Genomic DNA, 88,536 nt, shown 5'->3' on the forward strand with positions numbered 1-88,536 from the left:
GCCGATGCACCTTCGTAACCCTCCTGCAGGGCATAAAGGTTGCTCTATCGACCTCTTGGCGAATATTCCAGCCCCAGATCGCAATCGCCCGGTTCGCTACGGCCTAGGACAGCCAACAAACCAATTCTTGCTCAGCCTCGACAGGCAACCTGACCCGATGTCAGACTTATCTTGCGCTCCTGCGGACGCCATGACCCTGCAACCGACCGCGAACCTGCTCCGCCGTCTTCTCGCCCCCATTGTCATTCAGTGAGGCGGCGGGGCGGCTTACGGTGGGCAAAGTTCCCAAAGGTTCCGTGTGATCGTCCGACGTTTTCTGCAACGCGACTCTCATCATTCTGTTTCGCGCCGCGCTCTGCTCGGCGGGCTCGTGTCGGCAGGGAGTGCGCTCGCCCTCGGCGGATGCGCCGGCCTGGGAGCGACCGGCGCGCGTTTCGACGCGTCGTCCCTCTCCGTTGACCCCACCTTGCTTGTCGTCACCACGCGCAAGCCCGTGAACGGCGGTCGCACGAAACCATGGTTCGGGCCGGAGCGCGCCACCGCCTTGACGGTCGCGAAGGCAAAGCTCGTGGCGCCAGACGAAAGCCGCCTGTCACTCGCCTCGGTCGGGCTCGGTGATTGGCGCCTTGATCGGATCGAACCGGTGTCGGCCGACGCCAGCGATCTCGCGACGCAGACCGGCGGGGGGGACGTGCTGATCTATGTGCACGGCTTCAAGCAGACATTCGAGACGGCGGTGCTGGATGCCGCCCATCTCTCCGATGGGATCAGGTTCCGCGGACGGACCATGGCATTCTCCTGGCCCTCCAAGGCGGGACTGTTCGACTATGCCTACGACCGCGACAGCGCGATGTGGTCTCGCGACGATTTCGAGCGCGTGCTCTCTGCGCTTGTGTCGGCTCCGGGCGGCGGCCGCGTGCATATCGTTGCGCACAGCATGGGAACCATGCTGACGCTCGAAAGCCTGCGTCAGCTCTACGCCCGATACGGCGACACGGTTACGAGCAAGATCGGCGCGGTCGTGTTTGCCGCGCCCGATATCGACATGGACGTGTTCTCATCGGCCGTCCAACGCATCGGTCCGCTCGCCGGCAAGATCACCGTCATCGCCGCGACGAACGATCGCGCACTCGCGCTATCGGGACAGATCGCAGGTGGAATGACCAGGGTCGGCGCCGCCGAGAAGGCCGCCATCGCGCGGCTCGGTGTGCGCGTGGTCGATGCCTCCCAGGAAGGCTGGGGCATCATCAACCACGATCTGTTTCTTTCGAATGCGGAAGTGCAGCGGGTGATCCGCCGCTCGATCGACGACACGACGGCGTGAGAGAGCGCGGGCGCGGTCCGTAGGAGCAGACGAGTTAAATGCACCGTCACGGAGAGGATGCAAGGATGCGGAATAGCCCGGGGCGTCATTGGCCGATCGGGCGTCGGTTCATGTCCTCCAGGAGCTCGCGCATCGCATCGAAGTGCGTGCCGAAGCCTTTCCAATCCCCTGCCTTCAATCGCTCTACGGCCTGGTTGTAGCGATCAAGCGCCTCTCTGGACTGATTTTCCGTCGGGCCTGCCGAGGGCGTCTCCTCCGTCCTGCTCGAGGCGACCGGCGCCGAACCGGATTCCGTGAACAGCGCCGACAACGCCTCGGCGAGCGTTTCCTTCATCACGACGCGCTCACCGTAAGCTGCGATCACGCGCTTCAGCTCCGGCAGGTGTCCGTGCTCCGCCCGCAAATAAAGCGGCGTTACATAAAGGATCGAGTTGTCGATCGGGATCACGAGCAAATTCGCGCCGCGGATCACGCGCGAGCCCATCTGATTCCATAGCGTGAGCTGTTGCGAGATCTCGGTCGTCTGATTGATCCGCGCCTCGATCTGGAACGGCCCGTAGACGAGCTTGTCCTTGGGGAACTCGTAGACGATCAATTTGCCGTAGCCAGGCGCGTCGCAGCGCGCGGCGAGCCACGCGATCATGTTGTCGCGGCGGCTCGGTACCATCGGAAGCATGAGGAAGAACTCGGCCTGCGGTTCGCCGGGCAACCGCATGATGATGTAATAGGGGGTCATCGTCGAGATGCCGTCGCCGCCCGGCTGACGCGGGAATTGCCAGAGATCCTCGCGATTGTAGAAAACGTCGGCCGCCTCCATGTGGTAGGCTTGGTACAGTCGGGCCTGAATCAGGAACAGGTCCTCCGGATAGCGAACGTGCTTCCGCAAGTCCGGCGGCATCGTCGTGAACGGCTTGAACAAGCTCGGAAAGATGCGCTGGTAGGTCGCCGCAACCGCGTCGGCGGAATCAATCAGGTAGAAGTCGACAGTCCCGTTATACGCATCGACGACAATTTTCACCGAATTGCGAATGTAGTTGAGATCGAGCCCATGTGCGGGCTCTGCATACGGGAAATAGGAGCTCGTCGTGTAGGCGTCCTGCATCCAGAACATGCGCCCGCTGCTGACGACCAGATAAGGATCATGATCGAGCCTGAGGAACGGAGCGATCGTGCTCACCCGCTCCTGGATATTGCGCCGGATCATGATCCGGCTGTCGATCGTGATGTAATCTGAAAGAACCAGGTTCGGGTCGTTGAAATAGTAGGCAAACAGCGCTCTCGTGGCCATTCCTCCGATCGGGATGCCGCCGGCGCCGCCATAGGCCGCATAGGCGTTCTCTTTCCCCTTCGGATAATCGAACTCCGGCGTGCTGCCCTTGACGATGACGTAGTCGTCGGTCTGCTCACCGAAGTAGATGCGCGGCTCGTCGATCCTGGGACCGATTTCTGCGACGGGAGGAATGTTCCGCAGATAGAAGAGCGGCAGTCCCTCGGCACTCTTGCGTGTGACCGGGCTCATCACCGCGCCATTGCCGTGGGTGAACAGCACGTGGCGATTGACCCAGGTCTGGGCATTCGGCGGCAACAGGGAGGACCGCAGTTCGCGGGCCGAGAGCATCACGCTCTGGTAGGAGCCATCGAGCCAGTAACGATCAACGTCGAGGTCGTGGAATTTGTAATAGGTGCGGATTTCCTGCAGTTGCGCGTAGGTGTCCGACAGCGGCAGCCAGTCCCAAAGCCTGATGTTTTCAATTGTCGCCTTGTTGGCTTCGAGCACCTCGGGGGTCAGCTTCTGCTCGGCGGTAAACGGCCTGGCTGCGATCTGATCGAGATTATATGCCTGCCGGGTGAGCGCGATGTTGCGTTCGATGTAGGGCTTCTCCAGCTCCAATTCGCTTGGCTTGACGAAGAACTGCCGGAACAGCCCGGGGACGAGGCCGAACAGCACGAACGTGCCGACGCCGACGAGCACGATCGCCACGGCCGGAAGCCGGTAGGTGCGAAGGCGGATGTTCGCCCAGGCGGCAAGCGCGGCAATGGTCGAAAGTCCGATCATCAGCCACAGCGCCGGCAGCCCGACATGCACGTCGGTGTAACTTGCGCCGACGACGACGCCATTGTCGCCATAGAGCAGCAGATAACGATCGAGAACATAGGACCAGGCTTTGACCGCGAAGAGGAAACCAAGCAGAGCGGAACCATGAGCGATCGCTGCCGGCGATATCGATCGGCGGTGAGCGTCGTATTCGATGTCGCCGTGCACCCAGTAGATCGTCGCGGCGACAAGCCCGCTCAGAACGAGCGCGAGCATCATCCAGTTCTTGATGAGGATATAGGCGGGCAGTGAGAAGAGGTAGAAGCCGATGTCCTTGTCGTAGAGCGGATCGTCTGCGCCGTATGGCACCTGATAGACAAAGCGCAGGAGGACGCCCCAATTGCCGACTTCGGCCGCCGCAACAAGAAGAGCGAGCAAAGCTGCACAGCCTGCGATCAACCGGGGCCAGGCCAGTCGATCGCGCGCAAGCGCGAGCAGATCCGGCGGCGCGTTGCCCGCGGCGCTCCACGGCGGAGCGGCGACAGGCTGCGTCGACCGCCGTCGGGCAAAGCGAAATGCGAGCCATCCGTTCACCCAAAGGATGACGGCGGCTCCGGTCCAGACCGCAACAAAGACGACGGCTTCGGCGCCGATTGTTGTCCAGAAGACCTGCGGATAACCGATCGAGGAAAACCACAACCAGTCGACGAGGATGTCACTCGCGAGCGCGAGCAGGATAAGGCACGTCACGATGACGACGGCCGCAACGATGAAGCTGACCACGGCACTTTGCCTTGGCACCTTGCGTCCGGGTCCGGTGATCCCGATCGTCATGGTTTCATTATAGCGGAAATCAGAGACGCCCGCCGCTCGATTTCGCGGTCGGGATTTGCCCCGCAGGCGAGGACACGCGTGCTCGAACCTGCATCGCCGGGATCGCGAAACGGCGCAAAGTGGCAAGGTCGGCTGATGCAGCCGGCGCTGCCAGTCGGTCGTCAGGCGACAAGCGCTCTCGAAGCGGAGCCGCACCGCATCATATCGTGAAATGGCGCGCCTGGCGCGACATCCCGAAAAAATCGTGAACCCGTATATAATTGCGGATGGAAGACCTATGTTGGGTCTATAGTCACGCAGCCGCCCATCGTATCGCGAGAGGCTGCCGATATGCCCCTACGGTGGATGGTTGCATCCAGCATCGGAGGTGATGTCATGGCCATTGCTCCCACGCTCCAGAAATACCTGGCCGCTGAAAACATCCAATACGAGGTGATCCCGCACGAACTTGTCATGACGTCCGCGCGAACGGCCGAGGCATGCCATATCCCGGGCGATCGCCTCGCCAAGAGCATCGTGTTGCGGCGCGACGGCGAATACATGCTGGCCATCTTGCCCGCATCGCATCACCTCCGCCTGTCGGACCTGAGGACAAGTCTCGGCGACAATGTCCACATGGCCGACGAAACCGAGATCAATCGGCTGTTCAGCGACTGTGCACACGGTGCAGTTCCTGCCGTCGGCAAATGCTACGGGCTGGATATCATCGTCGACGACAGCATCGCGGCACAGCCGGACATCTATATGGAAGCCGGCGATCATGAGACGCTGCTCCATATGGGTCACGCGCAGTTCGTGCGCCTGACGGCCGACGCGCCGCACGGGCGCTTCAGCGCGCACGACCGAGGATTTTGTGCACTGCCCGCTGCCTTTGCGATCCCGGGCGGGAACCCGGATCGCGAAGTTAATGCACCTGAAACCCAGGAACGGAGGCTCGCCATGAAAGTCAAAGACGTGATGCACAAGGGTGTCGACTGGGTCAGCCCCGACACCCCTCTCACCGAACTCGCCAAATTGATGCGGGCGCATGACATCGGCTGCATTCCGGTTGGCGAGGACGACAAGCTGGTCGGGATGGTGACCGACCGCGATATCGTCTGCAAAGGGCTCGCAAGCCACAGCTTCGATGCCGTCCGCGCGACGGCGCGCGATGTGATGACTGAAGGCATCCATTGCTGCCGGGAGGACGATGACCTCGCAAAGGCGATGCATCATATGGAGAAGCTGCAGGTCCGCAGGCTGCCGGTGATCAACAAAAGCAAGCGGATGGTCGGCATCATCAGTCTGGGTGACATCGGCCGTTCCGCGTCAGGTGACATGCTGACCGAAACGGTCCGGAGTGTTTCGGCGCACCACTGAAATGCGGCCAGGGCTCCTCTCGCGATCACCGCTCGATCTGACGTCGAGCGGGGCCCGAGCCATGCGTTTGACAAGGAACCATCGCACTCCGCCGATGCGGTGTGCGGTCGATCAAATGCTGCACGACATGGCGCCCCCGAAAGCGAAGCCGCATCCGACAATGTCGTGATCGCGTATCTGGCGCGCCACCCAGAACAAGACTGATACTCTTATCATGTTGAAATTACTATATAATTCAACACAACGATGATTTGCCCTCGCCTGATTTCCGTCGGCGATTCTTCGGATCTGAAAACCGTTCGCGCTGCAACCAGAAAGCCGAAGCCAGTCTCCGGCTATTGACTGGAAAGTTCTGGACGATCGCAGCGCATCGGGCAGCGGTCGGTATCAGCGGCGGGAGATATCTATAGATGTCATCCGCTTTGCCTCCTAGCATCACCATCTCGACGAGCCAGACCTCTCACTCCGGGTTAAGCGGTCATGTCGACGGCAATTTCGATCATGGGCGGGGTAGGCCTGTTTCTGCTTGGCATGACCGTCATGACCGACGGGCTCAAGGCGATGGCCGGCTCTGCATTGCGTACGGTGCTGGGGAAGGCTGCAGCTACGCCGCTTCGCGGTGCCTTCTGGGGCGCCATCGCGACGCTGATCGTCCAATCTTCGAGCGCAACGACGATGACAACCATCGGACTCGTCAGTGCGGGCTTACTTACCTTTCCTCAGGGATTAGGCTTGGTCTTTGGCGCGAATGTCGGAACGACAGGCACCGGTTGGCTGGTCGCGCTGATTGGCGTTCGCGTTTCACTGACGGCGGCGGCGCTGCCGATGATCTTTGTTGGCGCACTGGTCAAGCTGCTGGGCAGCGGGCGAATTGCCGGTGCCGGTGCTGCGCTCGCCGGCTTTGCTCTGGTCCTGTTCGGGCTAACGACGTTGCAGCAGGGCATGGGCGGCCTGGCGGAACGATTGAACCCCGCAGACCTTCCAACAGTTCTCGCGGCCCCGGGCGCGGCTTGGTGGTCCGGCATGCTCGGTGTTTTGGCTTTGGTCTTGGTCGGGCTGGCCATGACTGCGGTGATGCAGTCATCCACGGCTTCCATCGCTCTGACCTTATCGGCTCACTATGCGGGAGCAGTCGGACTCGATCAGGCGTGCGCACTCATTATCGGTCAGAACATCGGAACAGCGACAAGTTCGGCAATGGCAGCGATCGGTGCGAGTGCGACCGCCAAGAGACTGGCAGTGGCTTATATCCTGTTCAAGCTGATCGCCGCGGTGATCGCTTTGCTCTTGTTCCCGATCGTCACTCCTCTTCTCGTCCGCGCGTCAAATACAATCGACGGAGTGACGCTGCTGGCCGGGTATCACACGGCCTACAATATTATCGGGGTCATGGTCCTGCTGCCGGTCATCGACAGTTTCACGCGCTTTGTCGAGCGCATGCTTCCGGATCGAAACCTTGCGCTGACGCGTTGCCTTGATCCATCGGCACTGACTGTTCCGATCGCCGCCGAGGAGGCCGTGCGGCGAACGGTTGCGCGCGCTCTGGCGACAGTGTGCCAATCGCTCGGTGGGGTTCTCGGGGGAACCGGGTCGCCCGACAAGGTAACGTCGTCGGCGAAAGAGGCAGCTGAGGCGCTAGGCCAGGCGCAAGAATTCATGTGCGAAGTGAGTGGGCCACCGGAATCGCCGGCCGAGCAACGCAGGCTCACGATCACCATGCATGCGTTGGATCATGCGTCCCGCTTGGCCGAGGTCGCCGCCGAAACGGGCACCTGGACTGTACGCGATGGAGTAGGACAAGCCGCTCAGCTCAGCGCGGACGCGCTAAAGTGCGCCGCGGAGATTGCGGCGCACGTTGCTGCTGCGCCTGGCGTTTCTCTCGACGGTGAACCACGGCGTGAGCCATCATCGTCGCAGTCATTGGACATGCAGATCACTGCCCCAACACAAAACGTCCTTCTTCACTTGGAGCAATGCGCGAAAGACTTACGCGCGTTGCAGAAGGATCATCGGGTTTCGACACTGAGCGCGATCGCCAACGGGTCAATGACAGCGAGCGAGGCCATGGCTCGTGTAGACACGGTGCGGCGCCTCGATGCAATCACTCATCACGCCTGGCGTTCGGCATCTCAGCTGGCGGAAGACGTCAAGTAACGAATGTGATTCCCGGCGGCGCCCTAGTATTTTTGTTCCACAAAGCGCCTGCCCTTCAGCGTTGCCCGATCGTCGTAAGCGCCTTTGGCTGAGCGCTTGGGAAGTTTCACTTTGGTTTCTGGCAGCTTCGGAAATCGAATCGCACTGACGAGGTGACTGATGCAATTCAGGCGAGCTCGACGCTTGTCATCGGAGGGTACAATATACCAAGGGGCGTACTTCGTATCAGTCGCCGCGAACATGGTGTCGCGGGCCCGGGAATATTCGAACCATCTGCTCCGCGAGTACAGATCGGTCGGGCTCAGCTTCCAATGGCGCAGCGGATCTGTGATGCGAGCCTCGAAACGGCGCTTCTGCTGCTCGTCACTTACTTCCAGCCAGTACTTGATCAGCAGGATGCCATCGTCGACGACATACATCTCGAACTCGGGACAGATTTTGAGAAAATGCTCATGCTGCGCCTTCGTACAGAAGCCCAGCACGTATTCGACGCCAGCCCGATTGTACCAGCTGCGATCGAAAATTACGATTTCACCTGCGGCAGGGAAGTGTTGGATGTAGCGCTGCATGTATAGCTGCGACTTCTCGCGATCAGACGGCGCTGGCAGTGCGACGACCCGAAATACACGCGGGCTGACGCGCTCGGTGATCACCTTGATGATGCCACCCTTGCCGGCGGCATCGCGGCCCTCAAAGACTATGACGACGCGCAGACCCTTTTTCTTGACCCAGTCCTGCAGCGCGCATAGCTCCACCTGCAGGGCGCGGAGCGCTTTATCATATTCCTTACTCTCCATCGGCTCGTCGTTGACACTCATCGGCCCCCCTTCCCCCGAACTGCTGGACTGCGATACGTGATTGGCCGGATTCAGCTACGGATATTGCGGCTCCAAGTGCGGCTTTACAAGCTGCAGCGCAACCGCGGCGCTACCTGAAGCCCAAGCGCGCAAACAGTCTGGCAAGCCACTCTAACCCGTGACTGCCGTGCCATAGGTTACCGCGCCGCAGCATTGCGTGCCGCATCCGCGTCCCATCGGTTGTGCTTCGTGGCGGCCCTTCATCGTGCCGCTTCATCGGCCTTTCTGATAAGGTTGTTTTGAAACAGGCTTCTGCGATCGCCTCGGCGGCCGTTCGGTGGCCGCACGCCGGATTGAACTGGACTGCCCGAACTCAGATACCTGATGAAAACGGGATTGCGGCCATGAATCCTCAAGCCAAGACCGGATCACCGATCGACCTAACGCCATGGCATGCCGTTGCAGCTGATGAGATCGTGCGGCGCCTCGATAGCAACCTTCAGTCCGGCCTTTCCGCGACGAGTGTTCAGCAACGACTCGAGAAGTATGGTCGCAACAGGTTGCCCGAGGGTCGCAAGCAAGGGCCGTTGATGCGGTTCTTGCTGCAGTTCAACAACATCCTCGTCTACGTTTTGCTTGGTGCCGGTTTCGTCAAGCTGATGGTCGGTCTGTGGCTCGACGCGTCGATCATTCTGGCTGTGGTTGTTCTCAATGCATTGCTCGGCTTTTTCCAGGAAGGAAAAGCGGAGGAGGCGTTGAACTCGATCCGCAACATGCTGTCTGCGGAAGCTCGAACCTTGCGCGGCGGCGAAACCCGCCTGGTCCCATCCGAGGATCTGGTCCCGGGCGACATCGTGCTTCTCGAATCCGGCGACAAGATCCCAGCAGATTTGCGCCTCGTGGAGGTGAAAAACCTGCGAACTGAAGAGGCTGCGCTCACTGGCGAGTCGGTCCCCATCGACAAGACCACGGAGCCGGTCGCAGAAAGAGCAACCATCGGAGATCGAGAAGGAATGGCCTTCTCCGGAACGCTGGTCGCATCCGGACGCGGCACCGGCGTGGTTGTCGCCACCGGGGCCAATACGGAATTGGGCCGCATCAACCAGATGATGTCGGCCGTCAGCGCGCTCGAAACGCCGCTACTACGTCAGATCAAGAAATTCGGATACGCGATCACTGCGGTGATAGCCGTGGTGAGCGTTATCGTGTTCGCCTTCGGCAGATGGGTGCGGGAGATGCCCTTTGTGGACATCTTCCAGGCCGTCGTCAGTATCGCCGTGTCCGTCATTCCGGAAGGCTTGCCAGCTCTTATCACCGTCACGCTGGCAATCGGCGTTCAGCGGATGGCCCAACGCCACGCCATCATCCGGCGCCTCCCGGCAGTCGAGACACTCGGTTCGGTATCCCGGATTTGCTCTGACAAGACCGGCACCCTCACACTCATGGAGATGATGGTCGTCTCGGCGGTCACGGGGAGAACGACTTACAGTGTCACTGGCCAGGGCTACGCTGCAGCTGGGCAGATCATGAAGGATGGGAAGCCCTCCGGCGAAGATCCGGTTTTGACACTGATGGGCCGCGTGTCCATGCTTTGCAATGATGCCGAACTGCTCGAGCAGCAGGGCGTTTGGAAGGTGGAGGGCGATCCGACTGAAGGTGCGTTGTATCCGTTTGCCGCAAAAATCGGGCTTGAGCGGCAGGCCGAGCAGTCGGCGTATCGCCGGATCGATATCATCCCGTTCGAATCCGAACACAAATTCATGGCCACCTTGAACGAGGATAGTGCCGGGAAGCAGATGCTCCTGGTCAAGGGGGCCCCGGAAATCATCCTGGAACATTGCGACCGGCAGCAGGCCGACGCGCCTGCGTCAATCCAGCGTGAATATTGGCTGCGGATGTCGGACATGCTCGCCGCGCAGGGGGAACGCGTGCTGGCCTTGGCATGGTTGGAACAGCCAGCGGTCAAGGCCGGGAGTCTTGGTCCGGCGGATCTACCGAAGAACCTGGTTCTGCTCGGGCTGATTGGCTTGCTGGATCCGCCGCGTGAGGAAGCCATCGAAGCCGTCAAGGAGTGCCATGGCGGCGGCATCCGCGTCACGATGATCACCGGCGATCACAAGATTACCGCCGCCGCGATCGCAAAGATGTTGGGCATTGGCGATGGGAAGACCGCGATCACCGGGGCCGAAATCGAGGACATGGACACCGCCACATTGCAGGAGCGCGTCCGTGACGTCGACGTGTTTGCAAGAGCAAGCCCCGAGCACAAGCTCCGTCTCGTGAAGGCGATTCAGGCGAATAAGCAGGTCGTAGCGATGACGGGAGACGGTGTGAACGACGCGCCCGCACTCAAGAAAGCCGACATCGGAGTTGCGATGGGAATCAAGGGGACCGAGGTTACCAAAGAGGCGGCCGAAATGGTGCTTGCCGACGACAACTTCGCCTCTATCACGGCGGCGGTCAAGGAAGGGCGCACGGTCTACAATAACATCGAAAAGGCAATCTTGTTCATGCTGCCGACAAACGTGGCCCAGGCGCTCGTCATCATGGTGGCCATTTTCGTCGGCTTCACAGCGCCGATCACAGCGCCTCAGATACTCTGGGTGAATATGGTGACGTCCGTAGCGCTCGGACTCGTCGTCTCCTTCGAACCACACGAGCTTGATGTCATGCAACGATCACCACGCGTGGTCGATCTTCCGATACTGGATGCTTTCGGAGTTTGGCGTGTCGTCTTCGTCGGCCTGGCGCTGCTCGCACTGACCTTATGCGCGTTCTTCTGGATGAAGGAAAAGAATGCATCGGATGCGCTTGCCCGGGCCGTCGCCGTGAATGCACTCGTCATCGGTCAAATTTTCTACCTGCTCAATAGCCGCTACAAGGTTGGATCCTCGCTGTCCCTGCGGGCGCATCTGGACAACAAGTACTTGCCTCTGGGCATCGGCGCGGTTTTGATCTTGCAGCTTTTGTTTACCTACGCGCCGCCACTGCAGGTCCTCTTCGAGACCGAAGCAATACCACTCCGCATATGGCCTTGGCTCTTACTCGGAGGCTTCGTGTTCTTCCTCGTTGTAGAAGCGGAAAAACTGATTATTCGGCTGATGCGCTCCGCGCCCGGCACAACTGCACGTGTCCGAACCGTTTAAGGTCGGGCAAGAACAGGGGGGCATGGCGCTCCCTAGGGGAATCGAACCCCTGTTTCAGCCTTGAGAGGGCCGCGTCCTAACCGCTAGACGAAGGGAGCGTGTGGGCTAGCCAATAGCCGCGAAATTTGTCCGCCGCAAGGGACCGATCGGCCGTTTTACGGCTCATTGGCAAATTTCAGCTTTCCGGCCGGCTTCAGGGTGCGGGCGTCGAAGGTGCGGATCTCGGTGACCCCGCCGATATCGAGCGTGATCACGAGGCGGTCGCCGGCGACCCCGGTCGCGACGATCCTGGCGCCCTTGGGCAGGGTAGCGGTGACGTCGCCTGCGGTGTCCACCGCCCTTCCCTCCGACTTGAAAAGGCGGTAGCCCACGGCGATCAGGACGGCGCAGACGGCCAGCGTCGTGGTCAACCCCGCGATCAGCATCATCCGACGCACCCGCGCGAACAGCGCGGCCTGCTCGGGGGTCGGTTCGGGAACAGCGGTATCAGACGTCGTCATGGAAAGCTTTGGCTCTGCGCAGAGGTTGGAGGTCGTGGTCGAGGGCGACGAGGGTTCGGCCCGGCTCGACCGCGTGCTCGCGGCGCGCCTGCCGGACCTGTCGCGATCAAGGCTGAAAGCCCTGATTTTGGCGGGCGCCGTGAGCCTGAAGGCCAGCGAGGTCCGCGACCCCGCTTATCACGTCGCATCCGGCGATACGATCATAATCGACGTGCCGGAAGCGGCCCCGCCTGAGCCCAAGGGCGAGGAGATCGCCCTCGATATCGTGTTCGAGGACGACGACATCATCGTCATCAACAAGCCCAAGGGCCTCGTGGTGCACCCCGCGGCCGGGCACGAGACCGGGACGCTGGTTAACGCGCTGATCGCCCATTGCGGGACCTCGCTGTCGGGCATCGGCGGGGTGCGCCGGCCCGGCATCGTGCACCGGCTCGACAAGGACACGACCGGGCTGATGGTGGTCGCCAAGAACGACCTCGCCCACGCCTCGCTGTCGGCGCAGTTCGCCGACCACGGCCGGACCGGCGCGATGCGGCGCGGCTACATGGCCTTCGCCTGGGGGGTGCCGAACCGGCATCGCGGCACCGTCGATGCGCCGATCGACCGCCATCCGCATGCCCGCGAGAAGATGGCCGTGCGCCAGGGCGGCCGCGAGGCCGTGACCCATTGGGAGATCCTGGAGAGTTTTACGGGACGCGACGGCAAGCCGATCGCCGCCCTGCTCGGCTGCGAGCTCGAGACCGGACGCACCCACCAGATCCGCGTCCACCTCGCCCATATCGGCCATCCCCTGATGGGCGATGCGGTCTATGGCCCCCATTTCAAGACCAAGGCGAACCAGCTCGGCCCCGAGTCGCAGGCCGCCCTGGCCGCCCTGGGGCGGCAAGCCCTGCATGCTTATTTGCTGGTACTCGAGCACCCCCGGACCGGAGAACTTCTTCACTGGGAAGCGCCTCTGCCGGAGGATTTGCTTCTCCTGGAAGGCTCCCTCAAAGCGGCGCTATGACGCAGGCCCTTTGAGAAAAGCGTGACATTACAAAAAGTTATAGCTGCCACACGGGGACGTGACGTCAGCAATCCTTCCCTTTTTGCCCCCTCATGGGGTATATTGCGCCTGCGTTGGAAATGACCAACGGAACATCGCAGCCCGGCCGGCTTTGACAAAGCGGTCGTCTGCCTGGCCCGCCGCTATCGGGGGCCTGAACCTTTGGAGGGGCTTCACAATGGCCCGTACCGCTGCTCTGCCGATCCTGAATGGGGAATCCGGCCTATCCCGTTACCTCGCCGAAATTCGCAAGTTCCCGATGCTGGAACCCCAGCAGGAATACATGCTCGCCAAGCGTTGGCGCGAGCATGACGATCGCGACGCGGCACACCAACTCGTCACCAGCCATCTCCGCCTCGTGGCCAAGATCGCCATGGGCTATCGCGGCTACGGCCTGCCAATCTCCGAGGTCGTCTCGGAAGGCAATGTCGGCCTCATGCAGGCGGTGAAGCGTTTCGAACCCGAGAAGGGGTTCCGTCTCGCCACCTACGCGATGTGGTGGATCAAGGCGTCGATTCAAGAGTACATCCTGCGTTCCTGGTCGCTCGTGAAGATGGGCACCACCGCGAACCAGAAGAAGCTGTTCTTCAACCTGCGCAAGGCGAAGAGCAAGATCAACGCGCTGGACGAGGGCGATCTCCGCCCCGACCAGGTGAAGATCATTGCCAAGCGTCTCGGCGTCACCGATCAGGACGTGATCGACATGAACCGCCGCCTCGGTGGCGACGCGTCGCTCAATGCTCCGATCCGCGACGACGGCGAAGCCGGCGAATGGCAGGACTGGCTGGTCGACAATACGCCCAACCAGGAAGCCATGATGGCTGAGCACGAGGAGTATGATCACCGCCGTGACGCGCTGAATGGCGCCATGGGCGTGCTCAACCCGCGCGAACGCCGCATCTTCGAGGCCCGCCGCCTCGCCGATGAGCCGATGACGCTGGAAGACCTTGCCGCCGAGTTCGGCGTGTCGCGCGAGCGCGTCCGCCAGATCGAGGTCCGCGCCTTCGAGAAGGTGCAGTCCGCGGTCAAGGGCACGATCGCAAGGCAGGAACAGGCCGCGCTGGAAGCCGCGCATTAAGCGCAGGGTTCTAGCGCCAGGAATTGGCGGATCGACAAGAGACGGAAAGCCGGCGGCAACGCCGGCTTTTTTGTTGGATGCGCGTGATGCCCCCTCTCCTCTTGTGAGAAAGCGCCGCTCCACCCTCGGTGTCATGCCCCGCGAAAGCGGGCATCCAGTACTCCGCGGCGGACGTGGCAGAAGCGAGCTCTCCAACGCAGGCCTCTGGAATACTGGATCGCCCGGTCGAGCCGGGCGATGACAGTTGTGGGTGCCGCTATCAGTTGTGGGCGCCGCTATCAGCGCGAATGCTGCTCGACTGCCCCTCAATAAAACGGCCGAAAATAATCCGCGAGCGAATCCGGCTCGACCTGGTCTTCCAGTTGCGCCGGGGTCTCGTCGAGCAAAGCGCTGGCCTGCGTCTTGTAGTCGGCGGAGACGACATCGGGTTGATCGGCGCCGCGGCTGAGCATGCCGCGATAGGCCTCGTATGCTGATTGCGTGCCGATGAAGATGCAGACGCAGTGCAGCGGCTCGGCATAGAGGTAGCGGACGTTGCCGCCGTTGCCATGCATCACGAAGCGATGCGGCGGCAGCGCGCGGAGCGCCTTCTGGCCCGCGGCGTCGTTGGCGACCTGGACGCGAAAACCAGCCGAGGCGAGATAAAAGCTGTTCTTGTCGAGGAACGGCTTGCTCGGCGCCTCCAGCGCGACCAGCAGCGAGGCGCAGAGTGACAGCACGATCGCCGGCATCACGCCAAACGCGCGCAAGGCCCGCAGCGATGTCCGGCGCAGCTCGATGTGCGCCGTGCTGCCGAATGAGACGGCCATCACAGTCCCCTCCCGCTTGACTGACGTAGAACGAGCTTGCCTTGAACCCGCGCGTCCGGTCAACCGACCCACCAAGACCGGACCGACGACAACAAGCGAATGGACGCGTCGTGTCGATCATCCTGCAATCCACCGTCGGCGGCTTCTCCGCCCAGTTCATGCGCAAGCTGCCGCTGGTCGAGCGAGCGATGCGCGAGCACGGGCTCGATCCCGCGGAGTTCGTGATCTCCAAGGACTATGCGAGCACGGCGACGATCCCGATCATGGGTCCGTTCTTCTTTAATTACAGCGTGTATTTCGGAGAGGAGACCTTCACGGTCACCGAGCCGAACGACATGGTGTTTCTCGACTACTTCTTCAAACGCGTGCTGGCCGCAGACGGGCCGCCGGAGCTTCCACGGCGGCCCGGATTGATGCAGCGGTTCTTCGGGTGGATGTCGGAGGCGGTGTGAACTTCCCCTCTCCCCTTGCGGGAGAGGGTGGCTCGCCGCGATAGCGGCGAGACGGGTGAGGGGTATCTCTCCGCGGGCGAATCTCCCGCAATAGAGTTCTCTGAGACAACCCCTCATCCGGCGCTTCGCGCCACCTTCTCCCACAAGGGGAGAAGGAAGAGCGCCGCCCCCGCTATCCTACTCGCCCCAGGTCCGCGCCAGCGTCGCGAGCCAGCAGCCCTCGCAATAGCGGGCGTCCTTGTAGTCGATCCAGTTGTGCGCGTAGACGTGGTCGAGCGGAATGTCGTAGCGCGCGCGCAGCACCTTCACGAGGATCTTCCACGCCGCGACCTGTGCCTCGGTGGGACCTGCGGTGACGTCAGGATAATTGCCCGCGAACTCGACGCCGATCGAGTTGTCGCGCACGACCTGGCGATAGGTCGGCTTGTTGTCGATGTACTTGTTGTCGTTGCGGTTGGCGCCGTCGCCATGGGTCGGCACCAAATTCTCCGCAACCGCCCAATAGACCGTGCCGTCGGTCTCGACCCACACCGTGACGCCGCGACGCGTCGGGTTCTTCGCTTGCTCCGCCGCGCCACCACGGGCCGAACCTGTCGGGCCCTCGGTCTGGTGCACGATGATGTTGCGCCACGGATGGGCGTTCCGGACATCGCTCCATGGCGCGAGCCAGACGATCTTCAGGCCGGGAATGTCGGGCGTGCCGGGGCTGCGCGCGAGTTTTGCGAGCTCGGCGTCGGTTGCGGCGGCGGGGGCGATCAGAAAGGCGGCGAAAAGTGCCGCGAACAGGCGAGACATCATCATGCGGGTCCAGGAGCGGACCCCAAGCCTACAGCATGATCCGGAAAAGTGCGCGGCGGTTTTCCCGATGGATCAAACAACAAGATCCTGCGCGAATGTGCGCGCGGCTTCGCCAAACCCGCCCGGCGCCGGCAACAGCGGCGGCGCCGGATCGTAGACGGCAAAATCGTTCTTGCCGTTCTTCTTGGCGGCATAGAGGGCGTGGTCGGCATGCGCGATCAGCCGGTCCGGGAATTGGCCGATGCCGCGGTCCCACTCGGCGACGCCGATCGAGATCGCGATCGGGATGTCCCTGGCGGTGCAGCTTGCAGCGTCCTGGCGGCAGACCTCGAGCACGCGGCGGGCGATCGCGGCCGCCTCGCGCAAGGAGGAGGACGGCAGCACGACGCAGAACTCGTCGCCGCCGGTGCGGGCGAGCATATCGCCGGGCCGCAGCCGCGTCTGCGCCATCAGGGTGAAGTGCCGCAGGCAGGCGTCGCCCGCAGCGTGGCCATGGGTGTCGTTGATGGTCTTGAAGCCGTCGAGATCGATCACCAGCAGCGAGAACGGCTCGCCGCTGCGCTCCGAACGGGCGCATTCCTCGGACAGGCGCTGCAACAGATGCCGCCGGTTGGCGACGCCGGTGAGATCGTCGAGCAGCGCGAGGTCGGCGACCTCGCCCCGCAGGCGATCCATCGCCATCAGCAGGAAGCCGAAATTGAGCGTCATCGACAGGAACAGCAGCCCCAGCACCATGACCGCGTGGGTCTGGCCGCCGGCGCTTGCCGAGAAATCATAGCCGAGCAGATTGCCGACCGCGCGGGCCAGGAAGATCGCGATGATGCTCAGGATCACGATGGCGGACAGCTTGGCGCCCGGACTGGCGCGGCCTTCCGGCGGCCACAGCAGCAGGCGCAGCGCCAGCACCAGCGGCAGCGCCTGGCCAACCGTGTAGCAGAGCATGCGCAGCTGCATGTGCTCGAAGCCGATCATGAAGACCACGACACCGGCGAGGCTCACGGCGCCCGTCGCAGTCATGAGGCGCCAGGACACCGGCCGATCGTAGAAGCGCTGGATGCCCATGGCGGCGAGGCAGCTCGCGGCGATGACGCCGGCAGCGCCGGACAGGAGCGGCCAAGGAGAGGAGACGAACAGGCGCGCCAGCGCCGTCATCGCGCCCGCGGCGCCGACGAAGGAGGATGCCATCCAGAACCGCGCGGCCGCGAATTTCGGATAGGAGCGGATGACGTAGGCCCAGATCAGGCCGAGCGCCAGGAAGTTGACGACGAACACCGTCCAGAGTGTCGGTACGTTCAGCATGGCGCCGGCAGCACGCGCAGCGTCCCGCCCCCCACCTGTGGCACCCGTTCGTCCATGACCCGTCCCCGTTTTCTTGCGGAGAACAATGCGCGGGTTGCACTTAACGGAGTCTCACTGCGATCCGTCAAAGCGCGCCCTTGGTTTTGGATTCATGAACGCGGCGCGCGCGTTGTCGGATCGTTAGGCATGTCGCGGACGACGCTTCGATGCGGATTCGCGGGCAGAAATCACCGAAAAACGCATCTGAGCTGTGGATAACACGATGACACGGATGTGACAGCACGGGGCAGAAACCTCCGAATCTGCTGAGTTTGTCATCGAGGATGTTGCGAGGCTGGCCCTCCGCCGAGCATCCCTCGTGTCGCGTTTAACCATGAACCCTTGAGAGGATACTATGGCTAAGAAAGCGAAGAAGGCGAAGAAGGCGACGAAGAAAAAGGCCAAGAAGGCCGCCAAGAAGAAGTAACGCAGCATATTCTTTGCCCGGGTGGAGTTTCGCTCCGCCCGGGCATCAGACAAGGTTGGTTTGAAGGTGGCGGGCGCGAGGCCCGCTTTTTTATTGGACGCGTGTCAGAGGCGCGGATGCCAGCGTGTCCTACCGCTCCGCAAACGCCAGCTTGGCGCCGAGCGCTGCAAACCCCGCCGCGAAGCTGCGGCGCAGCCAGGCCATCACGCGGGGACGGGAGATGACGCGCTCGCGCACCGAGGCGGCGCAGAGGCCGTAGACGACGAACACGGCGAGCGTCATCGCCATGAAGGCGCCGCTCAATTCCAGCATCCGCGCCAGCACATGGGCCTCGTCCACCGCGATGAACTGCGGCAGGAAGGCGAGGAAGAAGATCGACAGTTTCGGATTGAGGATGTTGATCAGGAAGCCGGTGACGATGACGCGGCCGCCCGACCGCTCCTTGATGTCGCCCTCGACCGCGAGGGCCCCGGTCTCGCGCAGCGCCTGCCAGGACATATAGAGCAGATAGAGCACGCCGCCCCATTTCAGCGCGGCGAAGGCGAGCGCGCTGGTGTGGAGCACGGCGGCAAGGCCCAGCATCGCCGCGATCATATGCGGCACGATCCCGAGCGTGCAGCCGAACGCCGCCGCGATACTGGCGCGCGAGCCGCGGGTGAGCGCTGCGGCGAGGGTGTAGAGCACGCCGGTGCCGGGCGAGGCGACGACGATCAGCGAGGTGAGCAGGAAGGACCAGGACATGCCTCGTCCCTACCATCCCGGGCGCTTGCCGAGAAGTCACGACCCGGTCAGCGCGCGCCCGTCAATTCAGCTGGGCGATCTCTGCTTCCCGCAGCACATCCAGCGGCGCCCAGGGCTTGGCCCAGAATTTGGCGCCATCCGGCAAGGGCTGCATGAGGGGACGGCCGGAGGTCACGACGACGTCGAGCTTTGGGTTACGGTCCTTGGCGACGTGCGCCAGCTCGACGCCGTTCATGCGGCCGGCGAGTTGCACGTCCGTCAGCATCAGGCACAGCGCGCCCGCGCTTTTCTCCAGCACACGCTCGGCGGCTTCCGCACTCTCGCACTGGATGACCCGGTACCCGCTCTCTTCAAGCAGGAGACTCAGCATTTCCCGCTGCATGGCGTCGTCCTCAACGATCAACGCGGTCGCTTGATATGGCTGGGCCTGTCCCATTTGGCTGCTCCAATGCTCGCATCCGCTTCAGGTGACGAGAGTTAAGGGGACGAGAGGCGATATGGTTCGGTTCCAAACTGAAAATATGTACATTGAAGTTCCATTTGGGATCGAGGGAGCCACCCATGACTGCGATTCGCGGCGCCGCCGCTATCACGGGAGCTGCGAGCGGCATCGGCCGCGCACTGGCGATCGAACTGGCAAGCCGAGGCTGCGACCTCGCGCTCGCCGATCGCGACGAAGCCGGGCTGAAGACGCTCGCTGACGAGATCGGCAAGCAGCGCAAGGTGACCGTTCACCGCGTCGATGTCAGCGAGGCCGGCGACATCGCACAGTTCGCGCATGATGCGACGACCGCGCATCCGCAGCTCGGCATCGTCATCAACAATGCCGGCGTGGCGCTGCTGGGTACCTTCGAGGAGATCGACCAGGCGCAGATGGATTGGCTGTTCGACATCAATTTCTGGGGCGTGGTGCACGGCACGCGCGCCTTCCTGCCGCATCTGAAGACACTGCCGGAGGCGCATATCGTCAACGTCTCGTCGATCTTCGGCATCATCGCGCCGCCCGGACAATCGGCCTATGCAGCGGCCAAATTCGCGGTGCGCGGGTTCTCCGAGAGCGTGCGGCATGAGCTTGCGGTTGCGGGCAGTCCCGTCAAATTGTCGGTGGTGCATCCCGGCGGCATCGCCACCGCGATCGCGCGCAATTCGCGCACCGGGATCGGCATCACCGACAATGAACGGCGCTCGCAAATGATCGAGCGGTTCGAGATCGCGGCGAAGACGACGCCGAAGGATGCCGCGCTGCGCATCATCAAGGGCATCGAGAAGAACGAGCCGCGTATCCTGATCGGCAACGACGCCCGCTTCATGGACCTTTTGCAGCGCTTCCGCCCGGGGACCTATTGGGCCCCGCTGCAGCGCAAGCTGGAGAGGATGGCGAAGGGGAAGTGAGGTTAGACGCGACAATGTCTCTCCACCGTCATTGCGAGGAGCGCAGCGACGAAGCAATCCAGACTGTCTCTCCGGAGGGATTCTGGATTGCTTCGCTACGCTCGCAATGACGGTGTGGCTGGCCGCAACGCCCGCCCTCACTGCCCCGCCAGCCGATCCGCGAAATAGCCGATGGTCTTGCGGTAGACCACCGCCCTGTTCCACTCCCGCATCGCCTCGAAATTGGCGGTGCCTTCGCCATAGGGCTGGCCCATCTTGAAGCCGTTGGTGTGGAGCAGGTTGGCGGTGGAGGCGAGCACGTCGGGGACGCTGTGGCGGAGGTCGACATGGCCGTCGCCGTCGAAATCGACACCGTATTTGATGTAGGACGACGGCAGGAACTGGGTCTGGCCGATCTCGCCGGCATAGGCGCCGATGAGATCGCGCAGCGGCAGGTCGCCGCGCTGCACGATCTTGAGCGCGGCGAGCAGCTCGCCCTGGAACAGATCGGTGCGGCGACAATCATGCGCCAGCGTCGCCAGCGTGCGGATCACCGGCAGCTTGCCGATGTCGCCCTTGCCGAAATCGCTCTCCAGCCCCCAGATCGCGACCAGGATGTAGCGGGGCACGCCGAACTGCTGCTCGATGCGCGAGAGCAGCGCGGCGTGACGCTGCAGCAGCGCCTTGCCGCCGTTGATGCGGCCCGGGCCGACACGGGTCGAGACATACTGCTCAAAGCTCTTGTTGAAGGTGTAGCGCTGGCGCCGGTCGAAGGCGAGCACGGCACCGTCCTGGGTGATGCCGCTGAAGGCCGCGCTGGTCACGCTTCCCGAGACGCCGGCGGCCTGTGCTTCCGAGGTCATGCTGGCGACGAAGCTGTTGAAGTCGCCGCCGCAGCGCGCGGCCTCAGCCGACCCGCCGGCCCAACAGACGACGACGGCGGCGGCGAGAAGCGGTCTCAGCATGTGGGAATATCCTTTGGGGGCGATGCGGGGGAAATCAGCAGGCAATCATGCCCGGGAACCGGATTCGCGTCAAAGCGGCAAAACCTCGCCAGAACCGATCGCACCAGAACCGATCACGTCCTCTGCGCGACTAAAGGGCAGCGCTCACCCTGTCCCCAACCGATCGAGATGACCATGCCCATTCCGCACCGGATGCTTGTTGTGCTCGCTTTGCTCTCGCTCCCGACCGCCGCCTCCGCGCAGACGCGCGATGCCGCAGGCGGCCGCGACTATCCCGGCATCGGCCGCTTCGCCGGCAGCGTCATCACCGGCTATGTCGTGAAGGATTTTGACGCGGCGCGGATGCAGGCGGCGGCCTTCAAGGACGGCCAGCCGACCGACGCACGGCGGCTCGAGGGCCGGATCTTCCGCATCGCCTACCGCACCAATCCCGGCCCCTCGATCCTCGAAGTCTCCCGCAATTTCGAGACGCAGCTTGCGAAGGCCGGCTTCGAGACGCTGCTCGCCTGCGACACCGACGCCTGCGGCGCCATTCCGTTCACGGAGGCCATCGACACGCTGCCGGTGCCGCAGATGTGGGTCGACGGCTTCAACTACCGCTATTTCGCCGGCCGCAAGACCGAGGGCGGCCGCGAGACCTATGCCAGCGTCATCGTCAGCCAGAACAACCAGGAGATCTATGCTCAGGTGACCGTCGCCGAGCTCGGGGCGATCGCGAACAAGATGGTCGATGCCGCGGCGATGGCCAAAGGCCTTGGCGAGACCGGCCACATCGCGCTCTACGGCATCTATTTCGACACCGACAAGGCCGTGCTGAAACCCGAGAGCCGCCCGACGCTGGAGCAGATCGCAAAGCTGCTGACCAGCCAGCCGCAGCTCAACGTCTTCATCGTCGGCCACACCGACAGCCAGGGCGCCTATGAATACAATCTCGACCTCTCGAAGCGCCGCGCGGAGGCCGTCGCCGCCGAGCTGGTGAAGAGCTTTCGGATTGCGCAGCCAAGGCTGCACACCGCCGGCGTCGGGTTGCTGGCACCGGTCGGCTCGAATGCAACGGATTCCGGCCGCGCGCTGAACCGGCGGGTGGAATTGGTGGCGCCGTAACTCGCTCTCGTCATTCCGGGGCGCGCGCTGCGCGAGCCCGGAATCCATTCATCCACCAACTCTGTCGCCCCATGGATTCCGGGCTCGCCCTTTGGGCGCCCCGGAATGACGGATGAGAGAGATGGCGCTACAATGTCGATGCTTGCACCGCGCGATCAGTCGACGCGTTGAGCCAGCATTGAGGCCATCGTCATGCCTACCCGCTCCTCCCTCCTCCGCATTCCCCTGTTCCGCCTGCTCGCCATCAACCTCGCGATCGGCGCCTGCGCTGCGGTGCTGCTCGTCGGCGGCCTGCTCTGGCTCAATCCCGGACATCTGCGCGAGCTGATCTTCGCCGACCGCTCGCCCGGCATTCCGCTGCTCGTCCTGCTCGTCTCCTTCCTCATCACCTTCGGCTCCGCCGCGATGGGCAGCGCGATCATGGCGCAGGGACGCAAGGACGAGGACAAGCACGATGACGACAAGCGCGACGGCGGACACGGCGCGCGACTCGCCGTGCAGGAACTGGCACAGCGGCCGCGCACGCATTGAGACGTGCAGTGCAAGGTGGAACTCGTTCCACGTGCATTGAATGAGCGCCATCATGCATCTGGAAAAGATGCAACTCTGCGCACTCGACACGTCACGCACGAAGTCTCGCTGCATCGCAAGCGTCAACAGCGTGAATAAAGTGTTTTGATTGTCCAACTATCTGCGATCGAAACACGCGACAGCGGCACGCGTGATCGACGCATATCTGATGCGCACGCTGCGACATCGATGCCCTCACGATTTGCCTTGCCATCACATGGCGATGGTACTAGCATTCTATTTTAGGTTGTTGCCCTGCCAGCCCCGGGCGACGCTGAAGGCCAAAAATAAACGGCGGGCTTTTACGGCCCGCCGTTTATTGAGGGTCCTTATCGGACCTGAAGCGCCGGGCGCTCCATCCTGAAAACTCCCCTTTGACGAGACGCCGCCGATCGGTTTCGCTTCTATTGCCGTGCGCAACGCGCGAAGTCATTTGACTGCTGCGCCCTGATCGACGACAAGCCGCCATGGCCAAGAAACCCGGAACCAATCCCAAAGGCGAATTCGCCTTCTTCAATGTCGTCTATGAAGACGATTCCCAGCGCTCCAACCGCCGCGTTCCCGCCGAGCTGCTCGGTGGCCTCGACGGCGACGAGCCCGCGCGCGGCTTCATCATGGAGCAGGACCGCGAGATCGCCGAAAAGAGTGGCCGCCCGCCGCTCGAGATCAAGCGGCTCGAACGCGTCGGGGCGAAGAAGAAGTAAATTGGCGTCGGCAGGCGCTCACCAGCGTCCGCGCCATCTGTTCCAGGCAAACAGCAGGTCGGCAAACCGGTCGTAGAAGAACCGCGTGAACGGCAGCGCCACGCGATTGCCGAACAGCGCAGCAAGCCACCCCTCGCCTGGCGTCAGCCGCCACAGCGCAATCGCGACATCCGCGCCGACGACGAGCCTGCCGGCCTCATCAGTCGCATGCAGGCGCCGCCTGATGTCGTCAAGTGATGCACCGAAATGCGCCAGCGCATCCGGCTGCTCGTTGATATCCTTGAACTCGACCGAGCCCGCCCGCACCGGTGCAAGCAGCTTGTTGCGCTGCCAGTCGATGCCGGCGTCGCAGACGGGGCAGCGGGTGTTGTACCAGACGGTGAGGTGGTGGTCGGGCATCGCCTGACGGGGTTGGAAACCAAGCGGAAAGAAGGCGCAAAACAACGGCACCGAGTATCTTGCGACTGACTATCGCCCCGAGGAAATCCCGGCGCTAGTACAAAGAAAAACGGCGGGCTTTGCGGCCCGCCGTTTTCGTCTGGATGGATGCCCGGGTCGAGCCCGGGCATGACGATCCGAATTAGTTATCCAGAAAGCTCCGCAGCTTCCGGCTCCTCGACGGATGCTTCAGCTTCCGCAGCGCCTTCGCTTCGATCTGGCGAATACGTTCGCGCGTCACCGAGAACTGCTGGCCGACTTCTTCCAGCGTGTGGTCGGTATTCATGCCGATGCCGAAGCGCATGCGCAGGACGCGTTCTTCGCGCGGGGTCAGCGAGGCCAGCACGCGCGTGGTGGTCTCGCGCAGGTTGGACTGGATCGCGGCGTCGATCGGGAGGATCGCGTTCTTGTCCTCGATGAAATCGCCGAGATGTGAATCCTCTTCGTCACCGACGGGGGTTTCGAGCGAGAGCGGCTCCTTGGCGATCTTGAGGACCTTGCGGACCTTCTCGAGCGGCATGCCGAGCTTCTCGGCGAGCTCTTCCGGGGTCGGCTCGCGGCCGATCTCGTTGAGCATCTGGCGGGACGTGCGGACGATCTTGTTGATCGTCTCGATCATGTGCACCGGGATACGGATGGTGCGCGCCTGATCGGCGATCGAGCGGGTGATCGCCTGCCGGATCCACCACGTCGCGTAGGTCGAGAACTTGTAGCCGCGGCGGTACTCGAACTTATCGACCGCCTTCATCAGGCCGATATTGCCTTCCTGGATCAGGTCGAGGAACTGCAGGCCGCGGTTGGTGTACTTCTTCGCGATCGAGATCACGAGACGGAGGTTGGCTTCCACCATCTCCTTCTTGGCCTGACGGGCTTCGCGCTCGCCCTTCTGCACGGAGTGCACGATCTTGCGGAATTCGATGATCTCGAGACCGGTCAGCGCGGCAAGCTGATGCACCTCGTGACGGAGGTCCTTGATGCGGTCCTTCTCGTGATGGACGAAGTTCTTCCAGCCCTTGGCCGACAGTTTCGAGACACGGTTGAGCCAGCGCGGATCGAGCTCGGAGCCGGTGTAGTTGCGCAGGAAGTCCTCGCGCGCGACGCCGTGGCTGTCGGCAAGGCGCATCAGGCGGCCCTCATGCGAGACGAGGCGCTTGTTGATGTCGTAGAGCTGTTCGACGAGTGAGTCGATACGCGCCTGGTTGAGGCGCAGCGACTTCACCTCGACGATGATCTCGTCCTTGAGCTTGCGGTACTTGCGCTCCTGGTGCGGCGACAGCGAGGGACCATGCGAGGTGCTCTCGAGCTGGTTCTGGATGTCCTGCTCCTGAAGCTTGCGCAGCTTCTTGTAGCTCTCGGCGATCTTGTCGAAGATCTCGACGACCTTCGGCTTGAGCTCGGCCTCGATGGCCGCGAGCGACATCTGGTTCTCGAACTCGTCGTCCTCGTCCATGTCGGCTTCGGCCGCGGCCTCGCCCGGATCCTTCTCCTCGCCGCCCTGGCCGCCGGGGGCGGGCTGCGCGGCGCGGAACGGGGTCGGCGCCGGCGGAGCTGCGGGCGGCGCGACATGCGCGGGCGCACCGGTCGCGGCGGCCTGGCCGCCTTCGGCCGAAGCTTCGCCGTTCTCACCGTTGGGGCCGGCGATCATCGCGGTGTTCATGCCGCCCTTGGCGTCGGGGCCGGCATAGGTCGCTTCGAGATCGATGATGTCGCGAAGGAAGATCTTGCCTTCGTTGAGCTCGTCGCGCCAGATGATGATGGCCTGGAAGGTCAGCGGGCTTTCGCAGAGGCCCGCGATCATGGCCTCGCGGCCGGCCTCGATGCGCTTGGCAATCGCGATTTCGCCCTCGCGCGAAAGCAGCTCGACCGTGCCCATCTCGCGCAGATACATGCGCACGGGATCGTCGGTGCGCTCGCCCGGCTCGCTCTTCTTGACCTCGGTGACGGCCTTTTGCGTGACTTCGACGAGCTCGTTGTCGGTCTCGTCCTCGCCGCCCTCGTCCTTGTCTTCCTCGCCTTCGCTATCGTCGGCTTCGGTGACGTTGATGCCCATGTCCGAGAGCATGGACATGATGTCCTCGATCTGCTCGGGGGAGGTCTGGTCCGACGGCAAGACTTCGTTGAGCTGATCGAAGGTCACGAAGCCGCGCTTCTTGGCCTGCTTGATCATCTTCTTCACTGCCGCGTCGGACAGATCGAGCAAGGGAGACGGCGCGTCCTGGGAGTCCTTCTCCGGGGCGTCCGCTGCCTTGTCGTCTTTTTCCTTGTCCTTCGTCTGCAGCGTCTTTGCCTTGGTGGCCATCCATTGCTCCTAAACGCGCTTCATGCGAGGCGATCGCCGCGCCCGCGTGAATTCACTTGAACCTGTTGCTCGACGCTCTCGCTTCGGCAGCTCTCGACACGGAAAGGGCGGCGCACATCTCTCTCGCCACCCCCATCTTTCTCTCGCCGGAATTGCCTAACGCTTCGTGAGCCTCTTTGTCGCAGCGGATGCAGGTGTAGTGCCAACAGCGATTGCGCGGATTCATTCCTGACGCGTCTGTTCTGCCTGCGGCCGCCTCTGGGCCAAAGTGCTACAAGACCGTTAAGCCTCGATTAACCCTGTTTTTGCCGCCAAACCTTGGATTTGGCGAGTCTTTTAGCGGTTCCGGCCCCGGCCGTCCGCATGATTCTTTCATCACACGCTCTTCTGGAACCGGCCCGACAACTCGCCAAAACCCTCGATCAGGGCCTCGGTGCCGTCGACTTCGCCCATCCGAGCCTTGACGTCACGCAGCCATGCCAAATTGGCCTCGCTGGGGTCCTCCCCCAAGGCCAGCTCGGCGTCCTTCAACTCCCTAAGTAGTGAATGCCATTGCCGATGCAAGGCGACGAGCTGATGCCAGGTTGAGAGAACGTCGTCCCGCGCCGCGCCCTCGCGGGCGCCCCACACCGCCGCGGTGGTAATACCGCCCTCAACTCTTTGAAGAAGCTGAGAAAATCCACCTTTCTCAATATCGGCTCGCATCTTTTCGGCCTGCTCGCCGGGGTCTGAGGAGTGGTGATGGTCGTTGGCGAAAGCGGCGATGATGCCGGCCCTGAGCTTGTGAGCCTCGGGGTGGGCGAACTCCAGGGCGGCTACCTCTTCGAGGTGATCATCCAGCAGCCAGGGGTGGTTCATCAGGCTTTGCAGGATCAGGGCCTCCCGGCGGGAGATGGCGCTGCGCTGGCCCTTCATGATCGGGCTGGCCGCGAGCTGGGGGCTCGCCGCCTGGTAGGGGCCGGAGGGCAGCGGGGTCGGACCGGGCGGGCCGCGGCGGCCGCCGCCAAATCCCTGACCACCGAATCGATTCGCAGCCCCCCCGCCCCGCGGCTGGAACGGCCGGCCGCCGCCACCGGGGCGGAAATTGCCCCGGCCGGAAAAGCCGCCACGGCCGCCGTCGGGGGCGAAGGTGCGCTGCAGCCGCTCGACGAAATCGTCGCGATAATAGCGCCGCACCACCTCGTCGCGGATGCCGTTGCAGAGCTCCTTGATGCGCGCCTCCAGCGCGGCGCGGCGCTCGGGGGTGGCAAAATTGCCGCCTTCGAGCTCGCGCGACCAGATCATGTCGGCGAGCGGACGGGCCGCATTGACCACCTCCTCGATCGCGCCGCGCCCGCCCGAGCGCACGAGATCGTCGGGGTCCTGCCCTTCCGGCAGCAGCGCAATGCGCAGGCTTTTGCCCGGCGCGAGGAACGGCAGCGCAAGATCCGCAGCACGATAGGCCGCCTTCTGTCCGGCGCGGTCGCCGTCGAAGCAGAGGATCGGCTCGTCCGCCATCTTCCAGAGCAGTGCGAGCTGGCTCTCGGTGAGCGCGGTGCCGAGCGGCGCGACGGCGCCGGGAAAACCCGCGGTGACCATGGCGATGACGTCGACATAGCCTTCGACCACGATCAGCGCGCCGCCATCATAGGTGGCTTTGCGCGCGGTCTGGTGATTGTAGAGATTGTCACCCTTGTGAAAGAGCGGCGTCTCCGGCGAGTTCAGGTACTTTGCCGGAACGTCCTTCTCCAATGCGCGTCCGCCGAAGGCGATAACGCGGCCGCGCAGATCCGTGATCGGAAACATCACGCGATCGCGGAAGCGGTCGTAGGGCACGGGGATGTCGTCGCCGCCAACCAGAAGGCCGGTCTCGACCATGTCCTCGACGGAGACGCCGAGCTTGCCGAGATGCTCCTTCAGCGCAAAACGATCGGGCGAGGCATAGCCAAGGCGGAACTGCAATTGCGTCGCCGGCGAGATCGCGCGGTCGGCGAGATAGCCGCGCGCTTTCGCACCGACGCGCGAGGCCAAGGTCTCCGCAAAATACTTTGCGGCGAGATCCATGACGTCATGCAGCGAGCGCCGCCGCTGCTCCTCGCGCGCCGCGTTGGGCGTCACCGCCGGCAGAGGCAGGCCCGCCATGCCCGCGAGCCGCTCGACAGCCTCGGCAAACGGCAGGCCGTCGGTCTCCATCACGAAGGTGATGATGTCGCCGTGCTTGCCGGAGGAGAAGTCGTGGTAAAAACCTTTCTGGTCGTTGACGTAGAAGGATGGCGTCTTCTCCTGCTGGAACGGCGACAGCCCCTTCCACTCCCGCCCCGCCTTCTTCAGCTTGACGCGCTTGCCCACGACCTCGGAGACCGAAAGCCGGGCACGCAGCTCGTCGAGGAATTGGGGCGTGAAGCGGATGGCCATGAGCTGTGTGTAGCGCGAACCGGGGTGAGTCGGGCGAAGGATCAGGGATATAGGTGCGGCCCGGCTAAAGGCTAGGTTTAGGCGGGTTATCCGGGTTATTCGACCTATTCACAGGGAGTTTTCCCGTCACCCCCGCGCAGCGAAGCCATTGTCGCTGGAGGTGCTCGCCTCTTCGGCGAGCCTCGAGGCTCCCCACGCGGCGCAGGCGCCGCATGGGGAGTACCTCAGGATGACGGGACAGGCAGCTCCCCGCATGACGGGAAAAGCTTGAACCCCGCCCGGTTCCGCGCTTCCATGGGCCATGTTCAGGACCTTTCGAGGCGGCCACACCGGGGGCTGGCGTGTAACCTCGATTTCGCCCGTCACGGGTGAGCCCCTGCCCTTCATGCCCGCGCTGTCGGTGACCGACAGCGAGGCCGTCTCATTGCCGCTGGTGCCCTCGCGCAATTCCTGGCGGCTGGCCGGCGTGCCCAGCAGCCTGCGTTACACCGAGCGCGCCGAGAAGGAGCAGCTCGTCGCGGTGCAGGCGGGGCTCGGCCGGCCCGAGGCGACGAGCGCCGCGCTGATCCCGATCCGCAAGTCGCAGGCGTGGTGGGACCTGACCCAGGAGGAACGCCGCAAGATTTTTGAAGACAAGTCGCACCACATCGCGAGCAGCTTGCGCTTCCTGCCTGCGATCGCGCGCCAGCTCTATCACGCCCGCGACCTCGGCGGCCCCTTCGATTTCCTGACCTGGTTCGAATTCGCGCCCACAGATGCCGAGCTGTTCGAGGAGCTGGTCGCGATGCTCAGGCAGACCGAGGAATGGACCTATGTCGAGCACGAGGTGGACGTGCGCGTGGTGAAGGAAGTGCTGTCGGCCTAGAGCGCGATGAAATTAGGATAAATCGTCATCCCGCTTTAGGTCGTTGTTTGAGCATGATCTTTTCGGAAAACCGCTGAGCACTTTTCCGGATCATGCCTAGTGCTCGAGAAAACGTCCGGACTCGATGCGCGGCAGATCGGTGACCGGCCAGTTGTAGACATAGGTCCAGGCCTTTTCCGTCGAGCCATCCGGCAGCGTCGCGTCGATCAGCTGGCGCAGATATTCGGTCGGCTCCGGAAAGCCCTCGCCGCAGGCCTCGTACATGTCGAGCTCGCGCAAGAGCTCGTCGGGCACGCGCAGATGGAAGAGTTCGCCGTGCACGAGGTCGGACGCCGCGTCCGACAGCAGCAATCCCGGATAATGCTTCACCAGGACGAGCCGGCCGCGGCAGGTTGCTTCACCGAGAAAATCCGCGTGGCCCGCGAGCAGCCGCGCCATCGGATGGTCGAAGCCGCGCATCAGGGTGCCGTAGACGAAGAGACGATCGGAGGTCATGGCCCTGTATAGCCGTCAATCAGCGGCGTGCAAATCGCGGCAGATCTACAGAACCTCCGCCTCCAGCTCCTCGCCGCTGCGTTCCTCGTCCGAGACCACCTTGATGTTCACTTCCATCTCATCGAAGGCTGCTTCGGAACCGATATAGACGCCGTGCAGCGGGATCGCCTGGCGCGGATCGCGCGCGACCGCGACGCGGATGAGGTCGCGGGTGCCGACGATGCCGTTGGTCGGATCGAACTCGATCCAGCCTGCGCTCGGCAGATAGACCTGCACCCAGGCGTGCGTTGAGCCGCCGCCGACATGGCGCTGCGCGATGTCTTCGGGCACGAAGATGTAGCCGGAGACGAAGCGCGCAGCGATGCCGAGCTGGCGCAGCGCCTCGATCATGAACAGCGCATAATCCCGGCAAGTCCCCGTGCCCGACTGCAAGGTGTCGAGCGGATGCTTGGTGCCCGGCTCATGCCGCTTGCGGTACTTGAACTGCTTGCGGATGGCGTGCGTCATGCCGCTCAGGATCTTGAAGGTCGGCGTCGGCGCATCCTCGTCGAGGAAGCCGCGCGCCCATTCCGACAGCTCGCCGTCGGGATCGGCATATTGCGGCGTGGTGTATTGCACGAGGTCGGGAAATTCCTCGTCGTCATAGACGAACGGATAGAAATAGGCCGCATCGTCCGCGGTCAGCGCGAACTCCTCGACCGGATTGTGCTCGACGGTGACGTGCCAGTCGAAGGTCAGATGGTCCGCGCGCTCGTCGAAATTGGCGATCGCGACCGAGTTGCCGAACACGTCGTGGATCCAGCGCAGCGACATCGGCTCCGGCGAGATTTTTAGTCTGGAAGCGAGCACGCGCAGATCGTGCCCGTCGCGCGGGCGCAGCATGATGCGGTGCTCTCCGAACGCCACGGGACGGTTGTAGCGATATTCGGTCTTGTGATGAATCGTCAGGAGCGGCATCGTCAGGGGATCATGGTGATATTGGGCGAACTAATTTACAGCGATTCTCTGCCCAATTTCCGGGGGCGACTGCTTTTTCCATAGGCAATCAGGATGGCTTTAGACACAGCGGAGGCGACGGATCAACTCCTTGGCGAGAGCGACATTCCACCAGTGCATGAGGTGAATGCGCCAGGCACATCGCCCTTCCTGCTCACCTCGGATCATTACGGACGGGTGCTGCCGCGCGCGCTCGGCGATCTCGGCCTGCCCGAGAGCGAGCTTGTCAGGCACATCGCCTGGGACATCGGCATCGCCGGCGTCGCCGAGCGCCTCGCCAGGATGCTGGACGCCCATCTGATCGCGCAGCGCTATTCGCGGCTCGTGATCGACTGCAACCGCCCGCCGGCGGCGGTGAGCTCGATCCCCGTGATATCCGAAGCGACCGCAATCCCCGGCAACGAGGCCATCTCCGAGCGCGAACGCGAAGCAAGGCGGCGCGAGATCTTCGAGCCCTATCACCATCGCATCGATGCCGCGATTGGCCGCCGCCTGCACGAGGCGCGGCCGACGGTGGTGGTGTCGCTGCACAGCTTTACGCCTGTTTATGCCGGCGTCGCACGACCCTGGCACATCGGCGCGCTCTACAATCGCGACACGGTGCTGCCACGGCTGCTGCTGAAACATCTGCGCGCTGAAAGCGACCTCGTCGTCGGCGACAACGAGCCCTATGCGGTGAGCGACCTCACCGACTACACCATCCCCGTGCACGGCGAAGCCCGCGGCCTCGTCAACACCGGCATCGAGATCCGCCAGGATCTGATCGCGGACCAGTCCGGCCAGCAGCAATGGGCCGAACGGCTGGCAAGGATTTTTGCGGAGATCGAGGTGGAGTTGAAGGCGGAGCTGCTGGTGTAGGCGGTCAGCCGCCCCGCGTCGCCACGAACAGTGCCAGCGCGGCAAAGATCGCCGCAATGCCCCACAGCACGTAGGCGATGCGGCCGTCGCCGCGCGCGTCGAGCGTTGCCTCGGCCGGATTGTCGGGATTGACGCGGACCTCGACGGTTGCGCCGTCCTGGTAGCGCGACATCAGCTTGCGCAGCATCTCGTCAGATGCCGACGGCGTTTCCGCCGCGACGCGCGCGCATTCATTGGTGTAGCTGATGTTCTGATAGAGATAGGTGTAGGTCACGCGCTTGCCGAACATCTCGATGCCGCGACGCTCGCCCGGCTCACTGGCCTCGTGATATTCCTCGATGCCCGACAGCTTGATCCTGCCGGGCACCACCGGCCAGCGCGTCGCCATCGACGCCTGCCGCTGCACGGCCCACGCCATCAGCGCGATGACGAGACCGAACGCGCCGAAGCCGACGACGAGGCCCGCAAGGTCGGGCCGTCCGATGTGACGCGCGAGATATTGGTAGCTCTGGTTGAGGCCGAAGGCCGAGCCGAAGATGATGGCGATCACGATCGCCGAGCCGATGCCGAGACAGCCCCACAAACCCTTGGGAAGGTCGCGCTCAAGCACCGCCTGATCGGGATGGCGCGGATTGTAGTAGACGGTGATGATGCTGCCGGCCGGATATTTCGCCAGCTTCTCGGCGACCTGGAAATTGCCGAGGTCCTCGCCGATCGAGATGCGGTTGCAACGCAGCTTTCGGCCGCCGACCGAATATTCGTAGGTGACGTTGGCGAAGTTGCGGCTCTCGGTGCGATAGCTGTCTTCGCGCTCGTCGTCGGATACCTTGACCTCGCGCACCTCCGCGACCGAGGTAACCACCTTGCCCGGCGCCTGCGGCCAACTCCGCGCCTCGCGCGCCTGCCAGGTCTTCACGATTGCGGCAATCAGGATCAGCGCGAGCGGCGCAAGCAGCATCGCGCAGACCAGCGGAGGCAAATCGGGCACGGCAAATCCTTCGTCAGCGGCAATGCCCGATTGGACGCACCGCCGGCGACGAAGGTTCAACAGGCTATCGGCTCATTTCGCCCGGATGAGCGCCAGCCAGATGCCGCCGCCGATCATGAAGCCGCCGGACACGCGCGACACCAGGCGGGTGCGGCGCGCCGAGAAAAAGCCGCGGACCTGACCGGCAAGCAGCGCGTAGATTCCGTCCGTCAGGCCGGCAAGCACCATGAAGGTTAATCCGAGCACCAGAACCTGCGACAGGTGATCCTTGCTCATGTCCATGAATTGCGGAATGAACGCGCCGAAGAACACCAGCAGCTTCGGGTTCGACAACGCCACGACAAAGCCCTGCAAGAGAAAGCCGCCGCGAGGGGGAGGCGGAGGCGCGTCGGTGTCGACGCCTTCAACCGGAGCGCGGATCAGCTTGATGCCGAGCCAGACCAGATAGGCCGCGCCTGCAAAGCGCACCCAGTCGAACCAATAGCCCATCGTCGCCATGAGCGAGGTGAGGCCGACCGCAAGGATGCCAATCACGATCAGCAGCCCTAGCTGCACGCCGAGAATGTTGGTCAGCGCCGCGCGCGTGCCGTGGCGCAGGCCATTGGCGATGACGAGGGTCACGATCGGCCCCGGCAGCAAGGCCAGCGCAATGCAGGCGGCGACGAAGGCGAGATAGGCTTGCATGGACATCATGGGAGGGACTCGGCTGAAAGCGGTTTGGGATATTAATGCATGGGACGGGCGGGGATGGAAGGCGGATGAGTGTGTGGCACGGTGGCTCCTCAATCACCGGTGTCATCACCCGCGAAAAGCAGGTGATCCAGTACGCCGAGGCGCTCGTGGGATAACGGAGAGGCCGCGGAGTACTGGATACCCCGCCTTCGCGGGGTATGACAGCGGAGGTGGGCGAAGCACCCGCGCCCCCTCACCTTCCATCCAACTCGGCCATCACCCATGTCGTCATCTCCTGCGTCTCCAGAAACGCGAGCGCCGCACGCTGCATCGCGCTTGCATCGCCGCGCCCCTGCGCCGCAACAACGAACAAATCGCAGCGCCGCGACACGGCGACGCCGATCGCGGCGTGACGGACACCATCGGGCATATCGAGATCATAGCGCCGCGCGCGGCCGCGCATCTCACCGAGCCCCACCTCCTCGCCCAGCGCAACGGCTGCAAAGCGCGGGCTGATCAGATCGATATCGGCAACACGATCCACCTCGTCGTCATCGGCGACGCCGCGGTCGCAATTGCAGAAGCCGCGCTTGGCGCGCACGTAGAGCTCGGCGCCCACACAAGGGCCGTCACAGCGGAACGCGCGCCCCGCCGGCCAGCCATCGCGCGGGAACGGCCAGGCGATCTCGCGCCAGCGCGCAGCCTCTTCGGCCGGCGACGGCGCAAGCTGATAGGCCCCGACGCCGGAGACGCCGAGTGCGATCGCCACGGCCGCTATCGTCGCCCCGCGCCGCATCGTCAGTTCCTCGGCAGGCCGGCGGCCGCGCGCGCGGCTCCGGTCAATTCGAGAATATGCAGGCCGGTATTGGCGCGATCGACGATGTAGATGTAGCCGCGGTCGTCCGTTTCGACATTGTTGGTCTGGATCGCGACCTTGCAGCGCGCGCCGCCTTCGATCGGGATACAGCGCTTGTCGGTCGCACTCGTGATCGCCGGGATGAAGTAGCCGACCTCCTTCGGATGATAGGGATCGCGGATGTCGAGCGCGCGCACGCCGGCATTGAAGAAGGCGATGAAGGCCATCTTCTTGTAGTAGACCGGCGCCATGCTCTCGTTCGAGGAATGCGAGCCGAAGCGTCCGCCGCGCTGGCAGAACTGCCCGCTCGCCTCCGGCACGGTGTAGCTCGAGATCATCATCGGCCGCGTCTCGGTGGTGACATCGGCGAACCACACCATCTGCCGGGCCTCGCCGCACTCGTTCAGGATCGCCTCGTCCACGATCATCACGATGTCGCGCGTCTTGCCGTCCTTGTCCTCGGCAAACTCGGCGACCGGCATGTCGAGCATCGGGAACGTCGTGTGCGCACCGTTGAAGGCGGACATCGGCATCCGCGCAATCTCGGGATAACGCAGATTGTCCGGCGTCGGCTCCTTCGCCCCGTTCAGCAGCTTCTCGCGATCGACGATCTGCAGAATGCCGCCCTTGTTGGTACCGTAGCCGAAATAGACACGGTTGCCGCTCGGCCCGGTCGAAATCGGCCCATGCAATTCGGTCGGCACCGCGCCGGTCGAACCCGGCTCCTGGCCCGGCAGGCCGAAGTCGCGGATCTTTTGCGGATGCGCAGGGTCGGAGAGATCATAGACCTGCGTCATCCGCCGCGTGCGCCAGTCCGGCGCGCCCGAGACGAGAAAGGCGATGCCGGTGTCGCATTCCCACCAGCTCTTGTGCGTGTCCTTCAGGCCGGCAATGCGGGTGATCAGCGCGGGATTGGCGGGATCGGCGACGTTCCAGATTTCATGCGCCTCGCTGCCGAAGGTGCGCAGCATGTAGACCGCATTCGGATCGCCCTTCGGCAACGACTTGCCCTCGCAGACCCGCACCATCTGCGCGCCGCCGCCTTCATACGTGCCTTCCTGCCCGGGCAGGTGCCGCAGATATTTGGGACGCGCGGGATCGGTGACGTCGACGATCGAGGTTCCGTTCGGCTCCGCCTGCCCCGTCATCGGATTGACCGGATTGGGCACGTCGTCGGTGCCGCCATGATGGCCGATATAGGCGATCCAGCGGTCGCCCTGGTGATGGATGGTCGGCTGATAGGCGCTGCGCGCCTGCAAATCGTTGGTGCCGACCAGCTTCATATTGGACGCTTCCGGCGGTGCGCCGATCGTCTGCTTCTGGGCGTGGACGAGAGAGCTGCAGGCGAAAAGGACAAGGCTTGCAGCAGTCAGGATGCAACGGAACATCAATGTCCTCCCCGGAACCAATCTGCGTTGGCTGAGATGAAAGGCTAACATGGTCATTCGGCCGGGCCAAAGACACCATCTTGACATGCAACCATTTGGTTGCCAAATATCATCGCCATGGATGAAGTCTTCAAAGCGCTCGCCGACGCGTCACGACGCTCGCTCTTGGACAGGCTTCACACCCAAAACGGCCAGACGCTGAACGAGCTTTGCGAGGGCCTTGCAATGACGCGGCAGGCCGTCACGAAACACCTTGTCATTCTCGAAGAGGCCAATCTGGTCACGACCATCAGGCATGGCCGCGAGAAGCTGCATTACCTCAACCCGGTGCCGATCCATCAGATCGGCGAACGCTGGATCAGGAAGTTCGAGCGCGACAAGCTCGTCGCACTCAGCGAGTTGAAACGCCAGTTGGAGAAGCGCGATGAGTAAGCCGCAATTCGTCTACGTCACCTACATCGAGACCACGCCGGAGAAATTGTGGGACGCACTGACATCGAGCGAATTCACCAGGCAATACTGGTTCGGGGCCGAGGTCAGATCGGACTGGAAGATCGGCTCGCCCTTCGCGCTCACGCTCGACGGCGAGGTCACCGACTCCGGTGAGATCCTCGAAGCCGATCCGCCGCGCCGGCTGTCCTACAGCTTCAAGCACCAGAAATTCGAGGAACTGCGCGGCGAGCCGATCTCGCGCGTCGTCTTCACCATCGAACCATTCGGCTCTCTCGTGCGTTTGACCGTGCTGCATGACGGCTTCGTCGAGGGCGGCAAATATCTCGGCGCCGTCTCCAATGGCTGGCCGGCGATCCTGTCCCAGCTCAAGAGCCTGCTGGAGACCGGCAAGCTGCTCGGCATCCCGCGCGCAGCCCTGAACAAGGGATTCGACGCAAAATGAACCTCGATCAATTCAAGCCGCTGACGGTCTACACCATCTACATCGCCGCGACGCCGGAGAAGGTGTGGGAGGCGCTGACCTCGGCGGAGTTCAGCAAACAGTATTTCTTCGGCAACACCGTGGAGGTCGAGCCACGCCTTGGCGGTGCCTTCATCGTGCGCACGCCCGATGGCGCGCTGCACATCAGCGGCGAGGTCCTCGCTTACGACCCGCCGCGAAAACTCTCCGTCACCTTCAACGTGAACTGGCCGGAACTGATCGAAAAGCTGGGCCCGACGCTCGTGACCTACGAGATCGAGCAGGTCGGCGATGCGGTTCGTCTCACCATGAGCGAAGGCCATGACCGGCCGCTGAGCGACGACATCCTCGCCGGCGGACGGCAGGGCTGGCCCGCGATCCTCTCCAGCCTGAAGAGCGTGCTCGAGACCGGCAAGCCGCTGGTCGTGAAAATGGGCCCGCCGCAGCGGATGCTGGACGCGTTGAAGGCGATGGGGATCAAGACGCCGTAAGGCCTGACGTGTCATTCCGGGCTCCCCGGAATGACGGGCTACACCGGCACCACCAGCCGCCGGTAAAGATGCCACGTCGCGTGCCCGAGCACCGGCAGTGTCACGACCAGCCCGAGAAAATACGGCAGCGCCGACGCGATCAGCAGCATCACGATCACCGCGGCCCAGCCGATCATCGGCAGCGGGCTGGTCACCACCGCGCGCACGCTCGTCACCATCGCGGTGACGAAATCGACCTCGCGGTCGAGCAGCAGCGGAAACGACACCACGGTCAGCGAAAACAGGATCAGCGACAGCACCGCGCCGACCGCGTTGCCGATCGCGAGGAACAGCAGGCCCTCATTGGTCGTCAGCACCACTGTCATGAATTCCTGCAGGCTCGAGAACGAGGCATGCAGGCCGAGCAGCAGCGCGATCAAGAGCCGCACCTGGTACATCCAGATCACGAACACGAACAGCGTGACGAAGGCCATCCAGCCGATCTCGCTGCGCGAGCGGATCGTTGACCAGATCGCACCGAACGAGACCGGCTCGCCGCGCTCGCGGCGGCGGCTAACCTCGTAGAGGCCGATCGCGACAAACGGGCCGATCAGCGCGAAGCCAGCCGCGAGGGGATAGACGAGATAGACCATGCCGAAGGCGGTGAGGCAGAGCACGATGGTGATGCCGCCGGCGGCGTAGAGTCCGCCGAAGCAGAGCCCGTAGAGCGGCAGCGCCTGGAAATCGCGCAGGCCCTCGACCAGCGCCTCGGCGATGTCGGTCGCCGCCACGGGACGCACCACCGGATCGACCTTGCCCGAGATGGACATCAGCTCCCTCCGCACATCGGCACGATCTGTCGTCGCGCTCAGACCACGATATTAACGCCGCTGCGCGCATGCGCAACTTGATGGTGGACGACGGGACGATTGTGGCGGCATCGCAACGCACGCGTTGCGAAATCTTTAGCCTTCGGTGCGATTTTCCAGGCGATGCCTATGGACTGGGCTGATCATCGTGCCGCAAATTATACCTCCGAACAGATACGCGCGAAGAGCGGACCCGCCCGACAGATGAGCTTGCGTACCCGGCTACTGATCCTCGTCATCGCGGCCATGCTGGTGCCGGCGGGCCTCGTCGGCTTGCGCTTCATGCAGAACCGGACCAGCGAGATCAACGCGGCCCTGGCCAATCTGGCGGCGTCCGCCGACGACATCGCGAGCGATCTCGACGAGAAGATCCAGGGCACCGCCCAGCTTCACTATGGCCTCGCCCGTGCCCGCGACCTCGACACGCGCGACAAGGCGGCATGCTCGGCGTTCCTGTCGGATGTGCGCGAGGAATACCCGCAGTTCACGGGCATCCTGACCATCGATCCCGACGGCAGCCTGTTTTGCGATTCGCTGCGGACCAACCGCACGCTCGATCTGAATGACCGCGGCTATTTCAAGCAGGTCAAGGGTCTGCAGGGCGTCGTCGCGGTGGAGCCGGTGTTCGGCCGCCTGACCGGACTGTCGGTGCTCCAGATCGCCTATCCCGTGCGATCGGATGCGGGCGCGCTGAAGTTCGTGCTGCTCGCCTCGTTCAACCTGAACAAATTCGCGGAATTCCACGACAAGCGGCTGCTCGCCGAGAAGGACATCCTGCTTCTCGACGGCAAGGGGACGGTGCTGGTCGCGCCCAAGGGCGGCACCTGGAGCGAGCCCGTCGGCGCGTCGATCGCGGGCTCCGATCTGTTCCGCTTCGCGGCAACGCCTGATCGCGAGTCGTTTCAGGAGGTCACCGACCGCGAGGGCCGTACGCAGGTCTGGGCCGTTGCCCGCTCGCCCTCGATCCGCAAGGCCGGCCTCTACATCCTGGTCGGACGGTCCAAGGACGGGCTGGTCGCGGCGGCGAACCGCCGGCTCTACGAGGACGTGGCGATCCTCGCGGTGGCCTCGCTGCTGCTGCTCGCCGGCGTCTGGATCCTGGCGACCGTAGGCGTTGGTCGCCAGGTCGGCCGGCTCGCCGCGATGGCGAAGAGACTCGGGCTCGGCGACCTCAGCGCGCGCATTCCGCCGCCGCATCCGCGCGGCGAGCTCGGCGGGTTGATGACGCTGCTCAACGACACCGCCGAATCCCTCCAGCAGCAACGCGCGGCCATCGCAGACCTCAACCAGAAGCTCAGCCAATCCCAGAAGATGGAGGCGATGGGCCAGCTCACCGGCGGCGTGGCGCACGACTTCAACAATCTGCTGACCGTCATTCTAGGCAATTCGGAGCACCTGGCCGACAGGCTGGCGGGCAACAAGGAATTGCACCGGATTGCCGGCGATATCGCGACCGCTGCCGAGCGCGGCTCCGACCTGACGCGGAGCCTGCTCGCCTTCGCGCGCAAGCAACCGCTGCGGCCGCGCGACATCGACGTCGCCGGCAAGCTGCTAGAATTGGAGCCGTTGCTGCGCAGATCGCTGGGCGAGCATATCGAATGCAGCTTCGCGCTCGATGCCGATTTGTGGATGACCAGCGTCGATCCCGGCCAGCTCGCAACGGCGCTGCTCAATCTCGTGCTCAACGCGCGCGACGCCCTGCCCGAGGGCGGCAAGCTGACGGTCGAAGCGCGCAACATCTCGCTCGGTGAATCCGACCTGGACGTCAACGGCGAACCGCGGCCCGGTGACTACGTCATGGTGGCCGTGACCGACACCGGCACCGGCATGACCGCCGAGGTCGCGAGCCGCGCCTTCGAGCCGTTCTTCACCACGAAGGAGGTCGGCAAGGGGACCGGACTCGGCCTCAGCATGGTCTACGGCTTCGTGCGGCAGTCCGGCGGCCTGGTGCAGATGCAGTCCGAGCCGGGCCGCGGCAGCGTTGTGAAGCTGTTCTTTCCCCGCCTTGTCGAGCCGCCGGCCGAAGAGCCGCTACTTGCGGAGCGGAACACGGCCACCGACGGCAGCGAGACCATTCTCGTCGTCGAGGACGACGACATGGTGCGGGCCTATGTCGAAAGCGAGCTGAAGGCGCTCGGCTACAACGTCATCACGCGGTCGAACGGCCCTGCGGCGCTGGAATTGCTGCGTCAGCCCGGGCATATCGACCTGCTGTTCACCGACGTGGTGATGCCCGGCGGCATGTTCGGGCCGGAGCTTGCAAGGCAGGCAATTGAGCTGCGACCCGGGCTGAAAGTGCTCTTCACCTCCGGCTACAGCCAAACTCCCGTCAAGACGCCCGACGGCGTCGGCGATGCGCGTGTCCTGACAAAACCGTTCAAGCGGAAGGATCTTGCCGCGGTGTTGCGGTCCGCATTGTCGGCACCGCCGGCCTGACGTCAGGACGCGAGCGCGAGCCGGAGCGCGATGCCGAGATTGGCCGCGAACAGCGCGGCGTCGATGACGAAGATCCGGAGCATCGGGCCCTTCAACACCGGCCAATAGGCGACGCCGACGCGTCCGCCGCGCATCAGGATGGGAACATTGTAGACGAACTGGCTGAAATGGCAGGCGGAGAAGAACAGGTACAGCGCAAGCTGCGCTTCGACCGGCTGGAAAAACAGCGGACGCGCGGCCAGGAGATAGAGCGACAACAGCCCGATCGGCAGGTTCATCCCGCCCAGGAACGCGACGCTGGCCGCGAGCGTCGGCGCGATCGGATTGCTGCGCTCTTCCCGCGGCAGCAATATCTTCAGCGTGTTGCGCTGGGCGATGCTGAACTGGATGAAGGCGCCGACGAACCAGAGCGAATTGAGCAGCAGAACGATATCCGAAAGACGCATGGTCATTTTCCGTAAAAGGCTTCGCTGCGCACCACGCGGCCCGCATCGTCGAAATCCATGAACTCGCTGGCGCGGGTGTCGCCGAGCTGCCACCACACCGTCAGTCGTGCGATCACCTCGTCCCAGCTCCAGCTCAGGATCTTCAGATCTGCGCTTTCGATGTGGCCATAGGCTTCCCGCCAATAGGCGCGGATGTTCTCGGCGCCGGTGACGACAGGCGAACCGGTGAGCGACAACGCCAATGGACTGCGCATCTGCGCATCCGCGGCAAAATGCGCGACGACCGCATCGATGTCGACCTTGCACCAGTTCGCGCACCACGCCGCGACAAAGCGTTCGGCGGCGGCACGATCCATCTTCTGTGCGCCCAAGTTCTGTGCGCCCATGACGCGGCCCTCCCTGGCTCGTTGCCGGGAAGGTGGCAAAGCCGGCCTTTCATGTCAACTATGTTGACTTGAGAATTTCGTCAGTTGCTGTCGGCGATCGCCTCCATGACCGCCATCCAGGCCGCCGCGCCCGATGTTCCGACGCGGCCGAATGCCTCGCGCATGACCTTGCGCTCGTGGTCCGACGCCTTCTGCTCGATGCGCTGCCCCGCAGCCGTCAGGCGCAGCAGTTTAGAACGATGCTGCTCGGGTGACCGTTTCGACGAGACCAGCTTGCGCTCAATCAGCAGATTGAGCGGCCTATTGAGCGCCTGCTTGGAAATGCCGAGGGTCTCGATCAGCGCGCCGATCGCGATATCCGGCCGGCGCGCGACCACGTAGAGGATACGATGGTGCGGGCGCGACAGGCCCTGCTGTGCGAGATATTCATCGGCCTCCAGTGTCATGCCACGCCAGCCGTAATACATCAGCTCCAGCGCGGCATCGAGATCATGCAGCTTGTCGAGCGAGGCGCGGTGAAGCCCCGCGGCTTGAGAGGTCTTTGGCATTGTCGGAAGCTAGCCCTTCGCCCGCAGCTCGCGCCGCAGCACTTTTCCTGTCGCCGTCATCGGCAAGGTCTCGGCGAACTCCACGAAGCGCGGATATTCGTGCGCGGCGAGCTGCACCTTCACGAACTCCTGGATCTCGCGCGCCAGCGCGTCGCTGCCGGTGAAGCCCGGACGCAGCACGATCCAGGCCTTGATCGATTCGGTGCGGATCGGATCGGGAATGCCGACCACGGCGGCCATCGCCACTGACGGATGCTTCATCAGCGTGTGCTCGATCTCGGACGGGCCGACGCGATAGCCCGCGGTGGTGATGACGTCGTCCTCGCGGCTGACATACCAGAAATAGCCGTCCTCATCCTGCACGCCGAGATCGCCAGTGAGCAGGAACTCGCCGGCATATTTCTTCGCCGTCGCCTCCGGATTGCGCCAGTACTCGAGCATCGTGCACGGGCAAGGCTGGCGCACGCCGATGATGCCGCGCTGGCCGCGCGGCTGTTCTTCGCCCTTGTCGTTGACGATGCGGACGTCGAAGCCCGGCGTCGCCTTGCCCATCGACCCCGGGCGGATCGGAAACAGATTGGAGTTGCTGCCGATCACGAGATTGCACTCGGTCTGGCCGAACACCTCATGCGCGTCGATGCCGAAGGTCGCGCGCACCCAGCCGAGCAGCTCGCCGCCAAGCGATTCACCGCCGGTGAAGATGCTGCGCAGCTTGACTCCGGCGTGCTTCACGCCGGCCTGCCGCATCAGTTTCAGCGCGGTCGGCGGCAGGAAGACGTTGCGCACGCCGAGATCGGCCATCATCTGCATCGCCGCCTGCGGCTCGAACTTGCGCGCGCGATGGCCGACCAGCGGAATGCCGTGATACCAGAACGCGAAGAGGCCGTTGACGAGGCCGCCGATCCAGGCCCAGTCCGCCGGTGTCCACATGAGATCGCCGGGCCTGGGCAGGAAGTTGTGGCACATCTCGACATTCGGCAAATGCCCGAGCACAACGCGGTGCGCATGCAGCGCACCCTTCGGATTGCCCGTGGTGCCCGACGTGTAGATGATCAGCGCCGGATCGTTGCATAAGGTGTCGACCCGCGTGAAGTCGGGCGATGCAGCCTTCACCGTATCCCAGAACGATTTCGTGCCTGACGGTGCGCGATCGCCGACGACATAGACGTTCTTCAGCCCCGGCAGCCGATCGCGGATCTTCGCGAGCTTCTCCCAGCCGCCTTCGTCGGTGACGATCGCCTTGGCTTGCGAGTTCGACAGGCGAAATTCCAGCGCATCCTCGCCGAACAGCGCGAACAGTGGGATCGAGATCATGCCGGAGCGAAACGCCGCCATATGCGCGATCGGCAGTTCCAGCGACTGCGACAGGAACACGGCGACGCGGTCGCCGCGCGTAAGACCATCCGCCCTCAGCACGTTGGCGAAGCGGCGCGACATCTCGGCGACCTCGTCGAACGAGGTGCGGGTGGTGGCGCCGCTCTCGTCGACATAGACCAGCGCAAGGCGACCGGTGCCGTCGGCATGACGGTCGCAGCACGCCTCCGCCATGTTGAAGCGCGCCGGGACGTCCCAGTGGAAATTGCGAGTGAGCTCGTCGTAGGTTGCGGCTTCGGTCAGCATGGGTTCGGCGTTTCCCGGTGTCTTGTCGTTATGGCCCAGTCTAGAGCCGGGAATATGCGAGACAAGCCCAGCGATGACAGCGGGGTTCACCGCACCGTCGCAAAAAACTTCCTGACATCGCGCACGAACAGCTCCGGCTGCTCGAATGCGGCGAAATGCCCGCCCTTCTCCATCTCGCTCCAATGGGTGATGTCTAGAAAGTTCGGCTCCATCCAGCGCCGCACTGGCGTGATGATCTCCTTGGGGAACACCGCTACCCCGGTCGGCACGCTCACCTTGGGCGTGGTTCGGCGCTTGCCAAAGCTCTCCCAATAGAGCCGCGCGGATGACGTCGCCGTTTCCGTCGCCCAATAGAGCATGACGTTGTCGAGCAGCTCGTCCCTGTCGAAAATGTTCTCGGGATGGCCGTTGCAATCGGTCCAGGCCCAGAACTTTTCCAGGATCCAGGCCGCCTGCCCGCTCGGCGAATCCGTCAGGCCATAGCCGAGCGTCTGCGGCCGGGTCGATTGCTGCTTCGAATAGCCGGAGTCGAGATCGACGTAATGCTTGAGGCCGGCGAGTGCGCGCTTCTCCTCCGCCGTCGGCTCGCCCTCGACCTTCGGCGCCGCGTTGAAGGCGAGCGTGATGTGGATGCCGGCGCAATGTGTGGGGTCCTGCGCGCCCAGCGAGGTCGTCACCGCCGAGCCCCAGTCGCCGCCCTGTGCGCCGTAGCGTGCGTAGCCAAGCCGGTCCATCAGCTTCGCCCAGGTCGCGGCGATGTGGTCGACGCCCCAGCCGATGGTCTTCGGCTTGGACGAGAAGCCAAAACCCGGCAGCGAAGGACAGATCACGTGAAAGGCGTCCGCGGGATTGCCGCCATGCGCGGCGGGATCGGTGAGCGGCGCGATCACCTTCTGGAATTCGACGATCGAGCCGGGCCAGCCATGGGTGATGATCAGGGGCAGCGCGTTCGCTTCTTTCGAGCGCACATGGAGGTAGTGGATGTCGAGCCCGTCGATCTCGGTGGTGAATTGCGCGAAGCGGTTGAGTTTCTCTTCACGCGCGCGCCAATCGTAGCCGTTGGCCCAATAGCCACAGATCTCCTGGATCCATTTCAGCGGCGCGCCCTGGCTCCAGTCGTCGACCAGCTCAGCATCCGGCCAGCGTGTGCGGGCGAGGCGCGATTTGAGGTCGGCAAGGACGTCGTCGCTGATGGCGATGCGAAACGGTGTGATGGCGGACATCGGCGGCCTCCCGAGCTTCTTCTTGTCATTCCGGGGCGCGCGTAGCGCGAGCTACGATGCGCAATTGCGCATCTGAGAATCCATTTCTCAGCAGAGTCGGCGGCCCGATGGATTCCGGGGCGACGCTGACGCGTCGCCCCGGAATGACGGCTAGCCCGACAGCGCGGCCTTCACGAGACCGGACGCCTTGCCGAAATCCATCTGCCCCGCGTACTTCGCGCGCAACACGGCGATCACCTTGCCCATGTCCTTCATGCCGGCGGCACCGGTCTCGCCGATGGTATCCGCGATCGCCTTCTTCACCTCGTCCTCGGACATCTGCTTCGGCAGGTAAGCCGAGATCACCGCGATCTCCTCGCGCTCCTGCGCGGCGAGCTCGGCGCGGCCGCCCTTGTCGTAGAGCTCGACCGATTCCTGGCGCTGCTTGATCATCTTCTGCAGCACGGCGAGCAGGTCGGCATCCGTCAGCGGCGGCTTGCCCTGGCCGCGGGCCTCGATGTCGGCGTTCTTGAAGGTCGAATTGACCATGCGCAGCGTGGACAGCTTGCGCTCGTCCTTGGCCTTCATGGCCTCCTTGACCGCATTGTTGATGTCGTCGCGCAGCATGATCGTGATCCCTTCGAATATCCGACGCCTGATCTAGGCCGTTCGTGCGCCTGAGACAACCTTGGTTCCCAGCCATTCGACCAGCGCCCGTGCTGTCGCCTCAGGCTGCTCCGGCTGCGGCAGGTGCCCACAATTGGCCAGCACGACCAGCTTCGCACCGGCAATGCCCTCCGCCATCTCCTTCGAGAAAGCGTTGGGGATGGTGTTGTCCTGATCGCCGGTCAGCACCAGCGTCGGGCATGTGATCGTTGCGAGCGTGGGCCGGGAATCCACCCGCGCGATGATCGCGGTCTGCTGCCGCAGATAACCTTCGACGCCGACGTCCTCGCCCTGCTCATGGACGAGTTGGCGAATCGCGGCATCGTCACGGCGCGAGGGATGGACCAATTCCGGAAACATCTCCTCGCGCGCCGCACGCAGCTCGCCGCGTTTCGCCCGCTCCATCAGGCCGCGGCGGCGCGCGATCGCCTCCGCCGTATCGGGCCGCGCCTGGGTGTTGATCAGCGCAAGCTTCAATACCCGCTCGGGCGCCCGGCGCATGATCTCGAGCGCGATGTAGCCGCCCATGGAATGGCCGGCGAGCGCGAAGCGCGGCGGCGCCTCGCTGAGCACGCGGGCAGCGATGGCCGCCATGCTGTCGTCGCGGATATGGTTGGCAACCATCACCGGGCCGAACCGCCACAGCGCTGGGATGACCGGGGCATAGATCCGGACCGAGGAGGCCAGCCCCGGAACCAGCAGAATCGGGGTGGTCTGGTCCATTATTGCCTCGCAAGCCCAGGAATTTGCCGGAAATTATGCGGCCAAGCTTAAGTGCCGGAGGCGGGCTGTCAAATATGCAAAAACGCATGTGAATCCGCCCTTTCCCGCTTTGACGGCCGCGCGTGGGGGCCTTATGAAGCGGGCTCATGACACAACATGACAACGATACCGCCTGGCCGGACCATAAACCGACCGCGCTCCTCGTGCTTGCCGATGGCACGGTGCTCGAAGGTTTTGGTCTCGGCGCTGAAGGCCACGCCGTCGGTGAAGTCTGCTTCAACACCGCGATGACCGGCTATGAGGAGATCCTCACCGATCCCTCCTATGCCGGCCAGCTCATCACGTTCACCTTCCCGCATATCGGCAACGTCGGCACCAACGACGAAGACATCGAGACGGTGAACATGGCCGCGACGCCGGGCGCGCGCGGCGTGATCCTGCGTACCGCGATCACCGATCCCTCGAACTACCGTGCCACCAAGCATCTCGACGCCTGGCTGAAGGCGCGCGGCATCATCGGCCTCTCCGGCATCGATACGCGTGCCCTGACCGCGCTGATCCGCAGCAAGGGCATGCCCAACGCCGTGATCGCGCATTCCAGGACCGGCGAGTTCGACCTGCATGGCCTGAAGGAAGAAGCGCGCGAATGGCCCGGCCTCGAGGGCATGGACCTCGTGCCGATGGTCACATCCGGCCAGCGCTTCACCTGGGACGAGACGCCCTGGCTGTGGGACAAGGGCTTTGGCCGGCAGGACAAGACCGAGTTCAACGTCGTCGCAATCGACTACGGCATCAAGCGCAACATTTTGCGCCTGCTCGCCGGCGTCGGCTGCAAGGTGACGGTGGTGCCGGCGACGACGTCGTCCGAAGACATCCTGGCCATGAAGCCGGACGGCGTGTTCCTGTCGAACGGTCCGGGCGATCCGGCCGCGACCGGCAAATATGCCGTGCCCGTCATCCAGGACGTGATCAAGTCGGGCACGCCGACGTTCGGCATCTGCCTCGGTCACCAGATGCTGGGCCTCGCCGTCGGCGCCAAGACCAAGAAGATGCATCAGGGCCATCACGGCGCCAATCATCCCGTGAAGGACGAGACCACCGGCAAGGTCGAGATCACCTCGATGAACCACGGCTTTGCCGTGGACGAGACGACGCTGCCCAAGGGCGCGACGCAGACCCACATCTCGCTGTTCGACGGATCCAATTGCGGCATCCAGCTCGACGGCAGGCCGGTGTTCTCGGTGCAGTACCACCCCGAGGCTTCGCCGGGTCCGCGCGACTCGCACTATCTGTTCCAGCGCTTTGCCGACCTGATGCGGCAGAAGAAGAGCGCGTAAGACTGAGAACGCCGGCGAGCGACCCCGCCGGCCGTTCATCATCACGGGCGCATGAACATGAAGTCCGTGTCGGGGTCGCAATTCTCGGCGATGAAGCGCAGCTCCGCCTGAATATCGGCGACCGACCTCGTCTCCAGATATTTCGAGATCACGAGGCTGAGCAAGGCGCGGCAGACGGCTTCGTGGCCAAGGCCTGCGGTCTCCGCTTCGTCAACGGCCGCGGAAAAATGGCGCTGCGCAACGTCAGATGCGTACATGGCGTTCCATCCCTTTTCTCTGAGATTGCGTGCCCCCGAATGGCCGCCAGCGCCTTGATCTTCGTCAAGCGAGCGTATGGACTGCTGTCAGGAACAAGGGCGCCTGTCCCGTCTTGAGTCCTGATCGGTTGTCATTCGGAGGCCAACCATGTCCGTTGTCCGCGATCATGCCGAGCCGCTCGCCATCGTGTTTAGGGACGATGGGCTCGTGCCGAACAACATTCTCCCGTTCCTGGTCTATCAGGGTGCGGTGAAGCTCGATCCCGAGCATCCGGAAGAGACGATCGAGAACCTGTTCGAGGCGAACCACTGGGGCGGCACCTGGCGCAACGGCGTCTACGACTATCTGCACTATCACGCGACGGTGCATGAGGTGCTCGGCGTCGCGCGCGGGAGTGCCCGCGTGCGTTTCGGCGGCGATCATGGACAGGAGCTGGAGATCAAGGCGGGCGACGTCGCGATCCTGCCGGCCGGCACCGGGCATCAGTGCCTCAAGGCGAGCGTCGATTTCTGCGTGATCGGCGCCTATCCGCCGGGATCGAAGATGGAGATCACGCGGGCCACGCCGGAGAACCACGCCAAGGCGCTGAAGACGATTCCGAAGGTTGCGCTGCCGCCGGCCGATCCCGTCACGGGCAAGCACGGGGCGTTGATGCGGTTGTGGCGGTAGCCGCAGGCACGGTGCTGTAGGGTGGATTAGCGCAGCGCAATCCACCTCTTCCGTTTCCGCGGAGACGTGGTGGATTACGCCTTCGGCTAATCCACCCTGCGGATCGCCCTTACGCCTCGTTGCCGCCTTCCTGGCGCGTCGCCTCGAACAGGAACCAGGTCCGGCGCTCGGTCTCGTCGATGAAGTTTTCCAGAATGCTGGCGCTGGCAACGTCGCCGGCCTCGTCACAGACCTCGTGCGCTTTTCGCATCGCGCTCGCGACGTGCTTGTTGTCCTGCATCAGCTCGCGCAGCATCTCGCGCGGCGGGACGTAGTCCTCGTCGTTGTCCTTGATGGTCTGGAGCTTTGCGACCTGGCCGATCGACTTCAGCGTGGTGCCGCCGATCTTGCGGACGCGTTCAGCGAGCTGGTCGGTGGTGGCGAAGATCTGGTCCGACTGCTCGTCGAGCAGCAAATGGTAATCGCGGAAATGGCGACCGCTGATGTGCCAGTGGAAATTCTTGGTCTTGAGGTACAGCGCGAACGCGTCGGCCAGAAGCACGTTGAGCGCCTCGGAAACCTTTTTGACTGCCTGGGGCTGCAGATCGGTGGGGGTGTCGAGGTCGGGAGAGACCTTGCTGGGGGCTTTGCTCACGATAAACCTTCCTGTTAGGACGCGGACATTGACGGCGCGCCGTCGCACCCCTAACGCAAGGCGGGCAGCGCGGTTCCTAGATAGGAACCGCCGGGCGGGATACCATGGACGATTGGATCGATTATTACGACTCCACGCATACGATCTATGTCAGCAAGCTGCATCGCGATTTGCACTTCCAGATCATCGCGCGGGACATCATCGGCTACATCCCCTCGCCCGAGGCGAGCGTGCTCGACTATGCCTGCGGCGAGGCGCTGTCGGCGAGCCAGGTGGCAGCGAGCTGCGGCAAGCTGATCCTCGCCGAGCCCGCGCCCGGTGTGCGCGGCCGGCTGATCTCGCGGTTTGCCCCGAACACAAAAATCCGTGTCCGCTCGCTCGAGGACGTCCGCAAGATGCAGGACCAGTCGATCGACCTCGTGGTGATGAACTCGGTCGCGCAATACATGACGCCGGACGAGCTCGATGGCGCGCTGCTCAACGTCCGGCGGCTGCTGACACCGTCGGGCAAGCTGGTGCTCGGCGATATCCTGCAGCCCAATGTCGGCATGGGCCGCGATGTGATGGCGCTACTCAGCTTCGGCCTGCGTCACGGTTTTCTGAAGGATGCGCTGATCGGGCTGATCAGCACCGCACTGTCGGATTACCGTCACTTGCGTTCGCGCATCGGGCTGCAGCGCTACAGCGAGGACGAGATCACCGCAAAGCTGAAGGCGGCGGGCTTCGCTGTCCAGCGCGCCCACACCAATATCGGCCACAATCGCTGGCGCATGACCTTCATCGCGCGGCCACCTTTGGTGCGTTAAGCATAACGACCACCTGAGGTGGCTTGTCGCACCTGGATCGGACATGATCCGCGCGGCCCGGTGGCGGAAGCGTCTACGCGAGAGCAGTGCATTGCTCTTCATCCTGGTTCAAATCCAGGCCGGGTCTCCAGCCTTCGCTGGCTTCGCCTGCTTCGGCCAGGCAGGCCGTATCGCGCGAAGGCTGCCTCGGCGAAGCCGAAGGGCGAAGACGGGCGAGGCGCAGCTCGTGCTCGTCTCAGCTGCGAGCCGCAGCAACCGTCTCACATTCGGACATAAGCTGAAGCCGCTCCGCATCCTTCGCCGCTGAGCTGATCACGGCATCGAGCAAGCCCGGAAAACGCGCGTCCAGATCCTCGCGGCGCAGCCGCATGAAGCGGTTGGTGCCGGCCACACGCGTCAGCATCAGGCCGCATTCGCGCAATTTTGCGAAGTGATAGGCGAGGTTGGATTTGCCGGCGAGCGCGGTGAAGTCGCCGCAGCAGAGTTCGCTGCTGACACGTTCCTGCTGCGCGAGCTGGTAGACGATGGCCATTCGGATCGGATCGCTCAGGCAATCCAGGACCATCGGCAGCTCGATCTGCTCGCGGGTGGGGTGGAGAGGTGTGCGGCTCATGATCCGGGAATCATAGCGATACGGCCGCAATGTTCAATAGTTCTTGAACCAATTGACTCCTTCGCCATCGCATTCAATAGTTCAATAAACGTTGAACATAGGGATTTTATCCAATGAGCGTGTTCTGGCTGGCCCTGGCGGCCTTTTCGATCGGCACCGAAGGCTTTGTGATTGCTGGTCTTTTGCCGTCGATCGCGGCTGATCTGTCGATTTCGGTCTCGGCTGCCGGCCAATTGGTCACCGCCTACGCCCTCACCTATGCCGTCGGCTCGCCGGTCTTGGCCGTGGCGCTGAACAACATCGACCGCCGCACCGTGCTGGCCCTCGCGCTGACCACCTTCATCGCCGGCAACCTCGCGGCGATGGTGGCTTCCAACTACGCCCTGCTGCTGGCCTCGCGGATGCTGATGGCCTTGGGCTCCGGCCTTTGCATGCCGACGGCGCTCGCGGTGTCGGTTGCCGTCGCCTCGCCGGAGCGGCGCGGCCGCGCGGTGGCGCTGGTGACGTCGGGCCTCACGGTTGCGACCGTCGTCGGCGTTCCCCTCGGCAATCTCGTCGGCAGCCTGCTTGGCTGGCGCGCGACCTTCGCGATGGTCGCGCTGATCGGCGCGGTGGCGCTGGCCGGCCTGCTGCTCGGCCTGCCCCGCGGCCTGCCGCGCAACACGGCGTCCCTCAGCGACCGCCTGGCGGTGGCGCGACACAGCAACGTCCTGTTCGCGCTGCTGATCACGGTTTTATGGGCGCTCGGCGGCTTCACCGTATTCACCTATTTCGCGGTCCCGCTGCGCGGCCTCGGCTTCGATGCCTCGCATATCAGCCTGGCGCTGCTGGTGTTCGGCGGCGCCGCCGCGATCGGGAACATGCTCGGCGGCGTGCTGGCCGACCGGCTCGGTTCGCTCGCCACCGCAGCGCTCGGGCTCGCCGGCATGGCCAGCGCGCTGATCCTGCATTCGCTGGTCCTGAAGCTGATGCCCGGCCAGGCCCATTACGCGGTGCTTGGCGCGATCTTTCTTTGGGGCATTTCGGGCTGGGCGTTCTATCCGGCCCAGATCGCCAGCATCATCCGGATCGAGCCGCAGGCCTCGATGATCGCGCTCTCGCTCAACGCCTCCGCGATGTATCTCGGCTTCGCCATCGGCGGTGCCTTGGGGGGCGCGGTGCTGGCCACGCTCTCGCCGAACGACCTCGGCTGGATCGGTGGAACGAGCGTTGCGGCCTCGCTTCTGGTGCACCTCGCCCGGGGCTGGCAGGCGCGGCCAAAACCCGTCAAAATTGCCGGTTGATGGGCGTTTTTCGGGGTTTCGCCGCCCCGAAAACTGGTCTAAGACCCACCCGCGCGCGAGGGACGACCCCGCGCTCTCGCACAAGGGGACGCGCTGCAAGCGCGCCCTTTTTTTGTGCCCAGATTCCAGCCCGCGAGCGGTGATGCCTAAACGAACCGACATCTCGACCATCCTGATCATCGGCGCCGGTCCCATCGTGATCGGCCAGGCCTGCGAGTTCGATTATTCGGGCACGCAGGCGGTGAAGACGCTGAAGGAAGAGGGCTATCGCATCGTCCTCGTCAATTCCAATCCGGCCACCATCATGACCGATCCGGAACTGGCCGATGCGACCTATATCGAGCCGATCACGCCGGAGATCGTCGCCAAGATCATCGAGAAGGAACGCCATGTCGTTCCCGGCGGCTTCGCGCTGCTGCCGACCATGGGCGGCCAGACCGCGCTGAACTGCGCGCTGTCGCTGCGCCGGCAGGGCACGCTGGACAAGTTCAACGTCGAGATGATCGGCGCGACCGCCGATGCCATCGACAAGGCCGAGGATCGCCAGCTGTTCCGCGAGGCGATGACCAAGATCGGGCTCGAAACGCCGAAGTCGCGCCTCGCCAATGCGTCGGAGCTGAAGAAGTCCTTCCGCGACAAATATCTCGCCGAGCGCGAGAAGCTGTCGGGCGCCGCGCTCGAAGAGCTCGACCGGCAATGGGCGCTCGGCGAGAGCGACCGCCGCAAGCGCTACCAGGAATACGCCTTCGGCCAGGCCATGATGGCGCTGTCCGAGATCGGCCTGCCCGCGATCATCCGTCCGTCCTTCACCATGGGCGGCACCGGCGGCGGCATCGCCTACAACAAGGAAGAGTTCCTCGACATCATCGAGCGCGGTCTCGATGCGTCCCCCACCAACGAAGTCCTGATCGAGGAATCCGTCCTCGGCTGGAAAGAGTTCGAGATGGAGGTGGTGCGCGACAAGAAGGACAATTGCATCATCGTCTGCTCGATCGAGAATTTCGATCCGATGGGCGTGCACACCGGCGACTCCATCACGGTGGCCCCTGCGCTGACGCTGACGGACAAGGAATACCAGATCATGCGCGACGCCTCGCTGGCGGTGCTGCGCGAGATCGGCGTCGAGACCGGCGGCTCCAACGTGCAGTTCGGCGTCAATCCCGAGGACGGCCGCATGGTCGTGATCGAGATGAATCCGCGCGTGTCGCGTTCGTCCGCGCTGGCCTCGAAGGCGACGGGCTTCCCGATCGCCAAGGTCGCGGCGAAACTCGCGATCGGCTACACGCTCGACGAAATCGCCAACGACATCACCGGAGGCGCGACGCCGGCCTCGTTCGAGCCGACCATCGACTACGTGGTGACCAAGATCCCGCGTTTCGCCTTCGAGAAATTCCCCGGCGCCTCCACCACGCTGACGACCTCGATGAAGTCGGTCGGCGAGGTCATGGCGATCGGCCGCACCTTCCAGGAAAGCATGCAGAAGGCCCTGCGCGGGCTCGAGACCGGCCTCACCGGCCTCGACGAGATCGAGATCGACGGGCTCGGCCAGGGCGACGACAAGAACGCGATCCGCGCTGCCCTCGGCCGGCCGACACCGAACCGGCTGCTGCAGGTCGCGCAGGCGATGCGGCTCGGCTGGACCAACGAGGAGATTTTCAACTCCTGCAAGATCGACCCGTGGTTTCTCGGCGAGATGCGCGGCATCGTCGACATGGAAGAGAAGATCAAGAAGAACGGTCTTCCCGGCAACGCCTTCGGCATGCGCACGCTGAAGGCCATGGGCTTCTCTGATGCCCGCCTCGCCGTGCTCGCGCAGACCACGGATGCCGATGTCACCGCCAGGCGTCACGCGCTCGGCGTCCGCCCCGTGTTCAAGCGCATCGATACCTGCGCGGCCGAGTTCGCCTCGCCCACGGCCTACATGTACTCGACCTATGAGTCGCCTTTCGCGGGCAGCACCGCGGACGAGAGCGCGCCGTCGGACCGCAAGAAGGTCATCATCCTCGGCGGCGGCCCGAACCGCATCGGCCAGGGCATCGAGTTCGACTATTGCTGCTGTCACGCCTGCTTCGCGCTCGCCGATGCCGGCTACGAGACCATCATGGTCAACTGCAATCCGGAGACGGTGTCGACCGACTACGACACCGCGGATCGCCTCTATTTCGAGCCGCTCACCGCCGAAGACGTGCTGGAGATCATCGCGACCGAGCGCACCAACGGCACGCTGCATGGCGTGATCGTGCAGTTCGGCGGCCAGACGCCGCTGAAGCTCGCGCGCGCGCTGGAAGCTGCCGAAGTGCCGATCCTCGGCACCTCGCCCGACGCGATCGACCTTGCCGAAGACCGCGACCGCTTCAAGCGCGTGCTGGACAAGCTCCGCCTCAAGCAGCCGAAGAACGGCATCGCCTATTCGGTCGAGCAGGCCCGCCTGGTTGCAACCGATCTCGGCCTGCCGCTGGTGGTACGCCCGTCCTACGTGCTCGGCGGCCGCGCGATGCAGATCATCCGCGAGGAGAACCAGCTCAGCGATTACCTGCTCGGCACGCTGCCGGAGCTGGTGCCGGCCGACGTCAAGGCGCGCTATCCCAACGACAAGACCGGACAAATCAACACGGTGCTCGGCAAGAACCCGCTGCTGTTCGACCGCTATCTCTCCGATGCCACCGAAGTCGATGTCGACTGCCTCTCCGACGGCAAGGACACGTTCATCGTCGGCATCATGGAGCACATCGAGGAAGCCGGCATTCACTCCGGCGATAGCGCCTGCTCGCTGCCGCCCTATTCGCTCGACGCCAAGATGATCGACGAGCTGGAGCGGCAGACGCGCGAGCTCGCGCTCGGCCTCGACGTCGTCGGCCTGATGAACGTGCAATACGCCATCAAGGACGGCGAGATCTACGTGCTTGAAGTCAATCCGCGCGCCTCGCGCACGGTGCCGTTCGTCGCCAAGGTGGTCGGCACGCCGGTCGCCAAGATCGCCGCGCGCATCATGGCCGGCGAGAAGCTCGCCGACTTCAATCTGAAGAAGGCAAAGCTCAAGCATGTCGGCGTGAAGGAATCGGTGTTCCCGTTCGCGCGCTTCCCCGGCGTCGACACGGTGCTCGGCCCCGAGATGCGCTCGACCGGCGAGGTCATGGGCATCGACCGCAACTTCGAAGTCGCCTTCGCCAAGAGCCAGCTGGGCGGCGGCACGCGCGTGCCGGGCAAGGGCACGGTGTTCGTCTCGGTGCGTGAGAGCGACAAGACGCGTATCGCAGATGCCGTTCGCGAACTGCACTCGCTCGGCTTCAAGGTGCTGGCGACATCGGGCACGGCGCGCTTCCTGACCGATCAGGGCATCCCGACCGAGAAGGTGAACAAGGTGCTGGAGGGACGGCCGCACATCGTCGACGCCATCACCAATGGCGACGTCCAGCTGGTCTTCAACACCACCGAAGGCCCGCAGGCGCTCGCCGACAGCCGTTCGCTGCGGCGCGCGGCCCTCTTGCATAAAGTGCCGTATTACACCACTCTTTCCGGGGCCGTGGCGGCCGCGCAGGGCATCCGCGCCTATTTGGGCGGGGACCTTGAGGTTCGTACCCTGCAGAGCTACTTTTCGGAAACCTGATCGCTAGCGGCGGTAAAGCCGACGCTAAGTGATTGGCGATGAAGCCACAATGGCCGGAGGAACTGTCCGGCCATGTGGTTGTTCTGTTCCGGCGCCAGACCCACATAACGTTCCGGTGGCGGCGTCTTCAGCCCCGGATACACTGACGAATCAAGGTTGCCGCGCCTCTGTTCGGGGGGCGCGTGACCGAAAGACGAGAGAAGAGATGGAAAAGGTTCCGATGACCCAGGCCGGCTTTGTCGCGCTCGGGGAAGAATTGAAGAAGCGCCAGTCGGAGGACCGTCCGCGGATCATCGAGCATATCGCCGAGGCGCGCTCGCACGGAGACCTGTCGGAAAACGCGGAATATCACGCCGCAAAGGAAGAGCAGTCCCACAATGAGGGCCGCATCGCCGAGCTCGAGGACAAGCTCGCGCGCGCCGACATCATCGACATCTCGAAACTCTCCGGCGACACCATCAAGTTCGGCGCCACCGTGACGCTGGTCGACGAGGACACCGAGAAGAAGACGGTGTGGCAGATCGTCGGCGAGGTCGAGGCCGACGCCAAGAAGGGCCGCATCTCCATCACCTCGCCGCTCGCCCGCGCGCTGATCGGCAAGAAGAAAGGCTCGACCGTCGAGGTCAACGCCCCCGGCGGCGCCAAGGCGTATGAGATTACCAAGGTGGAGTGGCGGTAAGGAGTTGCCGCTGCTTGCGATGACGTTTCGAAAAGGCCGCGCACCGCGCGGCCTTTTTTGTTTCGGCGCGTCGTTGAGGTGTGAGGAGTTCGTGCTCTTCCCGCTCGTCATTGCGAGGAGCAAAGCGACGAAGCAATCCAGAATCTCTCCGCGGAGACAGTCTGGATTGCTTCGCTACGCTCGCAATGACGACGCGGGAGCAGCGCGCCCTACTCTCGTGTCCCGGACGCGCTGCAACGCGCAGCGTTGCTGCGCGGAGCCGGGACCCAACCAGCAACACAGTATGCGGTGAGATAGGCCCCGGCTCTGCAGCGCACCGCACCGGACGATGCTTCGCATCGCCGGGAGCGCTGCGCTGCGTCCGGGCACGAGAGCGGAGACCTATCTCCGCCCCTTCACGTCCAGCGGCACGGCCGCCTCGTACTTCGAATTATGCAGCACCAGCGACGTCCGCACGTTGCGGACATGGGGCGCCGCGGTCAGGTGCGTCACGAAATCCTGGAAGGTCGCCATGTCGGGCGCGACGCATTTGAGGATGAAATCGACTTCGCCCGACAGCATCCAGCATTCCCGCACCAGGGGCTCGGCGCGGACGAATTCCTCGAAGGCGCGCAAATCGGCCTCGGCCTGGCTGGAGAGGTGCACGGCGGCGAAGACCGTGACATCGAAACCGAGCTTTCGCGCGTCCAGGAGACCGCGGTAGCCGTGGATATAGCCCTCCTCCTCCAGCGCCCGGACTCGGCGCAGGCAGGGAGGCGGTGAGATTCCGACACGCTTGGCCAGCTCGACATTGGTGATTCGACCGTCGGCCTGAATCTCGGTCAAAATCTTCAGGTCGATCTCGTCTAGGTTCCGCGACACGTGATTGGAACTCCTGGCCTTTACGGCGGTATTGGGTGGGTCTGTCGCAATCCTCATAGCCCAGTCCGGCCGGTTAGCGCAATTTTATTGCGCGTGCAGCGCAATCGACTTTTGTTCCTTGTTGGAAAAATCCGCCGAGAGGGAATGCAATTCTTGCATAGCTCACCAGAAGGCTTAGATTAGCTCTGATATTTCAGCGCCTCCGCGAGGCCTCCTGGCTCCTTCCGCGCCCGCGCTGCAAATCCCCCGTGAAAGGCGTCCATCGAAATGTCCGCTCCTGTTCATGCAAAGGTCGTCATTATTGGCTCCGGCCCCGCCGGCTACACCGCCGCGATCTACGCCGCGCGCGCGATGCTCGAGCCGATCCTGATCCAGGGCATCCAGCCGGGCGGCCAGCTCACCATCACCACCGACGTCGAGAACTATCCGGGCTTCGCCGACGTGATCCAGGGCCCCTGGCTGATGGAGCAGATGGAGAAGCAGGCGGTTCATGTCGGCACCCAGATCGTTTCCGACCTGGTGATCAAGCTCGACACCTCGCAGCGGCCGTTCCGCCTCACCTGCGACAGCGGCGACGTCTATCTCGCCGACGTCGTCATCCTCGCCACCGGCGCACAGGCGCGCTGGCTCGGGCTGCCGTCCGAAGTGAAGTTCCAGGGCGGCGGCGTGTCGGCCTGCGCCACCTGCGACGGCTTCTTCTACCGCGGCAAGGAGGTCGTGGTGGTCGGCGGCGGCAATACCGCGGTCGAGGAAGCCCTTTACCTCACCAACCACGCCTCGCAGGTCACCATCGTGCATCGCCGCGATCACTTCCGCGCCGAGCGAATCCTGCAGGAGCGCCTGTTCAAGCACCCGAAGATCAAGGTGGTCTGGGACTCCGCCATCGACGAGATCTGCGGCACCGAGAACCCGAACAAGGTCACCCATGTGCGCCTCAAGAACGTCAAGACCGGCGCGCTCAGGGATTTGAAGACCGACGGCGTGTTCATCGCGATCGGCCACGCGCCTGCGACCGAGCTCGTCAAGGACAAGGTCAAGCTCAAATCCTCGGGCTATATCGAGGTCGCCCCGAATTCGACCGCGACCTCCGTGCCCGGCTTGTTCGCCGCCGGCGACGTCGCCGACGAGACCTATCGCCAGGCCGTGACGGCCGCCGGCCTCGGCTGCATGGCAGCACTCGAGGCCGAACGCTTCCTGGCCCTGCGCGCCAGCGAGCGCGCCGCAGCGGAATAAGATCATGCCTCGAACACGCGACGGATTTACGGATATGGACTGGGACAAGCTGAAGGTGTTTCACGCGGCGGCGGAAGCGGGCAGCTTCACGCATGCGGGCGAGCAGCTCGGCCTGTCGCAATCGGCGGTGTCACGCCAGGTCTCGGCGCTGGAGCAGGAGCTGTCGGTCTCGCTCTTCCACCGCCACGCCCGCGGCCTGATCCTCACCGAGCAGGGCGACCTCCTGTTCCGCACCGCGCATGACGTGTTCATGCAACTGCAGGCGGCACGCGCGAAACTCACCGACAGCCGCGAGCGGCCGAGCGGCGACCTCAAGATCACCACCACGCCCGGCGTCGGCATCAACTGGTTGATCCCGCGCCTCGGCGAATTCACCGCGCTCTACCCTGAGATTCGCATCTCGCTGATCGTCACCGACGAGGAGCTGGATCTCTCGATGCGCGAGGCCGACGTTGCGATCCGCACCCGTAAGCCGACGCAGCCGGATCTCATCCAGCGCAAGCTCTTCGCGATGGGCTTCCACGCCTATTGCTCACCGGAATACATCAAGCGTTTCGGCACGCCGCGTACGCTGGAGGAGCTCGACTCCCACCGCATCATCACGCTGTCCGACGGCAACTTCGCGCCGCATTTGCAGAACCGCAACTGGCTGATCGAAGCCGGCCGCAACGGCTCCGGTCCGCGCGAAGCCTATTTCAAGGTCAACAACATCCTCGGCCTCGTGCGCGCCTGCCAGCAGGGCCTCGGCATCGCGGCACTGCCCGACTATCTCGTCGAGGAGCAGAGCAAGCTCGTTCAACTGTTCGGCGAATCGGATTCGATCCAGCTCGATACGTATTTCGTCTATCCGGAAGAGTTGAAGACGGTCGCGCGCGTGCAGGTGTTCCGCGACTTCGTGGTGAGCAAGGCGCAGCGCTGGCCGTCCTGATTTCCGCATGTCTGACATGCGACCTGAACGGTTGCTGCATGGCGCTTGGCAAGCCCATAATGTTTCCACGCTGAGCCTTCGCGTTGCGCATTTGTCCCCCTCCTCCAGTGGCGCGGGAGTTCAGTAATCCCTCTTGGAAGGTGATTGTGTCGGCCTCACGTGGCCAATACCTCAAGCCGGGCCCTTTGGGTCCGGCTTTTTTTCTGCCGAATTCGGTATTCACCTTCCGCGTGTATTGACAGTTTTGGGCATACCCCGCATCATTTACAAATGATCACGAAGTCGTGCGCAATCGTCTCGAAAAAAGGCCCCCATCCCGGGGCCTCGGATTTTTGCGCGCACTAGCTAGCTTCGTCATCGCAGCAAATCCCGAAAACCCCGCCGCCTGGACGGGGTTTTTTCATGTGCCCTCCGTCTCAGGTTTTCACGAGAAGGAGATGGAACATGACCGGTCTTGAAGATCATTTGCACGGGCTGTGGCTGCCGCTGGTGACGCCGTTTCGCGACGGCCGTCTCGACGAGACGTCACTGCGGCGGCTGACACGGCACTACTGCACCCAGGCCATCGACGGCTTCATCCTGGGCGCGACCTCGGGCGAAGGCATGACGCTGCGCGATGCCGAACTCGAGCGGCTCGTTGCGGTGGTGCGGGACGAGATGGCCGCGGGCCGCCGCAGCGTCCCGGTCTGCCTTGGCCTGTCGGGCGCGGACACCTCGCGGCTGAAGGATCGTTTGGATGAGACCGCGGACTGGCCGATCGACGGCTATCTGATCGCAAGTCCCTATTACGTGCGGCCGTCGCAGCGCGGCTTGCTGGCGCATTTCGAGGCACTGGCCGATCACGCGGCCTGGCCGCTCGCGCTGTACAACATCCCCTATCGAACCTCGGTCAACATCACCAACCAGACCATGCTGCGGCTCGCCGAGCATCCCAATATCATTGGCCTCAAGGATTGCGGCGCCAGCCGCGAGCAATCGATCGCACTGCTGCGCGACCGGCCGAAGAATTTTCGCGTGCTGACCGGCGAGGACGCGAATTATCTCGAGGCGCTCACCGATGGCGCCGACGGCGGCATCGTGTTGTCCGCCCATGTCGAGACCGCGACGTTCGCGGCGATCTACGCTGAAGCGAAGCGCGGCAATCATGACGCGGCACAGGCGCACTGGAACGAGGTCACCGAGCTGACGCGGCTGTTGTTCACGGAGCCGAGTCCCGCGCCGGCGAAGTATTGGCTGTGGCGCAGCGGCCTGATCGACAGCCCCGAAGTGCGCCTGCCGATGGTGGAAGTGAGCAGCGAGCTCGCGGCGACGATCGATCGCGAGATCGAGCGACGGATGAAAATCGCGGCATAGCTCTTCCTCTCCGAACGCACGCTGCCGTCCTTCTCCCCCTGCGGGAGAGGGAACGAAGACTCGTGTCTAAACCCGACACATGCCCGTCACGCTCAACATCAGCTCAATCCGGAAAGATCGACCCATGGGACTCCGTTTATGGACCCGCGCCCTTAACGCCCTCTCGCAATCCCTGTCATGTCTGGGCGGTACCAAATGGGTCGACAAATATCCGGCGTCAGCCTGGCTGCGTCGCGACATCGGTCTTGGCGAAGAGGTGGTGATGCGAGAACGGGACCGGATTGACGAGATCAGGCGCAGGTACAGCGGGTGGGTGTAGCGGTCGCGCTTCGCCGCTTACCGCTTGCGGCGGGCGCGGTGTGCCTTGGTTAACCGCGCCCCAACTCCCTTCGCAGCTGCCGCATGGCGCATCCACGGCTCGTTTACGCAATCCGCCCTATCGTCTCGCCTCAACGTCTATCAAAGGGGGGAATGACCATGGGGCAACGCGTTCGCCCGACCGCGGCGGAAATCTTCGCGCCCGCTGATCTTTTGCAGGGAATTCTGGTGGTTTCGTCATTCGGGTTCTGGGCGGTGATGCTCGGCCTGGTGCCGGTGCTGCTGTTTCGGGTCTGGCTGACCTGAGGCCGCTTGCCGCGCACATGGTTAAACCGCCGTCACAAATGCGTTCGAAATGCGCACGGGATCGCGAACCGGAATCTTAAAACATCCCGCCTAGCGTGAGGCCCATAAGCGAAGAAATCGCGGGGGCGTTTGTGAATAGTCAGAATGAAATGGCGTCGCATTTCGACGCCGGACAGCGGAGCTTGTCCAACGAAGAGAGCTTCACCACCGAAGACATTCTCTGGGCCGTCGGCATCTGGTCGGTGATCCTGACGCTGTCGCCGGTGATCGTGTTCTACATGCTGATGGTGGCGTGACCTTCATCTCGAGATTCCGGGTCTGACGCTGACGCGCCATCCCGGAATGACGAGCGAAGGCCACAAACGCAAAACGCGCGGACTTCCGCGCGTTCGTCGTCCGGGGAATGATTGATGAAATTATGCCGCCTGCTTATGCATTGCGCCAGAAGCCGACGCCGTGCCGCGAATGGCTTTCACTGAACGCTCGATCGCCGCCCACAGCCTTGCAATTTCCTGAGCTGCACGGCTCTCGGCCTGATACTCACGCGCGCCTTCGCCGTGGCTGAGTGCCATCAACAAATCCGAACGATTGGTGATCTGACCGCCCCAGACCGGAGCGCGGAATTTCGCCAGCGCCTCGCGGGCGATGGTGACGATCGGGCTTTCTGATTCGTCACGGCGCGCCGGCGCACCGTTGAGAACGACCGCGTAGGGCTTGCGCGCCGCGCGGCACATCTGAATCGTTTCCTGCACCGCGTTGACGTCGAACACGCCGGGACGCGCCGGGATCACCACCATGGTGGCGTTCTTGATCGCGTCGTCGACCACGGCCGAGAGGTTCGGCGGCGTGTCGATCAACACCCATTCATAACCGTCGCGCTTGGCCGCGGAGACGATGCCGCTGACCGAGTTCACGGCCGCCTTGATCGGCGGCTCGTTGGTGCCGCGCAGCTTGTGCCACAGCGTGAGCGAGCCCTGCGGATCCGCGTCCACGAGCATCACCTGCTTGCTGGCCTTGATCTGCGCGGCGAGATGTGCGGCCAGGGTACTCTTGCCCGAGCCGCCTTTACGCGATGCGAAAACAATAACGTTCATACCCTTGGCCTCCAGATTGACCCCAGGCCGCGAAAATGAATCACCACACTGATTCGGGAAAGAAAAATTTACCGGGAGTTGCGTCTCGGCCACGAAATAACAAGGCGTGTTGGCTTTTGAGTCACACTGCTACGCGCGACGACGGAAACGAACTGCAACGGAGCGCCTGCCGTGCGAGCAATCGGGCCTTTTTTAAGCAGTGCGACGGGAAAAAACGGAATGCAACCTTGCCGGGCAAATCCTCCCCCGACTCTTTTCGTCCGCGCATGCTCGTAACCGCCGCAAGCCTGCGCGCGAGGTGGCGAACAAAAGGAGTCCGGAAGCTGTCGCAAGGCTGATGCCGTGGCGTTTTGACTCACGAGCGAACGGGCACACACGCTCACGCCTCGCGCGATCGGAGGACATCGCCGTCGCGCCGCGCATCGCTACGTGCAGACGTCCGCGCAGCGGACGACCGAAACGCAAATGCCCGGGGATGAGCCCGGGCACTTCAGGTTTCAAAGCAGGAACGCGCTGTGACGCGCTCAGCCTTCGTCGGTTTTCTTCTTCTTGCTGGTCTTCGCTGTCGGCTTCTTCTTGGTGTTCGATGCGGTCGGCTTGCCGGCGCGGGCCTGGCCGGGCTCGGGGCCCTGGCGGAAGAACACCTTGCACTGCGGCGAGAGCTGCGCCTTCTTCTGGATCATGCAGGCGGTGATGGCGTCGACGTTCGGCACGAACTCGCCGCACAGCCGCATCGCGTCCGGCGAGCAGGCCTGCTGCTCCTCCTGCGTATAGGCGAAGCCGACGCCCGGCTGGATCACGACGGCCAGGACAACCCCGGCAACGGCAGCAAGAACGGACTTCCCAAAGCGAAACGCGGGCATCGATCCCCCCAAGTTCGAGTCGGGCCGGAGTGTGGGTGAACGGCGGTTCGTTGGCAACGAGGGCGGAGGCGAATGCTCGGAGCTGTGCGGTCTCGGCAACAGGCGGGGCGGGCTGCTGAAGGTGCTGTAGCTGACGGGACCCAACCGCCTTCTCCGCTGTCATGCTCCGGCTTGACCGGGGCATCCAGTATTCCAGAGACGCCTGACGTTCCTCGATAAGCCGCGGCGTACTGGATCCCCCGCCTGCGCGGGGGATGACAGTTGTGGATGGGGAAAGCGCTGAGGCCCACGCTAACCCTCCGGCGGATCTGGCAGGATCGCCTTCGCGCCCGAGCCCCCCGCGCCCCCTCCAACCAAAACCGCGAAAACAACCCCATGCACAGTAGCCATGTCCGTGGGAACGCTACGGATTTCCTGGCGACGCCTGCGGATTTTACGAAATCACTTTGACTCGTCGGGCAAAACAGGGGCATAATGCCATCATCGAAAAATGCGTGGGGTGGTCGCCTCCCCGTGAGCTGAGGGGCGCATGGCCACCATCTTGATCGTCGCGCCGGTGTTCGCCCTGATCGCGGCCGGCTATGCCGCGGTGCTGTTCCGTTTCGTCTCGGAGACCGCGCACAAGGGCATCTCCGAATTCGCCTTCAGCATCGCGATCCCCGCGCTGCTGTTCCGCACCATCGTCGTCTCGGAATTCCCCGACGTCAGCCCGTGGCGGATGTGGGGCAGCTATTACGGCGCGCTCGCGATCACCTGGATCGCGGCGCTGGTGATCTCGGCGCTTCTGCGCGCGCGGCGCGAGGACCACGAGGACGGCGTCGTGTTCGCGATCGGCTCGGTCTACGGCAACATCGTGATGCTCGGCATTCCCATGACGCTCTCGGCGCTCGGCACTGAAGCCGCAGGCCCGATGGCGCTGATCCTGTCCGTGAACACGCCGCTGCTCTGGCTGTGCGGGATTTTGCAGATGGAGCTCGTCAGCCAGAAGCGGACCGGCTCGCCCTTGTCGATCATCTGGCCCGTGCTCACGGATCTCTCGCGCAACCCGCTGATGCTGGGCATCGGCTTCGGCGTGGTCTGGCGCTTCACCGGCCTCGGCCTCAATCCGGTGGTCGACCGCACCATCGAGCTATTGGCGCAAGCGGGTTCGCCAACAGCGCTGATTGCGCTCGGCATCAACCTGTTCCGCTTCGAGGTGAAGGGCGAGAAGCTCAGCATCCTCGTGATGTGCGCGCTCAAGCTGATGGCCATGCCGGCCGCCGCCTTCGTGCTGGCAAAACTGCTCGGCCTGCCGCCGATAGCTGCCGGCGTCATCGTGCTGTTCGCAGCGATGCCGACCGGCGCCAACGCCTACATCTTCGCGGTCCAGTATCAGCGGCTGGTGAATCCGGTGTCGGGCGCAGTGGCGCTGGGGACGCTGCTGGCGGCGGCGACGTTGCCGGTGGTGGTGGTGATCGTGGCGGGAGGGAGGTAGTGGCCACTGACGGTTGCCGAAACCGCTATTCAACACGCTGGCCCGCGCGCCACGCCATCTCCCAGAAGTCTGCCTCGAGCCGGGTGGCTTCCTTGAAGATCGCAATCAGTTCGGCCTCGCGGGCCGGCGTGGCGTAGAGATCGGCGAGATGCTCCAGATGCGCCCGCGCTTTGGCAGCGACCTCCTGGTACGGCACGCCGGCGTACTCGGCGATCCAAACGCGATAGGCGTTCGTCGCAGCATCAGCATCCGGTCGCGAGGCGAGCCGCGTTGCGATCTCCGCGTACCCGATCACGCAGGGGGCAAGCGCCACCTTGAGTGCCAGCAGGTCGCCGCGCATTCCTGCATCGAGCACGTAACGTGTATAGGCCAGCATCTCGACTGCCGGAGGGGTTTGTTCAAGATCGGTCGGGGATAGACCCCAACCGGCGCAGAGCTTCACATGCAGGTTCATCTCGACATCGAGGATGGCCGACAGGCCGGCCGCTGCTTCACGCATGTCGGCAAGCTTGGGCGACTTGTAGACAGAGAGCGCGTAGGCGCGAGCAAACTCGATGAGGAACAGGTAATCCTGAACGAGGTAGTGACGAAACGCCGCTTCGGGGAGCGAGCCGTCCGCCAATCCGTTCGTGAAGGGATGTTCGGTGTAGGCCCGCCACTCAACGGATGCTTCTGTCTTTAGACGCTCGAAGAAACTTTTTCGCATGGTTTGCTTTTCCATAAACGTCTTTGGCTCGCTACCGATAGCGCATTGCGAACCGGGGAGCTACGGTGATAGCGCACGAAACAGGCTTTGAATGGAGTTGCGGATAGGGCACTTCGAGAGTTTAGGCACTTAATCGATGCGCGGCAGCCTAGCCGCAGGATTTAAGCACGGCCTCGAGATCGAATATCTCAAGCTGCAGGCCCTTCACTGCCAAACCAACCAAAGCAGCGACGCCCAGATGCAGAGGCTCAACCCGATTGCTATCGACATCCGACTGCACTTCTGCAGCATCGAGAGCTGAGCCGGATCGATGTTCGGCTGCAGATCCAGCCAGCGCCGAAAGCATTTCAGCACCCAGCCGATCAGGTGAAACAAGACTTCAGCAAGCCGGATAACGAGCTCAAACAGAATTTCGAAGATGAAGCCGGCCAGATCATCAAGGATGAGGTCGAACAGGATCTCCATGCACATTCACCGAGCTATCGGCCCATCCACCGGGTCGCGGCTCTGACTTGACGTGGGGAAGACGAAATGCGCGCCGACAAGAAGCAGGCGCTTCACCTTTCGGAGATAAGTCCGTGATATCCGCCAAGGCCGCGCCGACTGAAATCGAGGGCCAAACGCTGGTACAGTTGGGTGGGCACCAAGCTAAAGTCGAAACCAGGGCAGAGTGAGATAGACGCAAGCGATCATCGACAGGACGGGAATGACCCACACCCATCCCGGCCAAACGTATCGCGCCAGAGGTTCGGCGAACGAGGCAGCAACGAGGGCGACGATCAGTGCCCCGAGCGCGGCCGTCGCGGCCCACCCGTACCAGTACATCGCCGGCGCCAGAAATCCCATCGCAGGGTCGGCAACGTCTCGCGAATGATGCGTGCCCGCGAGCACGATGCCGAGCGACGGGAAAACGGTGAAAAGAGCAAGGTCCTTTGCGAGTGCAACCACGTAGAGGAAGCCGAACGTCGTCCCGAACGCGAATGCAAAGCGGCGGAACGCAGCCGATGACGTCATGCGCCGAACCCCCTGATGTTGTTGACGACGTGGCCAGTCAGGAAGCCCCACCAGATGACGAAGGCGAGGATCGAGGTGAGCATCGTGCGCGTCTGAGCAGGCTCGTCGGCACGCGGCCGTCGCCAGCAAACCCAGTAGGCTGGCAGCAGCGCAAAACCGATGGCGGCGAAGTGCTCCTTGAGGTCGAAGAAGCCCAGGGCCGGCCAATGACCGGCGCGCTCCAACTCCGGCCTGATGTCGACGCGAAAATACAGATAGATAATCCCGCCGAGCAGGATGGAGATGGCATACAGGACGACGACGGCGTCGGCGAACCGGGCCGATGGCACGGAGCGAAAGCGACCGAAGAACGAACTGGGGCGCGTTCCCACGGTCGCCCACGCCGCCAAGGCCTGGTGCGTAATCGCGCCAAGCAGTGCAACGGCGACCAGGCCGTGAATGATCAGGAGGACTGTCGTCAGAGCCTTACTCCGGGCCTATTGCCCGCTTGCCGTCACGTGAAGAGTTCTTCAGTCCCGAATGGCTCTGCCGACCACGGCCGGAAGCGATTGAGGGTGAATTTCGTCTTCTGGCCGGGTTCAACGTCCACCAGCACGTAGTTGTACTCCTCTTGCGGAGGCTGGCCCTTCCAGTAGAGGTCCCGCGGATAATCGGCGGGCACCTTGATGCTGGTGCGCCCCGGCAGGATCGGGTCTTGTTCTGCGCCCCCACCGCCCAGCATCAGATACTTGACCCCATCGACGTCGTAGATTTCCGTGGTGTGGACGTGCCCGTTCAATACGACCACCTCCATGTCCCTGGCATAGGACGCAATCACCTTGTGCGGGTTATCGGGAGCCGGGATCGGGCCCAAGCCCGACCGCGCGAACACGGGATAATGGAAGACGATAAACGCCTTCCGAATGCCATTGGCCTTCGCCTCGTCCATCCACTTTTGAAGCTGGGTCATCTGCTCGGCATATTTTGGCCGATCGGCGTCCCATAGCGAGGGCGAACGGTAATCGTACTTGCCGCTCCAGAGATAGATGAAGCGGGCGCCTTTGAAGTCGAATTTGAAGATGAGGTTTTCCGGCGTGACGCCGAATTTTTTCAGATACGGCACAGCCGAAAGTACGCCCTCGATCTTCGGGTCGGCCCACACCTCATGATTGCCCACGCTCATGAAGAAGCGCCCATCCAGACCGGCTGCGCGCATCTCGTCATCCGGTGCGGGTAGCTTCTTCAACAGCGTATCATTCACGCGCTTCCAGTATGGGCTGTCACTGACAGTCAGGCCCTGATTGCCCCACCAGACGGCGTCACCGCTGTTGACCACGAATTTGGCGCGACCGGATTGAACGTCCCTCACGATTTCGCGCGTCACCCATTCGCCGCCCTGAAGCCGGAACATGGTTCGATGCACGCCGGGAAGCAGTTTCACGTCTTCAACGGATGCCTCGGTGACCCAACCTTTATCGACCGTCAGGGTCATCACTTCCGTCCTGGATGCGAACGGCATGACGACCTTGATCAGGTCCTTCGTGACCGGATCGAAGATCATCTTCACATCCTTCGCGACGACGGCCTCGGCGACCTTTTCCGGCATGACCAACCCGAACATCTCGACGAAGAATTTGCTGAGGTCCGGTTGTCCCTCTTTCAACGGCAGGTACATCATCGGTCGGGTGTCGCCGACCGCAGCGAATGAAAAACCGCCCCCGGCGGGAACGGCTGCTTGCGCGGTTGTTGTCTGCGTCTGCGCATTGGCAGCGAGCGGTATGGAGAATGCCGGCAGCGCCGCAAGCGCACCGAGAACAAGGCGACGACTTGGATCGTCAGGCCGGCAGTATGGCATCATGATCCCCGCTGATTGAGGAAGCAAATGCGCCACCGCAGCGTTCGCGGCTCGTTGCCGTTATCGATGCTGCTTCTGTCACGCCCTTGATGCAAATCAACGTTGTTGCGCCCGCCGCCTACACTCGGTTGGGTGGGCATCACCCGCTGCGTGGCGCAAATACGTGAGGTCTACCAGCAAGATGTGGAGATTTGGGACAGTTCAACTGTGCTGGTACAGTTGGGTGGGCTCGAACCACCGACCTCCTGTTCCACAGACAGGCGCTCTAACCAACTGAGCTACAACTGCATCCTTGCGAGCCGCCCTTTGGGCTGCCTGAAAAGGCCTGACGCCGAGGGGGCTGGACGGGGCGGAAACTAGGTGCAACGGCTCCGTTTGGCAAGGCCGCTGCCGGGCTAAAATCCGGCCAAAATCACCTTATTCCAGAACAAAACCCGGGCCCTGGGGCCCGGGTTTCTTAACTTGATCGATCCGCCGTTCTTATCAGGCGGCGGGCTTGTAGAACTTGGCGGCAGAGGCCTTGATCGGCTCGGCGGTCTCGCTGGCGATCCGCTGGGTGAGCTCGACCAGCTCCTTGGCCTGGGACTGGAAGGTCTCGAGCTGGGTGCGGGCATGGCCGGTCCAGAGCGAGAACGCGTCCGACGGCGACTTTGCGCCGAGCAGCTCCTGGGCGAAGTCCAGCGAGGCCGACGAGTTGGCCTTCATGAACTCGACCAGCTTGGCGGTGTACTCGCTCGCGCCCTTGTTGGCGCAGGTGAACACGGCCTCGACGGTGCCGTTATGGGTCTCAGCCGCGTCCTTGAACTTGGCGTAGCTCTCGCGGGCCTGCGAAACGCCCTTTTCGGCGAACGCACGCATCTGCTCGGGGACCTCGAACGGAATGATCGAGGCAGAAAACGGATCAGTCGCACCTGTCATGGTTGTCCCTCAACGCTTTTGAAAAATGGAGTGAGCCTTCCGGCGCGCCCGCCGGGCCAACCGGGGCCGTGTCTTTGACCGAAAGACGGTGACGGGAACGAAGACTGGAGACGCGAAACAAACGAGTGGCTCGCCCAGCACGAGCTTTATCGCTGCGCATCATGTCAACATTGTGCATCGCAATGCGATCCATGCAGTGCGATGCAAATTTAATCCCGGAGAGGATGAGGTTCCCGGGCGGGGGAACTCTGGGTTGAGGTAGCGGGGTGGTGCCGGGAGCGCCTCGGGGGTCGGCCAGAGCGGTGCCCTCAAGGGGGGAGGGAACGCATCGCCGTTGAGGCGCTGAGCGTGCCTTATCGCGGCAAGCTGGCCGGCGCCGGGCCCGCCCCGCAACGAATCCTGCGGATGCAACCGGGCTTCGGCTTGCGGGTTCGGCTAGATTAAGGTTATCGCGGCTTTGGGGTGCCGGCAGGGACCGGGGCCGTGGACCTGCCCGCGCCTGCGCGCGATACTAACCCTTTCTTAAGGCTGCCATTCCCGGCAACCACCCGTTGAGACGACGACAGCGAGACGCGAAGCCGGCAGGATGAGCAGTTCGGATTTCCAGTTGCGAGGCGTGGGCGATCCCCGGCTGGCCGTGCATGCGACGTCACAGCTCGCCACCTGGCTCTGGTCGATCGATGGCACGCGCGTGCTTTGGGCCAATCCGGTCGGCGTCAGGTTCTTCGGCGCCGCCAATGCCGTAGTGCTGGCGGAGAAGATCTTCGGCCCCGCCGACGCCCATCGCCGCCAAGTGGCCCGGCTCGCCCGCCAGCTCCCCGCGAATGGCGCCGTCAGGCTCGAACGCCTGCGCGGCTTCGGCGCCCGGCTCGGCACGCTGATGACCTGCGCCTGCGCGCGGCTCGACTTTGCCGATGGCGGCCATGCCGTGCTGGTCACCGCGACGGACCCGGCCGGCCGCGCCATGCCGCTGGTCGAGCGGCTGCATCGCCTCGTCGACGGCGCAAAAGTGCCGATGGCGGCGTTCGCGCCCGACGGCATGTTCGCCGGAGCCAGCGAGGCCGCCCGTTCCCTGCTCGGCTTCCATGATCTCGGCGAGGCCGGCCTCGAACAGGCGCGCAGCGATGCGCTCGCCCAAGGCCGCGTCGAGACGCCGATCGGCATCGGGAAGCTGGTGCTGCAACGGGTCGGCACCGGCGAGGATGTCGGCCTGGTCGCGCTGATCGAGCCGGCCATGCGGCAGGCCGCGCCTGCGGCGGCGGATGTCGCGAGCGAAGCGGTGCAGGAGGCTGCGTGCGAACAGGCCACCACGCCCGACGCGCCGGCAGCCGCGCCTGATGAGGCGCGGCCTGCACTGTCGAACGAGGCGCCGTCTGAAATCGCATTGTTCGACGCCTTCGCCGAGCTGGCAGCAGAGACCGTCACGATCGAGGACGCGCTGCAAGAAGCGGCTGAGCCCGTCCGGGACGCAGTCCCCGAGGCCGCCGAACCGGCACTAAAGACTCCGGTTGATAACCCGCTCGCAGCCATGGTGCCGCCGCAGGCCGCGCCGATCAATGCAGCCATGGCCGAACCGCCGTCGGGTCCCGCAGAGCCGCCCGCACCGCGCCAGCATCCGCTGCGCTTCCTCTGGCAGATGGATGCGGAGGGCCGCTTCGTGCTCGGCTCGGACGAGTTCATCCGCCTGATGGGCGCGCACACCGCCGCGGGCTTCGGCCGCCCCTGGCGCGAGATCGCCGACGCGTTTTCGCTCGACCCTGACGGGCGCGTCGCGCAGGCGCTGGACAGCCACGACACCTGGGCCGGCATCACCGTGAACTGGCCGGCCGACGGCGGCGAGCATCTGCCGGTCGAGCTGGCGGGACTGCCGATCTACGACCGCGAGCGCAATTTTGCGGGCTTTCGGGGCTTTGGCGTCTGCCGCGATCTCGACGGCCTCAACCGGCTCGATGCGCTCAGGCGATACGAGCTGTTCGTCGAGCCGCCGGCGGCACAGAGCCTGTCGGCCGATATCGTCGATCCCGAGCCGGAGTCCAAACCAGAACCGGAGCCCACGCCGGAGCCGGTGGCAGAGGCGCCGCCTCCGCCGATCGAGCCGCCCGAGCCTGAGCCCACGCCTGAACCTGTCGCTGAACTGCCCGAGCCCATCACCGACGCGAATTCACACCCAACCGAACCGGAAACGCCAGTGGAAACGCCTCCCAATGTCGTACCGTTCCGCCCAGCCGGCGATGTCAGATCACTCGGTGATCAGAGATCGCCGACGCTGACGCCCGTCGAGAACAGCGCATTCAACGAGCTCGCCCGGCAACTCTCCGAGCGGCTCGAACGCGAGCGCGAGACGATCGCAGCCGCCGAGTCCGATCCGCCGGCCGCGGAGATCGAACCGCCGCCGGAGCCGGAAGCGGAAGCACCGCCAGCCGCGGCCGAATGGCTGACCGAGCCCGCCGCGCCGGCGCATGGCCACAGCACGCGCGACCGCGCGCTGCTCGACCTGGTGCCGACGGGCATGCTGATCTACCGGCTCGACCGCCTGCTCTACGCCAACCCGGCGTTCCTCGCGCGCATGGGCTATGCCAACCTGCGCGCGCTCGAGGATGCCGGCGGGCTCGATGCGCTCTATGTCGAACCGGGCGTGTCGTCAGCCAGCAGCATGTCGCAGGGCGGCACGCCGGTGACGATCAGCGCGACGGTGGCCAACGGCGAGGCGCCGCTGCCGACGACCGAGGCCCGTCTGCACACCATCGACTGGGACGGCGACAGCGCGCATGCGCTGATCTGCGATCTGCCCGCCCCTGTCATGGTCGCGCCCGCGATCGTCGCGCCGGTGGTTGCCGAGCCCATCGTCGCGGAATCCTTCCCCTTCGCACCCGAGCTGGAATCCCAGGCCGGCGATGCCGATGCGGAGGATCTCGCCGCGATCCTCGACACCACCGCCGAGGGCATCGTGATGTTCGATGCCGAAGGCAACATCCACGCCTGCAACCGCAGCGCCGAGGCGCTGTTCGGCTATGACGGCCAGACGCTGCTCGAGCAGCACCTGCTGACGCTGTTCGCGCCCGAGAGCCAGCACGTCGTCATCGACTATCTCGAGAACCTCAAGAGCCAGGACATTTCGAGCCTGCTCGACCACGGCCGCGAGGTGCTGGGCCGCGAGAAGAAGGGCGGCGTGCTTCCGCTCGCCATGATCATGGGCCGCACGCGGCCCGACGGCCCGAACTTCTTCGCCGTGTTCCGCGATCTCTCGCAGAGCAAGAAGGGCGAGAGCGAGTTGACGCAGGCGCGCCGCCTCGTCGACGGCGCGGCCAATGCCAAGGCCGACATGCTGGCGCGGATCAGCCACGAGATCCGCACGCCGCTCAATGCCATCATCGGCTTTGCCGAGGTGATGATCTCCGAACGGTTCGGCACGCTCGGCAACGAGCGCTACGGCGAATACATGAAGGACATCCGCGCCTCCGGCGAGCGCGTCATCGCCATCATCGATGATCTGCTCGAACTGTCGCGGATCGAGACCGGCAAGCTCGACCTCACCTTCGCCAATCTCAACCTCAACGACCTGGTCGAGGCCTGCGTCGTCGTGATGCAGCCGCAGGCCAATCGCGAGCGCATCATCATCCGCACCTCGCTCGCGCATGCGCTGCCGCAGGTCACCGCGGACGCGCGCGCGATGCGGCAGATCACGATGAATTTGATCTCGAACTCGATCCGGCTCGCCAGCGCCGGCGGCCAGGTCATCGTCTCGACCGCGATGACCGACCGCGGCGAGATCGCGCTGCGCATCCGCGACACCGGCAACGGCCTGAGCGAACGCGAAATCGCCGCCGCGATGGAGCCGTTCCGCACCCCGCCGCCCGGCGATGCCTCGGACAGCTCAGCGCTGAGCCTGTCGCTGACGAAAGCGCTGGTCGAAGCCAACCGCGCCCAGTTCAACATCAAGAGCGCCGGCAATTCCGGCACGCTGATCGAAGTGGTGTTCGCCCCGGCTCTCGCGGGGGCGTAAGCGCGAGATCGCTGTGTAGCCCGGGTGAGCGAAGCGACACCCGGGTAGGTCCCGCATATCGCTGCGCTCATGCGGGCTACGGACACTCCAAACAAACAAAAGGGGCGCGGCTTGCTGATGACTGCCCCGACACGCGGCCGCTATTCGAGGGATCGAATGCCCCGCGGGTCGCGCCACTGGTTCGACGCGACGTAGTCGATCTCGCCGCGCGTGGTGCCGATATCCATGAGTTCCCTGTCACTTAGATCGCACAGGTCGGCCCGCAGCCTCTCGCGGCTGCGCCATTGCGCAAATGCATGCCAATATCGCTTGAAGAAACTGGAAACGTGCCGCGCGCTTGTCGCGGTCCGTCCTGATCCTGCTGCACCATAGGTTATGCTCATCACAGCATCTCCCCCGGGGTGTTGCTTCTCATCGGATGTGTGCCAGGCCATGCGAGATAATGCTCGGCATTCGGCTGACCTCTGGATGATACCCTGCCGCGGCGTTGCCCGGTGTGAACGGGTTCACATGACCGGCGCGGCTTTTTCCGGGATCGTGCGCAACGAAAAAGGCACGGCGCGCCGCACGCGCCGTGCCCTTCGTCAGTTCAGGCGTTCAGATCAGTTGTAGATCTCGAACAGGCCGGCGCCGCCCTGGCCGCCGCCGATGCACATGGTCACCACGCCCCACTTGGCCTTGCGGCGCGCGCCTTCCTGCAGCAGGTGGCCAGTGAGACGGGCGCCGGTCATGCCGAAGGGATGGCCGATCGCGATCGAGCCGCCGTTGACGTTGTACTTGGCGGGGTCGATGCCGAGCTTGTCGCGCGAATAGAGGCACTGGCTGGCGAAGGCCTCGTTGAGCTCCCAGAGATCGATGTCGTCGATCTTCAGGCCGTGACGCTTCAAGAGCTTCGGCACGGCGAAGATCGGGCCGATGCCCATCTCGTCCGGCTCGCAGCCCGCGGCTGCCCAGGCGACGAAACGGCCGAGCGGCTTGAGGCCGCGCTTCTCGGCGTCCTTGGCTTCCATCAGCACCACGGCGGCGGCGCCGTCGGAGAGCTGGCTGGCGTTGCCGGCGGTGACGAACTTGCCGGGGCCCTTGACCGGCTCGAGCTTGGCGAGACCTTCCATCGTGGTCTCGGGACGGTTGCACTCGTCGCGATCGACGACGTAGTCGACGATGCTCTCGGCCTTGGTCGCCTTGTCGACGACCTTCATCCTGGTCTTCATCGGGACGATTTCGTCCTTGAACTTGTTGGCCTGCTGGGCGGCGGCCATGCGGCGCTGCGACTCGAGCGAATACTCGTCCTGGTATTCGCGGCTGAGCTTGTAGCGCTCGGCGACGATGTCGGCGGTATCGATCATCGCCATGAAGATATCAGGCGCGGTCTTGAGCAGCTCCGGATCGATCGTCTCCTTCGGCGTGACCCCGCCGGGCATCGAGATGCTTTCGACGCCGCCGGCGACGATGCAGTCGGCGCCATCCGAGCGGATCGAGTTGGCGGCCATCGCGATGGTCTGCAGGCCCGACGAGCAGAAGCGGTTCACCGAAACGCCGCCGGTCGACTTCGGGAGGCCTGCGAGCAGCGCAGCCTGGCGGCCGATGTTCGGCGCGCCATGGGCGCAATTGCCGAGATAGCAGTCCTCGACATAATCCTTGTCGACGCCGGCGCGGTCGACGGCGTGGTGGATGGCATGCGCGGCCAGCGACATCGGCGGCGTGATGTTGAACCCGCCGCGGCCGGATTTGGCAAGGCCCGTGCGCGCGTAGGAAACGATGACGGCTTCACGCATTTGTTTTCTCCCTTTCGAACATTGGTACGGAGGCGCTGGACAGAAGCGTTCTCGGCGCCATTGGTACACAAAGTTTGGGGATCGCGGGAGAGATAATGCGCCGCGCCGCATCAACAAAAACGCCGCCCTCGCGAGAAGGGCGGCGTTGTTCCGCACGTCGGAATATATGATGGCCGTCATTCCGCGAGGCGCGCGCGCCGCGGGACGCCTCAGAACGTCAGCGCCTTGACCTGCTTGACCTGCGGCAGCTGCTGCACCTTGGCGAGCACGTCGGCCGGCACCGCACCGTCGACCTCGACCAGCGCGATGGCATCGCCGCCCTGCTCGACACGGCCGAGATGGAAGGTCGCGATGTTGATCCTGGCGTCGCCCAGAAGGCCGGCGAAGCTGCCGATGAAGCCCGGCTTGTCCTCGTTGGTGACGTAGATCATCGACTTGCCGAACTCGGCGTCGACGCGGATGCCCTTGATGTCGACCAGGCGCGGCTTGCCGTCGTGATAGACGGTGCCGGAGACCGAGCGCTCCTGGCGTTCGGTCGCGACCGTCACGGTGATCAGGCTCTCATAGTCGCTCTGGGCGGCGCGCACGATCTCGTCGACCACCATGCCGCGCTCCTTGGCGACGACGGGCGCGGACACCACGTTGACCTCGCCCAGCATCGGCCGCAGCAGGCCGGACAACACCGCTGACGTGATCGCCTTGATCTTCATCTCGGCGACGTGGCCCTCATAGGTAATCTCGACCTTGAGGATGCCGGTCTCGGTGAGCTGGCCGGCAAACGAGCCGAGCTTCTCGGCGAGCGCGATGAAGGGCTTCAGCTTCGGCGCTTCTTCGGCAGTGATCGAGGGGAAGTTGACGGCGTTCGAGATCGCGCCGGTCAGCAGATAGTCCGACATCTGCTCGGCGACCTGGAGCGCGACGTTCTCCTGCGCTTCCGTGGTGGAGGCGCCGAGATGCGGCGTGCAGATCACGTTGGGATGGCCGAACAGCACGTTCGAGGTTGCGGGCTCCTCGACGAAGACGTCGAAGGCGGCTCCCGCAATGTGCTTGGAATTGAGCGCATCGACCACGGCCTGCTCGTCGACGAGACCACCGCGGGCGCAGTTGATCAGGCGCACGCCCTTCTTCATCTTGGCGATCGCTGCCTTGTCGATGATGTTCTTCGTCTTCTCGGTGAGCGGGGTGTGCAGCGTGATGAAGTCGGCGCGCTTCAGGAGATCATCGAGATCGACCTTCTCGACGCCGATGTCCTTGGCGCGCTCCGGCGACAGGAACGGGTCGAACGCAACGACCTTCATGCGCAGGCCGAGGGCACGGTCGGCGACGATCGAGCCGATGTTGCCGCAGCCGACCACGCCGAGCACCTTGCCGGTGATTTCGACGCCCATGAAGCGGTTCTTCTCCCACTTGCCGGCCTGGGTCGAGGCGTCGGCCTGCGGGATCTCGCGGGCGAGCGCCAGCATCAGGGTGATGGCGTGCTCGGCGGTCGTGATCGAATTGCCGAACGGCGTGTTCATCACGATGATGCCCTTGGCGGTCGCCGCGGGAATCTCGACATTGTCGACGCCGATGCCGGCGCGGCCGATCACCTTGAGGTTGGTGGCCTTCTCCAGGATCTTGGCGGTCGCCTTGGTCGCGGAGCGGATCGCGAGGCCGTCATAATTGCCGATGATCTCGGCGAGCTTGTCCTTGTCCTTGCCAAGGCTCGGCTGGAAGTCGACTTCGACGCCGCGGTCCTTGAAGATCTGAACGGCGGCGGGAGAGAGCGCGTCGGAGATGAGAACTTTCGGCTTGGACATGGGGTTTCTGCCTGCTGTTAGCTGAAGAGCTTTTGGAAGAAGCCGCGCTTGACGGCGGGGATGGGAATTCCGGTACGCAAGGTCGATGCGAGTGAGCTGTCCTCGAGCGGCACGGCGTCGAGCGGCCGCCCCTTCAAGACTTCGCCGGCGACGGCGCGATTGATCGCCGCCAGCACGTTCGACCACGATCCCTCGTGATCGACGCCGAGCATCCAGCTCTGGTCCGGATGCCCGGCCCGCGCCGCCAGCATCAGCCAGGCGCCGCGGACGGATTTCTCCGCGCTGAACTCGCGGGAGAGCGCCGCGATCAGCTCGTTCGGCACATCGCTGGGATGGCCGAGCAGCAGCTGCTCGCCGGCGGGAAGCGTGATCGTCTCGGCGCCTTCCTCGAAATGGCCGGCGAGCAGCCGTTTCACCTCGGCAGGCGTGAACTCCTTGCCGTAGTCGGAGCCGGGATTGAGCACGTAGGATGCCTCCGGGTAGCGGCCAAACAGATCACGCGTGCGGTCGGGAGCGACGATGTGATCGCCGCTGAACCAGGCACGCGCCCGGGAAGGCGCAGTGAAGAAAGGAAGGAGCCGCTCGTCGCCGCGCATCGCGCTCGGCAGAGTGAGCCTGGTTCCTTCCGGAACGATTGCATTGCCGTCCGGTCCCGGTTTGAGCTGGCCCCCTTCGGGCACCAGCACCATGACGATCTCGGCATCCATCAGCGCCCGCGCGAAGGCCGGACGTTCCGACGGCTCCTGCGCAGCACGCATCAGCATGCGCTCGATGTCGTTCTCGGGTTCGAACATGACGGGCCTGTGGAGATCAGGCCGTGCGGATTGGTCCGCACGGCGTCAGCTCACGGCGTTGTCAGGCGGCTTTCGCCAGCGAGGCCTTGGTCTCGGCGAAGGCCCAGTCGATCCACTGCGTCAGCAGCTCGACGTCCTTGGCCTCGACGGTCGCGCCACACCAGATGCGCAGGCCTGCCGGCGCATCGCGGTAATAGGCGAAGTCGTAGCCGGCGCCTTCCTTCTCGACCAGCGCGACCAGCTTCTTGGAGAAGTCGGCCTGTGCGTCGTCCGAGAGCGAGGTGATCGCGGGATCGGTGAACTTCAGACACACCGAGGTGTTGGAGCGGATCGCCGCGTCCTTGGCCAGGAAGTCGATCCAGGGCGTCTTCGCCTTCCAGTCGGCGAGCACCTTGGTGTTGGCGTCGGCGCGCGCAATCAGCGCCTTGAGGCCGCCGATCGACTTGGCCCAGTTCAGCGCATCGAGATAGTCCTCGACGCAGAGCATCGACGGCGTGTTGATGGTCTCGCCGACGAAGATGCCTTCGTTGATCTTGCCGCCCTTGGTCATGCGGAAGATCTTCGGCAGCGGCCAGGCCGGCTTGTAGGTCTCGAGCCGCTCCACCGCGCGGGGCGACAGGATCAGCATGCCGTGCGCGGCTTCGCCGCCGAGCGCCTTCTGCCAGGAGAAGGTGACGACATCGAGCTTGGCCCAGTCGAGCGGCTGCGCGAACGCGGCCGAGGTGGCGTCGCAAATGGTCAGGCCTTCGCGGGTCGCGCTGATCCAGTCGGCGTTCGGCACGCGCACGCCGGAAGTGGTGCCGTTCCAGGTGAAGACGACGTCGCTCTTGGGATCGACCTTGGAGAGGTCGGGAATCTCACCGTAAGCCGCGTTCAGCTTGGTGACGTCCTTGAGCTTCAATTCCTTGACGATGTCGCTGACCCAACCCTCGCCGAAGGATTCCCAGGCGAGCGTGGTGACGGGCCGCGCACCGAGCAACGACCACAGCGCCATCTCGACCGCGCCGGTATCGGACGCCGGCACGATGCCGATGCGATAATCGGCGGGCACTTCAAGCACTTCGCGCGTCAGATCGATCGCGAGCTTGAGCTTGGTCTTGCCGACCTTCGCGCGATGCGAACGGCCGAGCGCTGCGTCCTTGAGATTTTGGGCGTTCCAGCCGGGGCGCTTGGCGCAGGGGCCGGAGGAGAAATGCGGCACGGTCGGCCGCGAAGCGGGCTTCGCTACAGTCATGATCTACCCTTCCAGATAGTAAGCCTCCCGTTGGGGGGAGGTGTCCCGCCGCGGCTGATACGGGAAACGGGTAGAGTCGTCAAGGAAGTTCCGTGGCCTCACGCGCGAGTGATGGCGCCTCCGGCGCGATATCGGGGGATTCGACCACGGCAAGCGCGTTCAGCAAGTCCGTGGCATCGCTGATCAATTGCGCAGCACGGCGGCGGCTGCTGACCTTCAAAATGCATTTGTCATTGGCCTGCACAACGTAGTCGTTGCCGACCTTGATCATAGAATAGCTTGTCATCGAAATCCCCGAACCGACCGAGCCCGGTTTCAGACGCTGGCGTAGCACCGTTCGTTCCTGGTTCCACGTGAACGTCGGACGGGTAGTTTATCAGCTCTTAAGATGAACGAACGCGCGATCCGATTTGCTTGATCGCGCAACGCTCGCGACGCGCTGCTTCAAAAGCGGACAGTCATGCCGACGTGGCTCGATGCAAATCCGAGCCGCTTGTAGAAGCGCTGCGCATCGGTTCTGCTCGCATGCGTCAGTAGTTCGACCAGGATGCAACCGCGCGCTTTCGCTTCCGTCACCGCCCATTGCACCAATTGCTCGCCAATGCCGCGGCTGCGGCAATCGGAAGCAACGCGAACGTCCTCGAGCAGGCCGCGAATGCCGCCTTGCGAGCTGATGCCTGGCAGAACTGCGAGCTGCAGACAGCCGACCACCCTGCCCTCGCTCTCGGCAACCACAAGCGTGAGGTTCGGATCGCGTTCGACGCGCGCGAATGCTTCGTAATAGACGGCAGGCAGCGGATCCTCGACGCGCTCGCGGGCGCGCCCGAGATGATCGTCGGCGAGCATCGCAATCATCGCGGGGACGTCCTCGCGGCGTGCGGGACGGATCGAAACGGACTTATCGTTCATACCGGAAACTCCAGGAAATCAGCGCGCCTGCGGCAGGCCAAGATAGGCCTCGGCCTCGCAGATCCAGCGGCGGATGGCCGCATGACGGCCGAGATCGAAACCGCCTTCATGCGCCACGCGCGTATAGGCCAGCAGCGAGACGTCGGCGAGCGAAACCGCGTCGCCCGCGAAGAAACGGCTTTCCGCCAGATGCTGCTCCATGCGGTCGAGCGCCGCATAGCCGCGCTTGACCTTCTCCGGGTCGAGCTCGGATGCGTCCTTGCCGAGATAGACGAGCTGGAAGCGACACACCGCGATGTAGGGCTCGTGGCTGTACTGCTCCCAGAACAGCCATTCGTCCATCTTGGCCGCGGCAAAGGCATCGCGCGGGATCAGCGCGCTGTCGCGGGCGAGATAGCGGATGATGGCATTGGACTGCGCCAACGTACGGCCGTCGTCGAAGGCCACGGTCGGCACCTGGCCGGCGCTGTTCATTTTCAGGAATTGCGGCGTGCGCGTCTCGCCCTTGCGGGTGTCGACCTCTATCCACTGGTAGGGCACCGCGAGCTTGTCGCAGACCCACTTCACCTTCAGACAATTACCGGAATTGCTATCGCCGTAGATCTTCATCGCTGCCGCCCCGTTGGAGCAACAGAGCATCAGGACGGAGACAGGCTGTCAACCGGGCCGAAGCGACGCCGCGTCAGAACTTGTAGCCGACGCCGGCGCGAACGGTGTTGATGCTGGTGTCAACTGCGGACGAGAAACGGATGTATTCGTACTCCGCCCGCATGAACAGGCCGCCCACGAGGTTGACGTCGACGCCGAGACCGGCGGTGTAGCCGTAGATCAGATGATTGTGCTGGGCATCGGTCGAGCTCAACGGCACCAGCGCCGTGTAGGTCCCCAACTGGGTGGGGCTCACGCGATCCTGCACATTGGCCGTGCGAACGATGTCGGCATTGCCGAGCGCGAGGCCTCCAAACATGTAGGGCAGGAAGCATCCCCATGCATAAGCGGCGCGGCCGCGGAACGTCCCGATGTCGCTGATGCTGATCGACGATGTCGAGGTCGCCGTGACATCGTGGAAGTTGCCGTCGGAGAGCGCCGTCGGGCTGACGCGCCGTTCGCTGGCCGACGCCGATCCGCCGAACTTGCCGTGTATCCAGCTCACTTCGAGGCCCATCACGACGTCTTCCCACTGGCCATTGTAGCCGGCGAAGGCGCCGTAGCCGGTGGTGCGTTGCGAGGCCTTGCCCAGCCCGAGATTCCACTGCGACACGCCCATCGAGCTCTCGATCAGCGTATCCGCCAGCAAGGCAGCCATCATGTTCTTGGTCGAGCCGTTGAAGTTCTCGTCGGAGGACCCATAGCCGGCCTGGCCGCCAACATAGAAGCCTTGCCAGTTGACGTTGGAACTGCTCAGGCCGTCGGTGAAGCTGCCGCGCAGGATCGGCAGGTCAGGCATATCGGCCGCATGCGCGGCAGACACCGTTCCCAACATCACCGCTGCCAACAAGAACCCACGCATTGCAACGCTCCATCGAACTCGAACTGTGTCGTGATCATGGCTCGTTAACCTTAACCAATGGTTGCGCCGGAGCCTTTCGTCGCCGCCGAGCAATGAAAAATGCGCAAAGCAAAACGGCGCGGGATGATCCCGCGCCGTTAAGAGAGTTTAACCAGTGAGACTTGTTAGCCGATCAGATTTGCGATCAGCCCTTGGTGACGAGCGGCTGCGGCACGTAGGCCGGCGGGCTGTTGAGCTCCCAGCGCACGCCGAGCTTGAGATCGTGCGAGGTGAGCTCCTTGAGCTTGATCGAGGTCGGGCCGGTCGCGCTGTTGTCGAACAGGCGGTAGTTGCCGGGCGCGGCGTCGCCGAGGTTCATGTAGCTGTAGGCCAGTTCAACCGTGAAGCCGGGGTTGACCTTGTAGGCGAGACCGGCGTGAGCAGCCCAGGCGAAGTTCCACTTTCCGCTGTCGGCGAAGTAGGCGACGCTGGCGCTCGGGGTCGGGGTCAGCGCGGCGAGATAGGCAATGCCGTCGTCGCGGAAGCCGCTGATCTTGTTGTAGGAGCCGCCGATACCGGCGCCGATGAACGGGGTGACGCACCACCAGGTGCCGAGATCGACATAGGCGTTGGCCATGACGACCCACTCGGACTTGCTGCCGGTATAGTTGTCAGAACCGACGAAGCCGGGCCCGATGACGTTGTCCGCACCATGCAGGTTAGCCTTGCCCCGATACTGGCCGATCACGTCCGCACGGAACCAGTTGTTGAAGCGATAGCCGACACCGAGGTCGAACAGCGGGGAGGAGTCGAAGCCGAGTCCTTCGGTCGTCTTCGTAAACCCGGGCGCCACGGTGCCCTCGATGCTCTTGGCGCGCTGGTTGGTCATGCCGACGTCGCCACGAAGATACCAGCCGCCGAAGTCGGCGGGCGGGGCCGGCGGCGCGTACATCGGAGGGGGCGCCGCGATCGGCATGTCGGCGGCAAACGCCATCGACGAGATCAGTGATGCCGCACCCGCGGCAAGGAGAGACTTAACGCTACGCATTGGCTTCGTCCTTATGGCCGGTGAGGCAAAATACGAGCGCCTCACGTTCTGGAAACTCACGGGCGGACGATGCCAGCAAATGTTTAAGCGCCACTTAACCCTAATTTTTAAGGTTGATTTTTTCTCACCGCACACGCGGATGCAGCTTAAGCGTTGCAAAAATGCGGCAGGTGGCCCACCGCAATTACTAACGATTGATGAAGCCGCAACGCGGCAAAGCAGGATCTGTTAACGCGCGTGCTGCGGCAGCTTCGGCAGGAACACCGCGAGCAGCCCGATCGCCGGCAGATAGGCGCAGACCTGGTAGACGAACTCGATCGAGGTGTGGTCGGCGAGCTTGCCGAGCACGGCGGCGCCGAGCCCCCCGATGCCGAAGGCCACCCCGAAGAACACGCCGGAGATCATGCCGAAGCGGTGCGGCACCAGCTCCTGCGCGAACACGATGATCGACGACGTCGTCGAGGAGATGATGAGGCCGATGATCACTGACAGCACCGCGCTCGCATAGAGGCCGGCATAGGGCAGCGCCAGCGTGAACGGCAGCGCGCCCAGAATCGAGATCCAGATCACGATCTTGCGGCCGAAGCGGTCACCGAGCGGTCCGCCGAAGAACGCGCCGACCGCATTCGCGGCGAGGAAGATGAAGAGATAGATCTGCGCGGTCTGCGTCGACACGCTGAAGCGGTCGATCAAATAGAAGATGTAATAGCTCGACAGGCTCGAGACATAGAGCTGTTTCGAGAACAGCAGCGCCACGAGAACGAGGAGTGCAACGCCGACGCGGCGCGAGCTCGGCGCGTCCGGATGAGCCTGCACTGCCACCGTCTTTTTCGCCTTGATCTGCGGCTCGTACCAGCGGCCGATGCGCCAGAGGATGACGATCGCGAGGAACGCGATCGAGGAGAACCAGGCGATGCTGCCCTGCCCGAACGGCACGACGATGAGCGCGGCGAGCACCGGTCCCATCGAGGTGCCGAAGCTGCCGCCGAGCTGGAACACCGATTGCGCAAAGCCGTAGCGGCCGCCGGAGGCGAGCCGCGCGATGCGCGCCGACTCCGGATGAAACACCGCCGAGCCGAGGCCGACGAAGGCAGCGGCGACGAGGATGACCAGATATTGGTGCGCGGCGCTGAGCAGCAGCAGGCCGAAGAAGGTCGAGGCCATGCCGATCGACAGCGAATAAGGCTGCGCCTTCTTGTCGGTGTAGTGCCCGACCACCGGCTGCAGCAGCGAGGCCGTGAACTGGAAGGCCAGCGTGATCATGCCGATCTGCGCGAAGTCGAGCGCATAGGTGTCCTTCAGGATCGGATACACCGAGGCGATCAGCGACTGCATGGTGTCGTTGAGGAAGTGCGAGAAGCTGATGCCGGCGAGCACGATGTAGGCCGGCCCTGCCGCCTTGGCGGTGGCGGGCGCCACGTCGGTGACGACGACGGGCTCGGTCAGCATTTCCTCTGAGACGACGACTGGCTTGTTCACGGCAGCATCCCGGCGCGGCAGATTGCCGCGATCTGCTCATTACGATGCAAGCCGTGGTGGAACCACCGCCAATCGGCCATGGCTGGGATGCAGGCCGGTTTCACTGAAGCTCGTAGCCCGGATGGAGCGCAGCGCAATCCGGGATTGGTCCTCACCTTGAGCCGGGGCTGCTGTCATTGCTTAGGACCTTGCACGAAGACGACCGATGGTTCGACCTCGATCAGGAACTCCTCTCGCGCGAGACTTGGTACTCCAATCCACGTGGTGCACGGAGGTCTATTTCCAAACACCGCCTTCAGAACTTTACTGATGGCGGCGCCTTCGTGAATATGGCTTTGACGGATGTAAAGCCTGAGAGCCCCAACCTGATTCAGGCTCGCGCCGACGGATGATAATGCTGCGGATAGATTCTCCAGGCTCTTTTGGAGCTGATGCCCGATATCATTCTCTCCAACGATGTTCCGTTCCGCATCCCAGGCGACTTGCCCGGAAACGTGGATGGCATCACCGCAAGGTGTCGCAACGACAGAGACCTGCGCAAACCCGAACTTAAGGCTGTCGAACAGTGCTGACGGGGCGTGGATTGAACGGCTCATGACTTGTCTTTCCAGCATGTCCACACTGAGTGGATCGGGGTGTCCGCTACAGAAAGTCGGACGAACCCCTCTCAGGCCCACTTGGCGGGCTCAAACAACCGAACGCTAATCCTGGGTTAGCCCAAATGACCAAGCGGCAATGGTGCTCCAGCCTTCCGGGTTTGGATGGCAATGTTGCTTCTGACCTCACGTACGATCGGCAACTCCAGCAATTTGCCAACAAGGAAGTGCTGATAGGCGTCAAGGTCGGGCACGACGACCTCAAGAAAATAGTCTGCGTCGCCTGAAACAAGGTGGCAAGCGATCACTTCCGGCATGGCGCACACAGTGTTCTCAAAATTGATTGCGCGGTCATTGGCATGACCATCGATCTTGACGCCGACGAAAACCGAAAACCCGAGGCCGACGCGATCTCGCTCAAGCACGGCGCGATAGCCATTGATGATGCCGTCGCGCTCCAGGCGCTTTACCCGCCGGAGGCAGGGTGAGGGAGACAGGCCCACCCGGTCGGCCAGTTCGACATTTGTCAGTCTGGCGTCGTTCTGCAATTCGGAAACGATACGGCGATCGATCGTATCGAGATCAAATTTTGGCATGAATGAGCATCTCTTGAGGCTCGTTTGGCGATTAATTGCGTAGATCGTATCGCCGATGGCACGGTTTGCAAGGACATGCTCCGGGCAGCCATGTGATCGTTAGCTCGTTGCCAAACCAAGCCGGAGCTACCGAATGACCAACCTTGGCCTTCCCGCGGCACTGCTCACAACGATCGGGGAATACTTCGACATGATGTTCGACTCGGACGTGAACCGATTTGCCCGAGTCTTCGCGCCTACAGCTCAACTGCACGGGATGAGGGACGGAACGCTTCGCGTATTGTCCGCTGCCGATTATCGCGCACTCCTGTCCTCCAATCCGTCGCCCAAATCCAAGAACGCTCCGAGGCAGCAAGAGATTCTACTCGTGGACATCGCCTCAGCGTCCCAGGCGTTGATCAAAGTTCGCGTTCGCATCGACACCATACTCTATGTGGACTACCTTTCGCTCCACCTGATCGAAGGGCACTGGCTCGTAACTGCAAAGTCATTTCATATCGAGAGACGATTTGAGCACACAGCCAGCTAACGCTCGCCACATCGACGGCCGGCCCTTAGCGGCCATGCAGTGGTTGCCGATAGACATTTGCTGAAGAAGAATAGGAGGAACTGCCCGAGCAGCGCCGCCTGCCAGTCGGCCTGCATGCATGCGACTACGACCGGAGCCACGAAGTGTCTCCGGTCCCTTGGGTCGCGACTGCTGCCGCTTACTGCTCTTCGTCCGCGCTTCTGTTCGGAGTCGTTAAGCCGCGGCAGCCTGGCCCAGCGCTGAGACGATGGTGTCGACCACGTCCTCGACCAGGATGCGGTCCTCGCCTTCGCCCATGACGCGGATCACCGGCTCGGTGCCGGAGGAGCGGATCAGGAGGCGGCCGTGGCCGTTGAGACGCTTCTCGCCGTCGGAGATCGCCGACTTGACCTCGGAAGCGTCGAGCGGCTTGCCGCCCTTGTGGCGGACGTTCTTGAGAATCTGCGGCAGCGGATCGAAGCGGTGGCAGACTTCCGACACCGGACGGCGCGACTTCTGCACCACCGCCAGCACCTGCAGCGCGGCGACAAAACCGTCGCCGGTGGTGGCGTAGTCGGACAGGATGATGTGGCCGGACTGCTCGCCGCCGAGATTGTAACCGCCGCCCAGCATCTTCTCGAGCACGTAGCGGTCGCCGACCGGCGTGCGCACGAGATCGAGCCCCTGCCCTTTCAGGAAGCGCTCGAGGCCGAGATTGGACATCACGGTCGCGACGATGCCGGGACGCGAGAGGCGGCCGTCTTCCTTCCAGCTCTGCGCGATCACCGCGAGCAGCTGGTCGCCGTCGACGACATGACCGCGCTCGTCGACCAGGATGACGCGATCGGCGTCGCCGTCCAGCGCAATGCCGATGTCGGCGCGCATCTCGCGCACCTTGCGCGACAGCGCTTCCGGCGAGGTCGAGCCGCAATCCTTGTTGATGTTGAAGCCGTCGGGCTCGACGCCGATCGGCACGACGTCGGCGCCCAATTCCCACAGCGCTTCCGGCACCACCTTGTAGGCGGCGCCATGGGCGCAATCGATCACGACGCGCAGGCCGTCGAGCGAGAGGTCGCGCGGCAGCGTGCGCTTGGCGAATTCGATGTAGCGGTCATGCACGCCGTCGATACGGCGGGCGCGGCCGAGGCTCGCGCTCTGGGCGAGACGCTTCTCGATGGGCTCGTCGAGCAACTGCTCGATCTGCTTCTCGACGTCGTCGGACAGCTTGAAGCCCTGCGGGCCGAACAGCTTGATGCCGTTGTCCTCGAACAGATTGTGCGAGGCCGAGATCATGACGCCGAGATCGGCGCGCATCGACTTGGTCAGCATCGCGACCGCCGGCGTCGGCATCGGGCCGACCAGCAGCACGTCCATGCCGACCGAGGTGAAGCCCGCGACCATCGCGTATTCGATCATGTAGCCGGACAGGCGCGTGTCCTTGCCGATCACGACCCGGTGGCGGTGGTCACCGCGCTGAAACGCGAGGCCAGCGGCCTGGCCGACCTTGAGCGCGAGCTCCGGCGTGATCAGTCCGTTGGCGCGGCCCCGAATCCCGTCCGTCCCGAAATATTTGCGGCTCATAATCGTCCCCCAAGCAACAACCAGGAATCCCCACGAAAACCTCCGGATGCCCGAACGGGCCCCGCATCCCTGATTTGCTGCCGTCTTATAATGCCATCGCGGCTAACTTGGCTTCAAAAAATATGATGAATCATTACGGAACCGGGAGCGTCGCCACCCCGGTAACCTATTGTTAACATTAAAATTCCCGCCAGACCAGAGGGAACAGGGAGAATTTGGGCTAATCCGAACGCTTCACATGGCTGTCGCCGCGGCTGGGCGCGGGCTGGGTGACGTTGACGGGATCCGAGCCCGGAAAGGTCTCTTCCAGGCCCTCCTCCAGCGCCTCTTCGAGATCCTTCTTTTCCTTGATCTCCTCCGGCGTCGGCTGGCTGTGCGGCCTGCTCATGGGGCTGTCCTTTCAAACGATTTGGCTGTGCATCCAACCATGCTAGATGACCCCTCAATCTTCCGATGCAAGACTCCTGATGCAAGACGGGCCGGGGAACGTTCATGAAGCATATCACCTGTATCGACGACCTTCGCGCACTGCATAAGCGCCGCGTGCCGAAGGCGTTCTTCGACTATTGCGACCGCGGCTCCTATGCCGAGGAAACGCTGCGCGCCAACCGCGAGGACATGCAGAACATCAAGTTCCGCCAGCGCATCCTGGTCGACGTCTCCAAGCGCGACACCTCGACCACGATTTTGGGCGAGCCCTCGACCATGCCGCTGATGCTGGCGCCGGTGGGCCTGCTCGGCATGCAGCATGGCGACGGCGAGATCCACGCCTGCCGCGCCGCGCAGGCCGCCGGAATCCCGTTCACGCAATCGACGATGTCGATCTGCTCGATCGAGGACATCGCCGCCAATGTCGAGAAGCCGTTCTGGTTCCAGCTCTACGTGATGAAGGACCGCGGCTTCATCAAGGCGCTGATCGAACGCGCGATCGCCGCGAAATGCTCGGCGCTGGTGCTGACCGTCGATCTCCAGGTGATCGGACAGCGCCACCAGGACATCAAGAACGGCATGACGGTGCCGCCGGAATGGTCGCTGTCGAAGCTGATCGATTTTGCCACCAAGCCGGCCTGGGTGTCGGGCGTGCTGCAGGGCAAGCGCCGCACCTTCGGCAATCTCGCCGGTCATCTGAAGGTCAGCGACGACATCACCTCGCTGTCGACCTGGATCAATTCGCAGTTCGACACCTCGCTGAACTGGAGCGACATCGACTGGATCCGCTCGATCTGGCCGGGCAAGCTGATCCTGAAGGGCATTCTCGACGTCGAGGACGCCGAGCTCGCCGCGAAAACCGGTGCGCAGGCGATCGTGGTCTCCAACCATGGCGGCCGTCAGCTCGACGGCGCACCGTCCTCGATCGAGGTGTTGCCCGAGATCGTCGACGCAGTCGGCGACAAGATGGAGATCATGTTCGACGGCGGCATCCGCTCCGGCCAGGACGTGATGCGCGCGCTCTCGCTCGGCGCAAAGTCCTGCATGATCGGCCGCGCCTATGCCTACGGCCTGGGCGCCGGCGGCCAGGCCGGCGTCGCCAAGGCGATCGACATCATCCACAAAGAGCTGCTGACCACGATGGGCCTGTGCGGCGTCAACCGGATCGACGAGATCGACGATCACATCATTGCGGCCGCGCCGTAGCCACAGGTGCCGTAGGGTGGGCAAAGCGAAGCGTGCCCACCAATTTGCGAAACACAGATAAAGTGGTGGGCACGGCGCAAGTGCGCCTTTGCCCACCCTTGTAATAGCGCAATCAGATATTGTCGGTGCATTCCGAGAGGAATGGCCTGCCGCAGCTGCGACCGCGGCAGGCCGCTGGCGATCGGATCGCGCCCACCCTGAGCAGTTTGTGGCTGCCCCGTAG

85 protein-coding genes, 3 tRNA genes and 1 pseudogene are annotated in these 88,536 nt (G+C 63.7%); 33 read left to right on the forward strand and 56 right to left on the reverse strand.

Annotated elements, in window-relative coordinates; translation table 11 throughout:
- The first annotated feature begins 298 nt into the window (after positions 1-298).
- Positions 299-1,324, forward strand: a complete 1,026-nt coding sequence (locus tag VGR99_RS08915; protein WP_326897977.1) for an alpha/beta hydrolase — start codon at positions 299-301, stop codon at positions 1,322-1,324.
- Positions 1,325-1,409: 85 nt separating this feature from the next.
- Here the strand turns inward: VGR99_RS08915 and VGR99_RS08920 are convergent, their stop codons facing one another.
- A complete protein-coding gene (locus VGR99_RS08920) occupies positions 1,410-4,193 on the reverse strand; it encodes a UPF0182 family protein (RefSeq protein WP_326897978.1) in 2,784 nt (927 codons plus the stop codon).
- A 453-nt stretch (positions 4,194-4,646) separates the two neighbouring features.
- Between VGR99_RS08920 and VGR99_RS08925 the strand changes: the two are divergent.
- From VGR99_RS08925 to VGR99_RS08935, 3 genes and pseudogenes are all read left to right on the forward strand, one after another.
- Positions 4,647-4,982 (forward strand): annotated as a pseudogene (locus VGR99_RS08925) (aminoacyl-tRNA deacylase); the annotation flags it as partial.
- Positions 4,983-5,132: 150 nt separating this feature from the next.
- Positions 5,133-5,552, forward strand: coding sequence for a CBS domain-containing protein (locus VGR99_RS08930; RefSeq protein ID WP_326898054.1), 420 nt, complete (start codon positions 5,133-5,135; stop codon positions 5,550-5,552).
- A gap of 480 nt (positions 5,553-6,032) precedes the next feature.
- Entirely contained in the window at positions 6,033-7,706 is a 1,674-nt protein-coding gene (locus tag VGR99_RS08935) for a Na/Pi symporter (RefSeq protein WP_326897979.1), read from the forward strand.
- A gap of 23 nt (positions 7,707-7,729) precedes the next feature.
- On the opposite strand, the gene ppk2 is transcribed toward VGR99_RS08935, so the two are convergent.
- Positions 7,730-8,524, reverse strand: a complete 795-nt coding sequence (gene ppk2 / locus VGR99_RS08940) for a polyphosphate kinase 2 (protein ID WP_326897980.1) — start codon at positions 8,522-8,524, stop codon at positions 7,730-7,732.
- Between the two features lie 383 nt (positions 8,525-8,907).
- Between ppk2 and VGR99_RS08945 the strand changes: the two genes are divergently transcribed.
- Positions 8,908-11,649: an HAD-IC family P-type ATPase gene (locus VGR99_RS08945; protein ID WP_326897981.1), complete on the forward strand. Its 2,742-nt coding sequence runs from the start codon at positions 8,908-8,910 to the stop codon at positions 11,647-11,649.
- 23 nt (positions 11,650-11,672) lie between these two features.
- Here VGR99_RS08945 and VGR99_RS08950 read toward each other — a convergent pair.
- Positions 11,673-11,747: transfer RNA gene (locus VGR99_RS08950), tRNA-Glu, on the reverse strand.
- 57 nt (positions 11,748-11,804) lie between these two features.
- Positions 11,805-12,149, reverse strand: coding sequence for a hypothetical protein (locus VGR99_RS08955; protein WP_326897982.1), 345 nt, complete (start codon positions 12,147-12,149; stop codon positions 11,805-11,807).
- On the opposite strand from VGR99_RS08955, the gene VGR99_RS08960 reads away from it, so the two are divergent.
- Together VGR99_RS08960 and rpoH are read left to right on the forward strand one after the other, a co-directional pair.
- A complete protein-coding gene (locus tag VGR99_RS08960; RefSeq protein ID WP_326897983.1) occupies positions 12,148-13,155 on the forward strand; it encodes an RluA family pseudouridine synthase in 1,008 nt (335 codons plus the stop codon). The two genes, VGR99_RS08955 and VGR99_RS08960, sit on opposite strands and share 2 nt — an antisense overlap.
- Before the next feature lie 217 nt (positions 13,156-13,372).
- Positions 13,373-14,272, forward strand: a complete 900-nt coding sequence (gene rpoH / locus VGR99_RS08965) for an RNA polymerase sigma factor RpoH (RefSeq protein WP_326897984.1) — start codon at positions 13,373-13,375, stop codon at positions 14,270-14,272.
- Between the two features lie 305 nt (positions 14,273-14,577).
- On the opposite strand, the gene VGR99_RS08970 is transcribed toward rpoH, so the two are convergent.
- Entirely contained in the window at positions 14,578-15,081 is a 504-nt protein-coding gene (locus VGR99_RS08970; RefSeq protein WP_326897985.1) for a hypothetical protein, read from the reverse strand.
- Positions 15,082-15,191: 110 nt separating this feature from the next.
- Between VGR99_RS08970 and VGR99_RS08975 the strand changes: the two genes are divergently transcribed.
- Positions 15,192-15,533 carry a hypothetical protein gene (locus tag VGR99_RS08975; protein ID WP_326897986.1) on the forward strand — a complete coding sequence of 114 codons (342 nt, stop codon included), beginning with the start codon at positions 15,192-15,194 and terminating at the stop codon, positions 15,531-15,533.
- A gap of 177 nt (positions 15,534-15,710) precedes the next feature.
- Here the strand turns inward: VGR99_RS08975 and VGR99_RS08980 are convergent, their stop codons facing one another.
- The 4 genes from VGR99_RS08980 to VGR99_RS08995 all read right to left on the reverse strand — a co-directional run bounded on the left by VGR99_RS08980 (position 15,711) and on the right by VGR99_RS08995 (position 19,273).
- Positions 15,711-16,334, reverse strand: a complete 624-nt coding sequence (locus VGR99_RS08980; RefSeq protein ID WP_326897987.1) for a peptidoglycan recognition family protein — start codon at positions 16,332-16,334, stop codon at positions 15,711-15,713.
- Positions 16,335-16,403: 69 nt separating this feature from the next.
- Entirely contained in the window at positions 16,404-17,630 is a 1,227-nt protein-coding gene (locus VGR99_RS08985) for a GGDEF domain-containing protein (protein ID WP_326897988.1), read from the reverse strand.
- Positions 17,631-18,225: 595 nt separating this feature from the next.
- A complete protein-coding gene (locus tag VGR99_RS08990; protein ID WP_326897989.1) occupies positions 18,226-18,837 on the reverse strand; it encodes a LysE family translocator in 612 nt (203 codons plus the stop codon).
- Between the two features lie 61 nt (positions 18,838-18,898).
- Positions 18,899-19,273: a response regulator gene (locus VGR99_RS08995; protein ID WP_326897990.1), complete on the reverse strand. Its 375-nt coding sequence runs from the start codon at positions 19,271-19,273 to the stop codon at positions 18,899-18,901.
- Positions 19,274-19,398: 125 nt separating this feature from the next.
- On the opposite strand from VGR99_RS08995, the gene VGR99_RS09000 reads away from it, so the two are divergent.
- A complete protein-coding gene (locus VGR99_RS09000; RefSeq protein ID WP_326897992.1) occupies positions 19,399-20,229 on the forward strand; it encodes an SDR family oxidoreductase in 831 nt (276 codons plus the stop codon).
- Positions 20,230-20,366: 137 nt separating this feature from the next.
- Here VGR99_RS09000 and VGR99_RS09005 read toward each other — a convergent pair whose 3' ends face one another.
- On the reverse strand, positions 20,367-21,173 hold the full coding sequence (locus VGR99_RS09005; protein ID WP_326897993.1) for a lytic murein transglycosylase: 807 nt from the start codon (positions 21,171-21,173) through the stop codon (positions 20,367-20,369).
- A 174-nt stretch (positions 21,174-21,347) separates the two neighbouring features.
- On the opposite strand from VGR99_RS09005, the gene VGR99_RS09010 reads away from it, so the two are divergent.
- The 3 genes from VGR99_RS09010 (at position 21,348) to VGR99_RS09020 (ending at position 23,551) form a co-directional block, all read left to right on the forward strand.
- Complete coding sequence (locus tag VGR99_RS09010) at positions 21,348-22,277, forward strand: OmpA family protein (protein WP_414645101.1); 930 nt, start codon at positions 21,348-21,350, stop codon at positions 22,275-22,277.
- Between the two features lie 192 nt (positions 22,278-22,469).
- On the forward strand, positions 22,470-22,808 hold the full coding sequence (locus VGR99_RS09015; RefSeq protein WP_326897995.1) for a hypothetical protein: 339 nt from the start codon (positions 22,470-22,472) through the stop codon (positions 22,806-22,808).
- Between the two features lie 506 nt (positions 22,809-23,314).
- Positions 23,315-23,551, forward strand: coding sequence for a hypothetical protein (locus tag VGR99_RS09020; protein WP_271532201.1), 237 nt, complete (start codon positions 23,315-23,317; stop codon positions 23,549-23,551).
- An 18-nt stretch (positions 23,552-23,569) separates the two neighbouring features.
- Here the strand turns inward: VGR99_RS09020 and VGR99_RS09025 are convergent, their stop codons facing one another.
- The 3 genes from VGR99_RS09025 to dnaG form a co-directional block, all read right to left on the reverse strand.
- Positions 23,570-23,950: a thiol-disulfide oxidoreductase DCC family protein gene (locus VGR99_RS09025; protein WP_326897996.1), complete on the reverse strand. Its 381-nt coding sequence runs from the start codon at positions 23,948-23,950 to the stop codon at positions 23,570-23,572.
- 181 nt (positions 23,951-24,131) lie between these two features.
- Positions 24,132-26,288, reverse strand: a complete 2,157-nt coding sequence (gene rpoD / locus VGR99_RS09030) for an RNA polymerase sigma factor RpoD (RefSeq protein WP_326897997.1) — start codon at positions 26,286-26,288, stop codon at positions 24,132-24,134.
- Positions 26,289-26,663: 375 nt separating this feature from the next.
- Complete coding sequence (gene dnaG / locus VGR99_RS09035; protein ID WP_326898055.1) at positions 26,664-28,676, reverse strand: DNA primase; 2,013 nt, start codon at positions 28,674-28,676, stop codon at positions 26,664-26,666.
- A 307-nt stretch (positions 28,677-28,983) separates the two neighbouring features.
- Between dnaG and VGR99_RS09040 the strand changes: the two genes are divergently transcribed.
- Complete coding sequence (locus VGR99_RS09040) at positions 28,984-29,547, forward strand: chlorite dismutase family protein (protein WP_326897998.1); 564 nt, start codon at positions 28,984-28,986, stop codon at positions 29,545-29,547.
- 96 nt (positions 29,548-29,643) lie between these two features.
- Here VGR99_RS09040 and VGR99_RS09045 read toward each other — a convergent pair whose 3' ends face one another.
- Both VGR99_RS09045 and VGR99_RS09050 read right to left on the reverse strand, forming a co-directional pair.
- Entirely contained in the window at positions 29,644-30,042 is a 399-nt protein-coding gene (locus tag VGR99_RS09045; RefSeq protein ID WP_326897999.1) for a gamma-glutamylcyclotransferase family protein, read from the reverse strand.
- Between the two features lie 45 nt (positions 30,043-30,087).
- On the reverse strand, positions 30,088-30,999 hold the full coding sequence (locus VGR99_RS09050) for a transglutaminase family protein (RefSeq protein ID WP_326898000.1): 912 nt from the start codon (positions 30,997-30,999) through the stop codon (positions 30,088-30,090).
- A 93-nt stretch (positions 31,000-31,092) separates the two neighbouring features.
- On the opposite strand from VGR99_RS09050, the gene VGR99_RS09055 reads away from it, so the two are divergent.
- Positions 31,093-31,896 carry an N-formylglutamate amidohydrolase gene (locus VGR99_RS09055; RefSeq protein WP_326898001.1) on the forward strand — a complete coding sequence of 268 codons (804 nt, stop codon included), beginning with the start codon at positions 31,093-31,095 and terminating at the stop codon, positions 31,894-31,896.
- 4 nt (positions 31,897-31,900) lie between these two features.
- Here the strand turns inward: VGR99_RS09055 and VGR99_RS09060 are convergent, their stop codons facing one another.
- From VGR99_RS09060 to VGR99_RS09075, 4 genes are all read right to left on the reverse strand, one after another.
- Entirely contained in the window at positions 31,901-32,884 is a 984-nt protein-coding gene (locus VGR99_RS09060) for a DUF3592 domain-containing protein (protein ID WP_326898002.1), read from the reverse strand.
- Positions 32,885-32,956: 72 nt separating this feature from the next.
- Entirely contained in the window at positions 32,957-33,574 is a 618-nt protein-coding gene (locus VGR99_RS09065; RefSeq protein ID WP_326898056.1) for a LysE family translocator, read from the reverse strand.
- A gap of 235 nt (positions 33,575-33,809) precedes the next feature.
- Complete coding sequence (locus VGR99_RS09070; protein WP_326898003.1) at positions 33,810-34,325, reverse strand: hypothetical protein; 516 nt, start codon at positions 34,323-34,325, stop codon at positions 33,810-33,812.
- Between the two features lie 29 nt (positions 34,326-34,354).
- Positions 34,355-35,800: a hypothetical protein gene (locus tag VGR99_RS09075; protein WP_326898004.1), complete on the reverse strand. Its 1,446-nt coding sequence runs from the start codon at positions 35,798-35,800 to the stop codon at positions 34,355-34,357.
- A gap of 117 nt (positions 35,801-35,917) precedes the next feature.
- Here VGR99_RS09075 and VGR99_RS09080 point away from each other — a divergent pair, with 117 nt between their 5' ends.
- Genes VGR99_RS09080 through VGR99_RS09090 form a run of 3 tightly spaced genes read left to right on the forward strand, consistent with a single transcriptional unit; the run spans position 35,918 to position 37,204 of the window.
- Positions 35,918-36,232 carry a metalloregulator ArsR/SmtB family transcription factor gene (locus VGR99_RS09080; RefSeq protein WP_326898005.1) on the forward strand — a complete coding sequence of 105 codons (315 nt, stop codon included), beginning with the start codon at positions 35,918-35,920 and terminating at the stop codon, positions 36,230-36,232.
- Positions 36,225-36,695, forward strand: coding sequence for an SRPBCC family protein (locus VGR99_RS09085; protein WP_326898006.1), 471 nt, complete (start codon positions 36,225-36,227; stop codon positions 36,693-36,695). Before VGR99_RS09080 ends, VGR99_RS09085 begins: the two co-directional genes overlap by 8 nt.
- Positions 36,692-37,204, forward strand: a complete 513-nt coding sequence (locus tag VGR99_RS09090; protein ID WP_326898007.1) for an SRPBCC family protein — start codon at positions 36,692-36,694, stop codon at positions 37,202-37,204. The genes VGR99_RS09085 and VGR99_RS09090 overlap by 4 nt, the downstream gene beginning before the upstream one ends.
- A gap of 38 nt (positions 37,205-37,242) precedes the next feature.
- On the opposite strand, the gene VGR99_RS09095 is transcribed toward VGR99_RS09090, so the two are convergent.
- Positions 37,243-38,013, reverse strand: coding sequence for a DUF2189 domain-containing protein (locus VGR99_RS09095; RefSeq protein ID WP_326898008.1), 771 nt, complete (start codon positions 38,011-38,013; stop codon positions 37,243-37,245).
- A gap of 243 nt (positions 38,014-38,256) precedes the next feature.
- On the opposite strand from VGR99_RS09095, the gene VGR99_RS09100 reads away from it, so the two are divergent.
- Positions 38,257-40,488 (forward strand): ATP-binding protein, encoded by a 2,232-nt coding sequence (locus VGR99_RS09100; protein ID WP_326898009.1) that lies wholly within the window; start codon positions 38,257-38,259, stop codon positions 40,486-40,488.
- A 2-nt stretch (positions 40,489-40,490) separates the two neighbouring features.
- Here the strand turns inward: VGR99_RS09100 and VGR99_RS09105 are convergent, their stop codons facing one another.
- From VGR99_RS09105 to VGR99_RS09135, 7 genes are all read right to left on the reverse strand, one after another.
- Positions 40,491-40,934, reverse strand: a complete 444-nt coding sequence (locus VGR99_RS09105) for a hypothetical protein (RefSeq protein WP_326898010.1) — start codon at positions 40,932-40,934, stop codon at positions 40,491-40,493.
- A 2-nt stretch (positions 40,935-40,936) separates the two neighbouring features.
- Positions 40,937-41,320 carry a nuclear transport factor 2 family protein gene (locus VGR99_RS09110; protein WP_326898011.1) on the reverse strand — a complete coding sequence of 128 codons (384 nt, stop codon included), beginning with the start codon at positions 41,318-41,320 and terminating at the stop codon, positions 40,937-40,939.
- 80 nt (positions 41,321-41,400) lie between these two features.
- Positions 41,401-41,868 (reverse strand): helix-turn-helix domain-containing protein, encoded by a 468-nt coding sequence (locus tag VGR99_RS09115; RefSeq protein WP_326898012.1) that lies wholly within the window; start codon positions 41,866-41,868, stop codon positions 41,401-41,403.
- Positions 41,869-41,877: 9 nt separating this feature from the next.
- Positions 41,878-43,488 (reverse strand): acyl-CoA synthetase, encoded by a 1,611-nt coding sequence (locus tag VGR99_RS09120; RefSeq protein WP_326898013.1) that lies wholly within the window; start codon positions 43,486-43,488, stop codon positions 41,878-41,880.
- An 86-nt stretch (positions 43,489-43,574) separates the two neighbouring features.
- Positions 43,575-44,711 (reverse strand): epoxide hydrolase, encoded by a 1,137-nt coding sequence (locus tag VGR99_RS09125; protein WP_326898014.1) that lies wholly within the window; start codon positions 44,709-44,711, stop codon positions 43,575-43,577.
- A 150-nt stretch (positions 44,712-44,861) separates the two neighbouring features.
- A complete protein-coding gene (locus VGR99_RS09130; RefSeq protein ID WP_326898015.1) occupies positions 44,862-45,317 on the reverse strand; it encodes a GatB/YqeY domain-containing protein in 456 nt (151 codons plus the stop codon).
- A gap of 33 nt (positions 45,318-45,350) precedes the next feature.
- Positions 45,351-46,079 (reverse strand): alpha/beta hydrolase, encoded by a 729-nt coding sequence (locus tag VGR99_RS09135; protein ID WP_326898016.1) that lies wholly within the window; start codon positions 46,077-46,079, stop codon positions 45,351-45,353.
- Between the two features lie 146 nt (positions 46,080-46,225).
- Here VGR99_RS09135 and carA point away from each other — a divergent pair, with 146 nt between their 5' ends.
- A complete protein-coding gene (carA, locus tag VGR99_RS09140; RefSeq protein WP_326898017.1) occupies positions 46,226-47,416 on the forward strand; it encodes a glutamine-hydrolyzing carbamoyl-phosphate synthase small subunit in 1,191 nt (396 codons plus the stop codon).
- Positions 47,417-47,457: 41 nt separating this feature from the next.
- Here the strand turns inward: carA and VGR99_RS09145 are convergent, their stop codons facing one another.
- The gene (locus VGR99_RS09145; RefSeq protein WP_011090107.1) at positions 47,458-47,673 is read right to left on the reverse strand and encodes a hypothetical protein; all 216 of its coding nucleotides are present in this window, start codon (positions 47,671-47,673) and stop codon (positions 47,458-47,460) included.
- 148 nt (positions 47,674-47,821) lie between these two features.
- Between VGR99_RS09145 and VGR99_RS09150 the strand changes: the two genes are divergently transcribed.
- Positions 47,822-48,343 carry a hypothetical protein gene (locus VGR99_RS09150; protein ID WP_326898018.1) on the forward strand — a complete coding sequence of 174 codons (522 nt, stop codon included), beginning with the start codon at positions 47,822-47,824 and terminating at the stop codon, positions 48,341-48,343.
- A 109-nt stretch (positions 48,344-48,452) separates the two neighbouring features.
- Here the strand turns inward: VGR99_RS09150 and VGR99_RS09155 are convergent, their stop codons facing one another.
- The gene (locus VGR99_RS09155; RefSeq protein WP_326898019.1) at positions 48,453-48,977 is read right to left on the reverse strand and encodes a DNA starvation/stationary phase protection protein; all 525 of its coding nucleotides are present in this window, start codon (positions 48,975-48,977) and stop codon (positions 48,453-48,455) included.
- Positions 48,978-49,081: 104 nt separating this feature from the next.
- Between VGR99_RS09155 and VGR99_RS09160 the strand changes: the two genes are divergently transcribed.
- Positions 49,082-49,783 (forward strand): class I SAM-dependent methyltransferase, encoded by a 702-nt coding sequence (locus VGR99_RS09160; protein WP_326898021.1) that lies wholly within the window; start codon positions 49,082-49,084, stop codon positions 49,781-49,783.
- Between the two features lie 54 nt (positions 49,784-49,837).
- Positions 49,838-49,913, forward strand: a tRNA-Ala gene (locus tag VGR99_RS09165).
- A 105-nt stretch (positions 49,914-50,018) separates the two neighbouring features.
- Here VGR99_RS09165 and VGR99_RS09170 read toward each other — a convergent pair.
- The gene (locus tag VGR99_RS09170; protein WP_326898022.1) at positions 50,019-50,396 is read right to left on the reverse strand and encodes a helix-turn-helix transcriptional regulator; all 378 of its coding nucleotides are present in this window, start codon (positions 50,394-50,396) and stop codon (positions 50,019-50,021) included.
- A gap of 113 nt (positions 50,397-50,509) precedes the next feature.
- Here VGR99_RS09170 and VGR99_RS09175 point away from each other — a divergent pair, with 113 nt between their 5' ends.
- From VGR99_RS09175 to greA, 3 genes are all read left to right on the forward strand, one after another.
- Positions 50,510-51,679 carry an MFS transporter gene (locus VGR99_RS09175; protein ID WP_326898023.1) on the forward strand — a complete coding sequence of 390 codons (1,170 nt, stop codon included), beginning with the start codon at positions 50,510-50,512 and terminating at the stop codon, positions 51,677-51,679.
- 142 nt (positions 51,680-51,821) lie between these two features.
- The gene (carB, locus tag VGR99_RS09180; protein WP_326898024.1) at positions 51,822-55,286 is read left to right on the forward strand and encodes a carbamoyl-phosphate synthase large subunit; all 3,465 of its coding nucleotides are present in this window, start codon (positions 51,822-51,824) and stop codon (positions 55,284-55,286) included.
- A 205-nt stretch (positions 55,287-55,491) separates the two neighbouring features.
- On the forward strand, positions 55,492-55,965 hold the full coding sequence (gene greA / locus VGR99_RS09185) for a transcription elongation factor GreA (RefSeq protein WP_018643807.1): 474 nt from the start codon (positions 55,492-55,494) through the stop codon (positions 55,963-55,965).
- Between the two features lie 381 nt (positions 55,966-56,346).
- On the opposite strand, the gene VGR99_RS09190 is transcribed toward greA, so the two are convergent.
- The gene (locus VGR99_RS09190) at positions 56,347-56,826 is read right to left on the reverse strand and encodes an Lrp/AsnC family transcriptional regulator (RefSeq protein WP_027547667.1); all 480 of its coding nucleotides are present in this window, start codon (positions 56,824-56,826) and stop codon (positions 56,347-56,349) included.
- A gap of 267 nt (positions 56,827-57,093) precedes the next feature.
- Between VGR99_RS09190 and trxB the strand changes: the two genes are divergently transcribed.
- From trxB to VGR99_RS09210, 4 genes are all read left to right on the forward strand, one after another.
- Positions 57,094-58,059 (forward strand): thioredoxin-disulfide reductase, encoded by a 966-nt coding sequence (gene trxB / locus VGR99_RS09195; RefSeq protein ID WP_326898025.1) that lies wholly within the window; start codon positions 57,094-57,096, stop codon positions 58,057-58,059.
- A 4-nt stretch (positions 58,060-58,063) separates the two neighbouring features.
- The gene (locus VGR99_RS09200) at positions 58,064-58,987 is read left to right on the forward strand and encodes a LysR family transcriptional regulator (RefSeq protein ID WP_084809887.1); all 924 of its coding nucleotides are present in this window, start codon (positions 58,064-58,066) and stop codon (positions 58,985-58,987) included.
- 444 nt (positions 58,988-59,431) lie between these two features.
- Complete coding sequence (gene dapA, locus VGR99_RS09205; RefSeq protein ID WP_326898026.1) at positions 59,432-60,340, forward strand: 4-hydroxy-tetrahydrodipicolinate synthase; 909 nt, start codon at positions 59,432-59,434, stop codon at positions 60,338-60,340.
- A gap of 471 nt (positions 60,341-60,811) precedes the next feature.
- The gene (locus VGR99_RS09210; protein ID WP_326898057.1) at positions 60,812-60,964 is read left to right on the forward strand and encodes a hypothetical protein; all 153 of its coding nucleotides are present in this window, start codon (positions 60,812-60,814) and stop codon (positions 60,962-60,964) included.
- A 416-nt stretch (positions 60,965-61,380) separates the two neighbouring features.
- Here the strand turns inward: VGR99_RS09210 and VGR99_RS09215 are convergent, their stop codons facing one another.
- On the reverse strand, positions 61,381-62,058 hold the full coding sequence (locus VGR99_RS09215) for a ParA family protein (protein ID WP_028150667.1): 678 nt from the start codon (positions 62,056-62,058) through the stop codon (positions 61,381-61,383).
- Positions 62,059-62,582: 524 nt separating this feature from the next.
- Positions 62,583-62,921 (reverse strand): hypothetical protein, encoded by a 339-nt coding sequence (locus VGR99_RS09220; protein ID WP_326898027.1) that lies wholly within the window; start codon positions 62,919-62,921, stop codon positions 62,583-62,585.
- 529 nt (positions 62,922-63,450) lie between these two features.
- Between VGR99_RS09220 and VGR99_RS09225 the strand changes: the two genes are divergently transcribed.
- Positions 63,451-64,395, forward strand: a complete 945-nt coding sequence (locus VGR99_RS09225; RefSeq protein WP_326898028.1) for an AEC family transporter — start codon at positions 63,451-63,453, stop codon at positions 64,393-64,395.
- Between the two features lie 25 nt (positions 64,396-64,420).
- Here VGR99_RS09225 and tenA read toward each other — a convergent pair whose 3' ends face one another.
- From tenA to VGR99_RS09260, 7 genes are all read right to left on the reverse strand, one after another.
- Positions 64,421-65,116 carry a thiaminase II gene (tenA, locus tag VGR99_RS09230; protein WP_326898029.1) on the reverse strand — a complete coding sequence of 232 codons (696 nt, stop codon included), beginning with the start codon at positions 65,114-65,116 and terminating at the stop codon, positions 64,421-64,423.
- Between the two features lie 189 nt (positions 65,117-65,305).
- The gene (locus VGR99_RS09235; RefSeq protein ID WP_326898030.1) at positions 65,306-65,566 is read right to left on the reverse strand and encodes a hypothetical protein; all 261 of its coding nucleotides are present in this window, start codon (positions 65,564-65,566) and stop codon (positions 65,306-65,308) included.
- 183 nt (positions 65,567-65,749) lie between these two features.
- Positions 65,750-66,115, reverse strand: coding sequence for a hypothetical protein (locus tag VGR99_RS09240; protein ID WP_326898031.1), 366 nt, complete (start codon positions 66,113-66,115; stop codon positions 65,750-65,752).
- Complete coding sequence (locus tag VGR99_RS09245; protein WP_326898032.1) at positions 66,112-66,486, reverse strand: hypothetical protein; 375 nt, start codon at positions 66,484-66,486, stop codon at positions 66,112-66,114. Before VGR99_RS09245 ends, VGR99_RS09240 begins: the two co-directional genes overlap by 4 nt.
- A gap of 122 nt (positions 66,487-66,608) precedes the next feature.
- Entirely contained in the window at positions 66,609-67,985 is a 1,377-nt protein-coding gene (locus VGR99_RS09250; RefSeq protein WP_326898033.1) for a metallophosphoesterase family protein, read from the reverse strand.
- A 175-nt stretch (positions 67,986-68,160) separates the two neighbouring features.
- Positions 68,161-68,237: transfer RNA gene (locus VGR99_RS09255), tRNA-His, on the reverse strand.
- A 195-nt stretch (positions 68,238-68,432) separates the two neighbouring features.
- Complete coding sequence (locus VGR99_RS09260) at positions 68,433-68,867, reverse strand: phasin (protein ID WP_326898034.1); 435 nt, start codon at positions 68,865-68,867, stop codon at positions 68,433-68,435.
- A gap of 586 nt (positions 68,868-69,453) precedes the next feature.
- Here VGR99_RS09260 and VGR99_RS09265 point away from each other — a divergent pair.
- Positions 69,454-72,870, forward strand: a complete 3,417-nt coding sequence (locus VGR99_RS09265) for a PAS domain-containing protein (RefSeq protein WP_326898035.1) — start codon at positions 69,454-69,456, stop codon at positions 72,868-72,870.
- 140 nt (positions 72,871-73,010) lie between these two features.
- Here the strand turns inward: VGR99_RS09265 and VGR99_RS09270 are convergent, their stop codons facing one another.
- From VGR99_RS09270 to VGR99_RS09330, 13 genes are all read right to left on the reverse strand, one after another.
- Positions 73,011-73,253, reverse strand: coding sequence for a DUF1127 domain-containing protein (locus VGR99_RS09270; RefSeq protein ID WP_326898036.1), 243 nt, complete (start codon positions 73,251-73,253; stop codon positions 73,011-73,013).
- A 219-nt stretch (positions 73,254-73,472) separates the two neighbouring features.
- Positions 73,473-74,645, reverse strand: a complete 1,173-nt coding sequence (locus VGR99_RS09275; RefSeq protein ID WP_326898037.1) for an acetyl-CoA C-acyltransferase — start codon at positions 74,643-74,645, stop codon at positions 73,473-73,475.
- A gap of 209 nt (positions 74,646-74,854) precedes the next feature.
- Positions 74,855-76,444 carry a phosphoglycerate dehydrogenase gene (serA, locus tag VGR99_RS09280; RefSeq protein ID WP_326898038.1) on the reverse strand — a complete coding sequence of 530 codons (1,590 nt, stop codon included), beginning with the start codon at positions 76,442-76,444 and terminating at the stop codon, positions 74,855-74,857.
- Between the two features lie 17 nt (positions 76,445-76,461).
- The gene (locus VGR99_RS09285) at positions 76,462-77,238 is read right to left on the reverse strand and encodes an enhanced serine sensitivity protein SseB C-terminal domain-containing protein (RefSeq protein WP_326898039.1); all 777 of its coding nucleotides are present in this window, start codon (positions 77,236-77,238) and stop codon (positions 76,462-76,464) included.
- Positions 77,239-77,299: 61 nt separating this feature from the next.
- On the reverse strand, positions 77,300-78,472 hold the full coding sequence (locus VGR99_RS09290) for a phosphoserine transaminase (protein WP_326898040.1): 1,173 nt from the start codon (positions 78,470-78,472) through the stop codon (positions 77,300-77,302).
- Positions 78,473-78,551: 79 nt separating this feature from the next.
- Complete coding sequence (locus tag VGR99_RS09295) at positions 78,552-78,743, reverse strand: hypothetical protein (protein WP_326898041.1); 192 nt, start codon at positions 78,741-78,743, stop codon at positions 78,552-78,554.
- Between the two features lie 173 nt (positions 78,744-78,916).
- Positions 78,917-79,381 carry a GNAT family N-acetyltransferase gene (locus VGR99_RS09300; RefSeq protein ID WP_326898042.1) on the reverse strand — a complete coding sequence of 155 codons (465 nt, stop codon included), beginning with the start codon at positions 79,379-79,381 and terminating at the stop codon, positions 78,917-78,919.
- A gap of 18 nt (positions 79,382-79,399) precedes the next feature.
- Positions 79,400-79,990 carry a glutathione S-transferase family protein gene (locus tag VGR99_RS09305; protein ID WP_326898043.1) on the reverse strand — a complete coding sequence of 197 codons (591 nt, stop codon included), beginning with the start codon at positions 79,988-79,990 and terminating at the stop codon, positions 79,400-79,402.
- 73 nt (positions 79,991-80,063) lie between these two features.
- On the reverse strand, positions 80,064-80,891 hold the full coding sequence (locus VGR99_RS09310; protein ID WP_326898044.1) for an outer membrane protein: 828 nt from the start codon (positions 80,889-80,891) through the stop codon (positions 80,064-80,066).
- A gap of 184 nt (positions 80,892-81,075) precedes the next feature.
- Positions 81,076-81,918 (reverse strand): outer membrane protein, encoded by an 843-nt coding sequence (locus VGR99_RS09315; RefSeq protein WP_326898045.1) that lies wholly within the window; start codon positions 81,916-81,918, stop codon positions 81,076-81,078.
- Between the two features lie 228 nt (positions 81,919-82,146).
- Complete coding sequence (locus VGR99_RS09320) at positions 82,147-83,397, reverse strand: MFS transporter (protein WP_326898046.1); 1,251 nt, start codon at positions 83,395-83,397, stop codon at positions 82,147-82,149.
- Positions 83,398-83,570: 173 nt separating this feature from the next.
- Positions 83,571-83,993: a RidA family protein gene (locus tag VGR99_RS09325; RefSeq protein WP_326898047.1), complete on the reverse strand. Its 423-nt coding sequence runs from the start codon at positions 83,991-83,993 to the stop codon at positions 83,571-83,573.
- Positions 83,994-84,109: 116 nt separating this feature from the next.
- On the reverse strand, positions 84,110-84,589 hold the full coding sequence (locus VGR99_RS09330; RefSeq protein WP_326898048.1) for an Lrp/AsnC family transcriptional regulator: 480 nt from the start codon (positions 84,587-84,589) through the stop codon (positions 84,110-84,112).
- A gap of 133 nt (positions 84,590-84,722) precedes the next feature.
- Here VGR99_RS09330 and VGR99_RS09335 point away from each other — a divergent pair, with 133 nt between their 5' ends.
- Positions 84,723-85,118 carry a nuclear transport factor 2 family protein gene (locus tag VGR99_RS09335; protein ID WP_326898049.1) on the forward strand — a complete coding sequence of 132 codons (396 nt, stop codon included), beginning with the start codon at positions 84,723-84,725 and terminating at the stop codon, positions 85,116-85,118.
- A 213-nt stretch (positions 85,119-85,331) separates the two neighbouring features.
- Here VGR99_RS09335 and glmM read toward each other — a convergent pair whose 3' ends face one another.
- Complete coding sequence (gene glmM / locus VGR99_RS09340) at positions 85,332-86,678, reverse strand: phosphoglucosamine mutase (RefSeq protein ID WP_326898050.1); 1,347 nt, start codon at positions 86,676-86,678, stop codon at positions 85,332-85,334.
- 220 nt (positions 86,679-86,898) lie between these two features.
- The gene (locus VGR99_RS09345; protein WP_326898051.1) at positions 86,899-87,066 is read right to left on the reverse strand and encodes a hypothetical protein; all 168 of its coding nucleotides are present in this window, start codon (positions 87,064-87,066) and stop codon (positions 86,899-86,901) included.
- 104 nt (positions 87,067-87,170) lie between these two features.
- Between VGR99_RS09345 and VGR99_RS09350 the strand changes: the two genes are divergently transcribed.
- A complete protein-coding gene (locus VGR99_RS09350) occupies positions 87,171-88,313 on the forward strand; it encodes an alpha-hydroxy acid oxidase (protein ID WP_326898052.1) in 1,143 nt (380 codons plus the stop codon).
- On the opposite strand, the gene VGR99_RS09355 is transcribed toward VGR99_RS09350, so the two are convergent.
- Positions 88,289-88,536: hypothetical protein (locus tag VGR99_RS09355; RefSeq protein ID WP_326898053.1), on the reverse strand; the 248-nt coding region annotated here is incomplete at its 5' end. The genes VGR99_RS09350 and VGR99_RS09355 overlap by 25 nt on opposite strands.

Origin of the sequence: Bradyrhizobium sp. (assembly GCF_035935975.1) — a bacterium.
GTDB lineage: Bacteria > Pseudomonadota > Alphaproteobacteria > Rhizobiales > Xanthobacteraceae > Bradyrhizobium.

Excerpts from the sequence above, each read along its gene's own strand:
- VGR99_RS09220 (WP_326898027.1), bottom strand. The coding sequence starts at position 62,921 with ATGCCCGCGTTTCGCTTTGGGAAGTCCGTTCTTGCTGCCGTTGCCGGG.
- VGR99_RS09310 (WP_326898044.1), bottom strand. The coding sequence starts at position 80,891 with ATGCGTGGGTTCTTGTTGGCAGCGGTGATGTTGGGAACGGTGTCTGCC.
- VGR99_RS09350 (WP_326898052.1), top strand. The coding sequence starts at position 87,171 with ATGAAGCATATCACCTGTATCGACGACCTTCGCGCACTGCATAAGCGC.
- VGR99_RS08980 (WP_326897987.1), bottom strand. The coding sequence starts at position 16,334 with ATGATGATGTCTCGCCTGTTCGCGGCACTTTTCGCCGCCTTTCTGATC.
- VGR99_RS09040 (WP_326897998.1), top strand. The coding sequence starts at position 28,984 with ATGTTCAGGACCTTTCGAGGCGGCCACACCGGGGGCTGGCGTGTAACC.
- VGR99_RS09075 (WP_326898004.1), bottom strand. The coding sequence starts at position 35,800 with ATGTTCCGTTGCATCCTGACTGCTGCAAGCCTTGTCCTTTTCGCCTGC.
- VGR99_RS09215 (WP_028150667.1), bottom strand. The coding sequence starts at position 62,058 with ATGAACGTTATTGTTTTCGCATCGCGTAAAGGCGGCTCGGGCAAGAGT.
- VGR99_RS09300 (WP_326898042.1), bottom strand. The coding sequence starts at position 79,381 with ATGAACGATAAGTCCGTTTCGATCCGTCCCGCACGCCGCGAGGACGTC.
- VGR99_RS08955 (WP_326897982.1), bottom strand. The coding sequence starts at position 12,149 with ATGACGACGTCTGATACCGCTGTTCCCGAACCGACCCCCGAGCAGGCC.
- VGR99_RS08930 (WP_326898054.1), top strand. The coding sequence starts at position 5,133 with ATGAAAGTCAAAGACGTGATGCACAAGGGTGTCGACTGGGTCAGCCCC.
- glmM (WP_326898050.1), bottom strand. The coding sequence starts at position 86,678 with ATGAGCCGCAAATATTTCGGGACGGACGGGATTCGGGGCCGCGCCAAC.
- serA (WP_326898038.1), bottom strand. The coding sequence starts at position 76,444 with ATGTCCAAGCCGAAAGTTCTCATCTCCGACGCGCTCTCTCCCGCCGCC.
- VGR99_RS09145 (WP_011090107.1), bottom strand. The coding sequence starts at position 47,673 with ATGTACGCATCTGACGTTGCGCAGCGCCATTTTTCCGCGGCCGTTGAC.
- greA (WP_018643807.1), top strand. The coding sequence starts at position 55,492 with ATGGAAAAGGTTCCGATGACCCAGGCCGGCTTTGTCGCGCTCGGGGAA.
- VGR99_RS09020 (WP_271532201.1), top strand. The coding sequence starts at position 23,315 with ATGGCCAAGAAACCCGGAACCAATCCCAAAGGCGAATTCGCCTTCTTC.
- VGR99_RS09085 (WP_326898006.1), top strand. The coding sequence starts at position 36,225 with ATGAGTAAGCCGCAATTCGTCTACGTCACCTACATCGAGACCACGCCG.
- VGR99_RS09295 (WP_326898041.1), bottom strand. The coding sequence starts at position 78,743 with ATGATCAAGGTCGGCAACGACTACGTTGTGCAGGCCAATGACAAATGC.
- VGR99_RS09015 (WP_326897995.1), top strand. The coding sequence starts at position 22,470 with ATGCCTACCCGCTCCTCCCTCCTCCGCATTCCCCTGTTCCGCCTGCTC.
- VGR99_RS08935 (WP_326897979.1), top strand. The coding sequence starts at position 6,033 with ATGTCGACGGCAATTTCGATCATGGGCGGGGTAGGCCTGTTTCTGCTT.
- VGR99_RS09005 (WP_326897993.1), bottom strand. The coding sequence starts at position 21,173 with ATGCTGAGACCGCTTCTCGCCGCCGCCGTCGTCGTCTGTTGGGCCGGC.
- VGR99_RS09100 (WP_326898009.1), top strand. The coding sequence starts at position 38,257 with ATGAGCTTGCGTACCCGGCTACTGATCCTCGTCATCGCGGCCATGCTG.
- VGR99_RS09025 (WP_326897996.1), bottom strand. The coding sequence starts at position 23,950 with ATGCCCGACCACCACCTCACCGTCTGGTACAACACCCGCTGCCCCGTC.
- carB (WP_326898024.1), top strand. The coding sequence starts at position 51,822 with ATGCCTAAACGAACCGACATCTCGACCATCCTGATCATCGGCGCCGGT.
- VGR99_RS09345 (WP_326898051.1), bottom strand. The coding sequence starts at position 87,066 with ATGAGCAGGCCGCACAGCCAGCCGACGCCGGAGGAGATCAAGGAAAAG.
- VGR99_RS09115 (WP_326898012.1), bottom strand. The coding sequence starts at position 41,868 with ATGCCAAAGACCTCTCAAGCCGCGGGGCTTCACCGCGCCTCGCTCGAC.
- VGR99_RS09325 (WP_326898047.1), bottom strand. The coding sequence starts at position 83,993 with ATGAGCCGTTCAATCCACGCCCCGTCAGCACTGTTCGACAGCCTTAAG.
- VGR99_RS09050 (WP_326898000.1), bottom strand. The coding sequence starts at position 30,999 with ATGCCGCTCCTGACGATTCATCACAAGACCGAATATCGCTACAACCGT.
- VGR99_RS09305 (WP_326898043.1), bottom strand. The coding sequence starts at position 79,990 with ATGAAGATCTACGGCGATAGCAATTCCGGTAATTGTCTGAAGGTGAAG.
- VGR99_RS09225 (WP_326898028.1), top strand. The coding sequence starts at position 63,451 with ATGGCCACCATCTTGATCGTCGCGCCGGTGTTCGCCCTGATCGCGGCC.
- dapA (WP_326898026.1), top strand. The coding sequence starts at position 59,432 with ATGACCGGTCTTGAAGATCATTTGCACGGGCTGTGGCTGCCGCTGGTG.
- VGR99_RS08985 (WP_326897988.1), bottom strand. The coding sequence starts at position 17,630 with ATGCTGAACGTACCGACACTCTGGACGGTGTTCGTCGTCAACTTCCTG.
- VGR99_RS09265 (WP_326898035.1), top strand. The coding sequence starts at position 69,454 with ATGAGCAGTTCGGATTTCCAGTTGCGAGGCGTGGGCGATCCCCGGCTG.
- VGR99_RS09160 (WP_326898021.1), top strand. The coding sequence starts at position 49,082 with ATGGACGATTGGATCGATTATTACGACTCCACGCATACGATCTATGTC.
- VGR99_RS09275 (WP_326898037.1), bottom strand. The coding sequence starts at position 74,645 with ATGCGTGAAGCCGTCATCGTTTCCTACGCGCGCACGGGCCTTGCCAAA.
- VGR99_RS09330 (WP_326898048.1), bottom strand. The coding sequence starts at position 84,589 with ATGCCAAAATTTGATCTCGATACGATCGATCGCCGTATCGTTTCCGAA.
- VGR99_RS08920 (WP_326897978.1), bottom strand. The coding sequence starts at position 4,193 with ATGACGATCGGGATCACCGGACCCGGACGCAAGGTGCCAAGGCAAAGT.
- VGR99_RS09065 (WP_326898056.1), bottom strand. The coding sequence starts at position 33,574 with ATGTCCATGCAAGCCTATCTCGCCTTCGTCGCCGCCTGCATTGCGCTG.
- VGR99_RS08960 (WP_326897983.1), top strand. The coding sequence starts at position 12,148 with ATGGAAAGCTTTGGCTCTGCGCAGAGGTTGGAGGTCGTGGTCGAGGGC.
- VGR99_RS09000 (WP_326897992.1), top strand. The coding sequence starts at position 19,399 with ATGACTGCGATTCGCGGCGCCGCCGCTATCACGGGAGCTGCGAGCGGC.
- VGR99_RS09285 (WP_326898039.1), bottom strand. The coding sequence starts at position 77,238 with ATGTTCGAACCCGAGAACGACATCGAGCGCATGCTGATGCGTGCTGCG.
- VGR99_RS09105 (WP_326898010.1), bottom strand. The coding sequence starts at position 40,934 with ATGCGTCTTTCGGATATCGTTCTGCTGCTCAATTCGCTCTGGTTCGTC.
- VGR99_RS09315 (WP_326898045.1), bottom strand. The coding sequence starts at position 81,918 with ATGCGTAGCGTTAAGTCTCTCCTTGCCGCGGGTGCGGCATCACTGATC.
- VGR99_RS08945 (WP_326897981.1), top strand. The coding sequence starts at position 8,908 with ATGAATCCTCAAGCCAAGACCGGATCACCGATCGACCTAACGCCATGG.
- VGR99_RS09090 (WP_326898007.1), top strand. The coding sequence starts at position 36,692 with ATGAACCTCGATCAATTCAAGCCGCTGACGGTCTACACCATCTACATC.
- VGR99_RS09055 (WP_326898001.1), top strand. The coding sequence starts at position 31,093 with ATGGCTTTAGACACAGCGGAGGCGACGGATCAACTCCTTGGCGAGAGC.
- carA (WP_326898017.1), top strand. The coding sequence starts at position 46,226 with ATGACACAACATGACAACGATACCGCCTGGCCGGACCATAAACCGACC.
- VGR99_RS09210 (WP_326898057.1), top strand. The coding sequence starts at position 60,812 with ATGACCATGGGGCAACGCGTTCGCCCGACCGCGGCGGAAATCTTCGCG.
- VGR99_RS09130 (WP_326898015.1), bottom strand. The coding sequence starts at position 45,317 with ATGCTGCGCGACGACATCAACAATGCGGTCAAGGAGGCCATGAAGGCC.
- tenA (WP_326898029.1), bottom strand. The coding sequence starts at position 65,116 with ATGGAAAAGCAAACCATGCGAAAAAGTTTCTTCGAGCGTCTAAAGACA.
- VGR99_RS09135 (WP_326898016.1), bottom strand. The coding sequence starts at position 46,079 with ATGGACCAGACCACCCCGATTCTGCTGGTTCCGGGGCTGGCCTCCTCG.
- VGR99_RS09170 (WP_326898022.1), bottom strand. The coding sequence starts at position 50,396 with ATGAGCCGCACACCTCTCCACCCCACCCGCGAGCAGATCGAGCTGCCG.
- VGR99_RS09335 (WP_326898049.1), top strand. The coding sequence starts at position 84,723 with ATGACCAACCTTGGCCTTCCCGCGGCACTGCTCACAACGATCGGGGAA.
- VGR99_RS09120 (WP_326898013.1), bottom strand. The coding sequence starts at position 43,488 with ATGCTGACCGAAGCCGCAACCTACGACGAGCTCACTCGCAATTTCCAC.
- VGR99_RS08995 (WP_326897990.1), bottom strand. The coding sequence starts at position 19,273 with ATGGGACAGGCCCAGCCATATCAAGCGACCGCGTTGATCGTTGAGGAC.
- rpoH (WP_326897984.1), top strand. The coding sequence starts at position 13,373 with ATGGCCCGTACCGCTGCTCTGCCGATCCTGAATGGGGAATCCGGCCTA.
- VGR99_RS09010 (WP_414645101.1), top strand. The coding sequence starts at position 21,348 with ATGCCCATTCCGCACCGGATGCTTGTTGTGCTCGCTTTGCTCTCGCTC.
- VGR99_RS09200 (WP_084809887.1), top strand. The coding sequence starts at position 58,064 with ATGCCTCGAACACGCGACGGATTTACGGATATGGACTGGGACAAGCTG.
- VGR99_RS09175 (WP_326898023.1), top strand. The coding sequence starts at position 50,510 with ATGAGCGTGTTCTGGCTGGCCCTGGCGGCCTTTTCGATCGGCACCGAA.
- VGR99_RS09235 (WP_326898030.1), bottom strand. The coding sequence starts at position 65,566 with ATGGAGATCCTGTTCGACCTCATCCTTGATGATCTGGCCGGCTTCATC.
- VGR99_RS09080 (WP_326898005.1), top strand. The coding sequence starts at position 35,918 with ATGGATGAAGTCTTCAAAGCGCTCGCCGACGCGTCACGACGCTCGCTC.
- VGR99_RS09270 (WP_326898036.1), bottom strand. The coding sequence starts at position 73,253 with ATGAGCATAACCTATGGTGCAGCAGGATCAGGACGGACCGCGACAAGC.
- VGR99_RS09150 (WP_326898018.1), top strand. The coding sequence starts at position 47,822 with ATGTCCGTTGTCCGCGATCATGCCGAGCCGCTCGCCATCGTGTTTAGG.
- VGR99_RS09125 (WP_326898014.1), bottom strand. The coding sequence starts at position 44,711 with ATGTCCGCCATCACACCGTTTCGCATCGCCATCAGCGACGACGTCCTT.
- VGR99_RS09260 (WP_326898034.1), bottom strand. The coding sequence starts at position 68,867 with ATGACAGGTGCGACTGATCCGTTTTCTGCCTCGATCATTCCGTTCGAG.
- VGR99_RS08970 (WP_326897985.1), bottom strand. The coding sequence starts at position 15,081 with ATGGCCGTCTCATTCGGCAGCACGGCGCACATCGAGCTGCGCCGGACA.
- VGR99_RS09240 (WP_326898031.1), bottom strand. The coding sequence starts at position 66,115 with ATGACGTCATCGGCTGCGTTCCGCCGCTTTGCATTCGCGTTCGGGACG.
- VGR99_RS09045 (WP_326897999.1), bottom strand. The coding sequence starts at position 30,042 with ATGACCTCCGATCGTCTCTTCGTCTACGGCACCCTGATGCGCGGCTTC.
- VGR99_RS09110 (WP_326898011.1), bottom strand. The coding sequence starts at position 41,320 with ATGGGCGCACAGAACTTGGGCGCACAGAAGATGGATCGTGCCGCCGCC.
- VGR99_RS08990 (WP_326897989.1), bottom strand. The coding sequence starts at position 18,837 with ATGTCCTGGTCCTTCCTGCTCACCTCGCTGATCGTCGTCGCCTCGCCC.
- VGR99_RS09290 (WP_326898040.1), bottom strand. The coding sequence starts at position 78,472 with ATGACTGTAGCGAAGCCCGCTTCGCGGCCGACCGTGCCGCATTTCTCC.
- ppk2 (WP_326897980.1), bottom strand. The coding sequence starts at position 8,524 with ATGAGTGTCAACGACGAGCCGATGGAGAGTAAGGAATATGATAAAGCG.
- rpoD (WP_326897997.1), bottom strand. The coding sequence starts at position 26,288 with ATGGCCACCAAGGCAAAGACGCTGCAGACGAAGGACAAGGAAAAAGAC.
- VGR99_RS09095 (WP_326898008.1), bottom strand. The coding sequence starts at position 38,013 with ATGTCCATCTCGGGCAAGGTCGATCCGGTGGTGCGTCCCGTGGCGGCG.
- trxB (WP_326898025.1), top strand. The coding sequence starts at position 57,094 with ATGTCCGCTCCTGTTCATGCAAAGGTCGTCATTATTGGCTCCGGCCCC.